Annotated in this window: 110 protein-coding genes (1 of these 110 running past the window's edge); 40 read left to right on the forward strand and 70 right to left on the reverse strand. The window is 71.9% G+C overall.

Annotation, left to right across the window (positions count from 1 at the left end):
- The 4 genes from BLW76_RS04500 to BLW76_RS04515 all read right to left on the reverse strand — a co-directional run.
- A protein-coding gene (locus tag BLW76_RS04500) for an ATP-binding protein (RefSeq protein WP_091304576.1) crosses the window boundary here: on the reverse strand, positions 1–491 show its 5' portion. 10 nt of this gene lie to the left of the window's left edge; 491 of the gene's 501 nt are visible here — the first part of the coding sequence; it begins with the start codon at positions 489–491; the stop codon falls past the left edge of the window.
- Positions 488–1,519: a tryptophan--tRNA ligase gene (gene trpS, locus BLW76_RS04505; protein WP_091304577.1), complete on the reverse strand. Its 1,032-nt coding sequence runs from the start codon at positions 1,517–1,519 to the stop codon at positions 488–490. Before trpS ends, BLW76_RS04500 begins: the two co-directional genes overlap by 4 nt.
- Positions 1,520–1,565: 46 nt before the next feature.
- Positions 1,566–1,925 (reverse strand): hypothetical protein, encoded by a 360-nt coding sequence (locus tag BLW76_RS04510; protein ID WP_208613205.1) that lies wholly within the window; start codon positions 1,923–1,925, stop codon positions 1,566–1,568.
- A 303-nt stretch (positions 1,926–2,228) separates the two neighbouring features.
- Positions 2,229–3,050 (reverse strand): exodeoxyribonuclease III, encoded by an 822-nt coding sequence (locus BLW76_RS04515; protein ID WP_091304579.1) that lies wholly within the window; start codon positions 3,048–3,050, stop codon positions 2,229–2,231.
- Between the two features lie 45 nt (positions 3,051–3,095).
- On the opposite strand from BLW76_RS04515, the gene BLW76_RS04520 reads away from it, so the two are divergent.
- A complete protein-coding gene (locus BLW76_RS04520; RefSeq protein ID WP_091304580.1) occupies positions 3,096–3,848 on the forward strand; it encodes an MBL fold metallo-hydrolase in 753 nt (250 codons plus the stop codon).
- Positions 3,849–4,372: 524 nt separating this feature from the next.
- Here the strand turns inward: BLW76_RS04520 and BLW76_RS04530 are convergent.
- Positions 4,373–4,669, reverse strand: coding sequence for an SH3 domain-containing protein (locus BLW76_RS04530; protein WP_091304582.1), 297 nt, complete (start codon positions 4,667–4,669; stop codon positions 4,373–4,375).
- A gap of 173 nt (positions 4,670–4,842) precedes the next feature.
- Positions 4,843–6,066, reverse strand: coding sequence for an NADP-dependent isocitrate dehydrogenase (locus BLW76_RS04535; RefSeq protein WP_091304583.1), 1,224 nt, complete (start codon positions 6,064–6,066; stop codon positions 4,843–4,845).
- Between the two features lie 246 nt (positions 6,067–6,312).
- Here BLW76_RS04535 and BLW76_RS04540 point away from each other — a divergent pair, with 246 nt between their 5' ends.
- The 3 genes from BLW76_RS04540 to BLW76_RS04550 are packed head-to-tail and all read left to right on the forward strand — an operon-like array spanning position 6,313 to position 7,861.
- The gene (locus BLW76_RS04540) at positions 6,313–6,831 is read left to right on the forward strand and encodes a hypothetical protein (protein WP_091304757.1); all 519 of its coding nucleotides are present in this window, start codon (positions 6,313–6,315) and stop codon (positions 6,829–6,831) included.
- A 25-nt stretch (positions 6,832–6,856) separates the two neighbouring features.
- Positions 6,857–7,237 (forward strand): DUF2203 domain-containing protein, encoded by a 381-nt coding sequence (locus tag BLW76_RS04545; RefSeq protein ID WP_091304584.1) that lies wholly within the window; start codon positions 6,857–6,859, stop codon positions 7,235–7,237.
- Between the two features lie 9 nt (positions 7,238–7,246).
- Positions 7,247–7,861 carry a class I SAM-dependent methyltransferase gene (locus tag BLW76_RS04550; RefSeq protein ID WP_091304585.1) on the forward strand — a complete coding sequence of 205 codons (615 nt, stop codon included), beginning with the start codon at positions 7,247–7,249 and terminating at the stop codon, positions 7,859–7,861.
- A gap of 3 nt (positions 7,862–7,864) precedes the next feature.
- Here the strand turns inward: BLW76_RS04550 and BLW76_RS04555 are convergent, their stop codons facing one another.
- Together BLW76_RS04555 and BLW76_RS04560 are read right to left on the reverse strand one after the other, a co-directional pair.
- Complete coding sequence (locus tag BLW76_RS04555) at positions 7,865–8,353, reverse strand: hypothetical protein (protein WP_244170039.1); 489 nt, start codon at positions 8,351–8,353, stop codon at positions 7,865–7,867.
- Between the two features lie 86 nt (positions 8,354–8,439).
- A complete protein-coding gene (locus tag BLW76_RS04560) occupies positions 8,440–8,853 on the reverse strand; it encodes a DUF2000 domain-containing protein (protein ID WP_091304758.1) in 414 nt (137 codons plus the stop codon).
- 50 nt (positions 8,854–8,903) lie between these two features.
- Between BLW76_RS04560 and BLW76_RS04565 the strand changes: the two genes are divergently transcribed.
- Positions 8,904–9,680: a helix-turn-helix transcriptional regulator gene (locus tag BLW76_RS04565; RefSeq protein ID WP_091304587.1), complete on the forward strand. Its 777-nt coding sequence runs from the start codon at positions 8,904–8,906 to the stop codon at positions 9,678–9,680.
- A gap of 53 nt (positions 9,681–9,733) precedes the next feature.
- Entirely contained in the window at positions 9,734–10,315 is a 582-nt protein-coding gene (locus BLW76_RS04570) for an HhH-GPD-type base excision DNA repair protein (protein WP_091304588.1), read from the forward strand.
- On the opposite strand, the gene BLW76_RS04575 is transcribed toward BLW76_RS04570, so the two are convergent.
- Together BLW76_RS04575 and BLW76_RS04580 are read right to left on the reverse strand one after the other, a co-directional pair.
- Entirely contained in the window at positions 10,312–10,872 is a 561-nt protein-coding gene (locus BLW76_RS04575) for a hypothetical protein (protein ID WP_091304589.1), read from the reverse strand. The genes BLW76_RS04570 and BLW76_RS04575 overlap by 4 nt on opposite strands.
- Entirely contained in the window at positions 10,869–11,303 is a 435-nt protein-coding gene (locus BLW76_RS04580; protein WP_091304590.1) for a TrmH family RNA methyltransferase, read from the reverse strand. Before BLW76_RS04580 ends, BLW76_RS04575 begins: the two co-directional genes overlap by 4 nt.
- A gap of 197 nt (positions 11,304–11,500) precedes the next feature.
- On the opposite strand from BLW76_RS04580, the gene BLW76_RS04585 reads away from it, so the two are divergent.
- Positions 11,501–11,689, forward strand: a complete 189-nt coding sequence (locus BLW76_RS04585) for a DUF1918 domain-containing protein (protein WP_034285998.1) — start codon at positions 11,501–11,503, stop codon at positions 11,687–11,689.
- Here the strand turns inward: BLW76_RS04585 and BLW76_RS04590 are convergent.
- Positions 11,686–12,864 (reverse strand): MFS transporter, encoded by a 1,179-nt coding sequence (locus BLW76_RS04590; protein ID WP_091304591.1) that lies wholly within the window; start codon positions 12,862–12,864, stop codon positions 11,686–11,688. The genes BLW76_RS04585 and BLW76_RS04590 overlap by 4 nt on opposite strands.
- A 110-nt stretch (positions 12,865–12,974) precedes the next feature.
- Here BLW76_RS04590 and BLW76_RS04595 point away from each other — a divergent pair, with 110 nt between their 5' ends.
- Together BLW76_RS04595 and BLW76_RS04600 are read left to right on the forward strand one after the other, a co-directional pair.
- Positions 12,975–13,298 carry an ArsR/SmtB family transcription factor gene (locus BLW76_RS04595; RefSeq protein WP_091304759.1) on the forward strand — a complete coding sequence of 108 codons (324 nt, stop codon included), beginning with the start codon at positions 12,975–12,977 and terminating at the stop codon, positions 13,296–13,298.
- 182 nt (positions 13,299–13,480) lie between these two features.
- Entirely contained in the window at positions 13,481–14,665 is a 1,185-nt protein-coding gene (locus tag BLW76_RS04600; protein ID WP_091304592.1) for an MFS transporter, read from the forward strand.
- A gap of 51 nt (positions 14,666–14,716) precedes the next feature.
- Here the strand turns inward: BLW76_RS04600 and BLW76_RS04605 are convergent, their stop codons facing one another.
- Together BLW76_RS04605 and BLW76_RS04610 are read right to left on the reverse strand one after the other, a co-directional pair.
- Entirely contained in the window at positions 14,717–15,034 is a 318-nt protein-coding gene (locus tag BLW76_RS04605; protein ID WP_091304593.1) for a DUF3017 domain-containing protein, read from the reverse strand.
- On the reverse strand, positions 15,031–15,888 hold the full coding sequence (locus tag BLW76_RS04610; protein WP_091304760.1) for a bifunctional methylenetetrahydrofolate dehydrogenase/methenyltetrahydrofolate cyclohydrolase: 858 nt from the start codon (positions 15,886–15,888) through the stop codon (positions 15,031–15,033). The genes BLW76_RS04605 and BLW76_RS04610 overlap by 4 nt, the downstream gene beginning before the upstream one ends.
- A 223-nt stretch (positions 15,889–16,111) precedes the next feature.
- Here BLW76_RS04610 and BLW76_RS04615 point away from each other — a divergent pair, with 223 nt between their 5' ends.
- Positions 16,112–19,195: a TNT domain-containing protein gene (locus BLW76_RS04615; protein ID WP_091304594.1), complete on the forward strand. Its 3,084-nt coding sequence runs from the start codon at positions 16,112–16,114 to the stop codon at positions 19,193–19,195.
- 42 nt (positions 19,196–19,237) lie between these two features.
- Here BLW76_RS04615 and BLW76_RS04620 read toward each other — a convergent pair whose 3' ends face one another.
- Together BLW76_RS04620 and BLW76_RS04625 are read right to left on the reverse strand one after the other, a co-directional pair.
- Positions 19,238–19,825 carry a pentapeptide repeat-containing protein gene (locus BLW76_RS04620; RefSeq protein WP_091304595.1) on the reverse strand — a complete coding sequence of 196 codons (588 nt, stop codon included), beginning with the start codon at positions 19,823–19,825 and terminating at the stop codon, positions 19,238–19,240.
- Positions 19,826–19,849: 24 nt separating this feature from the next.
- Positions 19,850–20,317 carry a VOC family protein gene (locus BLW76_RS04625; protein ID WP_091304596.1) on the reverse strand — a complete coding sequence of 156 codons (468 nt, stop codon included), beginning with the start codon at positions 20,315–20,317 and terminating at the stop codon, positions 19,850–19,852.
- Between the two features lie 80 nt (positions 20,318–20,397).
- Between BLW76_RS04625 and BLW76_RS04630 the strand changes: the two genes are divergently transcribed.
- Positions 20,398–21,126, forward strand: a complete 729-nt coding sequence (locus tag BLW76_RS04630; RefSeq protein WP_091304597.1) for a class I SAM-dependent methyltransferase — start codon at positions 20,398–20,400, stop codon at positions 21,124–21,126.
- Here the strand turns inward: BLW76_RS04630 and BLW76_RS04635 are convergent.
- The 4 genes from BLW76_RS04635 to BLW76_RS04650 all read right to left on the reverse strand — a co-directional run bounded on the left by BLW76_RS04635 (position 21,119) and on the right by BLW76_RS04650 (position 27,565).
- The gene (locus BLW76_RS04635) at positions 21,119–24,424 is read right to left on the reverse strand and encodes an error-prone DNA polymerase (protein ID WP_091304598.1); all 3,306 of its coding nucleotides are present in this window, start codon (positions 24,422–24,424) and stop codon (positions 21,119–21,121) included. The two genes, BLW76_RS04630 and BLW76_RS04635, sit on opposite strands and share 8 nt — an antisense overlap.
- Complete coding sequence (locus tag BLW76_RS04640) at positions 24,425–24,847, reverse strand: hypothetical protein (protein ID WP_091304599.1); 423 nt, start codon at positions 24,845–24,847, stop codon at positions 24,425–24,427. It abuts the gene before it with no gap.
- A 2-nt stretch (positions 24,848–24,849) separates the two neighbouring features.
- Complete coding sequence (locus BLW76_RS04645; protein ID WP_167384477.1) at positions 24,850–26,412, reverse strand: DNA polymerase Y family protein; 1,563 nt, start codon at positions 26,410–26,412, stop codon at positions 24,850–24,852.
- A gap of 460 nt (positions 26,413–26,872) precedes the next feature.
- Positions 26,873–27,565, reverse strand: a complete 693-nt coding sequence (locus BLW76_RS04650) for a hypothetical protein (protein WP_091304600.1) — start codon at positions 27,563–27,565, stop codon at positions 26,873–26,875.
- 274 nt (positions 27,566–27,839) lie between these two features.
- On the opposite strand from BLW76_RS04650, the gene BLW76_RS04655 reads away from it, so the two are divergent.
- Entirely contained in the window at positions 27,840–28,328 is a 489-nt protein-coding gene (locus BLW76_RS04655) for a GNAT family N-acetyltransferase (RefSeq protein WP_091304601.1), read from the forward strand.
- A 45-nt stretch (positions 28,329–28,373) separates the two neighbouring features.
- Positions 28,374–29,108: a hypothetical protein gene (locus BLW76_RS04660; RefSeq protein WP_091304762.1), complete on the forward strand. Its 735-nt coding sequence runs from the start codon at positions 28,374–28,376 to the stop codon at positions 29,106–29,108.
- On the opposite strand, the gene BLW76_RS04665 is transcribed toward BLW76_RS04660, so the two are convergent.
- From BLW76_RS04665 to BLW76_RS04705, 9 genes are all read right to left on the reverse strand, one after another.
- The gene (locus BLW76_RS04665) at positions 29,105–29,881 is read right to left on the reverse strand and encodes a hypothetical protein (protein ID WP_091304602.1); all 777 of its coding nucleotides are present in this window, start codon (positions 29,879–29,881) and stop codon (positions 29,105–29,107) included. The two genes, BLW76_RS04660 and BLW76_RS04665, sit on opposite strands and share 4 nt — an antisense overlap.
- 26 nt (positions 29,882–29,907) lie before the next feature.
- Entirely contained in the window at positions 29,908–31,467 is a 1,560-nt protein-coding gene (purH, locus tag BLW76_RS04670) for a bifunctional phosphoribosylaminoimidazolecarboxamide formyltransferase/IMP cyclohydrolase (RefSeq protein WP_091304603.1), read from the reverse strand.
- The gene (gene purN, locus BLW76_RS04675) at positions 31,457–32,074 is read right to left on the reverse strand and encodes a phosphoribosylglycinamide formyltransferase (RefSeq protein ID WP_091304604.1); all 618 of its coding nucleotides are present in this window, start codon (positions 32,072–32,074) and stop codon (positions 31,457–31,459) included. Before purN ends, purH begins: the two co-directional genes overlap by 11 nt.
- A gap of 77 nt (positions 32,075–32,151) precedes the next feature.
- Complete coding sequence (locus BLW76_RS04680; protein WP_091304605.1) at positions 32,152–33,651, reverse strand: cell division protein PerM; 1,500 nt, start codon at positions 33,649–33,651, stop codon at positions 32,152–32,154.
- Between the two features lie 132 nt (positions 33,652–33,783).
- On the reverse strand, positions 33,784–34,581 hold the full coding sequence (locus BLW76_RS04685) for a DUF5336 domain-containing protein (protein ID WP_091304606.1): 798 nt from the start codon (positions 34,579–34,581) through the stop codon (positions 33,784–33,786).
- 207 nt (positions 34,582–34,788) lie between these two features.
- Positions 34,789–35,679, reverse strand: coding sequence for a succinate--CoA ligase subunit alpha (gene sucD, locus BLW76_RS04690; protein ID WP_091304607.1), 891 nt, complete (start codon positions 35,677–35,679; stop codon positions 34,789–34,791).
- Between the two features lies 1 nt (position 35,680).
- Positions 35,681–36,850 carry an ADP-forming succinate--CoA ligase subunit beta gene (sucC, locus tag BLW76_RS04695; RefSeq protein WP_091304608.1) on the reverse strand — a complete coding sequence of 390 codons (1,170 nt, stop codon included), beginning with the start codon at positions 36,848–36,850 and terminating at the stop codon, positions 35,681–35,683.
- A gap of 119 nt (positions 36,851–36,969) precedes the next feature.
- A complete protein-coding gene (locus BLW76_RS04700) occupies positions 36,970–37,293 on the reverse strand; it encodes a hypothetical protein (protein ID WP_091304609.1) in 324 nt (107 codons plus the stop codon).
- A complete protein-coding gene (locus BLW76_RS04705; protein WP_244170040.1) occupies positions 37,283–38,830 on the reverse strand; it encodes a hypothetical protein in 1,548 nt (515 codons plus the stop codon). Before BLW76_RS04705 ends, BLW76_RS04700 begins: the two co-directional genes overlap by 11 nt.
- Before the next feature lie 1,204 nt (positions 38,831–40,034).
- Between BLW76_RS04705 and BLW76_RS04710 the strand changes: the two genes are divergently transcribed.
- Positions 40,035–40,715 carry a M23 family metallopeptidase gene (locus tag BLW76_RS04710; protein WP_091304610.1) on the forward strand — a complete coding sequence of 227 codons (681 nt, stop codon included), beginning with the start codon at positions 40,035–40,037 and terminating at the stop codon, positions 40,713–40,715.
- Between the two features lie 819 nt (positions 40,716–41,534).
- Here BLW76_RS04710 and pcrA read toward each other — a convergent pair.
- Positions 41,535–43,949, reverse strand: a complete 2,415-nt coding sequence (gene pcrA / locus BLW76_RS04715) for a DNA helicase PcrA (RefSeq protein ID WP_091304764.1) — start codon at positions 43,947–43,949, stop codon at positions 41,535–41,537.
- Between the two features lie 145 nt (positions 43,950–44,094).
- On the opposite strand from pcrA, the gene BLW76_RS04720 reads away from it, so the two are divergent.
- The 7 genes from BLW76_RS04720 to BLW76_RS04750 all read left to right on the forward strand — a co-directional run bounded on the left by BLW76_RS04720 (position 44,095) and on the right by BLW76_RS04750 (position 51,375).
- Positions 44,095–44,511: a DUF1707 SHOCT-like domain-containing protein gene (locus tag BLW76_RS04720; protein ID WP_091304611.1), complete on the forward strand. Its 417-nt coding sequence runs from the start codon at positions 44,095–44,097 to the stop codon at positions 44,509–44,511.
- Between the two features lie 161 nt (positions 44,512–44,672).
- Entirely contained in the window at positions 44,673–44,969 is a 297-nt protein-coding gene (locus BLW76_RS04725) for a chorismate mutase (protein WP_091304612.1), read from the forward strand.
- Positions 44,970–45,034: 65 nt separating this feature from the next.
- Positions 45,035–45,349, forward strand: a complete 315-nt coding sequence (locus BLW76_RS04730; RefSeq protein ID WP_091304613.1) for a hypothetical protein — start codon at positions 45,035–45,037, stop codon at positions 45,347–45,349.
- Between the two features lie 358 nt (positions 45,350–45,707).
- Complete coding sequence (locus BLW76_RS04735; RefSeq protein ID WP_244170041.1) at positions 45,708–47,306, forward strand: hypothetical protein; 1,599 nt, start codon at positions 45,708–45,710, stop codon at positions 47,304–47,306.
- A 259-nt stretch (positions 47,307–47,565) separates the two neighbouring features.
- Complete coding sequence (locus BLW76_RS04740; protein ID WP_091304614.1) at positions 47,566–48,426, forward strand: hypothetical protein; 861 nt, start codon at positions 47,566–47,568, stop codon at positions 48,424–48,426.
- 215 nt (positions 48,427–48,641) lie between these two features.
- Complete coding sequence (locus BLW76_RS04745) at positions 48,642–50,264, forward strand: serine/threonine-protein kinase (protein WP_091304615.1); 1,623 nt, start codon at positions 48,642–48,644, stop codon at positions 50,262–50,264.
- Between the two features lie 13 nt (positions 50,265–50,277).
- Positions 50,278–51,375, forward strand: coding sequence for a serine/threonine-protein kinase (locus BLW76_RS04750; RefSeq protein ID WP_091304616.1), 1,098 nt, complete (start codon positions 50,278–50,280; stop codon positions 51,373–51,375).
- Positions 51,376–51,437: 62 nt separating this feature from the next.
- Here BLW76_RS04750 and BLW76_RS04755 read toward each other — a convergent pair whose 3' ends face one another.
- Together BLW76_RS04755 and BLW76_RS04760 are read right to left on the reverse strand one after the other, a co-directional pair.
- The gene (locus BLW76_RS04755) at positions 51,438–53,039 is read right to left on the reverse strand and encodes an MSCRAMM family protein (protein ID WP_143060538.1); all 1,602 of its coding nucleotides are present in this window, start codon (positions 53,037–53,039) and stop codon (positions 51,438–51,440) included.
- A 289-nt stretch (positions 53,040–53,328) separates the two neighbouring features.
- Positions 53,329–54,231: a LysR family transcriptional regulator gene (locus tag BLW76_RS04760; RefSeq protein WP_091304618.1), complete on the reverse strand. Its 903-nt coding sequence runs from the start codon at positions 54,229–54,231 to the stop codon at positions 53,329–53,331.
- A gap of 107 nt (positions 54,232–54,338) precedes the next feature.
- Between BLW76_RS04760 and BLW76_RS04765 the strand changes: the two genes are divergently transcribed.
- Together BLW76_RS04765 and BLW76_RS04770 are read left to right on the forward strand one after the other, a co-directional pair.
- Complete coding sequence (locus tag BLW76_RS04765; RefSeq protein WP_244170042.1) at positions 54,339–55,307, forward strand: DMT family transporter; 969 nt, start codon at positions 54,339–54,341, stop codon at positions 55,305–55,307.
- A gap of 80 nt (positions 55,308–55,387) precedes the next feature.
- Positions 55,388–55,951: a hypothetical protein gene (locus tag BLW76_RS04770; RefSeq protein WP_091304619.1), complete on the forward strand. Its 564-nt coding sequence runs from the start codon at positions 55,388–55,390 to the stop codon at positions 55,949–55,951.
- Here BLW76_RS04770 and BLW76_RS04775 read toward each other — a convergent pair.
- On the reverse strand, positions 55,909–56,577 hold the full coding sequence (locus BLW76_RS04775) for a response regulator (RefSeq protein ID WP_482746686.1): 669 nt from the start codon (positions 56,575–56,577) through the stop codon (positions 55,909–55,911). The two genes, BLW76_RS04770 and BLW76_RS04775, sit on opposite strands and share 43 nt — an antisense overlap.
- A 19-nt stretch (positions 56,578–56,596) precedes the next feature.
- On the reverse strand, positions 56,597–57,928 hold the full coding sequence (locus tag BLW76_RS04780; RefSeq protein ID WP_091304621.1) for an ATP-binding protein: 1,332 nt from the start codon (positions 57,926–57,928) through the stop codon (positions 56,597–56,599).
- Positions 57,929–58,016: 88 nt separating this feature from the next.
- Here BLW76_RS04780 and BLW76_RS04785 point away from each other — a divergent pair, with 88 nt between their 5' ends.
- Positions 58,017–59,288: a PspC domain-containing protein gene (locus BLW76_RS04785; RefSeq protein WP_091304622.1), complete on the forward strand. Its 1,272-nt coding sequence runs from the start codon at positions 58,017–58,019 to the stop codon at positions 59,286–59,288.
- Positions 59,281–59,523, forward strand: coding sequence for a hypothetical protein (locus tag BLW76_RS04790; protein WP_091304623.1), 243 nt, complete (start codon positions 59,281–59,283; stop codon positions 59,521–59,523). The genes BLW76_RS04785 and BLW76_RS04790 overlap by 8 nt, the downstream gene beginning before the upstream one ends.
- A 65-nt stretch (positions 59,524–59,588) precedes the next feature.
- Here the strand turns inward: BLW76_RS04790 and guaA are convergent, their stop codons facing one another.
- Positions 59,589–61,145, reverse strand: a complete 1,557-nt coding sequence (gene guaA / locus BLW76_RS04795) for a glutamine-hydrolyzing GMP synthase (RefSeq protein ID WP_091304624.1) — start codon at positions 61,143–61,145, stop codon at positions 59,589–59,591.
- Between the two features lie 108 nt (positions 61,146–61,253).
- Between guaA and BLW76_RS04800 the strand changes: the two genes are divergently transcribed.
- On the forward strand, positions 61,254–61,799 hold the full coding sequence (locus BLW76_RS04800) for a DinB family protein (protein ID WP_091304625.1): 546 nt from the start codon (positions 61,254–61,256) through the stop codon (positions 61,797–61,799).
- Here the strand turns inward: BLW76_RS04800 and BLW76_RS04805 are convergent.
- Positions 61,767–62,372, reverse strand: coding sequence for a rhomboid family intramembrane serine protease (locus BLW76_RS04805; RefSeq protein WP_091304626.1), 606 nt, complete (start codon positions 62,370–62,372; stop codon positions 61,767–61,769). The two genes, BLW76_RS04800 and BLW76_RS04805, sit on opposite strands and share 33 nt — an antisense overlap.
- 136 nt (positions 62,373–62,508) lie before the next feature.
- On the opposite strand from BLW76_RS04805, the gene BLW76_RS04810 reads away from it, so the two are divergent.
- Positions 62,509–63,954: an aldehyde dehydrogenase family protein gene (locus tag BLW76_RS04810; RefSeq protein ID WP_091304627.1), complete on the forward strand. Its 1,446-nt coding sequence runs from the start codon at positions 62,509–62,511 to the stop codon at positions 63,952–63,954.
- Here the strand turns inward: BLW76_RS04810 and BLW76_RS04815 are convergent.
- The 3 genes from BLW76_RS04815 to BLW76_RS04825 all read right to left on the reverse strand — a co-directional run bounded on the left by BLW76_RS04815 (position 63,951) and on the right by BLW76_RS04825 (position 67,947).
- On the reverse strand, positions 63,951–65,447 hold the full coding sequence (locus BLW76_RS04815) for an FAD-binding oxidoreductase (RefSeq protein WP_091304628.1): 1,497 nt from the start codon (positions 65,445–65,447) through the stop codon (positions 63,951–63,953). The two genes, BLW76_RS04810 and BLW76_RS04815, sit on opposite strands and share 4 nt — an antisense overlap.
- Positions 65,448–65,519: 72 nt before the next feature.
- The gene (locus BLW76_RS04820) at positions 65,520–66,227 is read right to left on the reverse strand and encodes a maleylpyruvate isomerase N-terminal domain-containing protein (RefSeq protein ID WP_091304629.1); all 708 of its coding nucleotides are present in this window, start codon (positions 66,225–66,227) and stop codon (positions 65,520–65,522) included.
- A gap of 10 nt (positions 66,228–66,237) precedes the next feature.
- On the reverse strand, positions 66,238–67,947 hold the full coding sequence (locus BLW76_RS04825) for a GMC family oxidoreductase (protein WP_091304630.1): 1,710 nt from the start codon (positions 67,945–67,947) through the stop codon (positions 66,238–66,240).
- A gap of 154 nt (positions 67,948–68,101) precedes the next feature.
- On the opposite strand from BLW76_RS04825, the gene BLW76_RS04830 reads away from it, so the two are divergent.
- Positions 68,102–68,296, forward strand: a complete 195-nt coding sequence (locus BLW76_RS04830) for a DUF397 domain-containing protein (RefSeq protein WP_091304631.1) — start codon at positions 68,102–68,104, stop codon at positions 68,294–68,296.
- Here BLW76_RS04830 and BLW76_RS04835 read toward each other — a convergent pair.
- The 4 genes from BLW76_RS04835 to guaB form a co-directional block, all read right to left on the reverse strand.
- Positions 68,280–69,413: a GuaB3 family IMP dehydrogenase-related protein gene (locus tag BLW76_RS04835; RefSeq protein WP_003073532.1), complete on the reverse strand. Its 1,134-nt coding sequence runs from the start codon at positions 69,411–69,413 to the stop codon at positions 68,280–68,282. The two genes, BLW76_RS04830 and BLW76_RS04835, sit on opposite strands and share 17 nt — an antisense overlap.
- A 77-nt stretch (positions 69,414–69,490) precedes the next feature.
- Positions 69,491–70,000 (reverse strand): hypothetical protein, encoded by a 510-nt coding sequence (locus tag BLW76_RS04840; protein ID WP_091304632.1) that lies wholly within the window; start codon positions 69,998–70,000, stop codon positions 69,491–69,493.
- A 74-nt stretch (positions 70,001–70,074) separates the two neighbouring features.
- Positions 70,075–70,521: a DUF3574 domain-containing protein gene (locus BLW76_RS04845; protein ID WP_244170043.1), complete on the reverse strand. Its 447-nt coding sequence runs from the start codon at positions 70,519–70,521 to the stop codon at positions 70,075–70,077.
- 76 nt (positions 70,522–70,597) lie between these two features.
- On the reverse strand, positions 70,598–72,109 hold the full coding sequence (gene guaB / locus BLW76_RS04850) for an IMP dehydrogenase (RefSeq protein WP_091304634.1): 1,512 nt from the start codon (positions 72,107–72,109) through the stop codon (positions 70,598–70,600).
- A 151-nt stretch (positions 72,110–72,260) separates the two neighbouring features.
- Here guaB and BLW76_RS04855 point away from each other — a divergent pair, with 151 nt between their 5' ends.
- Positions 72,261–72,656, forward strand: a complete 396-nt coding sequence (locus BLW76_RS04855) for a DUF5319 domain-containing protein (RefSeq protein WP_003073549.1) — start codon at positions 72,261–72,263, stop codon at positions 72,654–72,656.
- 75 nt (positions 72,657–72,731) lie between these two features.
- Here BLW76_RS04855 and BLW76_RS04860 read toward each other — a convergent pair whose 3' ends face one another.
- From BLW76_RS04860 to BLW76_RS04880, 5 genes are all read right to left on the reverse strand, one after another.
- Positions 72,732–73,667 carry an anti-sigma-D factor RsdA gene (locus BLW76_RS04860; protein ID WP_091304636.1) on the reverse strand — a complete coding sequence of 312 codons (936 nt, stop codon included), beginning with the start codon at positions 73,665–73,667 and terminating at the stop codon, positions 72,732–72,734.
- Positions 73,668–74,240, reverse strand: a complete 573-nt coding sequence (locus tag BLW76_RS04865) for a sigma-70 family RNA polymerase sigma factor (protein ID WP_026468912.1) — start codon at positions 74,238–74,240, stop codon at positions 73,668–73,670.
- Between the two features lie 375 nt (positions 74,241–74,615).
- Positions 74,616–75,212 carry a response regulator transcription factor gene (locus tag BLW76_RS04870; RefSeq protein WP_003073605.1) on the reverse strand — a complete coding sequence of 199 codons (597 nt, stop codon included), beginning with the start codon at positions 75,210–75,212 and terminating at the stop codon, positions 74,616–74,618.
- 131 nt (positions 75,213–75,343) lie between these two features.
- Complete coding sequence (locus BLW76_RS04875; RefSeq protein ID WP_091304637.1) at positions 75,344–76,198, reverse strand: hypothetical protein; 855 nt, start codon at positions 76,196–76,198, stop codon at positions 75,344–75,346.
- 42 nt (positions 76,199–76,240) lie between these two features.
- A complete protein-coding gene (locus tag BLW76_RS04880) occupies positions 76,241–77,185 on the reverse strand; it encodes a MerR family transcriptional regulator (RefSeq protein ID WP_091304638.1) in 945 nt (314 codons plus the stop codon).
- A gap of 209 nt (positions 77,186–77,394) precedes the next feature.
- Here BLW76_RS04880 and BLW76_RS04885 point away from each other — a divergent pair, with 209 nt between their 5' ends.
- On the forward strand, positions 77,395–77,697 hold the full coding sequence (locus BLW76_RS04885) for a WhiB family transcriptional regulator (protein WP_043786654.1): 303 nt from the start codon (positions 77,395–77,397) through the stop codon (positions 77,695–77,697).
- A 152-nt stretch (positions 77,698–77,849) separates the two neighbouring features.
- Here the strand turns inward: BLW76_RS04885 and groL are convergent, their stop codons facing one another.
- Together groL and groES are read right to left on the reverse strand one after the other, a co-directional pair.
- Entirely contained in the window at positions 77,850–79,463 is a 1,614-nt protein-coding gene (groL, locus tag BLW76_RS04890; RefSeq protein WP_091304639.1) for a chaperonin GroEL, read from the reverse strand.
- A gap of 89 nt (positions 79,464–79,552) precedes the next feature.
- On the reverse strand, positions 79,553–79,846 hold the full coding sequence (gene groES / locus BLW76_RS04895) for a co-chaperone GroES (RefSeq protein WP_004559922.1): 294 nt from the start codon (positions 79,844–79,846) through the stop codon (positions 79,553–79,555).
- 348 nt (positions 79,847–80,194) lie between these two features.
- Here groES and BLW76_RS04900 point away from each other — a divergent pair, with 348 nt between their 5' ends.
- Positions 80,195–82,066, forward strand: coding sequence for an N-acetylmuramoyl-L-alanine amidase (locus BLW76_RS04900; RefSeq protein WP_091304640.1), 1,872 nt, complete (start codon positions 80,195–80,197; stop codon positions 82,064–82,066).
- A 21-nt stretch (positions 82,067–82,087) separates the two neighbouring features.
- Here the strand turns inward: BLW76_RS04900 and BLW76_RS04905 are convergent, their stop codons facing one another.
- The gene (locus BLW76_RS04905; RefSeq protein ID WP_091304641.1) at positions 82,088–83,464 is read right to left on the reverse strand and encodes an XrtP-associated glycosyltransferase; all 1,377 of its coding nucleotides are present in this window, start codon (positions 83,462–83,464) and stop codon (positions 82,088–82,090) included.
- On the reverse strand, positions 83,461–83,970 hold the full coding sequence (xrtP, locus tag BLW76_RS04910; protein ID WP_208613219.1) for an exosortase P: 510 nt from the start codon (positions 83,968–83,970) through the stop codon (positions 83,461–83,463). Before xrtP ends, BLW76_RS04905 begins: the two co-directional genes overlap by 4 nt.
- A gap of 361 nt (positions 83,971–84,331) precedes the next feature.
- On the opposite strand from xrtP, the gene BLW76_RS04915 reads away from it, so the two are divergent.
- The 4 genes from BLW76_RS04915 (at position 84,332) to BLW76_RS50755 (ending at position 87,048) form a co-directional block, all read left to right on the forward strand.
- Positions 84,332–85,099, forward strand: coding sequence for a choice-of-anchor protein CoaP (locus BLW76_RS04915; protein ID WP_091304642.1), 768 nt, complete (start codon positions 84,332–84,334; stop codon positions 85,097–85,099).
- Between the two features lie 12 nt (positions 85,100–85,111).
- Positions 85,112–85,291, forward strand: a complete 180-nt coding sequence (locus BLW76_RS04920) for an LPXTG cell wall anchor domain-containing protein (RefSeq protein WP_091304643.1) — start codon at positions 85,112–85,114, stop codon at positions 85,289–85,291.
- A gap of 94 nt (positions 85,292–85,385) precedes the next feature.
- A complete protein-coding gene (gene wecB / locus BLW76_RS04925; protein ID WP_091304767.1) occupies positions 85,386–86,525 on the forward strand; it encodes a non-hydrolyzing UDP-N-acetylglucosamine 2-epimerase in 1,140 nt (379 codons plus the stop codon).
- A gap of 178 nt (positions 86,526–86,703) precedes the next feature.
- Entirely contained in the window at positions 86,704–87,048 is a 345-nt protein-coding gene (locus BLW76_RS50755) for a GNAT family N-acetyltransferase (protein ID WP_091304644.1), read from the forward strand.
- Positions 87,049–87,079: 31 nt separating this feature from the next.
- On the opposite strand, the gene tsaD is transcribed toward BLW76_RS50755, so the two are convergent.
- From tsaD to tsaB, 3 genes are read right to left on the reverse strand one after another with little or no spacing between them, the layout of a single operon-like run.
- Positions 87,080–88,126: a tRNA (adenosine(37)-N6)-threonylcarbamoyltransferase complex transferase subunit TsaD gene (gene tsaD, locus BLW76_RS04935; protein WP_091304645.1), complete on the reverse strand. Its 1,047-nt coding sequence runs from the start codon at positions 88,124–88,126 to the stop codon at positions 87,080–87,082.
- Positions 88,126–88,605 (reverse strand): ribosomal protein S18-alanine N-acetyltransferase, encoded by a 480-nt coding sequence (gene rimI / locus BLW76_RS04940; RefSeq protein WP_091304646.1) that lies wholly within the window; start codon positions 88,603–88,605, stop codon positions 88,126–88,128. The genes tsaD and rimI overlap by 1 nt, the downstream gene beginning before the upstream one ends.
- Positions 88,602–89,267, reverse strand: a complete 666-nt coding sequence (tsaB, locus tag BLW76_RS04945; RefSeq protein WP_091304768.1) for a tRNA (adenosine(37)-N6)-threonylcarbamoyltransferase complex dimerization subunit type 1 TsaB — start codon at positions 89,265–89,267, stop codon at positions 88,602–88,604. Before tsaB ends, rimI begins: the two co-directional genes overlap by 4 nt.
- Before the next feature lie 99 nt (positions 89,268–89,366).
- Between tsaB and BLW76_RS04950 the strand changes: the two genes are divergently transcribed.
- The 3 genes from BLW76_RS04950 (at position 89,367) to BLW76_RS04960 (ending at position 93,147) form a co-directional block, all read left to right on the forward strand.
- Positions 89,367–90,791 carry an acyl-CoA synthetase gene (locus BLW76_RS04950; RefSeq protein WP_091304647.1) on the forward strand — a complete coding sequence of 475 codons (1,425 nt, stop codon included), beginning with the start codon at positions 89,367–89,369 and terminating at the stop codon, positions 90,789–90,791.
- Positions 90,784–92,112: a carboxyl transferase domain-containing protein gene (locus tag BLW76_RS04955; RefSeq protein WP_091304648.1), complete on the forward strand. Its 1,329-nt coding sequence runs from the start codon at positions 90,784–90,786 to the stop codon at positions 92,110–92,112. Before BLW76_RS04950 ends, BLW76_RS04955 begins: the two co-directional genes overlap by 8 nt.
- A gap of 72 nt (positions 92,113–92,184) precedes the next feature.
- Entirely contained in the window at positions 92,185–93,147 is a 963-nt protein-coding gene (locus BLW76_RS04960; RefSeq protein WP_091304649.1) for a serine hydrolase, read from the forward strand.
- A gap of 58 nt (positions 93,148–93,205) precedes the next feature.
- Here BLW76_RS04960 and tsaE read toward each other — a convergent pair whose 3' ends face one another.
- Genes tsaE through glmS form a run of 8 tightly spaced genes read right to left on the reverse strand, consistent with a single transcriptional unit; the run spans position 93,206 to position 102,654 of the window.
- Complete coding sequence (gene tsaE / locus BLW76_RS04965; protein WP_167384466.1) at positions 93,206–93,670, reverse strand: tRNA (adenosine(37)-N6)-threonylcarbamoyltransferase complex ATPase subunit type 1 TsaE; 465 nt, start codon at positions 93,668–93,670, stop codon at positions 93,206–93,208.
- Complete coding sequence (locus BLW76_RS04970) at positions 93,667–94,764, reverse strand: alpha/beta fold hydrolase (RefSeq protein ID WP_167384467.1); 1,098 nt, start codon at positions 94,762–94,764, stop codon at positions 93,667–93,669. The genes tsaE and BLW76_RS04970 overlap by 4 nt, the downstream gene beginning before the upstream one ends.
- On the reverse strand, positions 94,761–95,891 hold the full coding sequence (gene alr / locus BLW76_RS04975; protein WP_091304651.1) for an alanine racemase: 1,131 nt from the start codon (positions 95,889–95,891) through the stop codon (positions 94,761–94,763). The genes BLW76_RS04970 and alr overlap by 4 nt, the downstream gene beginning before the upstream one ends.
- Positions 95,892–95,920: 29 nt before the next feature.
- The gene (locus BLW76_RS04980; protein WP_091304652.1) at positions 95,921–97,012 is read right to left on the reverse strand and encodes an ABC transporter ATP-binding protein; all 1,092 of its coding nucleotides are present in this window, start codon (positions 97,010–97,012) and stop codon (positions 95,921–95,923) included.
- A 3-nt stretch (positions 97,013–97,015) separates the two neighbouring features.
- Positions 97,016–98,446 carry a xylulokinase gene (xylB, locus tag BLW76_RS04985; protein WP_091304653.1) on the reverse strand — a complete coding sequence of 477 codons (1,431 nt, stop codon included), beginning with the start codon at positions 98,444–98,446 and terminating at the stop codon, positions 97,016–97,018.
- Entirely contained in the window at positions 98,436–99,269 is an 834-nt protein-coding gene (locus tag BLW76_RS04990; RefSeq protein ID WP_091304654.1) for a DeoR/GlpR family DNA-binding transcription regulator, read from the reverse strand. The genes xylB and BLW76_RS04990 overlap by 11 nt, the downstream gene beginning before the upstream one ends.
- Before the next feature lie 56 nt (positions 99,270–99,325).
- Positions 99,326–100,765: an NAD(P)H-hydrate dehydratase gene (locus tag BLW76_RS04995; protein WP_091304655.1), complete on the reverse strand. Its 1,440-nt coding sequence runs from the start codon at positions 100,763–100,765 to the stop codon at positions 99,326–99,328.
- 26 nt (positions 100,766–100,791) lie between these two features.
- Complete coding sequence (glmS, locus tag BLW76_RS05000) at positions 100,792–102,654, reverse strand: glutamine--fructose-6-phosphate transaminase (isomerizing) (protein WP_091304656.1); 1,863 nt, start codon at positions 102,652–102,654, stop codon at positions 100,792–100,794.
- A 344-nt stretch (positions 102,655–102,998) separates the two neighbouring features.
- On the opposite strand from glmS, the gene BLW76_RS05005 reads away from it, so the two are divergent.
- Positions 102,999–103,820: a dienelactone hydrolase family protein gene (locus BLW76_RS05005; RefSeq protein ID WP_091304657.1), complete on the forward strand. Its 822-nt coding sequence runs from the start codon at positions 102,999–103,001 to the stop codon at positions 103,818–103,820.
- Positions 103,821–103,842: 22 nt separating this feature from the next.
- Here BLW76_RS05005 and BLW76_RS05010 read toward each other — a convergent pair whose 3' ends face one another.
- The 5 genes from BLW76_RS05010 to BLW76_RS05030 form a co-directional block, all read right to left on the reverse strand.
- The gene (locus tag BLW76_RS05010; RefSeq protein ID WP_091304658.1) at positions 103,843–104,310 is read right to left on the reverse strand and encodes a hypothetical protein; all 468 of its coding nucleotides are present in this window, start codon (positions 104,308–104,310) and stop codon (positions 103,843–103,845) included.
- A gap of 19 nt (positions 104,311–104,329) precedes the next feature.
- Positions 104,330–106,861, reverse strand: coding sequence for a WXG100 family type VII secretion target (locus BLW76_RS05015; protein ID WP_091304659.1), 2,532 nt, complete (start codon positions 106,859–106,861; stop codon positions 104,330–104,332).
- Positions 106,861–107,175, reverse strand: coding sequence for a hypothetical protein (locus BLW76_RS05020; RefSeq protein ID WP_244170045.1), 315 nt, complete (start codon positions 107,173–107,175; stop codon positions 106,861–106,863). The genes BLW76_RS05015 and BLW76_RS05020 overlap by 1 nt, the downstream gene beginning before the upstream one ends.
- 152 nt (positions 107,176–107,327) lie before the next feature.
- The gene (locus BLW76_RS05025) at positions 107,328–107,588 is read right to left on the reverse strand and encodes an acyl carrier protein (RefSeq protein WP_091304660.1); all 261 of its coding nucleotides are present in this window, start codon (positions 107,586–107,588) and stop codon (positions 107,328–107,330) included.
- Complete coding sequence (locus BLW76_RS05030) at positions 107,581–109,119, reverse strand: fatty acyl-AMP ligase (RefSeq protein ID WP_091304661.1); 1,539 nt, start codon at positions 109,117–109,119, stop codon at positions 107,581–107,583. Before BLW76_RS05030 ends, BLW76_RS05025 begins: the two co-directional genes overlap by 8 nt.
- Positions 109,120–109,149: 30 nt before the next feature.
- Between BLW76_RS05030 and BLW76_RS05035 the strand changes: the two genes are divergently transcribed.
- Positions 109,150–110,037: a cytochrome P450 family protein gene (locus BLW76_RS05035; RefSeq protein WP_091304662.1), complete on the forward strand. Its 888-nt coding sequence runs from the start codon at positions 109,150–109,152 to the stop codon at positions 110,035–110,037.
- On the opposite strand, the gene glmM is transcribed toward BLW76_RS05035, so the two are convergent.
- From glmM to rplM, 3 genes are all read right to left on the reverse strand, one after another.
- Positions 110,023–111,357 carry a phosphoglucosamine mutase gene (gene glmM, locus BLW76_RS05040; protein ID WP_091304663.1) on the reverse strand — a complete coding sequence of 445 codons (1,335 nt, stop codon included), beginning with the start codon at positions 111,355–111,357 and terminating at the stop codon, positions 110,023–110,025. The two genes, BLW76_RS05035 and glmM, sit on opposite strands and share 15 nt — an antisense overlap.
- A 168-nt stretch (positions 111,358–111,525) precedes the next feature.
- Complete coding sequence (gene rpsI / locus BLW76_RS05045; protein ID WP_091304664.1) at positions 111,526–112,026, reverse strand: 30S ribosomal protein S9; 501 nt, start codon at positions 112,024–112,026, stop codon at positions 111,526–111,528.
- 14 nt (positions 112,027–112,040) lie between these two features.
- Positions 112,041–112,493, reverse strand: coding sequence for a 50S ribosomal protein L13 (gene rplM / locus BLW76_RS05050; protein ID WP_004560141.1), 453 nt, complete (start codon positions 112,491–112,493; stop codon positions 112,041–112,043).
- Between the last annotated feature and the right edge of the window lie 201 nt (positions 112,494–112,694).

The raw sequence follows: 112,694 nt of genomic DNA on the forward strand, positions 1-112,694 counted from the left end.
AAGGCCAGCAGGGCGGGGTAGGCGTCCGCCGCGGTGAGGACACGTGCTCGGCGGCTCGCGGCGAACGCGGCCACCTCGTCGTAGGCGCGGTTCAGCTCCGGCTCGGTCAGCGGTGCCACCGTCTCGATCCCCGACGAGCCGCGAGCGGCGAAGCGGCGCCGGACCACCTCGCGCCCCGGCAGCAGCACGACCTCGTGGAAGCTCGCTCCGCGTTCGCTCGCCAGTGCTTCCAGCCGTTCCGGAAACCCCGGCCGGGCCAGCAGCTGCGGCACCACCACGTCGTGGCCCGCGGTCAAGTGCGTGCGCGCCGCCGCCAGTGCGATGTCGCGGGCCAGCCGTCCGGCCTCGGCCGGGGACGAACGCCAGCCGCCGAGCATGGCGCGGATGTGGTCGATGTCCAGGGCCAGTGCCGGCGGGTGGGCGTCGGCGTAGCGCCGGGCGAGCGTCGACTTGCCGCTGCCCGGCGGGCCGTTGAGCAGGATCAGCTTCACCGCACCGGCGGCAGGAACCCGATCCGCTGGTACGTCTTCGACAGGGTCTTCGACGCCACTTCGCGCGCGCGTTCGGCACCCACGGCCAGGACCTTGTCCAGCTCCGCGACATCGTCCAAATAGGACTTCACGCGCTCCTGGATCGGCGTCACCCACTCGACGAAGACCTCGCCGAGGTCCTTCTTCAGGTCGCCGTAGCCCTTGCCTTCGTACGCGGCTTCGAGGTCGGTGATCGCGCGCCCGGTCAGCGCCGAATAGATCGTCAGCAGGTTCGACACGCCCGCCTTGTTCTCCGCGTCGAACCTGACCTCGCGTCCGGTGTCGGTGACCGCCGAGCGGATCTTCTTCGCCGAGCGCTTCGGATCCTCGAGCAGCTCGATGAGCCCGTTGACGTTGGCCGCCGACTTGCTCATCTTGGCCGTCGGTTCCTGCAGGTCGTAGATCTTCGCCGTGTCCTTGATGATGTACGGCTCCGGCACCACGAACGTCTTGCCCAGCCGGTTGTTGAAGCGCTGCGCGAGGTCGCGCGTCAGCTCCAGGTGCTGGCGCTGGTCCTCGCCGACCGGGACGGCGTCGGCCTGGTAGAGCAGGATGTCGGCCGCTTGGAGGATCGGATACGTGAAGAGGCCGACGCTCGAACGGTCGGAGCCCTGCTTCGCCGACTTGTCTTTGAACTGCGTCATCCGGCCGGCCTCGCCGAAGCCGGTCTGGCACTCCAGCACCCAGCTCAGCTGGGCGTGCTCCGGCACGTGGCTCTGGACGAACAGGGCGCTGCGCTGCGGGTCGATCCCGATGGCCAGCAGCTGCGCGGCCGAGACGCGAGTGCGCTGCCGCAGCACCTTGGGGTCCTGCTCGACCGTGATCGCGTGCAGGTCGACCACGCTGTAGAACGTCTCGTGCGTGTCCTGCAGCTTCACCCACTGGCGCAGCGCGCCGAGGTAGTTGCCGAGGTGGAACGAGTCGGCGGTGGGCTGGATCCCGGACAGGACCCGCGGGCGGCGCTCTGCGACGGTCTGTTCTTCGGACACGTCAGGATTCTTCCAGGCCGGGACGACCGGCGGGCGCGGAGGGCCCTCAGGCGTTCGGGCGCGGCGTGAGGAACGGGCTCGTCGGCGTGACGTCGGGTTCGGCGAGCACGGCTTCGGCCATCGCGGTGACCGGCCCGTCCGCGACGATCGGGGTGGCGTCGGCGAGCGCCGCGGCGGCCCGGGTCTTGCGGCGCTGGCGCAGCACGCCCAGCGTCATGCCGACGATGCCCAGCGCGACGGCGACCAGCCCGACGGGGCCGAGCACGCCGAACGTCTCCGCGTTGGTGCCGGACTGCGCGGTCGTGATGACGGCGGCGAACGCGCTGCCGCCGCCGGCCAGGAGCAGGCCGGCCGGGACGAGCGCGACCACCACGGCCGCGCGGGAACCGCGCAGGGTGGACCGCAACAGGGTTCGACCTGGGTTGCGCACCGGAGTGCCTCCCGCGAGTAACGCTCACCCATCCGAGTGAGACGTTGCGTGCTACTGGTCAAAAAACTACCGAGCGTGTCAAGACCTGCCGGTTCTGATCAACTCGGGAGCGAGAGTAGCGCTCATCCAGTAAGACGGTCGGGGCACCCCCAGGGTTCACTCTGGTTACTCGAAGGGGTGACATTCGGCCGAAGAAGTACTACTTGAAGTAGAGCGTGGCCTCCGTGGTCACCCGTCCTCCGCAGTGCTCGCCGGGCGTCCTCCTGTTCGGGAGGCCGTTCACCGGATAGTGGCGCTCGGGAAGTCGATGTCGTAGGTCGCGGTGACCGGCGCGTGGTCGGACCAGCGCTGGTCGTAGGCGGCGGCCCGCTCGACCACGACCTCGACGACCTTCTCGGCGAGGCCGGGGGTCGCGAGCTGGCAGTCGATGCGCCAGCCGGAGTCGTTGTCGAAGGCCTGGCCGCGGTAGGACCACCAGGTGTACGGGCCGGGGCCGTCCGGGTCGAGCCGGCGCTGGACGTCGGTGTAGCCCGCCTCGGTGTAGACGCGGCCGAGCCAGGCGCGTTCCTCGGGCAGGAAGCCGGAGTTCTTGCGGTTGCCGCGCCAGTTCTTGAGGTCGACGGTGTCGTAGGCGATGTTCCAGTCCCCGACGACGACGGCCTCCCGCCCGGCCGCGGCGGCCTTCGCCCGCAGCTCGACGAGGTAGGGCAGGAACGCGGCCATGAAGCGTTCCTTTTCGTCCTGGCGTTCGGTGCCGACGTCCCCGCTGGGCAGGTAGAGGCTCGCGACGACGACGTTCGGCAGGTGCACCTCGAGGTAGCGCCCGCTGTCCTCGAACTCCGGCTCGCCGAAGCCGATGCGCACCTCTTCGGGCTCGACGCGGCTGTACACGGCGACGCCGTTGCGCCCCTTGGCCGCCGACGGCGCGTGCACCGAGAACCACCCGTCGGGCTCGACGACCTCGGCGGGCAGCTGACTGGCTTCGGCCCGCACCTCCTGACAGGCGACGACGTCGGCCTTCGTGGCGGCGAGCCACTCGACGAAGCCCTTTTTGGCGGCGGCGCGGAGGCCGTTGACGTTCACGGTGGAGACGGTCAGCACGCCGTGAACGCTACCTGCCGTGGCCGCTCTGCGAGACTGCCGGGCATGGGTGGCGCGGCGAGCAGGCTGACGGTGCTGGGCAGTTGCGGGGCGTGGCCGGAGCCCGGCCGCGCCTGCGCCGGATTCCTGTTGGAGCACAACGGTTTTCGCGTCGTGCTGGACCTCGGGTACGGCGCCGCGCCGCGACTGTTCACGCACTGCGGCGACGGGCTGCCCGACGCGGTGATCGTGACGCACGAGCACCCGGACCACTGCGCGGACGTGAGCGCATTGGGCAGGGCGTGGCACTACACGGTCCAGGCCGGCGAGCCGACGGCCCGGCTGCCGCTGCACTGCACGCCGGGCACCGTCCGCCGGCTCGAGGCGATGGAGCCCCGGCCGCACCCGGAGACGCTGTTCGAGGTGCACGACCTGGCCGAGCCGGCGGACATCGGACCGTTCCGCATGACGCCGCACCTGCTACCGCACCACCAGCCGAACTTCGGCGTGCGCTTGACGGCCCCCGGGTTGACGGTGGCGTACACGGGCGACACGGGCCCGTCGCCGGCACTGGCCGACCTGGGTCGCGACGCGGACCTGTTCATCTGCGACGCCACCCTCCGCACCGAGCAGCCGGAGCCCCGCTACCTGATGACGGCGGCAGAGGCGGGCCACTGGGCAGCCAAGGCAGGCGCGGCCCGGTTGCTACTGACGCACTTCTGGCCCGGCACAGACCGCCAGGCGGCGGCCGAGGAGGCGCGCGGCCGGTTCGGTGGCGAGGTGCTGGTCGCGGACGAGGACCTGACGATCGAGCTCTGACGCCCGGGGTTGAGCACTCGGCTCGGCTCGGCCCGCGTTCGGTCCGGCTTGGCTCGGCTTGGCTCGGCTCGGCCCACGTTCGGCTCGGCTCGCGCCCGGCTGGGCTGGGCTGGGCTGGGCTGGGCTCGGCTGGGCCCGCGTTCGGCTCGGCTCGGCTCGGCTCGGCTCGGCTCGGCTCGGCCCCAGCGTTCGCCGACCCAAGCGGACCACGCAACCCGGCAGTCAGGGCCGTCCCCACAGCCCACCGCCGATCGAACGCCGACGCTCAAACCCGTCCGAACACTGCGCCCCAGGCTCCCGTCCGGGCCCGCGAGACTCCCCCTGGAGACCTCACGGACACCTCCGGTCCGGCCGGCGATCACGCCATTCAGTTGTCGCCCGTCCCCGGACGGTTCCCTCCTTTCCGACGGCTCCACCGCCGCCACCTGCGGTTTTCGACCTGATCACTTCTACCACCCACCACCGACAAAAACCGGATCGCGGGCACGCCGAAGCCGGCCTCGAAAGGCGAGAAACACAAATCCTCAGCAGGCCGACCCGGCCACCGGCTGGGTGAACTCCGCCGCCACCCACTTGTCGTCGGCCACCTTGCGGAAGCCGTTCTGTACGCCCGGCAGGGCGTCGAACTGGGCGTCGCGCAGGTACTTGCCGACGATCTTCGCCTTGCCGTCCGCCGCCTCGCGGGCGTTCAGGACGTCTGCCGTCACGGTGACCTTGCAGCCCGTTGCCGAGGCGCCCGATGCCTGCTTCTCCGTGTTCATGGCGTAGACGATGACGACCAGAGCGAGCGCGCCCAAGATGAGCAGAGTCTTCTTCGACATGCCTTCCTCCAACCCGCGAGCCGTCCCCACGCCAAGGGTAGGCAATCCTTTACCCGGGCGGCAGCGCCGGACGTCGCAACCACCCGGAGGCGCCAGCGGGGGTCACCAAGCGTGATCATGCGAAAGCCCCCTCCCCGGTAGGCGAACCGGGAAGGGGGCCGTCGAACAGAGACTCAGCCCTGGGCGATCTTCTTCGCCAGGTTGTCGTCCAGCGTCGCGAGGAACTCCTCGGTCGTCTGCCACGGCTGGTCCTTGCTGATCAGCAGCGCGAGGTCCTTCGTCATCTGGCCGCTCTCGACGGTCTCGACGACGACCTGCTCCAGCGTGTTCGCGAAGCCGATCAGCTCCTGGTTGCCGTCCAGCTTGCCGCGGTGCTCGAGGCCGCGGGTCCAGGCGTAGATCGACGCGATCGGGTTCGTCGACGTCGGCTTGCCCTGCTGGTGCTGGCGGTAGTGCCGGGTGACCGTGCCGTGCGCGGCCTCGGCCTCGACGGTCCGGCCGTCCGGCGTGCGCAGCACCGACGTCATCAGGCCGAGCGAGCCGAAGCCCTGCGCGACCGTGTCGGACTGGACGTCACCGTCGTAGTTCTTGCACGCCCAGACGTAGCCGCCCTCCCACTTCATGGCCGCGGCGACCATGTCGTCGATCAGGCGGTGCTCGTAGGAGATGCCCTTGGCGTCGAAGTCGGCCTTGAACTCGGCGTCGAAGATCTCCTGGAACACGTCCTTGAACTGGCCGTCGTAGGCCTTGAGGATGGTGTTCTTGGTCGACATGTACACCGGCAGGCCGCGGTCGAGGCCGTACTGCAGCGACGCGCGCGCGAAGTCCTCGATCGACTTGCGGTAGTTGTACATCCCCATCGCGACGCCGCCGCCCTCGGGGAACTTCGCGACCTGGAACTCCATCGGCTCCGACCCGTCCTCCGGGGTGAAGCTGATGGTCAGCGTGCCGGGGCCGGGGACCTTGAAGTTGGTTGCCTTGTACTGGTCGCCGTGGGCGTGGCGGCCGATGATGATCGGCTTCGTCCACGTCGGCACCAGGCGCGGGATGTTCTGGATGACGATCGGCTCGCGGAAGATGACACCGCCGAGGATGTTGCGGATGGTGCCGTTGGGCGACAGCCACATCTTCTTGAGGCCGAACTCCTCGACCCGCGCCTCGTCCGGGGTGATCGTGGCGCACTTGACGCCGACGCCGTGCTTCTTGATGGCGTTCGCGGAGTCGATGGTGACCTGGTCGTCGGTGCGGTCCCGCTCCTCGATACCCAGGTCGTAGTAGTCCAGGTTCACGTCCAGGTACGGGTGGATCAGCTTGTCCTTGATGAACTGCCAGATGATGCGGGTCATCTCATCGCCGTCGAGTTCGACGACGGTGCCCTGGACCTTGATCTTGGCCATGAGCAGCGGTGCTCCTTCCGCGGATCTTCGCGTTCTTCTTCTCAGTCTCGCCGGTAGCGGTACAAGCGTACTGCTTGACGGAGCTTGATGGTTCCAGTAGTGGTCGGCATCAAGTCTCCACCCGCGGTTTGTGGCGCGGATCACCGGGCACGAGCCGATCCGACCGCTCGCCGAGCAACCGTCGCTTTCCGGGATGAACCGGGGCACGATGCCACCCGTGAACCCATCATGCGGGAGGTGACGGGCATGTCGACCCATCGGTACGCCGACTACGACGACGACTACGAGAACGACTACCAGGACGCCGGCGACGCCGACGTGCTCGAAGAGCGGCCCCGCCGGGGCGCCGCGCACGTCGTCAGCGCGCTCGGCGGCCTCGTGCTGACACCGGTCGCGCTGGGCCTGCTGAGCTGGGGCGGCCTGCGCCAGCAGCAGCTGATCCAAGCCACGCTGAGCACCAACCGCGACCCGCTGGGCATCGCGCTGCTCGCCGGCGGCGCCATCCTCCTGCTGATCATCGCCGCCCTCGGCGCGCTGTCGGCGACCGGCCCGATCCTCGGCGGGCTCATCTACGGCGTGCTGCCCGGCGTCGCCGCGATGGCCGTGCCCGAATGGGGGTTCCGGCTGGTCAACCTCATGCCGAAGAGCGACATCGCCTACGGCGTCATGGACTTCCTCTTCATCGGCGGCCTGCTCGGCGTGGGCTTCCTGCTGGTCGGCAGCGGGCTGGCCAACGCGCTCGTCCGGCGGCGCCGCGAGGCCTGACGCGCGCCGGTGGCATCATCGGGCGATGGGACTGTTCACCGTGGCCGAGGCCCGCGACGAACTGACGCGCCTGCGGCCGGTCCTCGACGAACTCGTGCGCGTCCGCGCCGATGCGGCCGAGCTCGCGGCGTCGCTGCGGCCGGGCGGCCGGGCCACCGAGCTGGGCGGACTGCCCGAGTGGAAGGCCGCGCAGGCCCGCCTCGACGACCTGATGATGACGGTCCAGCGCACCGGCGCCGAGCTCAAGGGGTTCGCGCCGCTGCTGGTCGACTTCCCCGCCGAGCTGGACGGCACCGACGTGCTGCTGTGCTGGCTCGAAGGCGACCGCGACCTGGGCTGGTACCACCGCGCCGACCTCGGCTTCGCGGGCCGTCGGCCGCTGAAAACCACTGGTGGCGCCGGTTAGGTTGGGTCCGTGGACCACGACGTGAGGGCCGCCGTCTTCGACGGCACCGCCGAGCACTACGACGAAGACACCTTCCACGCCCGCGTGGCCGAAGCGCTGGTCGAGCCCCTGCCCGACGGCCCGGAGCTCGTCCTCGACGTCGCCACGGGAACCGGCTTCGCGGCGTACGCGGCATTGCGGCTGAAGCCGGCCCGCGTGCTGGCTGTCGACCTGTCGCCGGAGATGCTGGCGCGGGCCGAGGCCAAGGCGGACCTCGACCCCGAACGGCGGATCACCTGGCAGGTCGCGCCCGCGGTGCCGATGCCGGCCGAGGACCACTCGGCCGACATCGTGCTGTGCGCGTCCTCGCTGCACTTCCTGGGCGCCGCCGCCTTCCCGGACTGGCGGCGCGTGCTGCGTCCGGGCGGGCGGCTGGCCTTTTCGGTGGTGTCCGGAGCGCGGTTCAAGCCCTCGGGACCGTTCGCGGAGCTGGTGCCGGGCGACCTGGAGTTCCCGCACGACGAGGCCGGGGCCGCGCTACTGGCCTGGTCGGCGGGCTTCGTGGACGCTTCGGCGCGGACCTTCACCGTCGACGACGGCGAGCGGGTCCGCAGTGTCTTCCTGGTGCACGCCACGGCCCCGTGAGGGTCAGCGGGTGAAGTGGACCTCGCCGCGGGTGGCCGGGGCATCCGGGGCGCCGCAGCGCTGGACGAACGTCAGGTCCACGCCCGAGGCGTCGAGGCGGTCGATCGTGAAGTCGGCGTAGGCGTCGGTGCACCCGAAGCTGCCGCTGACCACGAAGACGCCCGGTGTGGACAGCGCCGGGTCACCCTGGCCGCGGAACCGCGCGCCGGTGTACGTGCCGGTGTGCAGGGTCTCCCCCGCCGGTGCACTCAGCTCGACGCGCAGGTCCTTCAGCCCCGACTGGACGTCGATCTTCAGCACGCCGTTGTACTCCCAGACGGCGATCTCGTCGGCCGGCGCCGCGTACTGGGCGCTGCCTTCCAGCGGAAAAGCACCGGCTTCCGACGTGTAGGCGACCGTCTGCACCGGGTCCGCCGAAGCGACCGGGACGAGCGCCACGCCCAGCCCGGCCGCCGCCGTCAGGACCACGCACGCACGACGAACTGAATTCACGGAACCTCCCCCTGTTCGAGCCGCCCTTCGCGGCACTGCCGATCATGCTGACAGGGTCACTCACCCGGGGGATAGAGCAGTTCTACTCAACGGTGCAGCGAAGTGCCCTTGAGGATCTTGTCGACGGCGTTCTTCGGCCCGTGCACGGCCATCCCGGCCAGCGCCAGCTTCTCCCCCGGCACCGCGCGCACCGCGGCACGGTTGTCGTCGTCGTTGCCCGTGTGGAACAGCTCGTCGGTGAAGATCGAAAACTTCAGGCCGCGGCCGAGCGCGCGGGCGTGGGCCGCGGTCAGCACGTCCGCGGTGCCGGAAAAGACCATGACCGGCTGGCCGAACATCGGCAGGTACTCCGTGCCGTCGGCGTCGGCGTAGGGCTCGCCCATCAGCTCCGGCGTCACGTGGGCGAGGCCGCTGACCAGGAACGCCGTGACGTTGAGCCGCTGCCAGGACGCCAGGTCGTCGCGGAGCAGGACGGCGATCTTCGTGTCGAAGGAACTCATGCCGGTCACGATCGCCCGGGCGCGACGTCCGCGTCTTGTACGTTCTTGACATGGCGCAGGTGGAGGCGTGGCGACCGGCGGTCCCGGGGATCGCCGAGGTCTTCCACGCCCGGTTCACCACGCACGCGTACCCGCTGCACACGCACGACACGTGGACGCTGCTGATCGTCGACGACGGCGTCATCCGCTACGACCTCGACCGCCACCACCACGGCGCGCTCGGCCCGGCGGTGACGCTGCTGCCGCCGAACGTCGCCCACGACGGCCGGGCCGCGACCAGCCACGGCTTCCGCAAGCGCGTGCTCTACCTGGACGCCCAGGTGCTCGGCGACGACCTCATCGGCGCGGCGGTCGACCGCCCGAGCCTCGCCGACGGGCTCCTGCGCACCCGGATCCACCAGCTCCACGAGTCCCTCGCCGAGCCGGGTGACGCGTTCGAGGCCGAAAGCCGGCTGGTGCTGGTGGCCGACCGGCTGCGCACCCACCTCGGCCGCCCGGTGGCGCACGAGCCGAAGCGTGGCCTGGCCGACGACCTGCGGGATCTCCTGGACGCGCGCCTGCCGGACGCGCTGACGCTCGCCGAAGCGGGCGAGACGCTCGGCGCGCACCCGGCGTACCTCGTCCGCTGCTTCGGGGCGCGGTTCGGCCTGCCGCCGCACCGCTACCTGACCGGCCGCCGGGTGGACCGGGCCCGCCGCCTGCTGCTCGACGGCACCCCGGCGGCGCAGGTCGCGGCCGCGGCGGGGTTCACCGACCAGGCCCACCTGACGCGGCACTTCAAGCGGTACCTGGGCACGACGCCGTCCCGTTACGCGAAAGCCCGGTGACGGCGAAAGCCGGAGCGCACCCTGCAAGAACACGGCTGTGTCAAAATGACGGGATGCTGCGCGAACTGCACCTGACCGGCGACCCGGCAGCCGACAAGCTGCTGAACGACGACCCGTTCGCCCTGCTCGTCGGGATGCTCCTGGACCAGCAGTACCCGATGGAGCACGCCTTCGCCGGCCCGCGGAAGATCGCCGACCGGATGGACGGGTTCGACCTCGCGAAGATCGCCGCGACCGATCTCGAGGAGTTCGTCGAGCTGTGCGTGGTCCCGCCCGCCATCCACCGCTACGGCGGTTCGATGGCCCGCCGCGTCCACGCGCTCGCCCAGCACATCATCGAGAACTACGACGGCCGCACCGAGGGCATCTGGCTCGACGGCCGCCCGAAGCCGAACGGTCCCGAAGTCCTCAAGCGGCTGAAGGCCCTGCCGGGGTTCGGCGAGCAGAAGGCCAAGATCTTCCTTGCCCTGCTTGGCAAGCAGCGCGGCGTGCAGCCGAAGGGCTGGCGCGAGGCGGCCGGCGCGTACGGCGACCGCGGCTCGCGCCGGTCGATCGCCGACGTCACGAGCGCCGAAACCCTCAACCAGGTCCGCGCGTTCAAGAAGGCCGCCAAGACCGCGGCCACTCCCGGCTAACGCACCCAGACGCGCAGCGGGCCCAGCGGCTCGGCGCCGTGGTCCAGCGCGATCCGCAGGTCTTCGCCGTGTTCGTAGCCGACCACCGGGACGCCGGGGAACGCCGCAGCCACCGCCGCCACCGCGCCCGGCCAGGACTCTGCCGGTCCCGAGAAGTTGGACAGCCCGACCACGCCGTCGCCGCGGTGGGCGACGACCGTCGCCGGTCCCCCGGACAGCACCGCCACCGAGTCGTCCACCGGGAAGCCGTGGCCGGCCACCTGCCGCCAGCCCGGCTCGGGGACGCCCGGCCCGCACGCGATCCAGGTCGCTTCGAACAAGATCGAGAACCCCGGTAGGTCCAGGTTCGCGAAGCTGTCCTTGACCGAACACCCCGCGGAGCCGTCGACGAACGGGAGGACGTCGGCGGCGGTGGCGTCCGGGGTCAGCGTCACCGCGTCCGGGTAGTACTCCCGAGTGCGGGACGGCGAAGTCCACGCCCGCGGGCCGAACTCCCCGCCGCACACCAGGTCGCACCACGCGGCGTTTTCCGCGACCGTCCACTCGAGACCGCTCACAGCAGGCCCGCCAGCTTGTACAGCACCAGGCTGCCCGCCACGGCGACGTTCAGGCTGGCGCCGGTGCCGACCATCGGGATCTCGACGACGCTGTCGAGCAGGTCGAGCGCCTCCGGCGGGATCCCGGTCTGCTCGTGGCCGAGGACGGCGATCGTGCGGCCGCGGGCGGCGGGCAGGTCGGCCAGCCGGACCGCTTCCTCGGCCAGTTCGACGCCGACCACCCGCGTGCCCGCCGCCCGTTCACGCGCCAGCCAGCCCGGTGGGTCGTGCACCCAGTGCACGCAGGCCGGCCGCCGCAACGTGTTCCCCCTCCGCAACGCTTCGGGCACCCACGGGAACCGCGGCACGGCGAGGCACGCGCCGACGGCGTCACACGTGCGCAGCAGCGTGCCGAGATTCGCGCCGTGCAACGGCCACAGCGGGGCGGCCACCAGGTGACCCCAACAGGAATGTGCTTTGCTCCGCCGGGACTTCCGCAGCTCTCGTGGCGTGCGGACCCGGACCGAAGGGCTCACCGGCGCCGAGGCGCGGCGCCTCCGAATTCGCTGATCATGCTTGAAATTCTAACCCGTTCGCGGGGTCCTCGGGACGAGTTTCCGCTCCTACCCTGGACACGGAGGTGAAGCCCATGCACGCAGGAGTAGGAGACGAAATCCAGGTGCACGGCCGGACGGTCGGGTCGGCCGAGCAGCGTGGCGAGATCCTCGAAGTCCGTGGCCCCGACGGCGCGCCGCCCTATCTGGTGCGGTTCGCCGACGGGCACGAGGGGCTCGTCTACCCCGGGCCCGACTGCGAAGTCCAGGCGCACGCCGACTAACCGACGGCGACCTGTTCCCGAGGCTCGCGGACCCGCCCCCACGCCGCGCCCACCAGCAGCAGGGCCACGAGCGTCAGCGCGGCCGCGACCTCGGGCAGCAGCAGCGGGCCGCCCGAAGCGAGCACCGCGCCGCCGACCACGCCGGACAGGCCGACGCCCAGGTAGATCGCGGACGCGTTGAGCGAAAGCACCAGACCGGCGTGGCCCGGCGAAAGCTCGATCAGGCGGTGCTGCACCGGCGGGTTGAACGACCACGTCGCCAGCCCCCAGACGAACAGCGAGATCCCGGCCGCGACCGGCGTCACCGTCGTCAGCGGCAGCAACGCCATCACCGCGGTGATGGCCACCGTGACCACGAGGAGCGGCCGGCGCGAGCCCCAGCGGTCGGTCGCCCGGCCGCCGGCGAAGTTGCCGATCGCGCCGCCGACGCCGTAGCAGAAGAGCAGCACCGTCACGGTCGTGCCGTGCACGTTCGCGGTCGCGGCCAGCAGCGGCGAGACGAACGTGTAGACCATGAACGCGGCCAGGCAGGCGAGCACCGTCGTGGCCAGCATGACGAGCACCCGCGGGTCGCGGCCCGCGGCGAACCGCTCGGCCAGGCCCACCCGCGGCGGCGCCGCGACCGTGGGCAGCGCCAGGCGCACGGCCAGCGCGCTCACCAGCGAGAACGCGGCGACCAGCGCGAACGCCGTCCGGTAGCCGAGGTGCTGCGAGATGAGGCTGCCGAGCGGGACGCCGAAGATGAGCGCGACCGTCAGGCCGCCGAACACCAGCGCGACGGCGCGGCCGCGGCGTTCGGGAGCGGTCAGCTCGGCCGCCACGGCGCTGGCCGCGGGCGTGAACACCGCGGCGCCGACCGCGGTCACCACCCGGGCGACCAGGAGCGAGCCGTAGCCGGGCGCGAGCGCGGCGAACAGGTTGCCGGCGCCGGTGACGGCGAGCGCCGCGACCAGCAGCGTGCGGCGTTCCCAGGTGCCGGTGGCGGCGGCGAACAGTGGCGAGCCGACCGCGTAGGCGATGGCGAAGGCGGTGACGAGCTGCGCCGCGGCCGTGGCCGAGACGTGCAGCTCGCCGGTCAGCGCGGGCAGCAGCCCGGCGACGATGTAGCCGCTGGTCCCGACGCCGAAGGCGCCGAACGCGAGGACGGAGATCCTCGAAGGAGCAGGTGCGGACATGGGCTGGGCCCCCAAGCGAAGCAGGGATTGGTTCGACGAACGTCGTAGTTCGACAGTCACCGTACTACGACTCACCCCGTAATTTCGACCGGCGTCGTACAATGGGCGTCATGGCCAAGCACGGGACCCTGCCGCCGCTCTACTACCCGGCGCAGGAGGAGATCACCGTCGAAGGCGTGCTGCGCGCCCTCGCCGACCCCGTCCGGCTGGCCATCGTGCGCCAGCTGGCGGCGACCGACGAGGAAATCTCGTGCAGCGGGCTGACCGTGCCGGTGACGAAGTCCACAATCACCCACCACCTGAGCATCCTGCGCCAGGCCGGTGTCGTGGCCGGCCGCCAGGAAGGCACGACACGGTACAACTCGTTGCGCCGCAAGGATCTTGACGCCCTGTTCCCGGGCCTGCTGAACGGCGTGCTGGCCGCTCCGCGCTGATCACGGCGTTACGGTGTGGATCGTCACCCGATATCGGGATGACAACAGGCCCCCTCGCTTGTTGGACTGGGCGTAGGCAGCTCACGGCGCTGGGGCCGATCGGCTGTCTTCTTTTATGCCCCCGTACTGAACCGATCCAGTGATCGGCTGAGTAATCGATTACCCACCTTGGAAGGAGTGCCGTGCCCGTCGCGCTGCTCGCGCTCGCCATCGGAGCTTTCGGCATCGGGACCACCGAGTTCGTCATGATGGGCGTGCTGCCCCAGGCGGCCGCCGACTTCGGCGTCGACATCCCGACCGCCGGCCACCTCATCTCCGCCTACGCCCTCGGCGTCGTCGTCGGCGCCCCGCTGCTCACCGCGGTCGCCGTCCGGCTGCCGCGCAAGACCATGCTGCTGGCCATGATGGGCCTGTTCACGCTGGGCAACGCCCTCTTCGCGCTGTCGCCAACCCAGGAGTTCGGCGTCGCGTTCCGGTTCCTCGCCGGCCTGCCCCACGGCGCATTCTTCGGCGCCGGCGCCGTCGTCGCCTCCAGCCTCGTCGGCCAGGGCGAACGCGCCAAGGCCGTGTCACTGATGTTCCTCGGCCTGACGCTGGCCAACGTCATCGGCGTGCCGCTGGGCACGCTGCTGGGCCAGCAGGTCGGCTGGCGCGCCACGTTCGGCGTGGTCGCCGTGATCGGGCTGGTCGCCATCGCGGCCATCGCGAAGCTCGTCCCGCACCAGGGCAAGCCCCCGGCCGACGCGTCGCTGCGGAACGAGCTCGGCGCGTTCAAGCGGCCGCAGGTGCATTTGGCGCTGGCGATCGTCACGTTCGGGCTGGGCGGCGTGTTCGCCTGCCTGTCGTACATCACGCCGATGCTGACGGACGTCGCCGGCTACTCGCCGTCGAACGTCACGCTGCTGCTGTCCCTGGCCGGCGTCGGCATGACGATCGGCAACCTGCTCGGCGGCCGGCTGGCCGACCGAGCGCTGATGCCGAGCCTGTACATCGCGCTGCTGGCGCTGGCGTCGGTGCTGGGCATCTTCACGATCACGGCGCAGGGCAAGATCGGCGCGGCGATCACGATCTTCTTCGTCGGCGTCGCCGGGTTCATGATCGGCCCGATGATGCAGGCGCGGATCATGGAGAAGGCGGGCGGCACACCGTCCCTGGTGTCGGCCGCCGTCCAGTCCGCGTTCAACATCGCCAACTCGATCGGTGCGTACCTCGGCGGGCTCGTCATCGCCGGCGGGCTCGGCCTGGTCGCCCCGAACTGGGTCGGCGCGCTGCTGGCCGTCTTCGGACTCACCCTGGCGATCGTCTCGGGCACCTTGGACCGGCGCGAAGCCCGCGCCGAACGGCGTGAGCTCGCCCTCGCATCCTGACAGTCACTACCAAAAAGGGCACTTTCACGTGAAAGTGCCCTTTTTGGCGTCCTAAGGAGACCCGAACGGGCCGCCGGTGATCGTCAGGGCCACGTACAGGACCGCCGCCGCGAGGGCCGTGAACGTCACCACGTCCACGAGCTTTCCGCGGATGGCCAGCAGGCCGGCCCTGGCCGCCGGGAGCACCGCCCGCAACACCGCGGCGAGGAGGAGCGCGGCGCCGATCAGCGCCGTGCCCTCCCGCCAGTGGTACTGGAAGATCCGCAGCGCCGCGACGGCCACCACCAGCAGCACCGCCGCGAACGGGAGCTGGCTGAACCGGGACGGCCGGTGACCGGACACCTCCCGGCGCTCCTCGGTCATCGTCATCGGCCCGCGACCGAGCGCTCCGCCGCTTCGACGACGTTGCTGACCAGCATCGCCCTGGTCATCGGGCCGACGCCGCCCGGGTTCGGCGAGATCCAGCCGGCCACCTCGGCGACTCCCGGGTGGACGTCGCCGGTGAGCTTGCCGTCCACATGGGACACGCCGACGTCGAGCACCGCGGCGCCCGGCGCCACCATGTCCGGCGTGATGATCCCCGGCACGCCGGCCGCGGCGACCACGACGTCGGCGCGGCGGACCTCGGCGGCGAGGTCGCGGGTGCCGGTGTGGCAGAGCGTCACGGTGGCGTTCTCGCTGCGGCGGGTCAGCAGCAGGCCCAGCGTGCGGCCGACGGTGATGCCGCGGCCGACCACGGTGACGCGCGCGCCGTTCAGCTCGACGCCGTGGCGCTTGAGCAGCTCGATGATCCCGTACGGCGTGCACGGCAGCGCACCCCGCTGGCCCAGCACGAGCCGGCCGAGGCTGACCGGCGCGAGGCCGTCGGCGTCCTTCTCCGGGTCGATCCGCTCGAGCACGCGGTTCGCGTCGAGGTGCTTCGGCAGCGGCAGCTGGACGATGTAGCCGTGGCAGGCCGGGTCGGCGTTCAGCTCGTCGATGACGGCTTCGAGCTTCTCCTGGGTGATGTCGGCCGGCAGGTCGCGGCGGATCGAGTTGATGCCGATCTTGCCGCTGTCGGCGTGCTTCATCCGCACGTACGAGTGCGACCCGGGGTCGTCGCCGACCAGGACGGTGCCGAGGCCGGGCGTCACCCCCTTCGCGGCGAGGGCCGCGACGCGGGGCTCGAGCTCCGCGAAAATGGCGTTCTTGGTGGCCTTGCCGTCGAGAATCTTCGCCGTCACGTGCCCCATTCTGGCAAAGCGACCCCCGCGCGTCGCTTCCAGGCGCGGGTGGTCGCAGCCCGTAGACTGATCGCTACCCCACACGGTCCAATCGCGACGGTGCCCGCGATCAAGCTGTGACCTACCGCACGTCGCATCGCCCGAGGTCAGACCGGGTACCACCGGGTGACCGGGCGGCAAAACCCACATGCGGGGTGCACTCGCGCGCGCGAGCAGTCAAAATGTGCGGGTGGCACAACCGACGACGCAGCTGAACGCGACCGAGCAGGACACCCTGGTCAAGCAGATCGGACTTGCCCTGCTCCGTGCCGCCCCGCGCGACTGGCGCAAGGTCACCGCGGAGTACCGAGCCGTCGGCAGGTACCACGAGCTGGCCGGCGAGATCGTCACCGAGGACGGCACGGTGCACGAGTGGCTCGCCACCCACGACATCGCGACCCTGTTCGGCAGGCTGCGCGGCGGCATGTACCGCGACGGCCGCGGAACGTGGTTCAACGCGCGCTACCAGCTCGACCACCCGTCCAGTTACAACCTCGAGTACAACCGCGACGAGCCGGTGTGGAACCTCGCGCCGCCGCCGCAGGCCTACTCCGACGAACTGCGGATGTTCCCGCGCACCGAGGACAACGTGCCCGAGTGGCTGATCCGGCGGATGTCCGGGCTCGGCCCGGAGCAGCCGGGGCCGCACTTCCGGATCGCCCGGATCTTCGACACCGTCGGCCCGGCGGGCCGCCCGGTGATCAACCGCCCCGACCTCGAGGTCGACGAGCAGGACAGGCTCCTGGAGTACCTGGAGCACGCGCCGCTGGTGGTGCCCGAGCGCGGCTACGACATCGACCGGCTGGCCGCGACCCCGGAGGCCACCGTCCCGGTCGCCTTCCACAGCGACGGCCAGTGGATCTGGCCCGCCGCCGTCAACTTCTACCTGCACAAGTACGGCGTTTCCCCCGAACCGGACCTGGTCGAGCACGTCCGCTCGGTCGGCTTCAAGCTGCCGCCGGTGGACGAGCCGACGCTGCAGGCCGCCGCCGCGTACCTGACCCGGGGCAACCAGCCGCCGCCGCAGCAGCGCCCGGCCGGGCCGCCGCCGCAGGGTCCGCCGCCCCAGGGTCCGCCGCCCCAGGGCCTGCCGCCGCAGGGACCGCCGCCGCAGGGTCCTCCGGTGCAGCAGGCGCCCGCCGGTCCGCCGGTCGCTCCGGTCGCTCCGGTTGCGCCGGTCGCGCCGGTTGCGCCCCCGCCGGTCGCTCCGCCGCAGCAGCACCAGGAACCGCCCGCCCCGGCGGCGGAGGCGCCGCTCTCGGAGGAGCACGAGTACGCGCCGGAGGCCGAAGAGCGCTACGACGACCAGGAGTTCGACGACCGCTTCGCCGAAGAGGATCACCAGTACGGCGAAGCGGAGTACGCCCAGCAGCCGGAGCACGCGGCCGGGTCGAACGGATCGGCGCCGGAACCGGGCCGGGTGCCCGACCTCGACGAGACCGCCGAATACGTCCCCGACCAGCCGATCGGGCAGGAGTCGCCGGCACTCCCCGGGGAGGAGCCGGCGGGTCACCGGGAGGACGAGGCACGGGACGACGAGGCGGGCCACGCCTTCGACACCGGCCAGGCGGACGAACCGGCGCACGCCTTCCAGGCCGACCAGCCGTCGCAGCACGACGAGGAGCCTTTCCGGCCCGAGCGCCACGACGACGAGCAGGCTCACGCGGCGTTCCAGTCCCCGAGGCACGACGAGGACCCGGACCACGCCGGCTTCCAGGCCCCGCGCCACGACGAGGACCCGGCCCACGCGGGCTTCCAACCGTCACGCCACGAGGACCCGGCCCAGGCCGCGTTCCAACCCCCACGCCACGACGAAGAACCCGCCCACGCCAGCTTCCAACCGCCACACCACGACGACCCGGCCCAGGCCGCGTTCCAACCCCCACGCCACGACGAAGAACCCGCCCACGCCAGCTTCCAACCGCCACACCACGACGACCCGGCCCAGGCCGCGTTCCAACCCCCACGCCACGACGAAGAACCGGCTCACGCCGGCTTCCAGGCCCCGCGCCACGACGAAGAGCCCGCCCACGCCGGCTTCCAGCCGCCGCGGCAGGAGGGTGAGGCGCCGCAGGCCTTCCAGCCGCCGGGGCAGCCCGCTCGGCGGCCGGAGCAGCCCGCGTTCGATCCGGGCCCGCCGACCATGATCACCCAGCCCGAAGTCCCCGGTGTGCTGCCGGTGCCGGAGCCGCCCGCCCCGCAACCCGCGGCCCAGGCGGAGGCGCCCCGGCCGGGCCGCAGGGCGCTGCGACGCGAGACCCCGGACCACCCGGTGCTCGCCGGCCTGCAGGCCAAGCTCGACGAGCTCGACATCCCCGAAAGCGGCTACAAGCTGGGCGAACCCGCCGAGCACGGGTGGAGCGTCGAAGAGGTCGAGGACGGCTGGCGCGTCGGCTGGTACGACGGCAAGCTCAGCAACCCCGCGGTCTTCGGCGACGCCGAGGACGCCGCCGCGTTCATGCTCGGCAAGGTGCTGCTCAACCCGGAGGGCCACGTGCCCGCCGAGGAGCCGCCCGCCCCGGAGCCGGAACCCGAGCCCGAGCCCGAGCCGGAACCGGCGCCGCAGCGGGTCGTCGCGACGCTTTCGCCCGAGGTCGCGACCGGCTCGTACCCGGTCCGCAAGCCCGAGCCGCCGGTGCCGCCGCAGGAACAGACGGCGTTCACCAGCGCCGAGGAGCTCTTCGGCGACCTCGAAGACGACGAGCCGCCGATGCCCCCGCGTCAGCCCGCTCCGGCCGGTCCGCCGCCCGTGGCGCAGCAGGCCGGTCCGCCGCCCGCACCGCCGCGGCGCGAGCCGCCGTCGGCGCCGACGGTGCTGGCTCCGCCGGTGCCGCAGGGTGCTCCGCCGGCGCCGCCGCGCCGGGAGGAACCGGCCCGCCCGGCCGTCAACGGCGGGGGTGGCGGTGGCCAGCAGCAGTGGCCGATCGGGCCGCTGGCCGGCGAGCCGCCGCTGACGCTGTTCCGCGGCAAGGAGCTGCGCGAGCTGCCCGCGGGCAGCGAACTGGACCGCTTCGGCGGCCCGAACGGCAACCTGACGTACGCGGCGGGCACCCCGTTCGCCGAGCGGTCGCTGGTGCCGGAGTGGGTCAACCGCCCGTACCACGTCTACCGGGTGCAGCGGCCGCTGGAGACGCTGGCCGGCGTCGCGATCCCGTGGTTCAACCAGCCGGGCGGCGGGTCGGCGTACCTGCTGCCGGCGTCGATCGAGGAGCTGCTGGCCGAAGGCGACCTGATCGAGCTCGACCCGGGCGAACCCCCGATCGACTGAGTCCCGCGAAGGCCCCGGCGCGCTGCCGGGGCCTTCGTCGTCTCAGCGGATGACCAGGCCGTGCGCGGCGGCGAAGGCGATCGCCGTTTCGACGTCGACCTCCGCGCCCTTCAAGTCGGCCTGCACCAGGGCGTTGGCGTCGAGACGTGCCCCGCGCAGGTCGGCGCCCTCGAGTTTCGTGGCCTGCAGGCGGGCGCCGGTCAGGTCGCTGCCGCGGAGGTCGGCGCCGGTGAGGTCGGCTTCGGTCAGGTTGGCTTCCCGCAGCCGCAGGCCCGACAGCCCGAGCTTGCGCAGCCGCGCCTTCGCCAGCGACGCCAGGGAGAGATCGCACTCGGTGAGCGCCATCCCGCCGAACCCGCTGTCGCGGAACGAGGAGCCGAGCAGCGAGCACGACGTCCAGCGGCTTTCGACGAGCACCGTGCGGTCGAAGGTGCACGAGCGGAACGCGGACGCGTCGTGCCGCGAGCGCGACAGGTCGGCCCGCGTGAACACGCACTCGTCGAAGGTGCAGCCGCGCGTCCGCAGCCCGCTCAGGTCCGCGCCGGTGAAGTCGCAGCCGGTGAACCGCCGCTTTTCCCACCACTGCCCGGACAACACCGCTTCGCGGTAGTCCTCCCCGGTCTCCAGCACGGCCCCAGGGTGCCACACCCGCGGTTAGGGCCTCGAACCCGTGACGTAGTCCATCGCCTCGACGTACTCGGGCAGCTGCGCTCGCCGCGCCAGCTCGGCTTCGTCCAGGTCCTCCAGCCGCGTCTGGATCCACCAGAGGTTGCCGAAGGGATCGCGTACGCGTCCGACGCGATCGCCGAAGAACAGCACGGTCTGCCGGGTGACCTCGGTGGCGCCGGCTTCGATCGCGCGGCGCTGCGTCTCCTCACTGTCCGGGACGTAGAGCCGCAGGAAGGCGGGGGTGGCGGCCCAGCCGTCCGGCGAGTCGAACGCCATCACCACGGCGTCGCCGATGCGGACCTCGGCGTGCCCGATCTTCCCGTCCTCGCCGACGACCCGGCCGAGTTCTTCGGCGTCGAAGGCGCGTTTCAGGAAGTCGAGCAGGCCGTCGGTGTCGTGGCCGATGATCCACGGGGTGACCGTCGTGTAGCCGTCGGGAACGGGCTTGACCATGTTTCCTCCTCGGTTCGCTGCGCCGAGGCTACGAAGAAAATAGGTCGATTCCTGACCGCTGTGATCACTAGTTTGGCGGCATGCCGGACCACGACTACGTCGATCCGTTCCTGGCCTCCCTCTACGACGCGTTCAACCCGCGGGAGAGCAGTGGCGACTTCGCCTTCTACCTGCCGATGATCATGGCCGCGGAGTCCGTGCTGGACATCGGCTGCGGCACCGGCTCGCTCCTGCACTGGGCCCGCGAATCCGGCCACACCGGACGGCTCGTCGGGCTCGACCCCGCCGAGGGCATGCTCATCCAGGCCCGCCGCCGCACCGACGTCGAATGGGTGCTCGGCGATCTGTCGACCACGTCTTGGGCCGCGGAGTTCGACTTCGCGGTGATGACCGGGCACGCGTTCCAGGTGCTGCTGACCGACGACGAGCTGCGCACGACGTTCTCGGCGATCCACCGCGCGCTGAAGCCGGGCGGCCGGTTCGGCTTCGAGACCCGCAACCCGGCCGCCCGCGCGTGGGAGCGCTGGACGCCTTCGCACGTCTGGGAAGCCGGGGACGTCCGCTCGTGGAACGACGCCGGGCCGTTCGAGAACGGGTACGTCACGTTCAAGGCGACGTACGAGAGCCCGAGCTGGGACGCGCCCCAGTACAGCGAGAGCACCCTGCGTTTCCTCGACGTCCCTTCGCTGAACGCGTTCGTCGAGGAGGCCGGCCTTGTCGTCGACGAGCAGTACGGCTACTGGGACCGCTCGCCGGTGACCGACGCGAGCCCGGAAATCGTCACGATCGTCCGGCGGCCCCTCACCTGAAGTCCCGCGACTTCGCCTTGATGCGCATCGGCAGTGGCTCGACGCGGTGGGCGAGGACGCTGACCACGCCGTCGGCCTTCTCCAGCACGCCGCGGATCAGCAGCGCCGGGCTGCCGCGCGCCACCCGGTGGTAGCGCTGCCACAGCCCGAGCGTGCAGATCACGTTGACCATCCCCGTCTCGTCCTCGATGTTGAGGAAGGTGACGCCGGCCGCGGTCGCCGGGCGCTGCCGGTGCGTGACCGCGCCGCCGACCAGCACGCGCGCGCCGTCGTCGAGTTCGGCCAGTCCGCTCGCCGGGACGACGCCGAGCTCGTCGAGGCGGTCGCGGATGAACTGGGTCGGGTAGCTGTCCGGGGAAACCCCGGTGGCCCAGACGTCCGCCGCCGCGACGTCGAGCCCGTCCATCCCGGGCAGCACCGGCGCCGGCGCGCCGACCAGGCCGGGCAGCTTCTCCGGGCGTTCCCCGGCGACCGCGCCCGCGATCCACAGCGCCTGACGGCGATCCCCGCCGAAGCCGGCGAACGCCCCGGCCGTGGCGAGCGCCTCGAGCTGGGGCGTGGTCAGCCGGACGCGGCGGGCGACGTCGGCCAGGTCGCGGTACTCCCCGTTGGCCTCCCGCTCGGCCACGATCCGCTTCGCCAGGTCCTCGCCGATCTTCCGCACGGTGCTCAGCCCCGTGCGCACGTCGTGGAACTTCCCGGTGCCCGCCTCCAGCGTGGCGTGCGGCAGGCTGCGGTTGATGTCCGGGCCGTGCACGGTGACGTCGTGGCGCCGCGCGTCGGCGACCAGCGACTGCGGGGAGTAGAAGCCCATCGGCTGCGCGCGCAGCAGGCCCGCGAGGAACGCGTCCGGGTGGTAGAACTTGAAGTAGGCGCTCGAAAAGACCAGGTGCGCGAAGCTCAGCGCGTGGCTCTCGGGGAAGCCGAAGTTGGCGAACGCCTTGAGCTTCAGGAAGATCTTCTGCGCGAGCTCGTCGTCGACGCCGTTCGCGGCGGCACCGGCGAGGAACCCCTCCCGCAGCCGCTCCATCTTGCGGTCCGACCGCTTCGAGCCCATCGCGTGCCGCAGCTGGTCGGCCTCGGCCGCCGTGAAGTTCGCGACGTCCAGTGCGATCTGCATCATCTGCTCCTGGAACAGCGGCACGCCCTTGGTCTTGTGCAGCGCCTTCTTCAGCAGCGGGTGGTCGTAGGTCCACTTTTCGCGGCCCTGCTTGCGGCGGATGTACGGGTGCACCGAGCCGCCCTGGATCGGACCGGGCCGGATCAGCGCGACCTCGACGGCGAGGTCGTAGAACTCGCGGGGCTGCAGCCGCGGCAGCGTCGCCAGTTGGGCGCGGCTTTCCACCTGGAAGACGCCGATCGCGTCGGCGCGGCAGAGCATGTCGTAGATCTTCTCGTCGGCGAGGTCGAGCTCGGCCAGGTCGACCTTTTCGCCCTTGTACCCGGCGACGAGGTCGATCATGTAGTGCAGCGCCGAGAGCATGCCGAGGCCGAGCAGGTCGAACTTGACCAGCCCGGCGGCCGCGCAGTCTTCCTTCTCCCACTGGATGACGCTGCGGTTCTCCATCCGCGCCCACTCGACCGGGACGACCTGGCTCACCGGCTCGGCGCACATGACCATGCCGCCGGAGTGGATGCCCAGGTGGCGCGGGAAGTCTTCAAGGGCGAAGGCGAGCTGCACGACGTCGTCCGGGATGTCGTGGTCGTGGTCTTTTTCGGTGCTCTGCAGGGAACCCCAGCGGTCGATCTGCTTGCTCCAGGCGTCCTGCTGGCCCGGCGAGTAGCCCAGCGCCCGCGCGGCGTCGCGGACGGCCGACCGGGCGCGGTAGGTGATCACGTTCGCGACCTGGGCCGTCCGCAGCCTGCCGTGTTTCCGGAAGACGTACTGGATGGCCTCCTCGCGGCGGTCGGACTCGATGTCGAGGTCGATGTCGGGGTAGCCGTCGCGGTCCGGGGCGAGGAAGCGCTCGAAGAGCAGTTCGTAGGCGACGGAGTCGACCTTCGTGATGCCGAGCGCGTAGCAGACGGCCGAGTTGGCGGCCGAGCCGCGGCCCTGGCAGAGGATGTCGTTGTCGTTGCAGAAGCGGACGATGTCCCAGACGATGAGGAAGTAGCCGGGGAAGCCCAGCTCTTCGATGATGGCGAGCTCGTGCTCGATCTGTTCGTTCGCTTTTTCCTGGTGGGCCTTGCCTTTGAAGCGTTCCTTCGCGCCTTCTTCCGTCAGGTGGCGCAGGTAGGTCGTCTCGGTGTAGCCGTCGGGGACGTCGAAGGGCGGCAGCTCGGGCGCGATCAGCTTCAGCGGGAACGCGCATTCCATGCCCAGCAGGGCACTGCGCCGGACCGCGCCCGGGTAGCGCCGGAACAGGACGTCCATTTCGGCGCCGCTGCGCAGGAAGGCCGTGCCGGCGGCGGGCAGCCAGCCTTCGAGTTCGTCGATCCCCCGCCGGGCCCGGATCGCGGCGAGGGCGTCGGCGAGCGGGGCGCGTTCGGGCCGGGCGTAGTGGGCTGCGGTGGTGGCGACGGTCGGGAGGTTCAGTTCGCCGGCGAGCTGCGTCAGAAGGTCGTTGTGGGTGCTGTCCAGCGGCTGGCGATGGTCGGTGAGCTCGACGTAGACGTTGTCGCGGCCGAAGCGGTCGATCAGCTCTTCGAGCTTCTCCGCGGCGGCCGCCGGGCCGTGCGTGACGAGGGCCGAGCGCACCGCGCCCTTGCGGCAGCCCGTCAGCACCACGCACTGCCCGGCGACCTCCTCGGCGACCGCGCCGAGGTCGTAGATCGGCCGTCCCTTTTCGGCCTGGTGGTGGATCTGGCCGGCGGTGATGGCGCGGCAGAGGGCCCGGTAGCCCTGGTCGCCGCGGGCGAGCAGCAGGAGGTGCTCGCCTTCCGGGTCGGGGACGCCGTTCTGCGGGCCCTGGAGGCCGAAGCTGAGTTCGGTGCCGAAGACGGTGTCGACGCCGAGTTCACGGGCGGCCTCGGCGAAGCGCACGACGCCGTACATGCCGTCGTGGTCGGTGAGGGCGATGGCGTCGAGCTGGAGGCGCGCGGCCTCTTCGACGAGCTCTTCGGGGTGGCTGGCGCCGTCGAGGAAGCTGAAGTTGGAGTGGCAGTGCAGTTCGGCGTAGGGGACCCGGACGGTCTCGGCGCCGTCGTCGTTGCGCCGGGTGGGGAGGTCGCCGGGTCGCCGGTAGCCCTCGCGGTGGCGGCCCCAGGCGGGGCTGTCACCGTGGTCGCCGGGTGGGACGCCGCCCGCCAGGGTGCGGGCGAGGTCCGTCCAGCGGACGGGTGGGTTGTTCCAGCCCATTCAGCGGCTCCCGGGCTCGTCTCGCCGGCGTTGCTCCTCGGCGGCGCGGCGGCGGTGCCAGTTGGTGGGGTGGTTCCAGCGGGACCGGGCCTCGGCGTCGGTCATCGCACCGGGTTTCTGCCAGCTGAGCTCGATTCCGCTGACGCGGCAGCCGTTTTCCCGGGACGGGCGCGGGACCGGCAGCGTGATCACCGGGCACACCCAGCCGTCGTCCGGTTCGGCGGGCAGCTGTCCGCGGACCGTCCACCTGTCGGGCGTGCCGAGCGTGCCGGCCTGCTCGTCCGGCTCGGCGGCGGCCCGTTCGGCGTCCGGCTCGGCGGAGGCCGGTTCGGGGATCCCGCGCAGCCACTCGCGCTCTTCCGACGTCTCGCCGGGTTCGGCACGCAACCAGTTCCGCAGCCGCCGTGCGTAATTCTCGTCCATGCTCAGTCGTACACTCCCTCGACCGTCCACAGTGGATTTTCCGTGCCCGCGCAGTGCACCAGCACCGCTTCGGGCGGCCCGTCGCCTTCGCCGGCCAGCACCAGCTGCAGGCGCGCCCGCCGCGGCCCCGGCCGCCGTCGGTCGCCGGACAGCGGCCACGGTCCCGCCCAGGCGACGACCTCCCGGCCCGGGCCGCCCGCGATGCTCAGCCGTCGCGGGGGTGCGGTCAGCCGGTCGCGGCCCGTGACGCCGACGGGCCGGCCGTCGTCGTCGAAGACCTGCGCCGGCACCGGCCGCGCGAGGACCGTCGCCGGCGACGGGGTCGGCAGCCGCCCCGGCCAGGTCGCGTCCGGCGGCGTCGTCTGTTCGCGCGGGTCGCCCCAGGGCACCAGCCGGACGCGGCCCGCGGGGTCGCGGCCGCCGTCGAGCACCGGGGTGAGCACGCCTTCGGGCCCGAGCAGTCCTTGGACCCGCACGAACGCGCGGGCCGCGCGCTCGTCTTCGTCACCGGAGCCGCCGGTGCGCCAGAGGTCGAGCTGCAGCGATCGCCCTTCGACGACTTCCTCGGGTTCGAGCCGCAGCCGGACGACGCCGGACGTCGGGCGCTGCGCGGGCGCGGCGCGCAGCCAGCCCTCGAACTGCCAGCGCACGCGATCGGCGACGCCGTCGGGCGTCAGCGGTTCCGCGCACCGCCACACGCGGCCGAGGTGTTCGCCTTCCGCGGTGACGGCGTAGATGCCGAGCCGGGTGCAGGCGAGGCCATGCCCGGCGAGGGCGCCGCAGAACCGCGTCGCGAGGCCCTTGGCCAGGAACGCCGCGACGTCGACGCGTTCGACGACGGGGTCGAACTCCTCGACGAGACCGAGTTCGGGCGGCGGACGGCGGCGCAGCGGCGGCCGTTCGGAGTGGCCGCGCGCCAGCCGGTGGGCGAGCAGCCCGGCGACCCCGAAGCGGTTGGCGACGTCACGTTCCGGCAGGGCGGCGAAGGCGCCGAGCGTCTTCAGCCCGAGCCGTCGCAGCAGGTCGACGAGCTCCGCCCGGTCCGCCTCGGCCTGGTCGAGCTCGGTGACCGGAAGCGGCGCGAGGAAGTGGGCGGCCCGCCCGGGTTCGACGAAGGTGCCCAGGCGCGCGGCGAGCGTCGCGGCGAAGAGGCCGTCGGCGACACCGATCTGGCATTCGACCCCGGCCGCGGCGGCGATCTCGTCGAGAAGCCGTTCGACGAGCGCGTGTTCCCCGCCGAAGTACCGGGCGGCGCCGTCGACGGGAACGGCAACGAGCCCGGGCCGCACGACTTCGACCCCGACCACAAGCCGTTCGACGGCGCACGCGACGTCTTCGAAGAGCCGGGCGTCCCGCCCGTCGTCGGCCGCGAAGACGGCGAGTTCGGGACAGTTCGACTGGGCATCCCGCCGCCGCATCCCCCGCCGGACCCCACCCCGCCGCGCGACGGCGTTGCAGGCAACGACCCGGTTGGCGCTGAAGACACCAACAGGCCGATCGGCGGCAACGTGGTGGACGGCCGCAGCGGAGACGGCGGGCCAGTCCGGGCACCAGAGGACCAGCATGCGGGTGGGGCCGCGGTTCTCCGTGCCGCGTTGGCTGGGGACGGTCATGAGGCCTCCCGGCTCCGGCCGCCGACGCGACGCGGACGGAGGTGGTGGGGGCGGCTCGCGTACTTGGAAGGCCGGCTGGCGCACCTGAACGGACGACCCTCGTACTCAGGCGGACGACACGCGTACCTGGGCGGACGACACAGGTACCCGGCGAGCCGGCTCGCGTACCGGGAAGGTCGGGCTGCGTGCCCAGGCGGTCGGCCCGCGTCCCCGGCGAGCCGGCCCGCGTACCCCGGCGGTCGGCTCGCGTGATCGAGGCCCGATCCCACGTGATCAGAACCCGATCTCGCGTGATCGGGGACGTAACTGGCGTGATTGAGCGCGGATCTCGCGTGATTGGCGGGGCAACTCGCGTGATTGGGGAGGCGACACGCGTGATTGAAGGGACGACACGGGGGCTGGGTGTGGGGGTTCATGCTGTGGCCTCGCGCAGCGAGGGTGACGGGAGTGCGGGGGTGACCGTGCCGTCGGCGGCCGGGAGGTGCAGCGTTGCCCGGACCGGGCGGGCCGCCGCGCCGCGGCCGTGGGCTCGGATCTCGACCTGGCGGGAGCGGAGGTGGCCGTAGCCGTCGGACGGGCCGGACCAGGCTGCACGACGGCACGCGAGCTCGACGTCCGCCCCGGGCCAGGCGCCCGCCGACAGCAGTACCGCGCCGCGGTGGCGGGCCCGGGCCGACAGCCGGCGCGCTACGGCGGGCTTGAGCGTCTCCGGTTGGAGCGCCACCAGGTCCACGCCGTCCAGCAGGGCCCCCGCCACTGCCGGCAGCTCGACGCCCGGGTGCGGGACCAGGGCCAGGCGGGTGACGTCCACCCCGTACTCGGCCGCCGCCGCCAGCCCCAGCGACGGCATGCCGACCACGGCCGCCCACGACCCGGCCGTGGTGGCCGCCGCCAGCAACGCCAGCAGCACCGACGTTCCCCCGTGGACCGCCACCGTGCTCCCGCGCCGGAGCCCGGTTTCGGGCAGCAGCCCGGCCAGCGCCGGGACGACCGGGAGCACCCGGGCCCGCTCGGCCCGCGACCCCCGCGACGCCATCCGGCTCGCCGTGCTGACCCCGGGCAGGGCCGCCAGCCGGGCCGCCGGCGGCTCCACCACAGCGGTCACCGCACGCACCTCCCCACCACGGACTGGGCCGGCGGTCGGGCCTCTCCCAAAACGCGACCGACGGCACTGGTTCGCCGCGGGGAAGGCGGCGGCATCGCGTCGAACATCTGTTCGACGTAGTCCAGTCAACCGTGAACCACAGGAGGTGTCAAGTCACCCACTAGTGGGGACCGCGGCCCGGAAGGCCGGCCGCGCGGCGGCGCCGGCGCAGCACCCGGCACGCCACCACGGTAATGAAGTTGCCCGCACGGCAGCCGGTCACTAGACAGACCGCGTGGAGCTCACCGACGCCCGCCCCGAAGACGTCCCGGAACTGCTGGTCCTGCAACGCTGCTGCTGGGTGCAGGAAGCCGTCCTCAACGACACCCTCGACATCCCCGCCCTGCACGAAACCCTCGAAGACGTGCGCGACTGGACCAAGACGTGGTCGGTGTGGGTGCTGCGGCAGGACCACCGCCTCGTCGGGGCCGTGCGGGCCCGCCTGGACGGCGACCGGTGGGAACTCGGCAGGCTGATGGTCGCGCCGGACCTTGCCGGACGCGGCTACGGCCGGCGGCTGCTCGCCCATGCCGAAGCGCAGGCACCCGCCGAAGCCCGGTGGTTCGCTCTCTTCACCGGGGCGCGCAGCACCCGCAACATCGCGCTCTACCAGCGGGCCGGCTACCGGCTCACCGCCGCACCCGCCGCCGGCGGCCACATCCGCGGTGCGGTCTACCTGGAGAAGGCCGTCACCCTGCGCGAAAAACCCGGTCCGGCCGCCTGACGCTGCGGCGTCGGCTAGATTCCCCGGTGGACTTGGGGGGTGGCGATGACCGAACCGCGGAGCCGGCTGATCCTGGGCGTCGTGCTCGTGGCGGTGGGCGCGGCCGCGGCCTGCGGCGTTTCCGGCGCCACCGCCGCGGCCCCGGCGCCGACGACCGTCGGCACCCAGTGGCGCTCGTTCCGCGCCGACGTCACCGGAATCCGCCCCGGACCGGACGACCGCAGCCTGTTCGTGCAGATCTCGCTGCCCGGCAATGACCCCGGCTGCGTCGGCGAAGCGCGGATCGAACAGGTCCTGGAGGCGAAGACCGACATCCGCGCCGACGTCGTCTACACGACCCGGTCCGCGGCGGGCGGCTGCCAGGAAAAGGTGGCCGCCGAGCTGCGGCTGACCACGACGGACCCGGTCGCGGACCGGACGGTCATCCTCAACGCCGACATCGGCAGCGCCTGGCACAAGCTCGGCGCGGGCTGGGGCCACTGCGATCCCCGCGGCACCTGCGCCCCGCCCGCCGACCACTGCGATCCCGCGTGGATCGGCGCCGCGGTGTCCGCCGCCGGTGCCGCGGGCCCGGGCACCACCCGCGCCTGCGACCCGGCCTGGCTGCTCCTCGACGTCCCGCAGCACCAGGCCGAGCCGCCGGCCCGCACCGCGTTCCGCTGGAGCGACGCGGGGTGGACGTCGTTCGTGCGGACCCGGTCCGCCGGCTGCACGGAGATCCTCGCCGCCGAACGGAAGTTCCCGGTCGCGCTCTGCAAGGCGCTGCCCGCGCCCGCCTAACGCAGCTTCTTGACGATCTCCGCGCCGACGGCCTGCACGGCGGCGTCGGTCTCCTCCTGCGGCATCGGCGAGTTCGCGAAGAACCCCTTGTCCCAGCCGGACACCTCGAGGACGACGACGGTCGTGCCCTTCAGGACGTGCAGCTCGGACCCGCTGAACGCGCTCTTGGTGGCGAGCCGGACCAGCAGCGCCTTGTCGCCGATGCCGCGGACCTCCGTCGGCGGCAGCTCCGGCGCCTTCGGCGTGAACAGGTCGTTCGCCTGCTCGCGCGCGCTCTCCCCGGAGTACCGGGTGATCTGGACGTGCATGGTGGCGTCGCGGACGTTCTCGTCCGGCCCCGGCTTCCAGCTGCAGCCCTGCTGCTTGATGCCCGGCAGGTTCTGGTCGCCCTGGCCGGCCAGGACGAAGCTCGGGAAGCCCGCCTTCTCCAGCACCGGCGCCGGGACCTGGCACTCGGCGGGCACCGGCGCCGACGACGGCGCCGCGCCGGTGCTCGCGAAGTAGTCGCTCGCGAAGATGCCCAGCGGGATGCCCGCGCCGAGCAGCACCACGACACCGCCGACGATCCCGAGGATCAGGCCGGTCCGCTTCTTCTTCGGCGGCGGCACGGGCGCGCCGTAGCCGGCGGGCGGGTACCCGGGCGGCGGGTATCCCGGCTGCTGCTGCGGATAGCCCTGCTGCGGTGGGTAGCCCTGCTGCGGCGGGTACCCGGGCTGCTGCTGCGGATAGCCCGGGTACCCCTGCTGACCTTGGCCGTACGGCGGTTGCTGCATCGAGCCCTCCCTCTCGAAGCGCGGAATCAGTGCGCGAAGTGACGCGTCCCCGTCAGGTACATGGTGACGCCCGCCTTCTCCGCGGCCGCGATGACCTCGGGGTCGTGGACCGAGCCGCCGGGCTGCACGATCGCGCGCACACCCGCCTCGGCCAGCACCTCCAGGCCGTCCGGGAACGGGAAGAACGCGTCCGACGCGCCGACCGCGCCCTTGGCCCGGTCGCCCGCCCGCGAGACCGCGAGCCGCGAGGAGTCGACCCGGTTGACCTGGCCCATGCCGACCCCGACGGTCGCGCCGCCGCTGGCCAGCAGGATGGCGTTGGACTTGACCGCGCGCAGCGAGCGCCACGCGAACTCGAGGTCGCGCAGGGTCTGCTCGTCGGCCGGGGCGCCGGTGGCGAGCTTCCAGTTGGCGGGGTCGTCGCCTTCGGCGTCGATCGCGTCGGCCGTCTGCAGCAGGACGCCACCGGAGATCGGGCGGAACTCGACCGGGAACGCCGGGGCCGCGGGCAGCTTCAGCAGGCGGATGTTCTTCTTGCGCTGCAGGATCTCCAGGGCTTCGGCGTCGAAGTCCGGGGCCAGCACGACCTCGGTGAAGACCTCGGCGATCTGCTCGGCGGCCTCGCGGCTGACCGGCCGGTTCGTCGCGATGACGCCGCCGTAGGCCGAAACCGGGTCGCACGCGTGCGCCTTGCGGTGCGCTTCGGCGACGTCGACGCCGATCGCGAGACCGCACGGGTTGGCGTGCTTGATGATCGCGACGGCGGGCTCGGCGAAGTCGTACGCGGCGCGGCGGGCGGCGTCGGTGTCGACGTAGTTGTTGTAGGACATGGCCTTGCCGTGCAGCTGCTCGGCGTGCGCCAGGCCCGGGTTCTGGCTCTTGTACAGCGCGGCCTTCTGGTGCGGGTTCTCGCCGTAGCGCAGGACGTCCGCGCGTTCCCAGGTGGCGCCGAGGAAGTCCGGGAAGCCGGCGTCGTCCGCCGGCGCGTACGCGCTGGCGAACCACGAAGCGACAGCAGTGTCGTACGCCGCCGTGTGCGCGTACGCCTGCGCCGCGAGACGCTTGCGGTCTTCGAACTCGAAGCCGCCGTCGGCGACGCGCTCGAGCACCCAGCCGTAGCGGGCCGGGTCGACGACGACCGCGACGCTGCCGTGGTTCTTCGCCGCCGCGCGGACCATGGCCGGGCCGCCGATGTCGATGTTCTCGACGCAGTCCTCGAAGCTCGCGCCGGAGGCGACGGTCTGCGCGAACGGGTACAGGTTCACGACCAGCAGGTCGAACGCCGCGATGTCCAGGTTGCGCAGCTGCTCGACGTGGTCGGGGTTGCCCTGGTCGGCCAGGAGCCCGGCGTGCACGTTCGGGTGCAGCGTCTTGACGCGGCCGTCCAGCGACTCCGGGAACCCGGTGACCTGCTCGACCGGCGTGACCGGGACGCCGGCGTCGGCGATGGCCTTCGCCGTGCCGCCGGTGGAGACGATCTCGACGCCGGCCGCGTGCAGGCCGGTCGCGAGGTCCAGGAGGCCCGCCTTGTCCGAGACGCCGATCAGCGCCCGGCGGACCGGGCGCCGTCCCAGGTCAGTGCTCACGAAATGTCACCTTTCGTCCGTCCACGGTGCAGCCACCGCGGCCGAGTCGCTCGATCGTTTCCACCAGCAGCCTGCGTTCGACGGCCTTGATCCGTTCGTGCAGGACGTTTTCGTCGTCGTCGCTCTCCACGACGACCGCCTCCTGGGCGATGATCGGCCCGGTGTCGACCCCGGCGTCCGCGAAGTGCACGGTCGAGCCGGTGACCTTGACCCCGGCTTCGAGCGCGTCGCGGACCGCGTGCATCCCCGGGAAGGACGGGAGCAGCGCCGGGTGCGTGTTGACCACCGTGAAGCGGCCGAGGAACTGCTCACCGAGGATCTTCATGAACCCGGCGGAGACGACCAGGTCGGGCCGGTACGCGGCGACGGCCTCGGTGAGTGCCTTGTCCCACGCGGCGCGGTCGGGGTGGTCGGCGACGCGGACGGTGAACGCCGGGATGCTCAGCCGCTCGGCGCGGGTGAGGGCTTCGATACCGGTGCGGTCGGCGCCGACGGCGACGACCTTGGCCGGGAAACCGGACCGCCCGGTGGCGTCCAGCACCGCCTGCAGGAGGGTGCCGGAGCCCGACGCGAGCACGACGAGCTTCACCGGGGTGGGCAGCTCCAACCGTTGAGACAGAGCGGGCTCCTTGCCGCGGGCGGTGCGCAGCCGGGCGCACGGCGCTTCACCAGGTCACGTAAACCCTAACGGTCGCCCTCGGCCGGCTCGACGTCGCCGCAGGTCTCGGTGCCTCCGGTCACAGCCTCGCCGACTTCGGCGGCGCTTTCACGTGAAAGTGGCGCGGGGGCAGAGGCGGCACTTTCACGTGAAAGTGGCGGGTCTTCGAGGCCGAGCTCGGCGTCGGCCTCGGCTTCGAACTCCGCGTCCTCGTCGGGTTCTGCTTCGTCCTCTTCGGACGCTTCCAGCTCCTCGACGGCTTCGGACGCTTCTTCGGGGTCGACGTCGTCGGCGTCCTCGAAGGCCTCGTTGTCTTCGAGGGCTTCGGGCGGCGGCGCGGGTGGCTCGTGCTCGCCCGCGAAGAAGGCGACGAACGAACCCGGGATGACGATCCAGCAGAACGCCACGATCGAGGCGACCCCGACGGGGACGCTCACCGGATCGAACAGGCCGTCGCCGAGCCGCCCGCCGGCCAGCGTCCCCAGCACGACGCAGCCGAGCGCGACGACGGCGCCGGCGACCGCGACCGCGCGGATGCGCTGCGCCGGATCGGCGTCGACCCTGCGCAGCGACCAGCCGGCCAGCGCGCCGGCCGCCGCGGGCAGCACCAGCAGCGCCGGCCACCAGGCCGCGTGCTGCTCGGGCAGGCCGCCGAGCAGCGGGACGGCGGGCACCGGGCCGCCGCGGTAGCCGAACATCCCGACGGTGAGCGACCCGATCGAGAACCCGGGCCCGGTGACGAAGGACATCGCGGCCGTCACGGCGTTCGGCAGGTACAGCAGCGAGAGCAGGAAGAGCCCGGCGCTCGTGCCCAGGCCGGGTTCGTACGTGCTGGCCACCGTCGACCACGACAGCCCGGTCGCGACGGTGAACACGGCGGCGCCGCAGGCCACCAGGACCGCCAGGCTCGTCGCGCCGGTGCGCAGCCCGCGCAGGGCGAGCGGGTCGAGGCGGTCCGCGACGGCGTCCGGCAGCCCGCACGACCGGACGATGCCGGCGACCGACGCCGCGGCGGCGAGCAGCCCGGGCACGGCGAAGGCCGCCACGGGGTTCGCCGTCACCGGCGAGCCCTGCGCGCAGAGCGCGACGACGAGCCCGAACACCGCGTGCGCCCCGGTGATCGCAACCAGCACCGGCCGGGCTTCGCGGAAGGACCGGCAGCCGAGGCGGCGGGCGGCGCCGGACGCCGTCCGCACGGTCAGCGCGAGCACGCCCAGCGTCGGCAGCAGCGGCAGCACGCCGAGCGGGTGCCCGCCGATGCCGAGGCGCACCTGGTGCGCGGCGAGCCAGCCGGGCCCGGCGGCGAGCAGCACGCCGGTGCCGGAGAAAGCGGCGCGGCCGGCGGTGAGGGCGACCACGGCCAGCACGGTCGCGACGGCGGCGTAGCCGGTGATCAGCGGGCCGAGCGCGGCGGCGAGCAGCACGCGCGGCCGCGACGCCGCGGCGGGTTCGGGACCGGGCCCGGGTTCGCCCACCGCTTCACCCGGCGGGTGGGGTTCGTCGGTGAGCAGCTCCATGATCCGCACCCTGACATCCGGGCTGCTCCGTCCGGGTGAGCCACGCCGCCGCCGGACGGCCCGGCTCACCCGACCGGGTCACACCGGACGCAAAACACCCGCTGTGACACAGAGCGTCACAGCGGGTGTTCGAGGACTTCGTCAGTTCGTCTTGCCGAAACCGCCGGGCGGCGTGCCCGGGTTCTCCGGCGGCGGCTGCTGGAAGAACTGGCCCTGCTGCGGGGCGTACGTCGTGGCCTGCTGACCCGGCGGCGGCGTGGTCGACGGCGGGTTCGGCGAGCCGTACTGGCCCTGCGAGAACGGCGCCGACGGCTCACCGGTCGGGGCGACCGGCCCCGGCCCGTGGCCGGGCTGGCCGAACTGCTGACCCGGCTGGCCGGGCTGACCCGGCTGGCCGAACTGCTGCTGGCCCTGCTGACCCGGCTGGCCGTACTGGCCGCTGTAGGACGGCGCGGCGGGCTTCGGCGACGGCGGCTTGATGATGTCCTGCTCGATCAGCAGCGCGCCGACCGCGACGAGCATCTGCAGGATCGCCAGGATCAGGATGACGGTGACGATGCCGGGCGACGTCTGCATCGCGATCAGCGTGTCGAGGACGCCGAGCGCGCCGAGGACGCTGAACAGCGCCGCGAACGGCAGCGTCTTCGGGCCCTTCGGCAGCAGCTGCATCGCGGCGAGCAGGCCGCCGCCCAGCAGGAACACCCCGCCGAGGCCGACGTCGCCGTCGTCGGAGAAGCCGAGGAAGTACTGCACGACGCCGAGGCCGGCGACGACCAGCGAAAGCAGCAGCGGGAGGTTCTGCGGCAGGCCCGCACCACCGGAGGACGCCTGGTGCGAAGGCGGCGGCTGCTGCGCCGGGAAGCCACTGGACGGCGGTCCGGGGGGCTGCTGGCCGCCACCCTGCTGGGGGTAGCCGGGCCCACCGCTGGGGAAGGTCATCGATGCACTCCTGTCGGTTCGACCGGCACTCCGGGCGCGCGCGGGCGCCCGGAAGAAGACGAGGCGGCTTGTGTGCGCAGAACGCTAGCGCACTCCGGGGCCACCAGCCCACCAGACGCGTGAATACCCCGCGCGGTTTCGTGCCGAACGCGGAAAGGCCGGGCCCCCGTGCGGGGGCCCGGCCTCACCAGGAGTTACGCGCCAACCTCAGCCGAGGTTGTTGTACAGCTCACGCGCGAGGACGGCGGTCTCGCTCGGGGTCTTGCCGACCTTGACGCCGGCGGCCTCGAGGGCCTCCTTCTTGGCGGCGGCCGTGCCGGAGGAGCCCGACACGATGGCGCCCGCGTGGCCCATGGTCTTGCCCTCGGGCGCGGTGAAGCCCGCGACGTAACCGACGACCGGCTTCGTCACGTTCTCCTTGATGTAGGCCGCGGCGCGCTCTTCGGCGTCGCCGCCGATCTCGCCGATCATCACGATGACCTTGGTCTCGGGGTCGGCCTCGAACGCCTCGAGGGCGTCGATGTGCGTGGTGCCGATGATCGGGTCACCGCCGATGCCGACCGCGGTCGAGAAACCGATGTCCCGCAGCTCGTACATCATCTGGTAGGTCAGCGTGCCGGACTTCGACACGAGGCCGATGGAGCCGGGGCCGGTGATGTCGGCCGGGATGATGCCGGCGTTCGACTTGCCGGGGCTGATCACGCCGGGGCAGTTCGGGCCGATGATCCGGGTCGTGTTGCCCTTGGCGACGGCGTGGGCCCAGAAGTAGGCCGAGTCGTGCACCGGGATGCCCTCGGTGATCACCACGGCGAGCGGGATCTCGGCGTCGATCGCCTCGATGACCGCGTCCTTGGCGAACTTCGGCGGCACGAAGATGACCGACACGTCGGCGCCGGTCTCCTTGATCGCCTCTTCGACGGTGCCGAAGACCTTGAGGTCCTTGCCCTCGATGGTGACGGTCTGGCCGGCCTTGCGGGCGTTGACGCCGCCCACGATGTTCGTGCCGGACTTCAGCATCTTGGTGGCGTGCTTCATGCCCTCGGAGCCGGTGAGCCCCTGGACGATGACCTTGCTGTTCTCGTTCAGGAAGATCGACATCTCACGCACCTGCCGCGGCGAGCTCGGCAGCCTTGTCGGCCGCGTTGTCCATTGTGTCCACCACGGTGACCAGCGGGTGGTTCGCGTCGGCCAGGATCTGGCGACCCTCGACGACGTTGTTGCCGTCCAGGCGGACGACCAGCGGCTTGGTGGCCTCGTCGCCCAGGATCTTCAGGGCCTCGACGATGCCGTTCGCCACCGCGTCGCACGCGGTGATGCCGCCGAAGACGTTGACGAAGACGCTCTTCACGTCGGTGTCGTTGAGGATGACGTCCAGCCCGGCCGCCATGACCTCGGCCGACGCGCCGCCGCCGATGTCGAGGAAGTTCGCCGGCTTCACGCCGCCGTGCTTCTCGCCCGCGTACGCCACGACGTCCAAAGTGGACATGACGAGGCCCGCGCCGTTGCCGATGATGCCGACCTGGCCGTCGAGCTTGACGTAGTTGAGGTTCTTGGCCTTGGCCTTCGCCTCGAGCGGGTTCTCCGCGTCCTTGTCGACCAGGGCCTCGTGGCCCGGCTGGCGGAAGTCCGCGTTCTCGTCGAGGGTGACCTTGCCGTCGAGGGCGATGATCTTGTCCTGCGGGTCGCGGACCAGCGGGTTGACCTCGACCAGGGTGGCGTCCTCGGAGACGAAGGTCTCCCAGAGCTTCACCACGACGTCGGCGGCTTCGTCGATGATCTCGGCCGGGAAGTTGCCGGCCTTCAGGATCTCGAGCGCCTTCGCCTTGTCGACACCGGCGATCGCGTCGACCGGGATCTTCGCGAGCGCTTCGGGGCGCTCGACCGCGAGCTGCTCGATCTCCATGCCGCCCTCGGAGGACGCCATCGCCAGGAACGTGCGGTTCGCGCGGTCCAGCAGGAAGGAGAAGTAGTACTCGGACGCGATGTCCGAGGCTTCGGCCACCAGCACGCGACGCGTGATGTGGCCCTTGATGTCGAGGCCGAGGATGGCTTCCGCCTTCTCCTTCGCCTCGTCCGGCGTCTGGGCCAGCTTGACGCCGCCCGCCTTCCCGCGGCCGCCGACCTTCACCTGCGCCTTGACGACGACCTGGTTGCCGATCTGCTCCGCGGCGGTCTTGGCTTCTTCGGGGGTGCTAGCCACGGCACCCGGCAGAACCGGTACTCCGTGGGCGGCGAAGAGATCCCTCGCCTGGTACTCGTAGAGGTCCACTACTCCAGTCTCCTGACGACACGCCACTGTGGTGGTCCGCATTACCGGACCGCGCTGTCGGACCAGTCGAGGTTAGCGACCTGCGTGAACGCAGGGGACTCCGCACCTGGTGAAGTCGGTCACCGTGCGCGGTCAGACGGTGCTTCCCCGGTGTGAGTCCGCCCACCGGCAAGCCGTTTCACCACTTCCGCGGCGGTCGCGGCCGTGAAGACGGGGACGTCACCGAGCGCGTCTTCGAGGGCATCGGGTGGCGCGGCGCCGAGGACGCCGACCGCGTCCGGGTCTTCCTGGTCGGCCGTGCTGCGGAGCTGTTCGAGCGTGTCCAGCCGGCCGGCGTGGACGACCTCGATGCCGTCGTCGCGCAGGACGCGGGCCAGCGCGACGGCGGCGGGGTCGGGCCGGGTGAACTCCACAAGCAGCACCCGGAGGCGCTCACGGCGCACGGCGTCCCTGACGACTCACTGCCAGCCCGGCGGCGACGAGCAGCGCGGCCGTGGCGGCGAGCGCGACCCAGAACCCGGTGGCGGGGCTCGCCCCGCCCAGTGAGCCGCCGACGAGCGGCAGTTCCGCGGCGTGCAGGGCCGTGAGCAGGGCGGCGCCGGCGAGCAGGGCGGCGGCCGGCTTCGGCCGGGACCGCGTCGCGAGCGCGGCCGCGCCGACGACGACCGCGGCGGCGGTCAGCAGGCCCCACGAAGGCGTGTCGAAGCGGGACCAGAGGCCGGCGGCGACGTAGCCGGGAACGGCGAAGACGGGCAGCCCGAACGCGGCGACGGCCAGGATCGCCCCGGCCACGGCGGGGGCGAGGACGTTGCCGCGGGTGGCGCCCTCCCCGGCGTCCTCGCGTTCGACGACCCCGGTACCGGCGGCGGCGAGCGCGGCCAGGGCGGCGAGCACGAGCGCGGCGAACGTCCAGGCGGCGCCGGCGCCCAGGTCGTAGGTGAAGACGGGGGCGGCGGTGCCCCCGAAGCCGGCGAGGTTGCCGGCCTGGGTGGCGGTCAGCGCGGTGTTGAGGACGGCGGTGCCGGCGAGCACGATCCCGGCCCAGACGACGCCGAGCACCGGCCGCGCGAGGGCGGCGGTCTTGGTGACGAGCACCCCGGCGGCGGGAACGGCGAGCACGACGGCGGCGACGAGCAGGAACCACCGGGCAGGACTGTCGGCGGCGGCGCTGACCGGCGTGACGGCGCCGGGGTTCAGCGCGGTGACGGCGACCTGCGGGGCGAGGGCACCGATGACCGCGGCGACGGCGGTGGCGAGGCCGAGCAGGCCGGTGGTGAGCCGCCACCAGAAGAGGCTGGGCAGTTTCGCGGCGCCGGCGAGGTTCTCGGTGCCTTCGGCGACGGCTTCGGTCAGTCGCGTGCCCGCGAGCCCGGCGATGCCGGCGGTGGCGACGAGGGCGAGCACAGGCCCCCAGGCGACGTCCAGGTCGTCCCGGAAGAGCCCGGCGAGAACGGGCGGCGCGGCGACCGCGAAGGCCGCGGCGGCCAGCCCGGCAAGCGCACCGCGCGCAACGGGTTCGGCCGGAGCGGCGAGCGCGAGCGCGGCGGCCAGCGGCAGCGCGGCGGCGAGCAGGAGGTATCCGCCGAGGGCGGGCCAGGGCCCTTCGAAGGCGGCGCGGGCGAGCAGGAAGCCGTTGCCGGAGTGGACGGGAGCGGTGAGCAACCCGGCCCCGGCGACGACGGCGAGCAGCGGGACGAGCAGCCGCCACCGCCGTCGTTCGGGTTCGTCGTGGCTCCGCAGCGCCCGCCAGGCGGCCACCCCGGCAGCGCCGGTGAGCAGGTGCCCGGCGACGAGCAGCCAGAACCCGGCGCCGACGGCGGAGCTGCCGAGGAACCGGTCCGGGAGGTAGAGCTCGGGCCGGATGGTGAGGGGGCCGTTGACGGCGAACTGGAGGTCGAGAACCAGCCGGCCCGGAGCGAGGGCGGCGAGCCCGAGGACGAGCCCACCACCGAGCCCGGGCCGTTTGGTGGCGAGCCACACGGCGGCGGCGACGGGACCGAGCGCGAGCAGGGCAAGCCAGGGCCAGCCGGCAAAGCCGGGGCCGGCGGCGGGAGAGACGGGAACGAACCCGGCGGCGGTGAGCGCGATGGCGCCGAGTGCGGCCAGGGTGAGGGCTGGGGTGAGGTTCGGGGTGTCGTCGGCCCAGGTGGGGGGTTCGGCGGCGGCGGCGGTTCGGGGGGTGGCGGGTTGCTGAGGGGTTTGGGGTGTCTTCGCCGCTCGGCCGGGGCTGGGGGGCTCGGTCGAGTCGGCCGCGGCAGTTCGCGCGGTGGTCGCCGGACCGGCTTGGCTGCTCGTGAACGGCTCGGTCGGGGGTTCGGCGGATCCCTGCCCGGCACGGCTGCCGGCGAATGGCTCCGTGGGTGGCTCGGCCGACCGCCCCGCAGAACCCGCTTCGCCGTCGCGCGCGCCCGCTTGGCTGGTGAACGGCTCCGTCAGGGGCTCGCCCTGCTCCTCCGCAGAGTGGCCGGTGTCCGCTGAGCCCGCCGTGGGGCTTGCGGCCGCCTCGGGGGTGGTCGACGGGAGTGCAGCTTCGGCTTCCGGCCGGGATGGGCCGGCCGATCCTCGCGCCTGGGGGGCCGGGCGGGGTTCGGGAGTGCTGCCGGTGGGGGGCTCTGCGCGTGGGGGCATATTGCCCGCGACGCTAGCAAGGCTCGGGCCTCCGGGGAGCGTCGCCGGGGCGCGAGTCGTCGAATGCGCTTCAACCTCCTCTCGCAAACCTTTATTCCGCCCGCCGGGCACCTCCGAGACCGGAAGACCGGCTTTCGAGACCCTCGGAAGGCGCGCAAGCCTGTAAGGCAAGTCACACCAAACGCCGTAAACGGGTTCTAACTTTGGGTGATTTCCACAGGTAAACGCTCTGCCGCCTCCACCCGTTCGGCCGACAGCGGGGGCACACCTTGCCGACAGCGGTACCCCTTCGTTACTGTCCCGGGGTCCCCATTACAGTCAGGTCACGAAGTAGGACGCCGAGCAAACCACCCCCGAGGTTGGCTCACCGGGTTCCCCCGCCCGCAGTCCTCGACCCGGCTCCCCGACGATGGAAGGCCCTGTCTTGGCTTCACACCGCTCCCCCGGCGGCCAAGCTCCTTCCCCGGCACTGAAGGACGCGCTCGAAGGCGCGGTCGTCCGTGTCCGGGGTGCGCACCGCATCGCCCCGCCCTCTTCGGCCCTTCGCGGCCGTGTCGTGGTTGCCGCTGTCGCGGCTGGTGCGTTCGCCGCCGCCGCTGCGGGTTCGACGCTCAAGACGGTCACCGATTCCGACGCCGCCTTCACCCCCCTGGCGAACAGCCAGGACGCCAGCGCTTCCCTGACCGCGGGAGGTGCGGGCTCCGGGGGTGCCCCCGAGCTCCTGCCGGCCAGCCACGTCGTCGACGCCTCCGCCGAGGCCGCCAAGCTCGCCGACAGCGCCTCGATCACCCAGGCCCGCGAGCAGCGCGAAGCCGACGCCGCCAAGAAGGCCGCCGAAGAAGCCGCTCGCCCCAAGACCTGCCTGCCCGCGCACGGCACCTTCACCTCGGGCTTCGGTGCCCGGTGGGGCACGAGCCACCTCGGCATCGACATCGCCAACTCGATCGGCACCCCGATCTACGCCGCCTCCGACGGCACCGTGATCGAGGCCGGCCCGGCCAGCGGTTTCGGCCTCTGGGTGCGGATCCAGCTCGACGACGGCACCGTCCAGGTCTACGGCCACATGAACTCCTTCTCCGTCAAGGAGGGGCAGAAGGTCAAGTGCGGCCAGCAGATCGCCGAGATCGGCAACCGCGGCCAGAGCACCGGCCCGCACCTGCACTTCGAGGTGTGGCAGAACGGCACCAAGAAGATCGACCCCCGGCCCTGGCTGGCCGCGCGCGGCGTCGTTCTCTGATCCGCTCGTTCCCCACCTGCCCGCCGGCACCCACTGCCGAGCGGGCGACAACGCCGGAAACCCGGTGGTAGCACCATGATTCGCCACGGCAGGGCTCGCACCCTCCGCGGCCGAGCGTGAGCGGACACCCGCCACTGCGGAGAACGACCGGGACAGCCGCCGCCGTCGATCCACCACGGAATCGCCGCCAGAGCGAGCAAGGACCCTCCGGACGGCCGGAACCATTCCCGGCCCGGGAAAAACGCGCCACGGGCCCCTCAGCGCCCGCAACCGCCTACCGCTGCCCGCCCGGCAGCCGCCGGATGAAGTAAGCCACCGCGACCTGCCACACCGTGCAGAGCCCCGCCGGCCGCCGCACCGGCAACCAGCCCCAGGACACAGCTCCCCCTGTGTCCTCGGCGCCCCCCGCGGAGCGGACACGCGCGGCACTCCGGGCCCTTGTCGTCCAGCGGCGTCCCCGGCCGCAGGCGAGACAGCGCCAACAGGTGGCGCATTGCCCGTCCGCGCCGAGCTCGTGCTGCCTGAGCAGCGCTCGCCAGGCGGCGGCCAGCCGGCACGCCTCCGCTCCCGCACGCGAAGGAATTCCCGAAGTCCCCGCAGGTTCCCGACCCCGATCCGGAACCGTCGTCTCCAGGACTCCTCGCAGATATTTCTGTACCCCTTCGGCCAACAGGCCAAACAGCACCGCGTCCACACCACGCTACTCCCTCCGTCGAACCTTTGTTCGATCGCAGGGTCAGTTCTACCGGGTGGGTACGACGATTCCGGCGGCGATCGGGGAGATCGCCGCCGGATTCACTCGGACGAGTGGCGTGCCGCCTAGAGCTTCACCATCGGGACGCTGCCGATCAGCATCAGGCGGACCTTGCCCGCCTGGCCGAAGTCGATGGTGGCCGTCGCGCGCGGGCCGACGCCGTCGCAGGAGATCACCGTGCCGAGGCCGTACTTGTCGTGGCTGACGCGGTCGCCGACGTCCAGCTTCAGCGCCACCGTGTCCTTCCAGCCCTTGCCGAACGACGGCGTGCCCGCGGAAGACGGCGAAGACGACCGGCGGCCGCCCCAGGTGGTCGCCGCCCGCGGTGTGCCGCGCGAACCGGAGCCGAACGAGCCGAAGCCGCTGCTGGACGGCTCCAGCCGCCGCCAGTCGACCAGGTCCGGCGGCAGCTCGTCGAGGAACCGCGAAGCCGGGTTCATCGACGGCTGGCCCCACGCCGAGCGCGTGATCGCGCGCGAGACGTACAGCCGCTTCCTGGCGCGCGTGATCGCGACGTACGCGAGCCGCCGTTCCTCGGCCAGCTCGGTCGGGTCGCCCAGCGCGCGCATGTGCGGGAAAACGCCGTCCTCCCAGCCGGTGCAGAACACGACCGGGTATTCCAGGCCCTTCGCGGTGTGCACGGTCATCAGCGTGACCACGCCCGCGCCGCCGTCGCCTTCCTCGCCGCCGTCGGGCGAGGGCACCGAGTCGGCGTCCGCGACCAGCGACACGCGCTCGAGGAACGCCGGCAGCGAGCCCGGCGCCGGGACGCCCTCCTCGACGACCAGCTCGGCGTTCTCGTCCGCGACGACCTCGGCGGTGATCTCGGTGAACTCCCGGGCGACCGTCACGAGCTCGTCGAGGTTCTCCACGCGCGTGTGGTCCTGCGGGTCTTCCGACTCCTCGAGCTCGGCGCGGTAGCCGGTCTTGTCGAGCACGGCTTCCAGGACGTCGTGCACCTCGGCGCCGTCCGAAACCAGCGTCCCCAGCTCGTCGAGCATCGCCACGAACCCGCCGATCGCCTTGACCGAACGCGGGTTCAGCAGCGGCACCCTGCCCTCGACGGCTTCCCGCAACGCCTGCGCGAAGGAGATCCGCTCGCGCTCGGCGTGCGTTGCCACGACGGCCTCGGCGCGGTCGCCGATGCCGCGCTTGGGCACGTTCAGCACGCGCCGCAGGCTGACCGTGTCCTCCGGGTTCGCCAGCACGCGCAGGTAGGCGATCATGTCGCGGACCTCGCGGCGCTCGTAGAACCGCACGCCGCCGACGACCTTGTACGGCAGGCCGAGCCGGATGAAGATCTCTTCGAAGACACGGGACTGGTTGTTGGTGCGGTAGAAGACGGCGACGTCCGAGTAGTCGGCTTCGCCCTTCTCCGCCAGCGCGTCGATCTCGCCCGCGACGAACGCGGCTTCGTCGTGGTCGTTGTCCGCGACGTAGCCGACGATCTTCTCGCCGTCGCCCGAGTCCGTCCACAGCCGCTTCGCGCGGCGGTTCGGGTTCCGCTCGATGACGGCGTTGGCCGCGGACAGGATCGTCTGCGTGGACCGGTAGTTCTGCTCCAGCAGGATGGTGTGCGCGTTCGGGAAGTCCCGCTCGAACTCCTCGATGTTGCGGATCGTCGCGCCGCGGAAGGCGTAGATCGACTGGTCCGCGTCACCGACGACGACCAGCTCGGCCGGCTCGACACCGGCCTCGTTCGGCGCGGTCCCGGCCAGCTCGCGGACCAGGGTGTACTGCGCGTGGTTCGTGTCCTGGTACTCGTCGACCAGCACGTGGCGGAACCGCCGCCGGTAGTACTCGGCGACGGCCGGGAACGCCTGCAGCAGCGAGACCGTGCGCATGATGAGGTCGTCGAAGTCGAAGGCGTTGGCCTGGTTGAGCCGCCGCTGGTACTCGCCGTAGACCTCGGCGACGCGGCGCTCGAGGTCGTTGCCCGCGTTCGCCGCCGCCGTCTCCGGGTCGGTGAGCTCGTTCTTCAGGTTCGAGATGTGCACGGCGAGCGTGCGGGCGGCGTAGCGCTTCGGGTCGATGTCGAGATCCCGTGCCACCAGGGTGATCAGCCGCTTGGTGTCGTCGGAGTCGTAGATGGAGAAGCTCGACGACATGTCGAGCGTTTTGGCTTCCCGGCGCAGGATCCGCACGCACATGGAGTGGAAGGTCGACACCCACATGGCGTTCGCGCGGCGCCCGACGAGGGCGGCGACGCGCTCGCGCATTTCGGCGGCGGCCTTGTTGGTGAAGGTGATCGCCATGATTTCGCCGGGGTGCACGCGGCGCTGCCCGAGCAGGTACGCGATCCGGCGGGTCAGCACCCGGGTCTTGCCCGATCCCGCGCCCGCCACGACCAGCAGCGGGCCACCGGCGTGGGTGACGGCTTCGCGCTGGGCGGGGTTGAGGTCGTCGAGCAGCTCGGCCTGCCCGCCGGCGGCGGGCTTGCGCACAGGGGTCGCGGCGGGGAGATCGAAGAGGGTGTCCATCGTGGCGTCCACGCTACCCCGGGCGGGCCGGGCTCCGGCAGAAGCGTGCCGGGGCGGGCGATCCCCGGCTACCGCACCGGGCGTAGCGGGAGGTGCCGCCTCCCGCCCGACGCGCCGCGGGCCGTCCGCGCGGAGCATCGGTCCCATGGAAAACACCCGCATCCGGGCCGCCGACGCCGATCGCGAACGCGTCGCCACCGCCGTCCAGATCGCCGGCTCCGAAGGCCGGCTCACCCTCGAAGAGGTCGAGGAACGCCTCGGCCGCGTCTACGCCGCGCGGTTCACCGACGAACTCGGCGCGCTCACCGCCGACCTGCCGCGGCCCGCGCCGCCGTCGAGCGGCTTCCCGCTCACCCGGGCGGCGCTGCGGCGCCATCCGGCCCTGCGCGTCCACCTCGCCGTCGTGGTCGCGATCGCGGTGGTGGCGACCGTGCGGTGGGTGGCGCTGGGCGCCGGGTTCTTCTGGCCGGTGTTCCCGGTGTTCTGGCTCGCGGTGAGCCTCTTGGTTCATGCTCGGGTGCGCTCGGCCCGGGAGCGCCCCCGCACCGCTGTGCCATACTGATCGCATGCGGCACCACACGGAGCGATTTTTTTACGGGACCCGGACTCCGGCTCCCGTGATCGCGTAGTGCCCGAACCGCCATCACGCCAGCCCCGGAGTCCACGGACCCGGGGCTGTCGCCGTCCCTGGGGCCGGGTCCGGGTCTCGAGGAAGAGGTCCCGATGAACGCACACGCGACGAACGCCGACGGCCAGCCCGCCGAGCACACCCCCGCGGGCGACGACATCGCGTCGCTCCGCCAGGAGATCGACTACCTGGACAAGGAGATCCTGCGGCTGGTCAAACGCCGCGTCGAGGTGTCCAAGAAGATCGGGGCCGCGCGGATGGCCGCCGGCGGCACGCGCATCGTCTACAACCGCGAGATGGACGTGCTCGCGCGCTACCGCGAACTCGGCCCGGACGGCCGTCAGCTGGCCATGGCGCTGCTCAACCTGGGACGCGGGCGGCTCGGCCGGTAACGGTTACGGCGAATTCGGGGGTTTCCCCGAGGCGTTCGCGGCCCCGGTGCAGGCAGACTGGGTGCATGGACTGGCTCGTGAACCTCATCGCCGTCATCGTCGCGCTCGCGAGCGTGCTGGCCGCGCTGGGCCATGTGGGGTATCTGGCGCTGCTGAACAACGCGGCGGGTAAGCGTGCCGGGGGCGCCCCGGTCGCGCAGTACGTCAAGAGCAGGTGGGCCGTTGCCGGCGGTACCACCGCGGCCTCGTTGTTCGCCTGGTTGCTCACGGCCGGGGGACCGACGCTGGACGTTTTCGCGATCATCGTCGCCGCGGGTAGCGGCGTGGTGGCGACGAAGGCGCTGCAATCCACGCGGGACCGTTACCGCACGGGAGACTGAAAGGCCTGATCAGGGGCGATGGCGCTGCGTGAAACTTCGCAGCGTCACCATCGCCCGTTCGGTCGCGCCCGACCGAGTGAAACCTGTGCAACTTGCAGGTTTGGGGGCGACTTTCTCCACCGGATGCTCCTAGGGTTGACGTTGTGAGGACCCTTGCGTCTGGGTCGGGCGATGCCCGCAGGACGCGCGGGGGCACTGGCCCCGCGCGCCCCCAGTCGCGTGCGCGTGCATCTGCGCTGGATTCCGAACGAGATTCCGCGCGTGATTCCGAACAGGATTTCGCGCGTGCGGATGCTCCGATCGGGTCGACCCGGCGCCGGGTGGCGTCAGGACCGCGTGGCCGGGTGGTCGAGCTCACATGAGCCAAGGCACGGAGTTCCACGGACGCGCCACCGCGCCCGCGCATCCCGGACGGCACCGGCGCGGCGGCGCGGAGAGCTGGACGCCGCCGCTGCCGCAGCACCGCCCCGTGCGACACCACGCGGCGGGTGGTTTGCCGGTTGAGCCGTCGGGGGGTGGTTCGCAGCCGCGGTGGCAGGCCACGACGGGCTCGCCGGAGCCGGGCTCGCCGGGCTTGCGGTTTCCCGCCGATGCCTCTCCGTACTACGCGGACCCCGGGCCGACCGGCTCCCATCCGTTGCGGCCGCACGCCGCCCACCCCGCGCACGACCCGGCGACGACCGGTGCCGATCGGATGACCGGTGCCGATCGCTCGCCGTCCTACTCCACCGGCCCCGGCTCGGCCGACTGGTCCGTGGGCGGCAACCCGCCCTCCTGGCACCACGCCGGCTCGTCTTCGCTGCCGCACTCCTCGCACGCCGACCCGCTGGAGGTCGGTAGCCGCCCTTTCCGGCACTGTGCCGGTGACTCCGGGCCGGCCGATCCGCCGGTCTCCGGGTCTCTGCCGCTTCCGCAGCCGTCGCTTCCGCAGCCCCGTGACCGGCGACTCGGGCCGCCCCTGTTCCCCGCCTCGCACGGCAGCCTTCCGCTCGACGACTTCGACGATGACGACGACTTCGAAGACGGCGACGAAGGCGAAGCGCCCGAAAGCCGTGCCGATCAGGCCGCCCGGCGCACGCGCGTCTCGCTGGCCTCCCCCGCTCCGCGGTGCATCGACCTCGATGAAGACGATGTCCGCGTCTACTCCGCCCCGCCGCTCGATGGCCTCGGTGGCCTCGGTGGCCTGGGCGGCTTCGCCATCGGGTCCGTGCCCGCCTCGGTGACGCCGCCGAAGACCTGGCGGAAAGCCGCCTGGTTCGCCACCGGGGCCTCCGGTGCCGTCGTCGTCGGGCTCCTGTGCGCCGGGTCCTTCCTCGTCGGGAAGCCGCCGATGGACCAGGCCGTGCAGGGTGCCTGGCCCGGCTACCAGGGCGTCCCGACGATCGCCGACCCCACCGGCGACCGGCCGCCGCCCACCGAGGGCGGGTCCGCGGCCGGGCCGAAAACCGCTTCGCGACCGGACGACGACGCCGCCGGGACGACGCAGGGCGGTGGTGGCGCCGGGCCGGTCGACGGCGTCGCTCCCCCGGTCGACGACAGCGCCTCCGCGCCCGGCACCGCGACCACCGGACCCGCCGACCCGAGCGCGCCGCCGCGGAAGCCGCCGGTGGCGCCCGCCCAGCGCGAGACGCCCGTGAAGCCGCCGTGGTGGTACTCCTTCCCGCCGGACGCCCAGACCATGGGGGACAACTCGGAGAAGTTCTTCAACACCGTCACCACCGACCCGTCCGCGGCGTCGTCGGTGACCACCGGGCAGCTGCACGACCAAGGGCCGCAGGCGCTCGCCCAGCGGTACGCCGGCATCGCCTACTTCGAGGTCAAGAAGGTCAGCATCGACCAGCAGCGCGGCGTCACCGTGAACACCGTCGAGGTCACCCACACCGACGGCACCAAGACGCTCGAGGAGCGCACCCTGACATTCGGGGACGGCGACAAGATCACCTCTGACGGTCAGTAGCCACGTCTGCACGTGCGGTTCGCCCGTTCCGATGCACGTGCGGTGCGCCGAGCGGTAATGCCTGGTCCGGGTGGGTGACATAAGCTGCCGCTCGTCGTGTTGCGACGGCATTCCGGCGACAGAGCCTGGTGGTCGCCGTCCGCACAGGGTTACCTGACGACAGCGAATCGACAGACCGGCCATGAGCCGACCAACCGGACCAACGGGAACCCGGCCGAACGGCCGAGTGACCGTCCCCGGACCCAGAGCGAGGACTTTCGTGCTTGATCGGCAGCGCACACGGCGTGAGTCACCCCACGCCGTCCGCGTCGAGGACGTCATCCCGGCGGAGATCCTGGACGGCGTCGCTGACGCCGACCGTGATCACCTCGAGCAGGTCTTCCGCGACCCGCAGCGGTTCCTGCCGGCCCGGACCGAGCCGGTCCGCGAACCGGAGCAGGCCGAGGACGCCGGCGAGCCGGAAAGCCGGTTCGCACGCCGCGCGAAGCTGACCGGGCTGGTCGCCGCGGGCGCGCTCGTCGCCGGTGCGGTGATCGCCGCGCCGATGCTGACCAGCTCCCACCGCGCCGCCTCCTCCTCCGGTGGCCAGTCCACCCCCGCCGGCTTCACCGGTGCGGCCGAGCTCGGCGGCCTCGCCGTGCCGCAGCACCAGGCCGGCGGCAGCGCGCCGGAGCGGCACAGCACGGTGACGCCGGGCACGCCCGCCGAGGACACGCCGTCGGCGCACGCCGAGGACGGCGCCCCGCGCACCCAGGCACCGCAGGCCGCCGCCACCCCGGTGCCGGACAAGGCCGCCGACGCCCGCAGCGCGAGCCGCAAGATCCAGGCCGTCAAGGAGTTCTACGCCAAGATCGCCCGCGACTCGGCGGGCGCACTGGCGCTGCTGAGCCCGGCGCTGGTCGACGGCGCCGCCGGCGAGCTGGTCCGCACCTGGAGCACGATGGACGCCATCGACGTCCAGGAGGCCGACACGCAGATCAAGCCGGACGGCTCGATCCTCGCGGTCGCGACGCTGCACCGGCCGGACGGCGCGCTCGTGCGCGTCACCCAGCTGTTCCGGGTCGCCGACGCCGGCGGGTTGATCACCGAAGCCGAGCTCGTCTCGGCCCAGTACATGTAGCCCACCGCGATCACCCCTTCACCCCTGGTTCAAGTGCCCGTGCCGGATTCGTGTGCGCAGAGTGAGCGCCTAGCCTTGTCACGGGCCGGTCTCGGAAAAACCGGCTCAGAGCCCACGACATGTGCATACGCTCCAGCGAAGCGGCGTGTTCGTGGCCGCGTCACCAGGCACCGATCCGCACGCCCTGGTGAAGCCGGAGCCCAAAGGGAGGTCGCGTGAGCGACGAGGGTCGTCTGGTCGCCGATCGGTACCGCATCGTCGGCCGGATCGGCACGGGCGCGATGGGGGCCGTCTGGCAGGCGCACGACGAGGTCCTGGGCCGCACGGTGGCCATCAAGCAGCTCCTGCTCCAGCCCCACCTGGACCAGCACGACGCCGAGGACGCCCGCCAGCGGACGATGCGCGAGGGCCGGATCGCGGCCCGGCTGCACCACCCCAACGCGATCTCCGTGTTCGACGTCGTCACCGACGACAACGGCCAGCCGTGCCTGATCATGGAGTACCTCAACTCCACCAGCCTGGCGGCCGTGCTGCAGGAACGCCGCACGCTGCCGCCGACCGAGGTGGCGCGCATCGGCGCCCAGGTCGCCGCGGCGCTGCGCGAGGCGCACGCGGTCGGGATCGTGCACCGCGACATCAAGCCGGGCAACATCCTGCTCGGCGGCAACGGCGTCGTGAAGATCACCGACTTCGGCATCTCGCGGGCCAAGGACGACGTCACGGTCACCAAGACCGGGATGATCGCCGGCACGCCCGCCTACCTGGCCCCCGAGGTCGCCATCGGCGGCGAGCCGGGGCCGGAGTCGGACGTCTTCTCCCTCGGCTCCACGCTCTACGCGGCGTGCGAGGGACAGCCGCCGTTCGGGCTGTCCGAGAACACGCTGAGCCTGCTGCACGCCGTCGCGGCCGGGCAGATCAACCCGCCGCGCCAGTCCGGGCCGCTGGCCAGCGTGCTGGCCGTGCTGCTGCACCCGGACGTCGAGCACCGGCCGACCGCCGAGGAGTGCGAGGAGCTGCTGGCGGCCGTCGCCCGCGGCGAGACCCCGCTCGGCGGCCCGGCCGACGAGACCATGATGGCGCCGTCCGCCGGCGTCCTCGGCGCGGCCGCCGTCGCCGACCCGAACGCCACCCAGATGTTCGACGAGATCCCCGCGGGCCACTCGGGCACGCTGCTCGGCGGCGGGGCCCCGACGCAGGCCGTGCCGTTCTACGACGAGGACGACTACCCGGAGGCCACCGGCTACCCGGAGGACGACTACGACGGGTACGACCACTACCGCGAGGACGACCGCCACGCGGCCGGGGGCGTGCCGCCCGGGCTGGCCGCGACCCGCGCGGTGCCGGTGCCGCCGCACGAGCAGCACGGGTACGAGGACGACTACGACGATTACGACGACGAGCCGGTGCCGCCGCCCCCGGCCCGCTCGCGTCCGCAGATGAGCCCGGTCGACGACGAGGACGACAAGCCCGGCGCCTGGAAGCGCCCGGCGATCATCGGCGGCATCGTCGTCGTGGGCCTGGTCGCCCTTGTGGTCTGGCTGCTGAGCCCGAACAACCCGGAGGCGCCGGCCGCGCCGATCCCCAGCAGCAAGCCGACGCCCACCTCGACGTCGGAGTCGCTGCCGGCCACGACCGAGGACCCGGTCAGCACGGCCGACGTGCCGCCTCCGGTGACGGAATCGACTTCGTCGTCGAAGCGGGCGACGACGTCGAGGAACAGCGAAACTCCGACGACCACGCCGACGAAGTCGAGTCCGAAGACGACGCCGCCGGAAACCAGCAGCGACGCTCAGCCGACGACAACGCCGGTAACGCCGACTACGTCCACCACGCCGTGACCCGAGGTATGTGTTGAGTTCCGAAGGCACCATCGTCGGCGGCCGGTTCCGGCTGGACCAGCCGATCGGCCGCGGCCGCGCCGGCATCGTGTGGCTGGCGTTCGACACGCGGCTGTTCCGCACCGTCGCGATGAAGCGGATGTACCTGCCGGTCGGCGCGGGCGACCGCGCCGAGCAGGCGCGCGCGGCCGCCATGCAGGAGGGCAAGGACGCGGCGCGGATCGAGCACCCGTCCGCGATCAAGGTGTTCGACGTGCTGCCGGAGGGCCAGGACGTCTGGCTGGTGATGGAGTACATCCCGTCGCGCAGCATGGCGACGTTCCTCGCCGAGCACGGCAGGCTCACCCCCGACCAGGCGGCACAGCTGGGCATCCAGCTCGGCAACGCGCTGGCGGCCATCCACGCGGCCGGTTTCGTGCACCGCACCCTCGAGCCGGGCACGGTGCTGCTGGCCGACGACGGCGGCGTCAAGCTCACCGACATCGGCATCAGCGGCGGCGGGCCGCACGCGGCGTACGTGGCGCCCGAAGTCGCCCGCGGCCTCCCGGGCACGCCGGCGGCGGACGTCTTCTCCCTCGGCGCGACGCTCTACACGGCCGTGGAGGGCGTGCCGCCGTTCGGGGAGGACGGCCAGTCGTCCGAGCGCCCGCCGCAGAACTCCGGCGTCCTGACCGAGGCCCTGCGCAAGATGCTGCGGGCGGACCCGGTCACGCGGCCGACGATGGCGGACACCGTCCGCTCGCTGCAGGCGATCACCGAAGGCCGCGAAACGGCGTTCATCCCGCCGACCGCGCCCGGGATCCCGCCGCCCCCGCCGCCGCCCTTCAACCCGGGCCTGGCGGCCGCGGGGCCGCCGATGCCGCCGTCGGGACCGCAGTTCCAGCAGCAGCCGATGCCGGTCGCCGCGCCCGGTTACGCGGGTGCTGAGGAGACGCAGCGGATGCAGCCGGTTGCGCCGCCGACCCAGTACGCGCCGCAGCCCGTGCCGGGTGCCCCGCGGCAGGCTCAGGCGAGCAACCTGCCGGTGTCGAAGAAGACGCTGGTGACCGTGGCCGCGATCCTCGCGGCGGTGCTGGTCGGCATCCTCGTCACCGAGCTGTTCTTCGTCTAGGCCCGTCCGGACAAGGGCTTGCCGGGCACGGACGTCCGCACCCGGCAAGCGTCCCCTTCACCTCACGGGTCGACCACGATCACGCAGGTGTAGGTGCCCGGTTCGAGGTCCTTCGCGGTGACGGACCCGTCGCCGCCGGCCCCGGTGGAGCCGCTCGCGACACCGCAGTCGATCGTCGACGCCGTCCCGCCGGCGACCTGCGAGTCGACGCTGACCGTGAGGTCGGTGAGCGGCGTGTTGTGGAACGACACGCTCTCGCCGGCGTACGGCGTGGCGCCGCAGGTGGCGGTGTTGTCGACCGTCACGGACTTGTCGTTGGCGTCGACGTGGTAGCCCGCCGGCACCGTCTCGTGGACGGTGTAGCTGCCGAAGGTCAGGCCGTCGAAGCAGGCGACGCCGGCGCTGTCGGTGGCCTTGGTGACGCCGTTGACCGTGAAGTTCACCCCGGCGTGCGGGTGGTCGCCCGCGCCGTCGGCGGCGTGCTTGCGCGTCTTCGTCACCTTGATCGCCCCGAGCTGCAGGGTGTTGGTGAAGGTGCAGGTGACCGTTTCGTCGGCGCTGACGTCGATGTTGGTCACCGGGCTGCCGTCGTCGCAGGTGGCGCTCGTGAGCGACCAGTTCGCGGGCACCGTCTCGGCGGCGGTGTAGCCCGAGCCGGCCTGGACGTTGGTCGTCGTGTTCGACTCGCCGTTCTTGAGGGAGAACGACTTGTTCAGCGCGGACGGTCCGCCGGTCAGGGTGAACGAGAACGCCGTGTTCGTCGGATCCGGCGACGGTGCCGTCACCTTCTGGATGACGATCTTGCCGCAGTTGGAGATGCTCACCGGCTTCGGCGCGATGAAGTCCTTGAGCGCCGCGGTGAACGAGTCCGAGGAGCGGCTCTTGAGGTAGGCGGCGCCGAAGGCCTTGCAGGTGCCCGCGGGCAGGATGCCCGAGTCGGTCAGGTTGATCGCCGCCTCACCGAAGGTGCGCGTCGACAGCGTGCGCGGGGCGTTCGGCGCGATGGGGTCGGTCACCGGCACCGCGTTGATCGAGCCTTCGAAGTTGGCGCCGCTCAGCGCGTGCACCTTGTCCCAGCACGGGAGCGAGTTGCTGGCTTCGCAGACCGTCGCGGCGTTGCCCGTGGTGGTCCAGAGGTGGTAGCCGAGCACCGGGTTGACGCCACCCTGCGACAGGTCGTACTTGATCAGCACGTCACCGGCGGTGCGCACCGGGGTCACGCCGTTCGCGCTCACCGTGCCCGACTGGTTGAACTCGAAGTCCATGTTCGTCGTGCCGGTCGGCTCCTGGACCCGCTCCCACGCCAGGTACAGGAACTCCTTGCCGCTCACCCGCTCGTTCGCCACGTACAGCCGGGTGAGGTCGCTCTTGTTGTTCGGGATCGAGCCGTCGACGACGGTCGGCACGGCCGTGTCCTCCTTGGTGCCCTGGCCGAAGGAGTCGTCCGTCTGCCCGGTCGGCTTGTCCAGCGCGGTCACGAGGTGGGGTGCGTTGGCCCAGTCCTGCGTCTCGTCGTTCAGGACGAGGTTGCCGTCGGCCGCGTCGAACGGGCTGGGGGCGAGGTTGGCTTCGGCCGAGGTGAGTGTGCCGAAGGTGAGACAGACGGCGCCCAGCAAGGTGATGCCGACGCGACGCCGTGCGCGTCTTGTCGCTCTGTTGCTCATGATGGTTGCTCTCTGCAGGGAGGGATGAGAGAAAGCGGCAGGAAGGCGCCGCTCGTGGCATTTCTCCGTGGCCGCGGCGAACGGCGCGGAGATCACTGATCGCGTGACCACCGTAAGCGACGAAGAAGCCAACTCCCAGGGTCGGACAGCCCTATCAGTGCAGGTGAGCGACCCGAAAGATAACTACCATGCGTGACTTGGCCACGATCAACCCGCCCCACCCGGCGGCAAATCACGCATTCTTTTATCGAATCGAGAGATTGCCGGAAAAGAGCCGGGACTTTTTCAGTCAGGCGACTTTCGCGGTCGCCGCGCGCATGGCTTCCAGCAGGGTGCGGACGGCCGGGTGGCCCCACGCCCGGGACGCCACCGCGGCGTGGATCGTGCGGACCGGTTCCGGGTGGCGGATCCTGCGGACGACCACGCCGGGGTGCGGCGCGCCGAGGCCCAGCTCGGGGATCAGGCCGACGCCGATGCCGGCGGCGACGAACCCCTGCGCCGTCTGGTAGTCCTCGGACTCCACCACGACGTTGGGCGTGAAGCCGGCGGACGCGCAGGCGCTGTCCAGGATGTCGCGGCAGACTCCGGGGAGGCCGTCGACGCCGACCCAGGGCTCCTCGGCGAACTCCGACAGGTCCAGCACGCGCTTGCGCGCCAGCGGGTGGGTCTTCGGCAGCACCGCGCGGTACGGGTCGTCCAGCAGGTGCACCAGCTCGACGCCCTTGCCCGGCGGGGTCTTGCGCGGGAAGACGGTGATCGCGACGTCGGCGTTGCCCGCCTCGACGTCCATCATCGGGTCGTCGGGTTCGACGAGCTTGAGGTCGAGGCGCACGCCGGGGTGCTCGCGGCGGACCGCGGCGATGGCGGGCGGGACCAGCGACGCGCCCGCCGTGGCGAAGTAGCGGATCGAGACGCGGCCGATGCGGCCTTCCTTGAGCTCGGTCAGCGCCGCTTCGGCCCTGGCCAGCTCGGCGCTGAGCGTCTCGGCGTGCTCGGACAGCAGCGCGCCCGCCGCGGTCGGCCGGACGCCGCGCCCGACGCGTTCGAGCAGTTCGGTGCCGGCCTCGCGTTCGAGCGCGGAAAGCTGCTGGCTGATCGCGGACGGCGTGTAGCCGAGGTTCCGGGCCGCGGCGGTGATCGACCCGCTGGTGACGACAGCGCGGAGAACCTGCAGGCGACGGACGTCGAGCATGCTCCGAATCGTACAGCTCGACTTAAGTGTCCCTGCAGTTATTTTCGCTTGTCCTTACGTCTCGGCCGGGTGAAGCTGACGCTTGATCGACGAAGGAGGACTGGGGAGTGGGCGAGACGAAGACCCTGCTCAGGATCGGCGCGCTGGCCTTGATGTGGGGCTCGAGCTTCTTCTGGATCAAGCTGGGGCTGGGGATGTTTTCGCCGGTGCAGCTCGTGCTGGCGCGGCTGGTGCTCGGCGCCGCCCTGCTGCTGGTGCTGTGCCGGCTGCAGCGGGCGCGGCTGCCGCGTGACCGCCGGACGTGGGGGCACCTGGCGGTCGCGGCGTTCTTCCACAACGCGCTGCCGTTCCTGCTGTTCGCGATCGGCGAGACGACGGTCGATTCGGGGATCACCGGCGTGCTGAACTCGACGACGCCGCTGTGGGTGCTGCTCGCGGCGCCGCTGATGGGAACGTCGTCGCGGATGACGGCGACCCGGCTGGCCGGGCTGCTCGTGGGTCTCGGCGGGATCCTGCTGATCTTCGCGCCGTGGCAGGCATCGGGCCTGCTGAGCTGGGGCGCCCTGGCGTGCCTCGCGGCGGCGGCGAGCTACGGCTTCGCGTTCGTCTACGAGGGCAAGTACCTGTCGTCCCCGACGTCTTCGCCGTACGCGATCTCGGCCGGGCAGATGATCCTGGCCAGCGGGATGCTGGTGCTGGCGGTGCCGGTGGGCGGGCTGACGCCGGTGCACGTCTCGACGGGGCCGCTGCTCGCGGTGCTGGTGCTGGGCATCGGGTCGACGGGGATCGCGTTCGCGCTGAACTACCAGCTGCTGGCGAGCGAGGGCGCGGTGGCGGCGTCGGTGGTCGGGTACCTGCTGCCGGTGGTTTCGGTGCTGCTGGGCGCGGTGTTCCTGGGTGAGCAGCTGCACCTGCGGGTGATCGCGGGCATGGTGGTCGTGCTCGGCGGGGTGGCGCTGACGCGCCTGCATTGGCCGGAGCGAGAGGTCGTGGGCGAGCCCGGTGACCAGGTCGACGGGCTTGGTGACGACACCGCCGGGCGTGCGCCGCGGCCTCTCGCTCCGCTGGCGGACTGAGGCTCAGGCTGGACCGTAACAGCGCAGCCGGAACTTCCGACATTTCGCCCGACCAAGAAGCACGGCGGCGCGGAGTGCGGATGGAAACGGTAGAAGCGATTGCGGTCGGAATCTTGTCCAGTGTGGTGGCTTCGGCGCTGTGGATCCTGATCCTCAGCCGGCTGACTCCTAAAATGATCATTTCGCCGGAGATCGCCGAAGACCCAGCAACGCGGGCTTTCCGCATCAAGGTGGTCAATCTCAGCCGTCGCGCCGCGGTCGACCTCCGCGTCGAAGCCCACCTCGTGACATCGATCGGGGTACGGGGCGGCAGGGTCAACCGGCGTATGCCGCTGATCTGCGGCAACCCTCCGCTTGTACTTCCTCGCCGGATCCGGGCGAGCAAGGAGTCCGACAACGCCTACCGCCTGCGCATCGACTCGAACGTTCGAGAGCTGTGGTCGGCCAGCCCGGACTCGTTCGTCAGGCTGCAGATCTTCGCCCGCCACGAGGTGACCGGCATGGGGAAGATGTTCGAGCGGCGCTACCACCACCCGGGGTCCGAGATCGTCATGGGCAGCTTCGTTCACGGTCAGGACATGACGGTCACGCCCGAGTCGGCTCAGACCAGGCGGCGGTCGGAGGCCCAGCGGGAGAGCTCGTAGCGGTTCGAAAGCTGGGTCTTCCGCAGCACGCTCGACACGTGCGTCTCGACCGTCTTCACGGAGATGAACAGCTCCGACGCGATCTCCTTGTACGCGTACCCGCGCGCCAGCAGGCGCAGGACGTCGCGCTCGCGGGGCGTCAGCAGGTCGAGTTCCGGGTCGTTGATCGGGGCCGAGCCCGGGCGGTCGGCGAACGCGTCCAGCACGAAGCCGGCCAGGCGCGGGGAGAACACCGCGTCGCCGTCGGCCACGCGGACCACCGCGCGGACCAGTTCCTTCGACGAAATCGTCTTCGTCACGTAGCCCCGGGCGCCCGCGCGGATGACCGCGATGACGTCCTCCGCCGCGTCCGAGACCGAGAGGGCCAGGAACACCACGTCCGGGAGCTCCGGGCGGACCCGGCGCAGCACCTCCGCGCCGCCGCCGTCGGGCATGTGGACGTCGAGGAGCACCACCTGGGGCTTCGTGCGGGCGATGCCGGCGACGGCCTCCGCCACCGAGCCCGCCTCGCCGACCACGCGGACCTCGGTGGTGATCGAATCCAACTCGGTGCGGACCCCCGCGCGGAACAGCGCGTGGTCGTCGACGAGGAACACCTTCACCGGTTCGCGCTGGTTGTCCGTCACGAGTTCGAGCATAGCCGCCTCACGCCGCTCCCTTGCCCGCTTTCACCGGCATGGCGAGCTGGACCTCGGTGCCCTCGCCCGGCGCCGTGCGGACCTTGCACGTGCCGCCGTGGCGGGTCATCCGGCCGCGGATCGAGTCGGCGAGGCCGTGGCGGTCGTCCGGGACGAGGTCGGGGTCGAAACCCTTGCCGCGGTCGCGGACGAACACCGTCACCGACGTCGGCTCGACCTCGGCGAAGACGCTGACCTCCTCCACCCCCGCGTGCTTGGCGGCGTTGACGATCGCCTCGCGCGCGGCCTGGACCAGCGCGACCAGCGATTCGTCCAGCTCGGCGTCGCCGACGACGACCTGGCCGACCGAGATCGCGAAGGTGTCCTCGACCTCGCCGCACGCCGTGGCGAGCGCTTCGGACAGCTGGCCGGTCGCTTCTTCGACGTTCTCGGCGGGCTTGCCGTAACCGCCTGCGCCGTAGAGCCAGCCGCGCAGCTCGCGCTCCTGGCTGCGGGCCAGCCGCGCGACCTCGCGCGGCGACTCGCTCTGCTTCTGGATCAGCGCGAGCGTCTGGAGCACGGAGTCGTGCAGGTGGGCGGCGATCTCGGCGCGCTCGTCGGTGCGGATGCGGGCCTTGCGCTCGTCGGAGAGGTCGCGGACCAGCCGCAGCCAGAACGGCACGGTCAGCACGGCGACGCCGATGAGCGTCGCGAGGACCGCGATCAGGGCGAACTGGACCTGGTCGAGCGTCCCGCTGCGCAGCACGACGACGGTGATGCCGGTGATCACCAGCGCGACGCCGGCCACGATCCGGATCGCAGCCGACCAGCCGCCCCCGCCGAGGAGCGCCCCCGCGAAGCCGTCCTTGGCGCCGGCTCGCCAGCGGCGGCGCTGCGACTCGTCGGCCTCCCGCCAGACGACCGCGAGACCGAGCATGGCGACGGCGAGCGGCACGGCGACCCAGCCGCTGATGAACCCGGTGAGTGTCCCGCTGCCGACGGCGAGGCCGACGCCCAGCGCGACCAGGCCGAACGCCTGCTGGCGTTCCTTCGGCTTCGGCGCCTCCGCGGTCTCCTCGGACTGCTGCTGGACGAACACCCAGAGGAGCCCGTAGGCGAGCAACCCGGCGCCGTTGAGCGCGGCGAGCAACGCGAAGACGGTCCGCACCCACAGGACCGGCACGCCGAGGTGGTCGGCGAGCCCCCCGGCGACACCGGCGATGGCCCGCCCGGACCGCCGCCGGAACATCTTGGGCGCAGCCGACTCCGTCGTGGTGGCCGGGACCGCCGGTTCGGCGGTGACGTGGTCGAGGGACTCCTGCACGCGTCCATGGTCACACGCACCGGTGTCCCGTTCCATCGGGGAAACCCCTGATCCGGGGAGCCAGGGAAAACCTCAGGGACCATCCCGGATGTCCCGCCGCCGCGGGTGCCGCATGCTTTTCGGTATGAGTGGTGCGAGCACGAAGCCGGGGGTCCTGAACGGCTTCGAGGAAACCGTCAAGGACTTCTGGGTCAGCCGGCCCCGGCGGCCGCACTCCGGGCGGAAGCTGGCCGGGGTGGCCGCCGCCATCGGGCGGCGGTACGGGATCGATCCCGTCGTCGTGCGGATCGCCCTCGTCGTCACGACGATCTTCGGCGGCTTCGGCGTTCCCTTCTACCTGCTGGGGTGGCTGTTCCTGCCCGGCGAGAGCGACGAGGTCTCCGGCTTCGAAGGCCTCATCGGGCGCGGCCGGTCTTCGGTGTCGCCGGCGTTCGCCGTCGTGCTCATGATCCTCGTCGTCCTGAGCACCGGGGGCTCGATCAGCGGCTCCTGGTTCGACGGCGGCGGCCTCATCAGCTGCGCGCTCATCGCCACCGCCCTCTACCTGCTGCACCGCAGCCGCGGCCACGAGAACCGCCCCGCGCCGGTCGCCGCGCGGGCGTCGTACCCGGCCTTCACCGGAAACGGAGCCTTCACCATGACCGACACCGCCGAGGCGCCGCCGCCGGTGCGCGGCTGGGACCCCCTCGCCGCCGACCCGGCGGGCTGGGACCTCCCCGACGCCCCGCCCGCGCCGGACCCGCGGCCCACGCCGCCGCCCGCGTACCAGGCGCCGCAGCGGCGCCGCCGGTCGAAGGTCGGCTCGGCCACCTTCGCCCTCGCCGTGCTGACCGCCGGCGGCGCGGTGCTGGCCGGCCTCAACGGCGCCACCTGGTTCGACGCGCAGCACATCGTGGGCCTCGTGCTCGGCGTGACCGGGATCGGCCTGGTCGCCGGCGCCTTCGCCGGCGGCGGCCGCGGGCTGATCGGCCTCGCCGTGCCGCTGGCGATCGTGGGCATGGTCCTGACGACGTCGCCGTTCAAGAACTTCGACGTCCGCGGCGGCGTCGGCGACCTCGACCCGACGCCGCAGTCCGTGGCCGAGCTCAAGCCGCTCTACCAGCACGCGGCCGGCGACATCCGGCTCGACCTGACCAGGATGCCGGCCGGGGCGCCGTACTCGACGACCGTGTCCAACGGCGCTGGCGACTCCACGGTCATCGTGCCGGAGACCGCGGACGTCACCTTCGAGTGCAGCACCGGCGCGGGCAACGCGTCGTGCTTCGGCCGGGAGAGCGACGGCGTCGACCAGGACGCGCTCACCGGCACGGACAACGGCGCCGACGGGGCCGGCGGCCAGAAGATCACCCTGAAGGTCACGAACAGCGTGGGCAACGTGGAGGTGCGGCGTGGCTGAGCAGAACCCCTACACCTACGACAACCCCGTCGAGACCGAGCCCGCCAAGCGCGGCGGCGTGGACGTCTTCACCCTGATTGTCGGGATCGCGACGCTGCTGGTGTCGGCGTACGTCCTCTCGGACGGCGCGAGCTGGCTGCCGTCGTTCGACTTCCGCTGGGTGATCGCCGGCGGCGCGGTGTTCGTGGGGCTCATGCTCCTCGGCGCGTCGTTCGGCGGCAAGCGGCGGCGCTGACCCGCCCGAAGACCCTCGAGGCCCCGGATCCCACGCCGGGGCCTCGAGCCTTGTCTACAGTGGACTCACTCCCACTCGATGGTGCCCGGCGGCTTGGACGTCACGTCCAGTACCACCCGGTTGACCTCCGCGACCTCGTTGGTGATGCGGGTGGAGATCCGCTCCAGGACGTCGTAGGGCAGGCGCGTCCAGTCCGCGGTCATCGCATCTTCCGACGACACCGGCCGGAGCACCACCGGGTGCCCGTAGGTGCGGCCGTCGCCCTGGACGCCGACGCTGCGGACGTCGGCGAGCAGCACCACCGGGCACTGCCAGATGCTGCGGTCCAGCCCGGCCGCCGTCAGCTCCTCGCGCGCGATCAGGTCCGCCGCACGCAGGGTGTCGAGCCGCTCCTGGTCGACCGCGCCGATGATCCGGATGCCCAAGCCGGGGCCGGGGAACGGCTGGCGCTGCACGATCGTCTCGGGCAGGCCCAGCTCCAGGCCGACGCGGCGGACCTCGTCCTTGAACAGCAGCCGCAGCGGCTCGACGAGCTCGAACTCGAGGTCGTCGGGCAGGCCGCCGACGTTGTGGTGACTCTTGATGTTGGCCGTGCCCTCGCCGCCGCCGGACTCGACGACGTCCGGGTAGAGCGTGCCCTGGACCAGGAACTTGTAGTCGCCCTGGGCCTTGAGGTCGCGCTCGGCCTGCTCGAAGACGCGGATGAACTCGCGGCCGATGATCTTGCGCTTCTGCTCCGGGTCGGTGACGCCGGCGAGCGCGTCGAGGAACCGCTCGCGGGCGTCGACGGTGACCAGGTTGACCCCGGTGGCGGAGACGAAGTCCTGCTCGACCTGGGTGCGCTCGCCGGCCCGCAGCAGGCCGTGGTCGACGAACACGCAGGTCAGCCGGTCACCGATGGCGCGCTGCACCAAAGCCGCGGCCACGGCGGAGTCGACGCCGCCGGACAGGCCGCAGATCGCGCGGCCGTCGCCGATCTGGTCGCTGATCCGCCTGACCTGCTCCTCGACGATCGACGACGTCGTCCACTGCGGCTCGATCCCGGCGATGTCGCGCAGGAACCGGCGCAGCACCTCCTGGCCGTGCGGCGAGTGCGCGACCTCCGGGTGGTACTGGACGCCGGCGAAGCGGCGCTCGACGTCTTCGAAGCCGGCGACCGCGGCGCCGTCCGAGGAGGCGGTGACGACCGCGCCCTCGGGGGCCTTGGTGACGCTGTCGTTGTGGCTCATCCAGGCGGGCTGGTGCGCGGGCAGGCCGGCGTGCAGGACACCGCCGTCGCCGGTGACGCGGACCTCGGTGCGGCCGAATTCGCGGACGCCGGTCGGCTCGACGACCCCGCCGAGCGCGCTGGCCAGCAGCTGGTGGCCGTAGCAGATGCCGAACATCGGCACGCCGGCTTCGGTGAGCTTGGGGTCCATGCCCGGCGCGCCTTCGGCGTACACGCTCGAAGGACCACCGGAAAGGATGATGGCCGCGGGGTTCTTCGCGAGGATCTCTTCGGTCGACGCCGTGTGCGGCACGACCTCCGAGTAAATCTGTGCCTCGCGGACGCGCCGGGCGATCAGCTGCGCGTACTGCGCCCCGAAGTCCACGACGAGAACCGGACCGGTGGGGTTGGGCACCTGGCGCCTCCAGACGAGAAGTGGGTTCTGTCCCCATCGTCCCAGGTGGGCTGGGTCACCCGGGATTCAGGGCCGCTCCTGTCCGCGATCGCGCCTACGGTCCCCGGTATGGCTGTGAACTGGACGAAGGAACTGACCGACCAGCTCGACTTCCACTGGCAGGTGCACACGCGCCCGAAGCTCGCGGGCCTCACCGACGAGGAATACCTCTGGGAGCCGGTCGCCGGGTGCTGGACCGTGCGGCCGCGGAAGTCCGACGACGAACCCGGCACGGGCCCGTTCACCATCGACTTCGCCTACCCGGAGCCGGCACCCCCGCCGGTCACGACGATCGCCTGGCGGCTCAACCACGTCCTCGTCGGCGTGCTGGGCGCGCGGATCGCGGCGCACTTCGGCGGCGCGCCGGCGGCCTACGACACCTACCCGTACCCGGGAACGGCCGCGGAAGCGCTGGAGCAGCTCGACGGGTTCTACGCGCAGTGGGTCGCCGGTGTGCGGTCACTCGACGAGGAGGCCATGGCCCGGCCGTGCGGCCCGGCGGAGGGGCCGTACGGGAAGTACCCGATGACGACGCTGGTGCTGCACATCAACCGGGAGATGATCCACCACTGCGCCGAGGTGCTACTGCTGCGCGACCTGTACCGGAGCCGGTAGCAGCAGGAAGCCCAGGCCGATGCCGAGCAGGGCGGGGAGGCCGTGGTTGTCGTGGACGACCGTGTCGGCGACGGCCAGCACGGGCACCGCGAAGGCCATGGTCCGGAACTGGACGGGCAGCACCACGCCGTAGCGGCGCGAAGCCACCATGACGACGGCAGCCAGGCCGCCGATCAGGCCGGTGGTGCACATCGAGTTGCCCGCGCCGACGGGGTTGAGCCAGAGGTAGCTCATGACCTGGCCGAACAGGCCGCAGCCGAAGTACAGGACGAGCCAGCGAGCACGGCCGAAGACGCGCTCGGCGAGCGTGCCGAACACCGCCAGCCAGACCAGGTTCGACGTCAGGCCGAACCCCCACCCGTCCTGGAAGAACATGCCGGTGAGCAACCGGTACCACTGGCCGGCGTCGATGCGGGCCGCGTCGCGGTGCATCGCGTCGTACAGGGGCGGGTGGACCAGCTGCGCGATCCCGCAGGCGAGCGTCACGGCGAACACCGCGGCGGTCAGGTACGGCCGGCGGCGCACCGGGGCGAGGGCCGCGAACGGGTTGCGGGATGTGGCGCGCGTGGTCATGACCGGGAATCTAGGCGTGTCACCGCCGTCGCACCCCCGACGTTTGTCACGAACTCCCCGACGGCTGCCGCGAAGCCGTGACCCGACCGGGTGGGGGTGCGCCGGTCGGGCCGCCACCCGGATTACGTTGGTACGCATGGACATGATCACCCCCGAGCCGCGCCCCGCCTGGATCGCCGGCCGCCCCGAAGCGGGCGCCACCACCCTCGTCGTGCACCACCCGTACGACGGCAGCGAGGTCGCCACGGTCGCCGTGCCCGGGCCTGACCAGGTCGAACGCGCGGTGGCCGCCGCGGCCGCGGTCGCCAAGGAGTTCCGGCGCAGTCCCGCCCACCTGCGTGCGGGCGCGCTCGAGCACGTCTCCCGCGGGATCGCCGCGCGGGCCGAGGAGATCGCCGAGGTGATCACCGCCGAAAACGGCAAACCGCTCAAGTGGGCCGAAGCCGAGGTCAAGCGCGCGGTGTCGGTGTTCCGCATCGCCGCCGAGGAGGCCCGCCGCTTCACCGGCGACGTCCAGCGCCTCGACACCGACCCCGCGGGTGAGGCCCGCCTGGCGCTGACCCGCCGCGTCCCGCGCGGGCCGGTGCTCGGCATCGCGCCGTTCAACTTCCCGCTCAACCTGGTGGCGCACAAGGTCGCGCCGTCGCTGGCAATCGGCGCGCCGATCGTCGTCAAGCCCGCGCCGCGGACGCCGCTGGCCGCCCTGATCCTCGGCGAGATCCTGGCCGAGACGGACCTGCCGGAAGGCGCGTTTTCCGTGCTGCCGCTGGGAAACGAGGAGACACAGGCACTCGTCGCCGACCCGCGGCTGCCCGTGGTGTCGTTCACCGGCTCCGGCCCGGTCGGGTGGTCGCTCAAGGACGCCGCGCCGCGCAAGCACGTCGTGCTCGAACTCGGCGGCAACGCGGCGGCCGTCGTGCTGCGCGACTGGCCCGACCCCGAAGGCGCCGCGCACCGGATCGCCACCTTCGGCAACTACCAGGCCGGTCAGTCCTGCATCGCGGTGCAACGGGTGATCGTCGACGCCGCCGTGGCCGAGGAGTTCGTGCCCGCGCTGGTGGAGGCCGTCGAGTCCCAGCGCACCGGCGACCCGTACGACCGCAACACCGACGTCGGCCCGGTGGTCGACGAAGCCGCCGCCGAGCGGATCGTCGCGTGGATCGACGAGGCCGTCGCCGCGGGCGCGAAGGTGCTCACCGGCGGCACCCGCGAGGGCGCGACCGTCGCCCCGACGCTGCTCACCGACGTCCCGCCGGACACGAAGGCCTGGAACGAGGAGATCTTCGGCCCGGTCCTCGCGGTGTCCATTGTGGACGGCGTCGACGAGGCCTTCCGCTCGGTCAACGAATCGGCGTACGGGCTGCAGGCGGGTGTCTTCACCACCGACGTCCAGCTGGCCTTCCACGCGTCGGCCGAGCTGGAGGTCGGCGGCGTGATCATCGGCGACGTCCCGTCCTACCGCGCCGACCAGATGCCCTACGGCGGCGTCAAGGGCTCCGGCGTCGGCCGCGAAGGCGTGCTGGCGGCGATGCACGACCTGACCGAGGAACGCGTCACGGTGTTCACCGGCATCGACCTTTAACTGACCACGCCCTGCCCGAACCGGAAGACGTTGAGCGGGTCGTACTTCTGCGCGACCTCCTGCAGCCGCTTCGCGTTGTCGCCGTAGTAGGCGGTCTTCCAGTCGGGCAGGGCCGGGTCGATGTAGTTGACGTACCCGCCGCCCGCGCCGGCCGCGGCGAGCCCGGTCACGACGTCGCCGACAGACTGCGTGACCTTCGCCCGGGTCTTGGCCGTCGCCGTCGCGTAGACCTGCACGCTGGCCAGCGCGTCGCGGTGCCAGAACGCGGTGGCGTCCTTGGCCGGCCCGGCCACCGCGCCGCCGAGCCCGTCGATCAGCAGGTCCATGCCCGGCCGGCCGTCGGCGACCGCGACGAGCTTCGCGGCGTCGACCGGGGTGGTGATGATCCGCGACGACGCGACGAACGACTGGCGGTTCGAGCTGCCCTCGAAGTACTTCATGGCACCCGGGTAGTCCAGGGTCTTCACCACGCGCTGCGTCGGCCGGGCGCCCGCGTTGGTGGTCAGGTTGTTGAGCAGCGTGGTCAGCCCGGCGGTGTCCCCGACGTAGCAGCCGCCGACGCGGCACTGCACCGGCGACCCGCCCGAGAGCACCAGGTTCGCCCAGAGCTCCGGCGGCATCGCGGCGATCCACTGCTGCCACGCGGCGAGCACGCCGGCGCCCGACCCGGCCGGGAAGTGCAGCGAGAACACGGTCAGCTGCGGCGGCGCCGGCTCGGTGTCGAAGGTGAACTCGGTGACGACGCCGAAGTTGCCGCCACCCCCGCCGCGCAGGGCCCAGAACAGGTCCGGTTCGGAGCCGGCGGAGGCGGTGAGCATCCGGCCGTCGGCCGTGACGACCTGCGCGGAGCTCAGGTGGTCGCAGGTGAGGCCGTACTTGCGGGCGAGCACGCCGATGCCGCCGCCGAGGGTCAGCCCGGCGATCCCGACGGTCGGGCAGGACCCGGCGGGCAGCGCGCGCCCGGCCCGCGCCAGGCCGGCGTACACGTCCTTCAGCTTCGCGCCCGCGCCGATCACGGCCTTGCCGCCCTGGACGTCGACCTTGTTCAGCGCGGCCACGTCGATGACCAGCCCGCCCTGGGGCACGGAGTAGCCGGCGTAGCTGTGGCCGCCGCTGCGCGCGGCGATGGTGACACGCCCGGCGGCCGCCTTCAGGCAGGCCTGGACGTCCTCGGGGGTGGCCACGGTCGCGACGGCCACCGGGTTGTTGCCGTCGAAGAGCTGGTTGAACCCGTGCTTGGCGGTCTCGTAGCCGTCGGCGCCCGGGCGCAGCAGGCTGCCGGTCAGCTGGGAGCGCAGGTCGTCCCAGTTCGGCGGCGCGGTGGGCAGCCGGCTGGTGGGCGGAGTGGACGTGGCGGGCGCCGGCGCGGTCGAGGCGACCGGGGCCGGGGGCGACTGCGGACCGCACGCGGCGACGACGGCACCGGCGGCCGAGACGCCGGCGATCCGCAGGAACGCCCGCCGGGGGACGCCCTGGTCGTGCTCACTGTCCACAGCGGACTCCTCGGTGCCGGGAACGCCCAGTGTAGAGCGGGCGCAAGCCGTTCACCGGGCGGAACGGACCGGTCACGCCCAGGCCGGGAGCCGGGGCACGGCGCCGTCGAGGGCCGCGCCGTCGGAGCGCCCGCTGAGCCAGGCGAGCAGCGCCCCGGCCGACCCGCGGACGGTCGCCTTCGGAGCGGTGCCCATCGTCCACTCGAACCCGTCGGCGGCCAGGCGCAGGGCCGGCAGGTGGGCACCGCGCGAGACGACGGCGTGCTGCACGACGTCCTCGGTGAGCGGCCCGAGCAGCGCCAGCACGCGGTCGAGGTCGTAGCCCCGGTCGAGGTCGGCGAGGTGGATGGTGAGCTCGGACAGCCGCATCCGCGCCACGACGGCCCCGGTGACGGGCGCACCCTGGCGGTTGCGGGCTTCGCGCGCCCAGGCGTCGTCCGGCATCCCGGCGGCGTACTGCTCGAACCGCCCGGCGGCCGCGACGAAGTCGGCGAGCAGCGCACCGGCCGCTTGCCGCGAGCTGGTTTCGATGTCCTGCTCGCGCGCCTCGGCGCTGGGGTACATCGGGGTCTCGACACCGGTGTTCGCCCAGGTCAGCAGGTTGCGCAGACCATCGGCATTGCGGGCGACGTGCGCGAGCACGTGGGCACGCGACCAGCCGGGCAACGCACTGGGGGCGCGCAGTTCGGGTTCACCGAGGGCGCCGATGGCCAGCGCCCATTCGTCGTCGAGCTTCCGGATGCCGTCGAGCAGTGCGTGTGCCTTCTCGCATGCCGTCACGGCCCCGAGTCTAGGACCGCCGGAGGGCCGCCGGGGCGTCCGCGGGGACCGCCGGGTTCTTCGGCGCGATCGGCTCCAGCCGCACGTACGGCGCCTCCTGCGCCGGCCGCTGGTCCGGCTCGCCCTTGTTCGGCCAGAACGAAAACGCGCGCTCCGCCTGGGCCGTGATCGTCAGCGACGGGTTCACGCCCAGGTTGGCCGTGATCGCCGCGCCGTCCACCACCGACAGGCCCGGGTAGCCGAACACTCGGTGGTACGGGTCGATGACGCCCTCCTCCGCGCTGGCCCCGATCGGGACGCCGCCGATGAAGTGGGCCGTCAGGGGGATGTCGAAGATCTCGCCCCACGTGCCGCCCGCCATGCCGCCGATGCGCTCGGCCGTGCGCTCGTTCGCCTCGTGGCCGGCCGGGATGAAGCTCGGGTTCGGCTCGCCGTGGCCCTGCTTGGACGTGTACTTGCGCCGCCCGAAGAGGCCCCGTTTCGTGTACGTCGTGATCGAGTTGTCCAGGCTCTGCATCACCAGCAGGATCACCGTGCGCTCGCTCCAGCGGTAGCCGTTGAGCAGCTTCGCCGCCTGGACCGGGTGCTTGAGCATGAACGTGACGGCCTGCCGCCAGCGCGGCACCGGCGAGGCGCCGTCCGTCGCGATCGTCTGCAGCAGGCTCATCGCGTTGCTGCCCTTGCCGTACCGCACCGGCTCGATGTGGGTGTTCTCGTCCGGGTGGATCGACGACGTGATCGCGACGCCGCGGCTGAAGTTCCGGCTCTCGTCGACGTCGGTCCGGGCCGCGCCGATGATCGCTTCGGAGTTCGTGCGGGTCAGCTCGCCGAGCCGGCGCGAAAGCCGGGGCAGCGTGCCCGTGTCCTTCATCCTGTGCAGCAGGTTCTGGGTACCCCACGTCCCCGCCGCGAAGACGACCTTCTCGGCCGTGATCGTCGTCCGGAACTTCTTCGAAGTCGTCCCGGTCTTCTTGAGGCCGACTTCGTAGCCGCCGTCGACCGGCCGCACCGAGGTCACCGTCGTCAGCGGGATGACCTGCGCGCCGTCCTGCTCGGCGAGGTAGAGGTAGTTCTTGACCAGCGTGTTCTTCGCCCCGACACGGCAGCCCGTCATGCACGAGCCGCACTCCGTGCAGCCGACGCGCGAAGGGCCGGCGCCGCCGAAGTACGGGTCCGCCGCCTTCTCCCCCGGCTTGCCGAAGTAGACACCCACCGGCGTCGGGTGGAACGAATCGGCGACGCCCATGTCCTTCGCGACCTCGCGCATCACGACGTCCGACGGCGTGATCGTCGGGTTCGTGACGACGCCCAGCATCCGGCTCGCCTGGTCGTAGTGCGGCGCGAGCTCGGCTTCCCAGTCGGTGATGTGCGCCCACTGCCGGTCGCGGTAGAACGGCTTGAGCGGCCGGTACAGCGTGTTCGCGTAGACGAGCGAACCGCCGCCGACACCGGCGCCCGCCAGCACCATGACGTCGTTGAGCATGTGGATGCGCTGGATGCCGTAGCAGCCGACCTGCGGCGCCCACAGGTAGCGTTTGAGGTCCCACGACGTCTTCGCGAACTCGTCGTCGGCGAACCTGCGCCCGGCCTCGATGACGGCTACCCGGTAGCCCTTCTCGGTGAGCCGCAGCGCCGCGACGCTGCCGCCGAACCCCGACCCCACCACGACGACGTCGTAGTCGGGGCCACCCGCACTGGTGGTGGTGTTACTGGCAGTCACAGGTGGAGCGTAACTCCGGCTCCGCGTTCTGACCAGAGGTAAGTTACTCGCCGGTCATGCTTGTCCGACGACAACAGTGGGTAATCTCAGTACTGGTCGATGTCCACGTCGGCGAATCACCGCCGGTCGGGACACAAGGGCGGCAGACACCACCATGAGCCCACGAACGCTCACCGGTTGGCGCAAGTCGAGCCACAGCCACTTCGAAGAGAACGCCTGCGTCGAGATCGGCACCGGACCCGGGATCGTCGGGATCCGGGACACCAAGCAAGCGGCGCCCCGGCCCGTCCTCGTCTGCTCCGCGGCCGCCTTCGCGGCGTTCCGCGAGCACCTCACCGCCGGACGGTGAGGCCCACCCGCTGGAACTCCTTGAGGTCCGAGTAACCCGTCTTCGCCATCGCGCGGCGAAGCGCCCCGAAGAGGTTGACCACGCCTTCCGCGTCCGAGGACGGCCCGAACAGCAGGGTCTTGAGGTCCACGGCGTAGTCGGGGCCGGCCGCCACGCGCGAGCGCGGCAGTGACGGGTGCGCCGCGGCCGCCGTCCAGTACAGGCCCTGACCGGGCGCGTCCGAGGCGGCGGCCAGCGGGGAGCCGAGCATGACGGCGTCCGCGCCGCACGCGATGGCCTTGGCGATGTCGCCCGACACCGTCATGCCGCCGTCGGCGAGCACGTGCACGTACCGGCCGCCCGTCTCGTCGAGGTAGTCGCGGCGGGCGGCCGCGGCGTCGATGATCGCGGTGGCCATCGGGACGCCGATGCCGAGCACGCGGTCGGTGCTCGTCACGCCCGGCGTGTAGCCGTGGCCGACGATGACACCGGCCGCGCCGGTGCGCATGAGGTGCATCGCGGTGCGGTAGTCGCTGACCCCGCCGGCGATGACGGGGACGTCGAGGCGGCCGATGAACTCCTTGAGGTTCAGCGGCTCGGCGTCGCGCTGGACGTGCTCGGCGGAGATGATCGTGCCCTGCACGACGAGGATCTCGACGCCGGCCGCGATCAGGTCGGGCGTCAGCTCGGCGGCGTGCTGCGGGCTGACCCGCGCGGCCACCGTGACGCCGGATTCGCGGACGGTCTTGATGGCCTCGGTCAGCAGGTCGAGCCGGATCGGCGCGGCGTGCAGCTCCTGGAGGACACGCCCGACGGCGGTCGGGTCCTCGAGGTCCTCGGCCGCGCGGACGAGCTGGAAGATGGCGTCCTCGACGTTCGCGTGCCGCGCCCAGAGTCCTTCGGCGTTGAGCACGCCCAGGCCGCCGAGCTCACCGACGGCGACCGCGGTGCCGGGCGAGACGATCGCGTCGGTCGGGTGCGTGACGAGCGGCAGGTCGAACCGGTAGGCGTCGATCTGCCAGGCGGTGGACACCACCGAGGACGAGCGCGTCCGCCGCGAGGGCACGATCTCGACGTCATCGAGGTCATACGCCCGCCGCGCGGTGCGGCCCATCCCGATCTCGACCAGGTCCCGCACGTGAAGCCTCCTCCGACGACGACAATCTGCCGTGCCCCATTGTCGCTAGGCCGCGTGGGTGACCTGCGCACGGGGGTCTACACGCGGAGGAAAACGGCGACCGGCGCCAGCAACGCCCCCAGCGCCAGGGCCAGCCAGGTCGCCACCGGCGGGTAGACGTTGAGCCGGACCGCGCCGAAGTACACCGCGCCCAAGGCCAGGAGGCTGGCGACGATCAGCAGGACCGGGCGGACCACGCCCGGGCGCAGGTCGACCACGCTGCCGCCTGCGCGCAGGTACGCGATGGTGCCGTCGGCCGTGGAGACGTCGAGCGTCACCGGCTGGCCGAGCGGCAGGTCCAGGCCCGGCCCGACCGCCGTCACGTGGAACTGCCGCTCACCCGCGTCGACGGCGATCGTGTGGCTCTGCGTGTCCTCGTCGCCCGCCACCGGGAGGGCGCCGCGCTCGTGGGACACCACCTGGCCCTCGACGCGGTACGTCGGCGCGTCGCGGCCGGCCAGCACCTGGCACATCAGGCAGACCACGCCGCCGAGGAACAGCGACACCAGGGCGACGGCCGTGAAGAACACCCTGCGCAGGACCGTCATGCGTACTAGTGCACACCACGAGTCCCACGCAAGGCGATAGGCCGATCACCGTAAGCACGCTGGGTCACCGGGACTCAGAACGAGACCTTCTCCACGGAGTCCGAACGCAGCACCGACTCCTGCTGGAACTGCTTCTTGTAGTCGGCGCGGAGCTCCTCGATCTCCCGTTCGGCGTCCCGGTTGCCGAACGGGTACAGCAGCACGATGACGTGCGTGTGCTCCCGCACGATCGCGCCCGACCCGCCCCGCCACTGGCCGCTGCCGTCGAGCCGGGTGAAGCCGTCCGGGAACGCCGGGGTGATCTCGCGGTCGGAGAACTCCGCGAACTCCTTGTCCGTCACCTCGGTGCCGTCCGGCTTGCCGGTGCCGAAGAACAGCTCGGTGCGCTTCCAGATCTCCCCCGGCGACTGCACCTGAGCCGTGTCGGCGGTGCTCGGAGCCGCCGAAGCCGCTACGCCGCCGCCGAGCCCGAGCACCGCCGACGCGGCCGCCACCGCCACCATCCGTCGCGAAACTGCCATCCCGCTTCCCTCCCTGATCGCCGGAGACCCAGTCTCGCGATCCAGGCAGGGAAGCGGAATGTCCGATCGGGCGGACTCAGCGCGTGGTGTAGTTCGGGGCTTCGACCGTCATCGTGATGTCGTGCGGGTGGCTCTCCTTGAGCCCGGCCGCGGTGATCCGGACCAGCTGCGCCTCCTGCAGCTGCGGGATCGTCTCGGCACCGGCGTAGCCCATGCCGGCCCGCAGGCCGCCGACGAGCTGGTGCACGACGTTGGCGAGCGGGCCGCGGAACGGGATCCGGCCCTCGATGCCCTCGGGGACCAGCTTGTCCTCGTTGAGCACGTCGTCCTGGGCGTAGCGGTCCTTCGAGTACGACTTGCCCTGGCCGCGGGACTGCATCGCGCCCAGCGAACCCATGCCGCGGTAGACCTTGAACTGCTTGCCGTTGACCAGGATCAGGTCACCGGGCGACTCGGCGGTGCCGGCCAGCAGGCTGCCGAGCATCACCGTGGACGCACCGGCCGCGATGGCCTTCGCGATGTCGCCCGAGTACTGGATGCCGCCGTCGCCGATCACCGGGATGCCCGCCGGGCGGGCGGCCTGGTCGGCCTCGTAGATCGCCGAGATCTGCGGCACGCCGACACCCGCCACGATCCGGGTGGTGCAGATGGAGCCCGGGCCGACGCCGACCTTGATGCCGTCGGCGCCCGCGTCGACCAGCGCCTGCGCCCCGGCCCGCGTCGCGACGTTGCCGCCGACGATGTCGACCGACTCGCCCAGCTCCTTCTTCAGCAGCGCGACCGTGTCGACGACCGCGCGGGAGTGGCCGTGCGCGGTGTCGACCATCAGCACGTCGACGCCGGCTTCGGCGAGCGTCATCGCGCGCTTGTGCCCGTCGACGCCGACGCCGACCGCGGCGCCGACGATGAGCCTGCCGTCCGGGTCCTTCGTCGCCTTCGGGTACTGCTCGGTCTTCACGAAGTCCTTGACCGTGATCAGGCCGCGGAGCTTGCCCGCGCCGTCGACGATCGGCAGCTTCTCGATCTTGTGCCGGCGCAGCAGGCCGAGCGCGGCGTCCGCCGACACCCCGACCTGGGCGGTGACCAGGGGCGCCTTCGTCATGACCTCGGACACCGGGCGGCTGTGGTCGACCTCGAACCGCATGTCGCGGTTGGTGATGATGCCCACCAGGGTGCCGGCCGCGTCGGTCACCGGGACGCCGGAGATGCGGAACTTCGCGCACAGGGCGTCGACCTCAGCCAGCGTCGCGTCCGGCGCGCAGGTGACCGGGTCGGTGACCATGCCTGCCTCGGACCGCTTGACGACCTCGACCGCGGCGGCCTGCTCGTCGATCGGCAGGTTGCGCTGGAGGACGCCGATGCCGCCCTGGCGGGCCATGGCGATCGCCATCCGCGCCTCGGTGACGGTGTCCATCGCCGCGGACACCAGCGGGACGCCCAGGGTGATGTTCCGGGTCAGCCGGGAGCTCGTGTCGACGGCGCTGGGAACGACGTCCGATTCGGCCGGCAGCAGCAGCACGTCGTCGAAGGTCAGGCCGAGCATGGCGAACTTGGCCGGAACGGGGGCGGTGATGCCGTCGCTGGTCATAGCGGGTGAAGGGCCTTCCTGGCGCGGGATGAGCGTGTCGCCGTGTTTTTCCTGATCAAGATCAACGGCGACTCGGAGCCTTCCCCTCATGATATCCGCCGCTCGTCGCCCGCCCCGGGCGGTGGGCGGGCCGGCCGGGCGGCCCGGTACCGTGCAGGCCGTGGCGCACGATGTCCTGCCTCCAGACCCGTTCGCGGACGACCCGGATGACCCGGCCCGCGCATTCGGAGACCCCGAGGACCGGCTGGACGAGCCGATCAGCGACTCCGAACGCACCGAGCTGCTGGCCGATCTCTCGGATCTGGCGGTCTACCAGGCCCTGCTCGAACCCCGCGGAGTGCGCGGGATCGTGGTCGACTGCGGCGAGTGCGACGAACCCCACTACCACGACTGGCACCTGCTGCGGGCCAGCCTCGAGCAGCTGCTGGCCGACGGGCGGATGCGCCCGCACGAGCCGGCCTACGACCCGAACCCCGGCGACTACGTGAGCTGGGACTACTGCCGCGGCTTCGCCGACGGCGTCACGGCCAACGAAAGCGCCTACTGAGCGCTCCCCCGGAAAGAGACCCGGACAGAGAAAAGCCCTGGTGAGTTTCCTCACCAGGGCTTTTCCGTGTGTGTCCTACGGCGTCTCGCCGACGCCCTGCGACTGACCGCCCGCGGACTCGCTGCGCGGCGTGCCCGGCTCGTTGCCGCTGGCGACCGTGCTGGTCGGCGGCGGGGTGGGCGTCGGGGTCGGCGTCTCGGTGGTCGGCGGCGGAGGTGTCGGCGTCGGCGTGTTGCTGCCGGGCAGGCTGGTGGTGCCGCTGCCGCTGCCGGGGAGCGACGACGCCGAGCCGGCCGGCGGGGCCTGGCTCGTCGGCGCGCCCGGCGAGGGCGACGGGATCGAGGTCTGGATCGGGCCCTGGACCGGCGCTTCCGGGTTCTGCAGCTGGGCGGCGAGCTGCCGGTGCTGCTCCATCAGCTGGTCGCGGTTCTCCTCGTCGGTGACCTGCGACAGGGCGGCCTGGGCGTCCTGGAGGGCCTGGCGGGCGGCGTCGAGGTTGCCGCCGGCGATGGCGAGGTTGGCCTTCTCGAGGTCGAGCTTCGCTGTCGCGGCCGCCTCGACGGAACGGGTGTGGTCGGCGTAGAGGACCTTGGCGAGACCCCACAGGGTGTCGCCGGGCTGCGCGGAGCGCGCGGCCAGCCCGGTGCCGGTGAACGCGATCGCCAGCACGGCGGCGGCGACGGCGACCGGGACGAGCAGCCTGCGGCGGCGTCCGCTCGAAGCGTGCCGCTTCGCGAGAGCGGCGGTGCTGACGGTGCGCACGGCGGTGTCGACGTCGACGAGCTCGGCCAGTGGCTCGCTGTCGATGTCTCTTCGCCACGCCACCAGCAACGCGTTGAGCTCCTGGTCGCCGAGACCGTCGGCCAGCGCCGGGTCGGACCCGCCGAGCGCGTCGAGCAGCGCGTCGTCGGCCTGCACCGCCGACAGGTCGGCGGCGAACTCCGCCTCCGACGCCGTCAGGCCACTGCCGAAGACGTCATCCGGCTCGAATCTCTTCTCGTGACCGGTCACTCAGATCACCTCCTCCGCGGCCAGGACCTTTCTCAGCCGCGCGAGGGCGCGGTGCTGGGCGACGCGGACGGCGCCGGGGGTGGAACCGACCGCGTCCGCGGTCTCCTCCGCCGACAGGCCGACGACCACGCGCAACACCACGATCTCCCGCTGCTTGTCCGGCAGCACCTGCAACAACTGGGACATCCGCTCGTTCAGCTCACCTTGCAGCGCCCGCTGCTCGGGGCCGACCCCGCCCTCGACCTCGTCGGGGATCTCGGCCACGGGCTCGGCCCGGTTGCGCGCCGCCGCGCGGTGCGCGTCGGCCACCTTGTGCTGGGCGATCCCGTAGACGAAGGCCAGAAATGGGCGGCCTTGATCGCGGTACGAGGGCAATGCCGTTAGCACCGCGAGACACACCTCCTGCGCAACGTCGTCCGCCGAAGCGAACGATCGCTCCTGCCTGCCAACCCGGGCGCGGCAATACCGCACTACCAGTGGACGGATAGCAGCCAGCAGCCGCTCCACTGCCTGGGGATCTCCCTCGACAGCAGCGGCGACCGGCTCATCCAGTCCATCCCCCACATTGGCCATCGCAGACAACAGTCCCAGTGTTACGTGTAGGTGTGCAAAGAACCCGGCCCGTGGTCGCCTCCACCGCGCACCGGTGACCGCTACCGTACCGTCGGCTCACTCCGGGCCGGCGGGCGCGGTGCGCCCGGGCGTGGCGTGGCTGGCAGAGCCGTGAAATACGGGTCGTCCTGCAGACCCGCGGTCGTGGTCGCCGGTTCAACGAGCGAGCCTGGCCGCGGGTACGAGATCCGCCGGAGGGGCGGGGTGGCGAGACGGGAATCCGCCACGTCGAACGCCGGAGTGTGATGGGGACCACATAGGTGCGGGCCAGGGCGGAACGCCCTGGCCCGTCGTCACCTGGGAACCGGCCGTGTCAGGAACGGGGAGAGCGGCAGGTCAGCTGACCAGGCCGCGGCGGAAGCCGTGGGCCACGGCCTGCGCGCGGTCGCGCACGCCGAGCTTGCGGAACAGCCGCCGGGCGTGGGTCTTGACCGTGTCCTCGGACAGGTAGAGCTCGCGGCCGATCTGGCCGTTGCTCTTGCCCTGGCTCATCCCGCGGAGTACCTGGAGCTCGCGCTCGGTCAGCTGGACGCCCGGGTCGGACGGCTGACGGGGCGCGGGCACCGAGGTGCTCGCGAGGGTGTGGGCCAGCGCGGCGACCAGCTCCGGCCGGGACGCGTCCCAGCGGAGGTAGCCGCGGGCACCGCCGGCGATCGCGGCGGCGATGCTGCCCGCGTCGTCCGGGGCGCCGAAGACGATGACGTTCGCCTGGGGGTTGGCCGAGACGAGCCGCCGGGTGGCTTCGACACCCGTCGGGACCGCGCGCTGCGTCCCGACCAGCACGACGTCGACGGGCTGACGGGAGTACCGGGCCAGCAGCTCGTCACCGTGCGCTACGCAGTCGATGCGACTGACCCCAGGGACCGCGGACATCACTCGGGTGAGCCCTTCACGGACACTGCGTCGGTCGTCGCAGATCAAGACCGTCGTCACGGGGTTTCCTTCCTGCAGCCGGGTGACATTCCTCTTCCCCTATCGGACGCTTTAGCCCGAACCTTGACACGATCCGGTGGCTTTTTTTGAACTTTCTTAGCCCGGATGCCGGAACACCCCATTCCGACGGCTCAACCACCCGGGACGGGGACCCATGGTGATTCCCCCGCAACCCTCCTCCCGCAAGGATCTGCGCTTCGTAACACTGCGTGCAACACCTGCGCCACTCTGAATCGATACTCCTCGGCGTGTCCTGGGCGCAGGTCGGCCGCGACGAGGGCAGCCGGCCACGAAAGTGAAAGGAGTTCGCATTCCTCCGCCGTCGCCATTGCATTTCCGACAAGGTCGTCCGAAATCTTCCGGTGATCGGGAGCTCCGGCCGCCCGCAGGGCCACGGCCAGCACAATCCCGGATTTCACGGTGTGCCGCCGCGCACCCCGCGCGAGCGCGGTTTCCCAGGCGCGCTCGGCGTGCGGCACGGCATCGGCGCCCTGACCTGCGGCGAGCTCGATTTCGGCGCCGACCCAGCCCCCGCGGACCTCGGCCCGCCACCCGGCGTCCTCGGCCCGCGCGCGCCCGGCGAGCCGGCGGGCGGCGGTGAGCCTGCCCAGCGCGAGGTTGTCGGCGGCCAGGCCGAGCAGGGCGTCGGCGCGCGCGCCGGCGGCGTCCAGGCCGTCCGGGTCGGGCTCGGATTCGAGGGGGGCGGCGGTGGCGAAGGCCGCGCCGTCGAGCGGGCGGGCCCGGCGGTGCCCGCCCAGCTGCCGCAGGTGTGACGCGCGGGTGCTCGCGGCCAGCGAGGCCAGGAGCGGGTCACCGGCGCGGCGGAGTGCGTCGAGGAGGGTCGCCGCGGCGGCGTACCGCCCCTCCGCACCGAGGACGACGGCGGCGAGCAGGCGTTCCCGCAGGCTGACGGCCCCGCGCGTGACGGCGGGGGCGGGCAGCGGGCCGCTGCCGAACGCGGCGGCCCTCAGGGCGGGTTCGTGCACCCGTCCTTTCTAGTGGGTGGGACCGACAAAAACATGATCGTTCTACCGACGGCCGCCGACCAGGACGTGTTCGATGCGGTCCGCCGCGCCCGGGAGGTCGGTCAGCAGCTCCACCTTGTCCGGCAGGGCCGCCGGGTCCCAGCCGGGGCCGCAGGCGAACAGCCGGCTGCGCTGGCGTCCGCGCGAGACCCGCGCGAACAGCCGCGTGTCCGCCACCCCGCGGCCGTGGGCCCACAGCACCACCGCGGCCGGCGCGCTCCGGCGCACCGCGACGGAGAGGACCTCGGCCGGCAGCGGCACGCCGAACAGCTGCGCGCCGATCCGGCGTCCGGCCAGCGACGCGGCGAGGGCGTACATCGGCATCGAGTCGCGCTCGTCGGGGACGCAGCCGAGGAGGACCGGGCGGGTGTTGCGCGGCTCGTCGAGCACCGGGGTGGCCCGGACCAGCGCCGCGAACACGCACTCGGCCAGCAGGTACTCGACCTCGGCGCCCGCGCTCGCGCCGCGCCAGCGTGCCCCGAGCGCCGACAGCACGGGCTCGATCACGCCGGTCCACGCGGGGAGCACGCCGAGTTCGGCGATGGTGTCGGCGAGCATCCGCTGGACCGCGCCGACGTCCATGGCGAGCGCCGCCGTGCTGAGGCGGCGGGCCAGGCGGGACCGGACCTCGTGGCCGTCGTCGACCGCTTCGGTCTCGGGCGGCTCACCGGGCTCCGCCGGCTGGGGCGGCCCGGATCGGGGCATCTGCTCGAGGGCGTAGCGCGCCGCCTCGGCCGTCGACGCACCGCTGAGGAGGGCCCGCTGCATCAGTTCGAGGCGGCCGATGTCGGAGGTGCCGTAGCGGCGGTGGCGGCCGTCGGTGTGCCGGCTGGGTCCCAGTCCGTAGCGGCGGTCCCAGGTTCGGAGGGTGGACGGCGCGACCCCGAGCCGGCGGGCGACCGAGGCCACCGGCAGGGTGGGTTCTTCGGTGCCCGACCCAGCTCCCACGAGGCTCAATATCCAGGCACCCAGCGCAGTCGGCAACCGGAGGCGAAACCCCTGCTCACACATCCGGGGGATGCCTAACGGCTGAATCGACCCGAATCGCTTGAACAACTATTGGCGCGCTTCTAACGTTACCGCCGTTGCACCGAATGGAGTATCGGCACCACAGCAGAGCAGCTAGCGGCATCGACCGAATGACGGAGGCGGTCAGGATGGCAGACACGCGCAGGCTCCCAGGACCCAACGCCGACATGTGGGACTGGCAGCTCGAAGGGTCGTGCCGGGGGATGGACAGCGCGTCCTTCTTTCACCCGGACGGCGAGCGCGGCCCGGCGCGGGCACGGCGAGAGGCCAGGGCGAAGGCCGTCTGCCTGAGCTGCCCGGTCTTGGAGATGTGCCGCAGCCACGCGCTGGCGGTGCACGAGCCGTACGGCATCTGGGGCGGGCTCTCGGAGTCCGAGCGGGAGCACATCATCAAATCGGACAAACGCGCGCTCAGCATGTCCCGCGGCTGAGCACGCCACAAACATCGGAGGGCGGCACCGGGTGGGGTGCCGCCCTCCGTGCCGTTCAAGGACAGGGCACTTTCACGTGAAAGTGCCCCTTGGGCGGGGACGAGAACGGGGCGGCACCCCTGGTGGGATGCCGCCCCGCTTCGCGTACTGCGTCAGTGCGAGTGGCCGTGGCCCGCCGCGGCGGGCTCTTCCTCGGCCGGCTTCTCGACGACCGACGACTCCGTCGTCAGCACGAGACGCGCGATCGAGGCGGCGTTCGCCACCGCGGACCGGGTCACCTTGACCGGGTCGACGATGCCGGCCGCCAGCAGGTCGGTCAGCTCGCCGGTGGCCGCGTTGAAGCCCTGGCCCCAGCCCTGCTCCTGCACCTTGTTGACGATGACCGCGCCCTCGTGGCCCGCGTTGGTCGCGATCCAGAACAGCGGGGCCGACAGCGCGTCGCGCACGATGCGGACGCCGGTCGCCTCGTCGCCGGTGAGGCCGAGGTCGCCCTCGAGCTCCTTGACCGCGTGGACCAGCGCCGAACCGCCGCCGGGCAGGATGCCCTCCTCGACGGCCGCCTTGGTCGAAGCCACGGCGTCCTCGATGCGGTGCTTGCGCTCGTTCAGCTCGGTCTCGGTGGCCGCGCCGACCTTGATGACCGCGACGCCGCCGCCGAGCTTCGCGAGCCGCTCCTGCAGCTTCTCGCGGTCCCAGTCGGAGTCGGTCGTCTCGATCTCCTTGCGGATCTGCGCGACCCGCCCGGCGATGGCGTCCTTGGAGCCGTCACCGTCGACGATCGTGGTGTCGTCCTTGGTGACGACGATCCGGCGGGCCTTGCCCAGCGCGCCGAGGTCGACGTCGGACAGCTTGCGGCCGATCTCCGCGGAGATGACCTCGCCGCCGGTGACGACCGCGAGGTCGTCCAGGAACGCCTTGCGGCGGTCGCCGAAGAACGGCGCCTTGACCGCGACGGCGGTGATCGTCTTGCGCAGCGAGTTCACCACGAGGGTGGACAGCGCCTCGCCGTCGACGTCCTCGGCGATGATCAGCAGCGGCTTCTTGGCCTCGACGACCTTCTCCAGCACCGGCAGCAGGTCGGCCAGCGCCGAGATCTTCTCGCGGTGCAGCAGGACGTAGGCGTCCTCGAGGATCGCCTTCTGCTCCTCCGGGTTGGTCGCGAAGTGCGCCGAGAGGAAGCCCTTGTCGAACTGGACGCCCTCGGTGATCACCAGCTCGGTCGCCAGGGTCGACGACTCCTCGATGGTGATGACGCCGTCCTCGCCGACCTTCTCGACGGCTTCGCCGAGCAGGGCGCCGATGTTGGCGTCGCGGGAGGTGACAGTGCCGACCTGGGCGATGTTCTCGCGGCCCTTGACCGGGGTGGCCTTGGCCTTGAGGACCTCGATGACCTTCTCCGCGGCGGCCTCGATGCCCCGGCCGACCGAGGTCGGGTTCGCACCGGCGGCGACGTTGCGCAGGCCGACCTTCACCAGCGACTGCGCGAGCACGGTCGCGGTGGTGGTGCCGTCACCGGCGACGTCGTTGGTCTTGGTGGCGACGCTCTTGGCGAGCTGCGCGCCGAGGTTCTCGAACGGGTCGTCGAGCTCGATCTCACGGGCGACGGTGACACCGTCGAGGGTGATGGTCGGGCCGCCGAACTTCTTGTCGAGCACGACGTGGCGGCCGCGCGGGCCGAGGGTGACCTTGACCGCGTCGGCGAGCTTGTTCACCCCGCGCTCCAGCGCGCGACGAGCGTCCTCGTCGAAACTGATCTGCTTGGGCATAGCGTGTTCCGCTTACCTTTCGTTGAACGCAAGAACGCCCCGCTCCCCGGTCTTGCGGGGCCCGGGGCGTCATGCGCTGCGAGCGGACGTCAGTTGATGACGGCCAGCACGTCGCGGGCGGACAGGATGAGGTAGTCCTCGCCGTTGTACTTGACCTCGGTGCCGCCGTACTTGGAGTAGATGACGACGTCGCCGACGTTCACGTCGAGCGGGACGCGGTTGCCCTTGTCGTCGATCCGGCCCGGGCCCACGGCCAGAACCTTGCCCTCCTGGGGCTTCTCCTTGGCGGTGTCGGGGATGACGAGGCCGGAAGCGGTCGTCTCCTCGGCCTCGCTCGTCTGGACAACGATCTTGTCCTCGAGCGGCTTGATGTTCACGCTCACCGGGTTGACCTCCACGGTCGTCGAAAGCGTTGGCAGGATGTGGTTACGGCTCTACCACCCCCGCCGTCGCGGGTGCCGGGGCTGTCGGGCCGTGCATTTAGCACTCTAGCCACGTGAGTGCCAGTCGTGCAAGGAGGGTCCACCCGACGTGCGACACAGCCGCCGGACGGGCCCTGACCGGCCTCTTTGGGGTCACCCCTGTCATGAAAGAGTCGTTCATGACATCCAGCGTCATGAACGACTCGTTCATGACATCGCCGCGAGCCGACCCGGGCAGCCCTTACCCCGAACGTGAGTTTCTGGTTAGGTTCTCACCTCTGGCACCTGCACCCTGGGGGTTCATTGCCCATGTCCCACCCCATTCCGAGAACGGCGGCCGCAGTCGCGGCCGTAGCCCTCCTCACCGGCCTCGCCACCCCGGCGTACGCCGACACCACCGCCCAACGCCAACGCGACTTCGCGACGGCAGCGGCCGAGTTCGGCGTCCCGGAGAACATCCTCCTCGGCGTCTCCTACCTCGAGTCCCGCTGGGACACGAACGCCGGCACCCCGAGCACCTCGGCCGGCTACGGCCCCATGCACCTCACCGACCTCCGCGAGGCCGGCGTGGCGGGCACCCACCACGACGAGGGCACCGAAGACGCCCGGGGCGACGACGCCCGCCCCGCGGTCCACCCGCAGGCCGGCCCCGCGGCCCCGCCGCCCACGCTGCAGACCGTCGACGAGGCCGCGCGGCTGCTGAAAACCGACGCACGAACGCTGCGCACCGACCCCAGGCAGAACATCCGCGGCGGCGCGGCCCTCCTCGCGAAGTACAACACCGACGACAACTGGTACAACGCCGTCGCCCGCTACAGCGGCTCGGCCGACCAGGCCGCCGCGCGGACCTTCGCCGACGAGGTCTTCGACACGATCAAGACCGGCATCACCCGGACCACGGACGACGGCCAGCAGGTCACCCTGAGCCCGACCCCAGGCCTGGCCGTCCCCCAGCACGCCGAGACGACGCCGAAGAACGTCGAATGCCCGCGCAAGGTGACCTGCGAGTCCGTCCCCGCGCCGTACCAGGAGCTGCCGAACAACGACTACGGCAACCACGACCTCGCGGACCGGCCGGACAGCCAGAAGATCGACCACATCGTCATCCACGACACGGAGGGCTACTGGGCCAACGTCCTCGACCTCGTCCAGGACCCGACGTACGTCAGCTGGCACTACAGCATCCGCTCGGCCGACGGCCTGATCGCGCAGCACGTGCCGACCAAGGACGTCGCCTGGCACGCCGGCAACTGGTACGTCAACGCGAAGTCCATCGGCATCGAGCACGAGGGCTTCGCCGCGAAGGGCACCTGGTACACCGAGGCCATGTACCGCACGAGCGCGAAGCTCGTCGGCCACCTCGCGCGCAAGTACGGCATCCCGCTCGACCGCGCGCACATCATCGGCCACGACAACGTGCCGGGCACGACGCCGGCGACCATCGCGGGCATGCACTGGGACCCGGGTCCCTACTGGGACTGGGCGCACTACTTCGACCTGATGGGCGCGCCGCTCGGCGGGTTCGGGCTGCCCGGCTCGTCGCTGGTCACCATCGACCCGGACTTCGCGAAGAACCAGCCCGCGTTCACCGGCTGCGACAAGTCCGGCAGCGGCACGCCCTGCACGCTGCGGGGCTCGGAGGCCGTGGTGCTGCACTCGGAGCCGAGTGAGTCCTCGCCGCTGCTGGTCGACGTCGGCCTGCACCCGAAGGGGACGCCGTCCACGATGGACGTCGCCGACGTCGGCAGCCGGGTCGCCACCGGGCAGCGGTACGCCGTCGCCGAAGTCCGCGGTGACTGGACGGCCATCTGGTACCTCGGCCAGAAGGGCTGGTTCCACAACCCGCGCAACGCCCGGGTCGCGAAGCCCGCGTTCGGCTGGGTCGTGACGCCGAAGCCCGGCCTCGCAACCGTGCCGGTCTACGGCCGCGCCTACCCCGAACCGGAGGCCTACCCGGCCGGCGTCACCGTGCAGGCCATCACGCCGCTGCCGTACACGCTCTCCGCCGGCCAGAAGTACTCCTCGGGCGGGACGGTCGGCTCCGAGTACTACTGGGCGACCACGTTCGACCCGGCGAACCACGTCGTGGTGAAGGGCAAGCTCAAGTACGTCCAGATCCAGTTCGGGCACCGGATCGCCTTCGTCAAGGCCGACGACGTCCGGATCGTCCCGGCGTTCTGACCCACCGGGTGGAGGTCGCGCTCACGCGTCGAGCGCGACCTTCACCCCGGCCGCCTGCTCGGTGTTGCGGCGCGTCTTCGCCCAGCCGTTGCGCCCGCGGACGAGCCGGAACAGCGCGCGCCACGACGTCACGTAGAACGTGTAGATGTACGCCGCGTACGCGAAGCCCATGCCCAGGCCGCGCAGGATGTTCTTGCTGCGCAGGCACTTCAGCTGGTAGATCGGGCCCCAGACGAGGAACGGCAGCAGCCCGAACGAGCCGTAGATGGCGAACAGGATCCAGGCTCCGTCGGTGAACCACGTCCACATCTGCGCCGGATCGCCCGCGGTGCCGATCACCAGCAGGACGAACGGGATCGGGTACAGCAGCGAGCCGAGCAGCTGCAGCCACGGCTGGGCCAGGTAGTACATCATCTCGGCCGCGCCGAGCGTGCTGACGTGCGGCGAGTCCCAGATCCGGCGCAGGTACCGGGCGCACTGCATGGTGCCCTGGCCCCACCGCGTGCGCTGCACGAGGAACCGGCGCAGGCTGTACAGACCTTCCTGCGACACATGGGAATCCGGGGTGAACCCGGTGCGCCAGCCCGCGGTGAGCAGGTGGACGCCGAGTTCGAAGTCCTCCAGCAGCGAACCGCGCCACGGCTCTTCGTCGTCGCCCGCGATCGAATCCAGCGCGGTGAGCCGGGTGAACTGGCCGTTGCCGCCCATGGAGATCGTGCCGGTGAAGCCGCGGGACGTCTGGATCGCCGCGATCGCCGTGCGGAACTCCAGGTCCTGCAGCTGAGCGAGCTTGAGCCCGAACCAGCGGCCGACCGGGTTGCGGCTCGGCGGCGGGGTGCCGGCGTTGCCCATCCACACGTCGAGCTGCACCGCGCCGATCTCCGGGTCGCCGAAGAGGTGGCCCGCCGCGCAGACCTCGAGGCAGTTCGGGGCCGGGCGGCCGTCGGCGTCGACGACCACCACGACGACGTCGTCGCGGCTCGCGTCCGGGCCCATCCAGTCGTTCAGGGCGCGGTAGGCCGCGTTCAGCGCGTCGCCTTTGCCGGTGCGGGCTTCGGGCCGCACGCGCGGCACCAGGTGCAGGTACGGGTCGTAGCCGCCGTGCCGCCGCCACAGCATCCGGACGACCCGGGCGGTGCGGTCCTCCGAGTCGTCGTCGACGACCCAGACGTGCGCCTTGCGGAACGTCGTGCGCAGGTAGCGGATGGTCTCGCGGATGACCGTCTGCTCGTCGCGGCACGGCACGAAGAAGTGCCACGTGAAGTCCGCCGGGTCACCGACCGGGGCGGGCTTGCGGCGCAGGTAGGGCACCACGATCACCACGACGTAGACGAGGAACGCCACGCTCATGGTGAGCGCGAACGCCTGCGTGATCGCGAGCAGGACCTTGACGCTCATGCCTTCTTCTTCCGCGTGGCGAGCCAGACGAACAGGACGATCGAGACGGCCCCGCCGAATACGCTGACCATCGAGCCGAGCAGCGTGTGACCCCAGTAGTAGCCCTCGTCCGTGCCGAACCCGTGCACGAGCCCGACGATCGTCAGAATGCGCAGCTGGTTCACCAGTACGACGACGGCCGCGGAAATGCCGAGCGAAAAGAAGAGCCGCCGCGCATTCGACGGCCGGAAGTAGAGCATGACCATGGTCACAACGAGCAGCGGGAGCAAAAGGAACGCCGAAGAACATTCCGGCGTCATTCTCAACCCGAACGGAGCAGCACTGGTCAACCCAAAGTAAACGGACTCCCGATCGGGGGCGACATAAACACCCGATGTAGTGAACAGATCGAGGATGACGCCGGCGAGCCGCACTTCCAGTTCGCGGTAGAACCGCTCGGCCAGCACCACCACGACACCCGCCGCGGCCAGCGCACTCAGCGCCAGTACCAGCGGAAACCTTGTCATTCCTGAGTTCGGAGCGCTCGCTACCGCCACGACGTTCCTCTCGGTGCCGATTTCCCGATCAAGCTGCGGACCCCTGGCGAGCGTAGGACATGTGTGCCGCGCGTTTCCACTCGGAGGGGTGGAAACGCCGCCCCAATCGGCTGGTCCTTCAGGGAACTTGTTACGCCATCCGAGTGATATCGAAAACGACCAGCGGAAACGGCGCCGAGCGATACCCGATCCGGTGATTCGGGAAATTTTGTGTGCTATTCGGCGCGGTCTTCGCGATAGTCGATCCGCGTGCCGAGTCGAGGCAAGCCGGTTCGATCCGCGCCGCCGTCACGCACCCCGGATAAATCCAGCGAATTCGGAGGACCACTTGATGAAGAGCTCCCTCGTGCGCCGCGGCGGCCTGCTCGCCGCGGTCGTGGCGAGCGTCGTGCTCGCCGGCGCGGCCCCCGCTTCGGCGGCCCCCGGCGACGGGTCCGCGTACGGCGTCAAGGTCGACGTCAAGCTGCTCGGCCAGGACGCGGTGAAGGCGGGCCCGTTCGCCGCCGCGAACACCGAAGGCCCGACGAGCAGCAGCCTGGCGAAGGTCGACCTCACCGGCATCCTCACCGCCGGCGCGATCAACACCGAGGCCAAGCGCGACGAGAACTCCGGTGCGGTGACGGCGAAGGCGAGCACCGCCGACGTCACGCTGCCGCTGCTCAAGGCGGCGCTCGGCAACGTCGGCATCAAGCTCGTCGAGGCCGTCTGCACCGCGACGCAGAAGGGCGTCGAAGGCAGCACGAAGCTGGTCGGCGCGAACCTCGGCAGCGTCGGCGCGGTCGACGCCGCCCCGGCCGCGAACACGCAGATCAAGGTCGGTCTCGGCGCGCTCAACGTCGCGACGATCATCCTCAACGAGCAGATCAAGAACAAGGACGGCAGCCTCACGGTGAACGCCGTCCACGTGAAGCTGCTCGGCGAAGGGCTCAAGGCGCTCGGCTCGGGTGACGTGATCGTGTCGTCGGCGACGTGCGGCCCGGCCGCGCCGCCGATGCCGCTGGCGTCCGGCGCCGGCCTCTGGATCGGGCTCGGCCTGCTCGGCGCCGTCGCGGTGCCGGTCGGCACCCGCATCTTCCGCCGCCGTTCCGCGCAAGCCTGAGTGAGGTCGGAGATGTACAAGATGCCGGGCGCCGGGGTCGGCGTGGCCGGTGGCGGGGTGGGCACCCTCGCCGCCACCGGCGCCGACATCGGGTGGTGGCTGGCCCTCGGCGTGCTGCTGGTCCTGCTCGGGACCGTCGCGCTGATCGCCGTCCACCGCCGCAACCGCCGTCTTTCCCCGGCGCGGGATTGAGCAGGCGGCCGCCGGCGTGCGCCCCTCGCACGCCGGCGGCCCGCCGGGTGGAAATTGCCGGACAATGGACGATGTGGAGAAGGGGCGGCACGGGGTGGACGTGATGTTGCTGGCCGGGACGCGGCCGGAAGCCGTCAAGCTCGCGCCGCTGGCCCTGGCGCTGGCGGCGCACCCGGTGCTGCGCCCGGTCGTGGTCCACAGCGGCCAGCACCCGGGCATGGTCGAGCAGGCACTGGAGCCGTTCGGGCTGGCCGTGGACGTGTGGCTGAACGTGCCACCGCGGGTCACCGGCGGCCAGGCCGAGCTGGTGGCGGGCCTGCTCCCGGCGCTCGACGACGTCCTGCGCAGGCACACCCCGGCGGCACTGGTGGTCCAGGGCGACACGACGACGACACTCGCCGGCGCGCTGGCGGCGTTCTGGCTCGGCATCCCGGTGGTCCACCTGGAGGCGGGGCTGCGCACCCACGACCTCGCGGCACCGTTCCCGGAGGAGGGCGCCCGTCAGATGGTGTCCCGCATCGCGGCACTGCACCTGACACCGACCCCGAGCGCGGCGGCGGCGTTGCGTTCGGAAGGCGTTGCGCGGCAACAGATAGCGGTGACGGGCAACACGGTGGTCGACGCGGTCCTGACGATCGCGGCCCGCGACCTGCCCGCCCGCGACACGGCACTGGCGTTGCTGGAGATGGAGATCGCGGAGGCGGGCGAGCGGCTGGTGCTGGTGACATCCCACCGCCGCGAGTCGTGGGGCGAACCCCTGGAGCGAACCCTGGCGGCGGTGCAGCTGATCGTGGCCGAGCACCCGGACGTCCAGGTGCTGTTCCCAGCGCACCCGAACCCCCAGGTCCGCACCCAGGTCGAGGCGGCACTGGGCGGCCTGCCCCGAGTGACGGTGACGGACCCGCTGGAGTACCCGGACCTGGTCCGCGCGTTGCGCCTGGCCTCCCTGGTCTTGACGGATTCGGGCGGAATCCAGGAGGAAGCCCCGACGTTCGGCACCCCGGTGGTGGTCCTGCGCGACGTGACAGAGCGCGCAGAGGTGGTGGAGGCGGGCTGCGCCTGGCTGGCGGGAACGGACACGGCCCGCATCGTGGACCTCGCGGCGCGGTTGCTGAGCGGGGAACTGCGGCCGGCCCAGGTAGGGAACCCGTACGGAGAGGGAAACGCGGCAGCCCTGGCGGTGGCGGCGATCGAGGAGCTACTGGCGGTGCGCACGGCGGCGACGGCGTCCTAAATCGGTCGCGGGCACGCACGGGGTCGACGACACTGACGCGGGTGGAGGTCGAACTCGCGGCAGTGGCCGAGGCGGACAAACCGGTGCTGGCGAACCTGCTCCAGCTGTACCAGTACGACTTCTCCGAGATCCGCGAGCTGGACCTGACCCCCCCCACGGCACGTTCACGTACAGCTACCTGGACGCGTACTTCACCGAGCCCGGCCGCGAGGCGTACTTCGTCACGGTCGACGGCAAGCTCGCCGGCTTCACCCTGCTACGCAGCGACGTCGACAGCACCGGTTCGTGGAACATCGCAGAGTTCTTCGTGGTCCGCCGCTACCGCAGGCGGGGCATCGCCCGGCGCGCGGCAAAACTCGTGTTCGCCCGCCACCCGGGCAAGTGGACGTTGTCGTTCGACCACAACAACGCACCGGCGGAGGCGTTGTGGCGAGCGGTCGTCACGGAGGTGGCAACGGGAGGCATCACCGAGACCGAGCGCCCACCCCCCATCCCGGGAACCAGGCTGGGATTCACGGCGTAATGAAGGCTTCGGGGTGGCGGGAAAACCACAGCTACAGCGAGACCACCTGAACCGGCAAAGCTGGATTGGCACTGAACTCCAACGGCGCGGTCGGCCGCTTAGCCGCCACAACATGCGCACCCAAGGCGGCGATCATCGCCCCGTTATCAGTGCACAACCGAGGCCGAGGAACCCGCAACTCGATCCCCGCCGCAGCACAACGCTCGGCCGCCAGCTCCTTGAGCCGCGAATTCGCCGCCACCCCACCGGAGATCACCATGGTGTCGATCCCCTGCTCCTTGGCAGCACGAATCGCCTTGGCGGTCAACACATCCGCAACAGCCTCCTGGAACGACGCCGCAACATCGTCCACCGGGATCTCCTCACCACGCCGAGCAGCTCCCTCAACCCAACGCGCCACCGCAGTCTTCAAACCAGAGAAGGAAAAATCAAAGGCAGCATCCCGCGGCCCGGTCATCCCCCGAGGAAAAGCAATCGCCGACGGATCACCGTTCTTGGCCGCCTTGTCGATCGGCGGCCCGCCCGGGTACGGCAGGCCGAGCACCCGCGCGACCTTGTCATAAGCCTCACCAGCAGCGTCGTCCACAGTGGACCCCAGCTCGGTGATCGACGACGCGATGTCGTCCACCCGCAGCAGCTGCGTGTGCCCACCGGAAACCAGCAACGCCAGGCACGGCGTGGGCAGCGGCCCGTGCTGCAGCGTATCCACCGCAATATGCCCAGCCAGATGATTGACGCCGTACAGCGGCACATCCAAAGCGGTCGCATACGCCTTCGCCGCCGAGACACCGACGAGCAGCGCGCCCGCCAGCCCCGGCCCGGCCGTCACGGCAATCGCGTCCACATCGGACATCGAAAGCCCAGCCGTGGCAAACGCCCGAGACGTGGTCGGGACCATCGCTTCAAGGTGCGCCCGGCTGGCGACCTCGGGCACCACACCACCGAACCGCGCATGCTGCTCCACACTGGAGGCCACCTCGTCGGCCAGCAGCTCAACAGTGCCGTCGTCATGCAGCCGGACCAGGCCGACACCAGTCTCGTCGCACGAGCTCTCGATACCCATGATGATGCGTGCCATCAGCCCGCCACCCCGTCTCGCGTCCGCGCCGGGCGGACCATCGTGTACGCGTCGGCGCCGGAAGGCTGGTAGTAGCGCTTCCGGATGCCGAGCCGTTCGAAGCCGTGGCGCTCGTACAGGGCGAGCGCCGTCGTGTTGTCCGTGCGGACCTCGAGGAAGACCGGCGCCTCGAACTCGTCGGCCCGCGCCAGCAGCGCCTGCAGCAGCGCCTTGCCGATGCCCTGGCCCTGGTACTCCGGCGCGACGCCGATCGTGTGCACGGTCGCCTCGTACTCGCCGCGGCGGCGCCCGACGACGGCCAGCCCGGCGTAGCCGAGCAGCTCGTCGCCCTCGTCCGGGCGCGCGGCCAGGTAGAAGTTGCCCGCGTCCAGCTCGGAATGGAACGCGCGGGCGCTCCACGGGTCGTCGCCGGGGAACAGGATCTGCTCGATCTCCACGCACCGGGCGATGTCCATGCGGCGCAGGGGGCCGAGTCTCACGGGACGGTCACCCGTTTCGGCGCGGCGGGCTCGGCGGCGTCCGGACGACGCAGGTACAACGGCGTCAGCGGCGCCGGCGGTTCCTTCCCCAAAAGAGCACTCCGCGCGACCTTCACCAGGCCGGCGGGCGACGGGAAGCGCGGCTCGATGGGCCGGACGCCGAGCGCGTCGGCGTACAGCAGCGCGCCGTCGCCTGCCGCCACCTTGACGTCGGTCTCGAGGTCGGCCGGGCGCTGGACGTGCGGGCCGTCGGTGCGCCGGCCCGCGGCGTCGTAGGCGGCCCAGTAGACCTCGCGGCGACGGGCGTCGGTCAGCACGAGGAAGGCGTGGTCGCCCGGGGCGACGTCGGCGGCCAGCGCGTCGAGGCTGCAGACCGGGTACACCGGGATGCCGAGGGCGTGGCCGAGCGCCGCGGCGGTGGCCATCCCGGCGCGCAGGCCGGTGAACGGCCCGGGGCCGACACCGGCGACGATCGCGTCGAGGTCCTTGAGGGTGACGCCCGCGGCTTCGGCGGCGGCCAGCGCGTGCGGCGTGATCAGCTCCCCGTGGGCGCGGGGGTCGACCGTGACGCGCTCACCGCGGGTCTCGACCAGGCCGCCGTCCAGCGCGACGACGCCCGCTGTCACCGCCGGGGTCGAGGTATCGATCGCCAGTACCAACACGGTGTCCCAGCCTACGACCAGCGCCTTCGGCCGCTTGCTGCAGGGGACGGATCCGCGCGGTAACGTGCTGATCGAGTCCGACACTGGGAGGTCCCCGCGGTGCCCGACCCCTTGTTCCCCACGCTCGTCGCCGGCGCCGCCAAAGAAGCCCTGCGCTTCGGCGACCACGTCCTGACCTACGACGACCTCGCCGCGGTGGCCGGCGGGCTCGCCCGCGAGCTGCCGTCCGGCCGGGTCGCGGTGTGGGCGACGCCGACCGTGCACACGAGCGTCGCGGTCGTCGCCGCGCTGCTCGCCGGCGTGCCGGCGGTGCCGCTCAACCCGAAGATCGGCGAACGCGAGCTCGCCCACATCCTCGCCGACAGCGAACCCGCGCTCGTCCTGGCCGAACCCGGCGCCGAGCTGCCGTCCGGCCTGGCCGCGCTCCCCCGCCGGGACATCCCGCTGACCGGCGGGAAAGCGCCGCTCCCTGACGAACCGGACGCCGAATCCCCCGCGCTGATCGTCTACACCTCGGGCACCACCGGGCCGCCGAAGGGCGTCGTGCTCCCCCGCCGCGCGCTCGCGACCACACTGGACGCCCTGGAGGACGCCTGGGGCTGGACGGACGCGGACACCCTGGTGCACGCGCTCCCCCTGTTCCACGTGCACGGGCTGATCCTCGGCATCCTCGGCCCGCTGCGCCGCGGCGGTTCGGTGCGGCACCTCGGCCGGTTCTCGACCGAGGGCGTCGCGCGGGAACTCGCGCACGGCGCCACGATGCTGTTCGGCGTCCCGACGATGTACCACCGGATCGCCGGCGAGGTCGGCTCCGACCCGGCGCTGGCCGAGGCGCTGGGCAAGGCGCGGCTGCTGGTCTCCGGGTCCGCGGCGCTGCCGGTGCACGACCACCAGCGGATCACCGCGGCGACCGGCCGGCAGGTCGTCGAGCGCTACGGCATGACCGAGACGCTGATGAACACGAGCGTCCGCGCGGACGGCGAACGCAAACCCGGCACGGTCGGCGTCCCGCTGCGGGGCGTCGAACTGCGGCTGGTCGGTGACGCCGGCGAGGTGATCGAGGACGTCGAGACGGTCGGCGAGATCCAGGTGCGCGGCCCGAACCTGTTCACCGAGTACCTCAACCGCCCGGACGCGACCGCGGCCGCGTTCGACGGCGGCTGGTTCCGCACCGGCGACATGGCCACGCGAGACGCCGACGGGTACGTCAAGATCGTCGGGCGCAAGGCGACCGACCTGATCAAGAGCGGCGGGTACAAGATCGGCGCGGGTGAGATCGAGAACGCGCTGCTCGAACACCCCGGCGTCGCCGAGGCGGCCGTCACCGGCGAACCGGACGACGACCTCGGCGAGCGGATCGTCGCGTGGATCGTGCCGGACGGGGAACCGCCGAGTGCCGACGAACTCGCCGACCACGTCGCGAAACTGCTCGCACCGCACAAGCGCCCGCGGGTCGTCCGGTACCTGGACGCGTTGCCCCGCAACGACATGGGCAAGGTCATGAAGCGGGCGCTCGGTGCCTAGGCTGCCGGCGCGCGAGGTCGTCGGCGCGATCGCGAACGGGTTCACCGAGTTCCCGACGCCGCTGCGCGAGGAGCCCGCCGACGGCCCGATCGGCTGGCCGGGCTACCGGGAAGCGCGTTCCGCGGCGGAAGCGCGCACCGGCGAGAAGGAGTCGGTCGTCTGCGGGACGGCGAAGATCGGCGACTTCGAAGCCGTGCTGATCGCCTTCGAATTCGGGTTCCTCGGCGGGTCGCTCGGGCAGCGCACCGGCGACCGGATCGAGGCGGCGTTCGCGCACGCCCGCGACGTGCGGCTGCCGGTGGTGTCGCTGATCGCGACCGGCGGCAGCCGCATGCAGCAGGGCATGCGCGCGTTGATGCAGCTGCAGCGGGTGGCGCGGGCGTCGGCGTTGACGCGGTCGGTCGGCATCCCGCAGATCTCGGTGCTGCGCGACCCGACGACCGGCGGCGGCTGGGCGACGCTCGGCGCGGGCGCCGATGTCATCCTCGCGCTGCCGGACGCGCAGGTCGGGTTCGCGGGCTCGCGGGTGCGGCCGCCCGGCTCGCCGGAGGCCTACACGGCGGAGGCGAAGCTCGAGTGGGGCCAGGTCGACGCCGTCGTCGCCCCGGACGACCTCGGCGCGGCCCTGGAGCGGTGGCTGCGGCTGCTGACCGCGCGCTCGACGGCCGCCGCGCCGCCACCTGCCGCGCTGCGGGCGGCTTCGCTGCCTTCGACGGGCTGGGAAGCGGTCCAGGCGGCGCGTGCCGCGGAGCGGGCCCGGGCGGCGGAGTACCTCGACGCGTACTTCGACTGGCGCCAGGACATCAGCGGCGACCGCGTCGGCGGCGCGGACCCGGGTGTCGCGTGCGGCTTCGGCTGGCGCGACGGCCGGACGATCGCTTACGCGGCCCAGTGCGGCACGCCGACGTTGCCGTCGGGCTTCCGCACGGCGGCGCGCCTGGTGCGGCTGGCGTCCCGGCTGGGGATTCCGGTCCTGACGCTGGTCGACACCCCGGGCGCGGCGAACGACGCGGCGGCGGAGCAGGCGGGCGCGGGCGGCGCGATCGCGGAGCTGTTCGAGGCGGTGGCCACGGCTTCGGTTCCGGTGACGACGCTGGTGATCGGCGAAGGCGGCTCGGGCGGCGCGCTGGCGTTCGCCGCGGCGGGGTCGACGTGGGTCGCACCGGACGCGTATTTCTCGGTGACGTCACCGGAAGCCGCGGCGGCGATCCTCAAGCGGCCGGCTTCGGAGGTGCCGGACATCGCCAACCAGCTGCACCTGCGGCCGCAGGACCTGGTGGACCTGGGCGTCGCGCGGGCGGTCGTGAGTCCGGCCGGATGATCGACGTCGTTGCTCCATCCGTGGTTGGATCTCGCGATGGGGTATCGACTCAACAGGCGAGCGGCGTTCGGCTTGGGAACCGCCGTCGCCGCCGGAAGCATTCTGGCCGGCTCTCCCGCGTCCGCGCAGGAAGCAGACATCGAGGCCAGCCCGGCCACACCGGACCGGGCCAGGCAGAAGGTGAAGCGCGTCTACGACACCGCGGCCGCCGAGGCAGGCGGAACCTGGAACTCCTACATCAGCGTGGCCGACGGGGTGGCCGTCGACGTGGCGTCCGACGAGGTCGTCGAGGCGTACAGCGTCAACAAGGTGGCCGTCGCGGTCACCTTGATGGACAAGATCGACCGGGGCCTGCTCACCCTGGACCAGCAGGTGCAGGTGCCGGCGAGCATCGTCGTGCCGGGTGGTGACGGCATCATCATCCTGGACAAGGCGTACCCGAGCGCGTTCACGCTGGGCCACGTCCTGTCGCTGTTCCTCACGGTTTCGGACGACACGTGCGTCCGCCTGGTGGGGCTCGTGGTGCCGGCGGCCGAGATCAACCAGATCCTGGTGGCCAAGGGCTTCCCGAAGACCCAGGTCACGCCGGTGGCCAACCCGAACCGCTACTTCCTCGGCCAGACCACTCCGCGCGAGACCCACGACCTGCTGAAGGCGCTGGTCGCAGGTACCTTGCTGAGCCCGGCGTCGACGGAGTACCTGCTGTCCATCCTGCGCTCGCAGGTGGCGTTCACCGACGGCATCCGGCGGGAGATGTCGTCCGTCGACCGGGCGAGGATCGCCACGAAGGCGGGCTGGCTGAACGACGGCCGCAACGAGGCGGGCATCATGTTCGACGCCGCGGGCAAGCCGGTGCTGATCTACTCGATGTTCGCGCACGGCCAGGCGAACCCGGAGGACTTCGGAGCCACGCACCCGGTCCGGCAGGCCACCGCGAAGATGGGCCCGAAGTTCCTGCGCGCGGTCGACAAGATCGCGGGCGCCGGCGCCCGGACCTTCCGGGCCCCGGCCTACCAGCAGTACAACGGCGGCTGATGCTGGTCCGACCGCAGTGAATGACTCATTCCTGGCGTCGGATGCCAGGAATGAGTCTTCAGTGCGCCGGGGTGAGCTCCGGGACGCGGTCGGTCCAGGTGCCGTGCGGTTCCAGCGTCACCTCGCGGACGTCGTCCTCGCGGCGGTCCAGCCGGACCACGAGGTAGTCCTCCGACAGCCGCTCCGCCGAGCCCTCGCCCCACTCGACCACGATCGCCGAGCGCTCCAGGTCCGTGTCCAGGTCCAGGTCGTCCAGCTGGGACAGGTCGCCGCCCAGGCGGTACGCGTCCACGTGCACCAGCGGGACGCCCGCGGCGCCCGCCGGGTGGACGCGGGCCAGGACGAACGTCGGGCTGCTGACCCGGCCGCCGACGCCGAGGCCGTCCGCGATGCCGCGGGTCAGCGTCGTCTTGCCCGCGCCGAGCGGGCCGGCCAGGAGGACCAGGTCGCCCGCGCGCAGGACGCGGCCGAGCGCGCGCCCGAAGTCCATGGTCTCTTCGGGGGTCGGGAACACGAAACTCAACGCTGCCACCACCAGGTTCGCCGGGACGAGGTCACGCCGTCCGCACCGGAACAGCGTTGCAGGAGATCGATTAGATGGCTGTTCACCAGCTCGGGCTGCTCGAGCTGGACCATGTGGCCGGCGCCGCGGACGCGGACCAGCTCCGCGTCGGGCAGCTCGGCCGCGATCCGCTCGGCGTGCGCGAACGGCGTGAACCGGTCCGAGTCGCCGCCGATGACCAGCACTTCCGCGTGCTTCAGGCCGGCCAGCGCCGCGTAGCGGTTGTGGCTGCCGAGGGTGTCGACGAAGTTGACGAGCCCGCGCACCGGCGTCACTTCCAGCATCTCGAGCATGAAGTCGACGAGCCGCGGCGCGACGTCGCGGCTGCCGAACGCCAGCCGGCGCACCGCCTGCCGCGTCAGCTGCCCGCCCGCCGCGCGGACGAACTCGACCAGCCCGGGCTGCCACCCGGCGAGCCCGCCGGCCGCGCGCGTCAGCGGGTTGTACTTCGAGAGCAGCGAACGCGGCAACCCGCGTGCGCCCACTTCGCCCGCCGCGGTCGCGATGAAGGCGACCCCGCACACGCGGTCTTCGAACAGCTCGGGGAACTCGGCGGCCAGCTCCATGATGACCATGCCGCCCATCGAGTGCCCCATCAGCACGATCGGCCCGTCCGGCACCACCGACCGCAGCACGCAGTCCAGGTCCCGCGCCAGCTGTTCGATGGTCGACGTCTCGGCGGACGCCGCGCCGGACAGGCCGTGGCTGCGGTGGTCGTAGTACACCTGACGCACGCGCGGCAGGCTCAGCTTCGCCAGGTCACGCCGCTGGAAGTGCCAGCAGCGCCGCGAAAGCGCGAAGCCGTGCACTCCCACGACGGTCAGTTCCGGTTCGCCGCCGTCTTCCGGGTCGATCTCCTCGACCGAAAGCGGCGTGCCGTCCTCGGCCGCGACCGTCGAAGTGCGGTCGGGCTTCAGCTCCCCCAGTGGCTCGTCCACGTACGGATCCTCACTGTGCCGCCGCTGCTGCGCGGCGACGGCGATGGCGGCGGCGGTGCCGGTGGCCAGTGCCCCGACCCCGCCGGCGATGGCCAGCAGTCGTCGTGAAGGTGTCACGCGCTCATCCCCAGATACCGGCGGCGGACCCGCGGCCGGTACATCGAGGTGACGACCTCGTAGTCGATGGTGCCGAGCTTGTCGGCCCATTCGCGGGCGGTCGGCTCACCGTGCGTCCCCGCGCCGAACAGGACGACCTCGGCGCCGACGGCGGGCACGTAGTCACCGCAGTCGACCACGAGCTGGTCCATGCAGACCCGCCCGGCGACCGGCCGCCGCTCTCCGCCGAGCCAGACGTCCATCCGGCCGGAAAGAGACCGCGGGACACCGTCGGCGTACCCGGCCGGGACGAGCGCGAGGTTCGTGTCGCGCTGCGCGGTCCAGGTGTGCCCGTAGGAGACCGATTCGCCGGCTTCGATGTGCTTGACCAGGACTACCGCGGACCGGAACGTCATGGCCGGACGCAGGTCTTCCGCCTGCGGCACGGGATTCAGCCCGTACATGGCGATGCCGGGCCGGACGACGTCGAAGTGCAGGTCGGGCCGGGTGAGCAGGGCCGCGGAGTTCGCCAGGTGCCGCTTCGGGTCGAGCCCGGCGGCGCGGGCGGCGTCGTAGGCCTCGGCGAAGCGCTTGGCCTGCAGGTCGGTGGCCGGGTGGTCCGGCTCGTCGGCGCACGCGAGGTGGGACCAGATCGCGACGACCTCGACCCGCGGTTCGGCGGCCGCCGCTTCGACCAGCTCGGCCCACGCGGCGGGCGGGCAGCCGTTGCGTGAGAGCCCGGTGTCGATTTTGAGGTGCACACGAGCTCGGGTACCCGGTTTCGCGGCGGCGGCGATGCGGCGAAGCTCACCCAGCGAGCTGGCGGCGATGTCGATGTCGGCTTCGATGCCTGCCGCGAAGTCGACGTCCGGGGTGTCCAGCCAGCTGAACAGCTTCGTGGTGATCCCGGCCTCACGAAGGGCGAGGGCTTCGCCGAGCGAGCAGGTGCCCAGCCAGGTGGCCCCGGCCTCGACCGCGGCGCGCGCCACCGGCAGCGCGCCGTGGCCGTAGGCATCGGCCTTCACCACGGCCATCACCTCGGCGCCGGGCGCGCGGGCGCCCAGCAGGGTGAGGTTGTGGCGGATCGCGTCGAGGTCGATGTCGACCTGCGCCCTGGGGCTGCGTTCATGGGAAAAACTGGAGGTCATGGCGTCCTCCAGTTTCCCATGACCCGAGGTCAGGGCAGGCGCGCCCCGGACGTGGCGGAGAACACGTGCAGCTCGTCCGGCCGGATGCGCAGGTGGATCGTGTCGCCCATGGCGGGCGGCGTGCGCGGGTCGACGCGGGCGACGATGTTGGACTTCGTGCCCTCGGCGTCCGTCTCGGCCAGCTTGCCGTAGACGTACGCGTCCGAGCCGAGCTCCTCGACCAGGTCGACCTTGATCGGCACCGAGCTGTCGCCCTCGGTCGTCACCTCGAGGGACTCCGGCCGGAAGCCGAGGGTCACCGTGTCGCCGTCGGCGGCCGCGATGACCTCGCGGGTCAGGGCCACGCTGCCGCCGCCCAGCTCGGCGCCGTCCGCCGTCAGCTTCGCCGTCACCAGGTTCATCGCCGGCGAGCCGATGAAGCCCGCGACGAAAGCGTTTGCGGGCTTGTCGTACAGCGCGCGCGGGGTGTCGCACTGCTGCAGCAGGCCGTCCGAGAGCACCGCGACGCGGTCACCCATCGTCATGGCCTCGACCTGGTCGTGCGTGACGTACACCGTCGTGACGCCCAGGCGGCGCTGGAGCGCGGCGATCTGCGTACGCGTCGACACACGCAGCTTGGCGTCGAGGTTCGACAGCGGCTCGTCCATGAGGAAGACCTGCGGCTCGCGGACGATCGCACGGCCCATCGCAACGCGCTGGCGCTGACCACCGGAGAGCGCCTTCGGCTTGCGGTCGAGGTACTGCTCGATGTCGAGCAGCTTCGCCGCCTCCAGGACCTTCTGCTTGATCTCGGACGCGGGGCGGCCGGCGATCTTCAGCGCGAAGCCCATGTTCTGCGCGACCGTCATGTGCGGGTACAGCGCGTAGTTCTGGAACACCATCGCGATGTCGCGCGAGCGCGGCGGCAGCTGGGTGACGTCGCGCTCGCCGATCCAGACGGCGCCGTCGTCGATGTCCTCGAGGCCGGCGAGCATGCGCAGGCTGGTCGACTTGCCGCAGCCGGACGGGCCGACCAGCACGAGGAACTCGCCGTCGGCGATCTCCAGGTCCAGCGCGTCGACCGCGGGCCGCTCGGCGCCCGGGTAGCGGCGGGTCGCCTTGTCGTAGGTGATGGAAGCCATCGGTCAGTCCTCTCGGTTCTCTCGCCGGACCCCGTAAGCCGCTTCGCGGGCTTCGAGGTGGCGCTGCTGGATCCGGTGGCCCGCGGCGCGCTGCGCCTCGGTCGGCTCGTCCAGCTCGAGCCGAAGCTTCTGGTTCTCCTGCCAGGACGGGGGTTCCGCACTGGAAGCGAGGGCCCACGCCGCCTGCCGCGCCGCGCCCAGCGCGACGTACTCGGCGACTTCGGGCAGCTGCACGGGCACGCCGAACACCAGCGGCGCGACCGCGCGGACGGCCCGCGACTGCGCGCCCCCGCCGATCAGCAGCACGCGCTGGACGTCGAGGCCGTGCGCGCGCACCGCGTCGAGGCCGGCGGCCAAGCCGCAGAGCATGCCTTCGACGGCGCTGCGCGCGAGGTTCTCCGGGGTCATGTTGTCCCTGGTCAGCCCGGTCAGCGAGCCGGTGGCGCCGGGCAGGTTCGGGGTGCGCTCGCCGTCGAGGTACGGCAGGAACGTCAGCCCGCCGGCACCGGGCTCGGCGGCCAGGGCGAGCCGGTCGAACTCGCTGAGCGTCGCGCCGAGCATCGCGGCCGTCGCGGTGAGGACGCGGGCGGCGTTGAGGGTGCAGGCGAGCGGGAGGAAGCGGCCGGTGGCGTCGGCGAACCCGGCGACCTCGCCGCTGACGTCGGCCGCGCCGGTCTCGGCGACGCCGAACACCGTGCCGCTGGTGCCGAGCGAGACGACGGCGTCACCGGGCTTGAGCTCCAGCCCGAGCGCCGCGGCCATGTTGTCGCCGGTGCCGGCCGAGACGAGCACGCCGTCCGGCGTGTGGCCCGCGGCGTCGGCCGGGCCGAGCACAGTGGGCAGCTCCGGCGTGCGGCCGCCGAAGGCGTGGCTCAGGACGTCGAGGCGGTAGGCGTTGTCGGACGGCGAGAAGTAGCCCGTGCCCGAGGCGTCACCGCGGTCGGTGACCGGGTCGCCGCCGGTGAGCTTCCAGGTCAGCCAGTCGTGCGGGAGCAGCACGCGCGTGACGCGGTCGGCGAGTTCGGGCTCGTTTTCGGCCAGCCAGCGCAGCTTCGTGACGGTGAAGCTCGCGACCGGCACCGAGCCGACGGACTTCGCCCAGGCCGACGGCCCGCCGAGCTCTTCGATCAGGTCGAGCGCCGCCTGCGCGGAACGGGTGTCGTTCCACAACAGCGCGGGCCGGACGACGTCGTTGTTCTCGTCGAGGGTGACCATGCCGTGCTGCTGGCCGCCGACGCCGATGGCCTGGACGCCGTCGAGCACGCCATTGGTCGCCTCCTGGAAGGCGTCCCACCAGGCGTCGGGGTGCACCTCGGTGCCGTCGGGGTGCGGCGCGCGGCCGGTGCGGACGATCTCGCCGGTGGCGGCGTCGCACACGACGACCTTGGTCGACTGGGTGGACGAGTCGATGCCGGCGACCAGTTCAGCTGTCATAGGGCTGCCCCTCTGCGACGTGTTCGACGATCTCGATCGCGGTGCCCGCGTTGAGCGCGGCCTCGATCTCCTCGGTGGGCGTGGCTTGGCCGGTGATCAGCAGGTCGTAGTCGCCGACGTCGCCGTGCGCGTAGGTGGCGGTGCGGCCGAACTTCGAGTGGTCGACGACGAGGACGCTGTGGTTCGCGACCTTCAGCGCGGCCTTCTTGAGCTCGGCGTAGTCGCGGTCGGGGTGGAAGAGCCGCCCGACGGCGACGGCGGTGACCGAGACGAACGAGACGTCGGCGCGGATCGAGTCGAGCAGGTTGAGCACCTCGGGGCCGGCGCAGGAGTCGTACTCGTGGCTGTAGCGGCCGCCGGCGAGGACGACGTCGACCTTCGGGCCGAGCAGGCGGGCGGCGTGCAGCGAGTTGGTGATGACGGTCAGCGCGTCGATCTCGGCGAGCCGCTTGACCAGTGGGAGCAGGGTGGTGGAGTCGTCGACGAAGACGGTCTGGCCGGGCTGGACGTGCTTCGCGGCGGCCGCGCCGAGCGCGTCCTTCTCGCCGTGGTGGAGCGTGTCGCGGAAGCGGGCGGCGCTCTCGATGGTGAGCGCCGGGTACGCCTCGACCTTGCCGCGGAGCTTGCGGAGAAGACGGCGTTCGGCCAGGTCGTCGAGGTCGCGGTGCATGGTCATCAGGCTGACCTTGAACCTCGACGTCAGGTCGTCGATGCGAGCTTCGCCCTGCTCGATGACGTGGTCGAGGATGTCCTGCCGCCGCTGTTCGACGACGGCATCGGACGGCCGGGTCTTCCGGTCTCCGGGTACTGTGCCGCCGCTCACACGGCATTCTTACCAGATTTGCCGCGCGAAGTTAACAGAGAACTCGATAAGTCTTCTCAGGACGTTAGCGAGCGGATCGAGCGGATGGCCTCCGGGATGGCGTGGACCAGGCCGGACGCCGAGGTCGGGGCGTTCTGGGCGGCGATCGCGCCCGCGAGGGAGTGGACGTGGGCCGCCATGCCCGCGGCCAGCCAGGGGTCGCGGCCCGCTGCCAGGAGCGCGCCGACCAGGCCTGACAGGACGTCACCCGAGCCCGCCGTCGCCAGCCAGGCGCCGCGCGGGGTGTTGACCGCGACTCGGCCGTCGGGGGCCGCGATGACCGTGCAGTGCCCCTTCAGCAGCACCACCGCGTCGTACTTCTTCGCCGCTTCGCGCGCCGCCGTCACGCGGTCCGGGCCGGGCTTGTGGCCCATCAGGCGCTCGTACTCGCCCGCGTGCGGCGTCAGGACCAGCGGGGTGTCGGGGTCGCGGGCGTCGAGGACGTCCGGGGTCTTCGCGATGATCGTCGTGGCGTCGGCGTCCGCGCAGACCGGGACGCCCTGGCCGAGGACGTGCCGCAGCACTTCGCGGCCCTCCGCGCCGGTGCCGATGCCGGGGCCGACCGCCCAGGCCTGGACGCGGCCGGCGTCCGCGACCGTGCCCGTCGCGATGATCTCCGGCCACTGCCCGCGGACGACGTCGGCCGCGTGGCCCGCGTAGCGCACGAGGCCCGAGGTGGCGCGGACCGCCGAGCCCGCGGCCAGCACCGCCGCGCCCGGGTACGTCGCCGAGCCCGCCGCGATGCCGACGACGCCCTGGCTGTACTTGTCGTCCGCCGAGCCGGGGATGGGCCAGGCCGCGGCGACGTCGACGATGTCGAGGCGCTGCAGGTCGGGCTTGTCCAGCTCGAGGCCGATGTCGACGAGGACGACCTCGCCGCAGTGGGTGGGCGCGAGCGCGTGGACCGGCTTGAGCGCGCCGAACGTCACCGTCCGGGTGGCTTCGACAGCCGGCCCGTCGACCGCGCCGGTGTCCGGGTCGACGCCGCTGGGCAGGTCGACCGCCACGATCGGCGCCTCGATCAGGGCCACGAGACGCGCGGCGTCGGGGCGCAGCGAGCCACGGGCGGAGATGCCGACGATGCCGTCGACCACGACGTCGGCCTTGGCGATCCACTGTGGACCGTCCTCGGCGGACACTGCGCGACCGCCGGCCCGCTTCAGCGCTTTCAGCCCCTTGGCGTGGGCTTTTTCGGGCTTGAGCAGGATTGCCGTGACGGCCACCCCGCGGCGGCGCAGGAACGCCCCGGCCCAGAGCGCGTCGCCGCCGTTGTCGCCGGAGCCCACTAGGAGGACGACCCGGCGGCCGGCAACGCCGCCGGTGTGGTCGTCCAGGAGGTCCGCGATCTGCACTGTGAGCCCGAAGGACGCCCGCCGCATCAGCTCGCCCTCGGGCGTGACGGCGAACGCCCGCCCCTCCGCCTCGCGAATCCGTTCCGTGGTCCAGATTCCCTGCACGGCGAAGGCCTCCCTCTTACGCGGTGTTATTCCACGGTGACGGACTTCGCCAGGTTACGCGGCTTGTCGACGTCGTACCCGCGGGCGCGGGCGATCTCCGCGGCCAGCACCTGCAGCGGCACGGTGGAGACCAGCGGCTGCAGCAGCGTCGGCACCGCGGGGACCTCGATGAGCTCGTCGGCGAACGGCCGGACGGTCTCATCGCCCTCTTCGGCGATGACGATCGTGCGGGCACCGCGGGCCTGGATCTCGCTGATGTTCGACACGAGCTTCGAGTGCAGCACCGCGCGGCCCTTGGGCGACGGCATCACGACGACGACCGGCAGGCCGTCTTCGATCAGCGCGATCGGGCCGTGCTTGAGCTCGCCGGCGGCGAAGCCCTCGGCGTGCATGTACGCGAGTTCCTTGAGCTTCAGCGCGCCTTCGAGGGCGACCGGGAAGCCGACGTGGCGGCCGAGGAACAGGATCGCCTTCGAGTCGGCGATCCGGCGGCCGAGGTCCCGCACCTGCTCCACAGTGGACAGTACCTTTTGGACGGCCGCGGGCATGGCCTCCAGCTCGGCGAACTCGCGCGCGACCTCGTCCGGGTACTTCGTGCCGCGGGCCTGCGCCAGCGCCAGGCCGACCAGGTAGTTCGCCGCGATCTGGGCGAGGAACGCCTTCGTCGAGGCGACGCCGATCTCGGGCCCGGCGTGCGTGTAGAGGACGGCGTCGGACTCACGCGGGATCTGCGCACCGTTGGTGTTGCAGACGGCGAGGACGCGGGCCTTCTGCTCGCGCGCGTGCCGGACGGCTTCCAGGGTGTCCGCCGTCTCGCCGGACTGGGACACGGCGACGACGAGCGTGTCGCGGTCGAGGACCGGGTCGCGGTAGCGGAACTCGCTTGCCAGCTCGACCTCGACCGGCAGCCGCGTCCAGTGCTCGATGGCGTACTTGGCGACCAGGCCGGAGTGGTAGGCCGACCCGCAGGCGACGACGAAGACCTTGTCGACGTCGCGGAGGTCCTGGTCGGAGATGCGCTGCTCGTCGAGGATGATCCGGCCGGACTCGAAGTGCCCGCGCAGCGTGTTCGCCAGCGCCTCGGGCTGCTCCTCGATCTCCTTGAGCATGAAGTACTCGTGGCCGCCCTTCTCGGCGGCGGAGAGGTCCCAGTCGACGGTGAACGGCTTGGCCTGGGCGGCGTCGCCGTGGAAGTCCAGGACGTCGTAGCCCTCCCGGGTGATGACGACGAGCTGGTCCTGCCCGAGCTCGACGGCCTCCCGGGTGTGCTCGATGAAGGCGGCGACGTCGGAGGCGACGAAGTGCTCACCGTCCCCGACCCCGACGACCAACGGCGACGACCGGCGCGCGGCCACGATCGTGTCCGGGTGGTCGGCGTGCGTCACGACCAGCGTGAACGCGCCTTCGAGACGGCGGCAGACGGCGGCGACGCTGGCCGTGAGGTCGCCCTTGGTGTCGCCTTCGGTGTACGCGCGGGCGACCAGGTGGGCGGCGGTCTCGGTGTCGGTGTCGCTGGCCATCTCGACACCGTCGGCCTCGAGCTCGGCCCGGAGGGCGGCGAAGTTCTCGATGATGCCGTTGTGCACGACGGCGACGCGCTGCGAGGCGTCCCGGTGCGGGTGCGAGTTGCGGTCGATCGGCGCGCCGTGGGTGGCCCAGCGGGTGTGCCCCATGCCGGCGGTCCCGCCGAAGCGCTCACGGCCGACCTCGTCGAGCCGGGTTTCCAGGTTGGCCAGCCGGCCCGCCTTGCGCTCGACGGTCAGCGCACCGGCGCCGTCGAGGACCGCGACACCGGCGGAGTCGTAACCGCGGTACTCCATGCGCCGGAGCCCACCGAGGACGACGTCCAGAGCCGGGCGGTGCCCGACATATCCCACGATTCCACACACGGACACCAGCCTAACGAGGGACATTCTGTGGGTTGACGGGGTGGGCGAACCGCTGCCGACCTGCACTGATGTGGTCCCGGTGGTTCGAACCAATGCGGCGTGCGCGGGCGCTTGGGCGGCCGGAAGTGTCGGTGCCGACCGGTAGAGTGGAAAACGGGGGGCGCCCCCGCGGCAGGTGGCTTCGAGCGCCCCAATGTGGCGTTGGTTGCGTCCAACGCACCGAACGCCACATTGGGGCGCTGGGACCGGGGCCGAGGCGAACGGCACGCCGACCGACCGGCCGTGTACGGCGCGCCGGGGCGGCGGGCGAGCCGCGGACTGGCTCGCACAGTAGGGTTCGGCCCATGGCCAGCAAGCCCAAGCAGCTGCTCGCGGAGTTGACGCATCCGGGTCCGCACGAGGTCCTGCGGGGCAACCTCGCCCTGGTCGGGCTGCCCGGCGTGGTCTACACGCCGCGCGCCGGGCTCGGGTTGCCCGCCGTTGCCTTCGGGCACGGCTGGCTGCAGCCGCCCGATCGGTACCGAGGGCTGCTGCGGCACCTCGCGAGCTGGGGCATCGTCGCCGCCGCACCGGCCACGCAAAAAGGCCCCTTGCCCTCGCACCGGTTGCTCGCCGCCGATTTGCTGACCACCCTCGATGTCGTCACCACCGTGCGGCTGGGGCCGGACGGGATCAGCGTCGACCCGGCCAAGCTCGGCCTTGCCGGGCACTCGACCGGTGGTGGGTCCGCCGTTCTCGCCGCGGCTCAGGACGCCCAGAGCACCAAGCGGATCAAGGCCGTCGCCACCATCACCGCCGCGCAGACGCTTCCGCCCGCCAGCGAGTCGGCGAAGGCGATCACCGTGCCCGGGTTGCACCTCGCCGCCGATGGTGACCTCGTTGCCCCGGCCGTTGCGCACGCCGAGGCGATCGCCGGTGCCTGGGGTGGCGATGACGTCCAGTTGCGGTTCCTCGGCAAGGCGTCCCACCTGGGCGTCACCGAAGGCAGGCACTGGTCGCAGCTGATCATGCACGGCAAGCCGCACCGGAAGACGCAGCAGCTCACGCGGGCGCTGTTCACCGCGTTCTTCCTGACCCACCTGACCGGCAGCGACAAGTACCGGCCGCTGCTCGAGGCGGACGTCAAGCGCGCCCCCATCGAACGCGAAGAAGAGCCCGCCCACTGACGCGGACGGGCTCTTCGGAGGCTCAGACCAGCCAGCTGGTGCTGGAGAAGTCGTCCTCGTCGTCCGGCTGACGCGCGTGCCGTCCCCGCCGCTGCGGCTCGGGCGCCGCGGCCGGTGGGGGCTCGGGTGCCGGCCCCGGACGCGGCGGGGCCGCCGCGGCCGGGGTTCCGTAACTCGGCGTCGGGTAGTTCGTGTAGCCGGTGTCCGCCTCTTCGTCGTGGACGCCGAACTCCATCAGCGATTCGCGGGACTTGTCGGCCAGCGTCTTCTCCGTCGCCCAGCCGCCCGCGCTCTGCTTGCGCTTCGCGAGCTCGTCCATGTGCTCGGCGTACTTCTGCGCGGCGGCCAGCTCCTGCCGCATGCCCTCGCGGACCTGCTGCTGGGCCTCGGCGAGCCGGCGTTCGCGCAGCCCGCGCTGCTCGTCCTGCTCGCGCGCCGCCGCGTCCATCGTCGAAATCGCCGCCCGGTAACGGTCCTCAGCGCTGCTCATCGGCCCTCCTCAGCCTTCGTCACCGGTCGTACCGGATCGAACGGTCACCCTCGTCGTCCAGCGAGCCGCTGATGCGGCCCTTCGCGCCGCTCGTCTCGAACACGCCGCCCTCGATGCGGTACTGGCTGGGCCCGCGCTGCTGGTCGCCGCCGCCGCCACCCGGTGCGCCGCCCATGCCGCCCATCATCCCCATGCCGCCCATGCCGGACATCCCGCTCATGCTCGACGAGCTCGCCGCGGCCTGGTGCACCCCGGCGTCGACCGGGGTGGCGCCGAGGCCGCCGCCGCCGTCGGACATCGGCAGCGACGCGTCGCTGCCCGTCTGGGCGCCCGCGTCGAGCGAGACGGCGCCGGCGAAGTCCGGCGAGCCGCCGCCGGTGATGGCCGAGCCGAAGTTGCTCGCGCCGGCCGTCGTCGTCGCGTCACCGGCAGCCGCGCCGGCCCCGGCACCCGCGTCGGCCGTCGCCACCGCGGGCTCGGCTCCGACGCTGCCACCGCCGAGGTCACCGTCGAAGCCGCCGGGCGCGGTGAACCCGCCGCCGGCCGAGGCCGCTTCGCTGCGAGTGAAGCCCGGGTCGGGGTTGGCCGGTGACGGGTCCTTCGTCAGCGGGGACTCGGCGTTCGCGTCGTGCGGGATGTCCGCTCCGACAGCCACCGGCTTGACGTCCGCCTTGAGGCCGTCGGCCTTGAGGTCGCCCGCCTTCGGGTCGTCCTTCTCGTCCAGGGTGTAGGTGGTCGGCTCGCCCTTGCCGTCGTCGACCGTCACGATCGTCGGGCCGTCCGGGCCCTCCGGCCGCTCCGCGGTGATCTTGAGGTTGCCGTCCTGGATGTGGATCTTGCCGTCCGGGCCCGGCTTGTAGGAGCCGTCGGCCGACGGCTGCCCCTCCTTGACCGCGCCCTGCGGGCTGCCCTGCGGCCCGAAGGACGCCTTGTCGTCGGCGGCGCCGTCCTTGCCGGCACCGTCCTTGGCCTTGTCGTCGTCACCCCAGTCGAGGTGGTAGTCCTTCTTGTGGCCTTGGCCGTCGTCCACGGAGATGTCCTGCTTGCCCTGCGCGTCGGGCTCGGACATCGTGATCGTGTTGTCGCCCTTCTTGACCGACACCGTGTCCGTGTCGCCGGAGTCCTTGATGGCTTCGCCGGTCTTCGGGTCGATCGGGTACGGCTCGCCGGTGGCCGGGTCGACCTCCAGGGGCTTCCCGGTGATCGGGTTCTTGCCCTCCTCGGGCTTCGCGGGCTCCTCGGCCTTCGGGGGCTCGACCGCCGACGGCGTCGTGGAGCCGCTGCCGGTGCTCCCGGTGCTGCCGCTGCCGGTGCTCCCCGTGCTGCCGCTGCCGGTGTTGCCCGTGTTCCCGGTGTTCCCCGTGTTGCCGGTGTTCCCGTTGTTGCCGGTCTTGTCGCCGCCGCCCTCGTTCTTGGCCTCGGTCAGCTGGTTGCGGTAGCCGTCCATGTACTGCGCGAGCGCACCGAACTGCTGGTCGATGGTCTGCTTGGCCGCCTTGCAGGACCCGTCGAACGCGGCGATCAGGCTCCGGTACTCGGTCGAGAACGCGCCGTCGCGCCAGTAGCGGCAGACGTTCCGGCCGTACTCCTTGTTCTCGTCGTTGAAGCCGCAGTCGTCGTTCTGCAGGCGCTCGGCCAGGTTCGAGTTGTTGCCGTGCTTGGCGTTGACGGCGTCGACCCAGCCCGCGACCTTCATGAAGTCGTCGAACTCCTCGGTCTCGCCGTTGGCGACCTTGAGGACGTTCTTCGCCATCGGGATGTCGGCCTCGGCGATCACCGGGCGGTGCAGCTGCAGGACTTCGTCGACCTTCTTCTTGACCGCGTTGAAGACCTGCGTCACGGTCTGCGGGATCAGCTTCGCCGCCCCGTCGATCTGCTGCGACAGCTCCTTGGCGTGCGGCTTGATCGACTCGTCGTACTTGATCTCCGCGGCGTTGGCGCCCTTGCCCTTCCACGCGTCGAAGAGGGTCTGGAGCTCGGTGTCGCTCTTGGTGAGCGCCTCCTCGACGACCTTGTGCGCCTTGCTCAGGTCGTCGGCGTCGGTGAGGAACTTCTGGTATTGGATCCCGCGGTTCTCGTGGAACTTGTCCTTGAGCTCCGTCTGGGAGTTCTTCTTGTTGCTCTCGCCGCCCTTGATCTGGTTCCAGACCTCGTCGGTCCACTTCGCGAGCAGGTCGACCGCGACGTTGCCCTGGTCGAGCTGCTCGTCGGAACTCTTCGCGCCGGCCCCCAGCGTCGGCGCGGCGATGCCGTCGAGGTTCTTCTTCGCCTGGTCGCGCTGGGCGGTGTCGCGGTCGTGTTCCTGCTTCTTGGCCGCGGCTTCCTGCTGCGCTTCCTTCAGCGCTTCGTCGACATCGGACGACGAACCCGGCAGCCAGTCGTTGCCCCAGAAGTCATCGGAGTAACCCTCGATGTACTTCTTCGCATACTCTTCTTCTTCATCGCTGAAGTTGAAGGTGTCCTCGCTGTACTCCTCCATGAGCTTGGTTTTTGCTTCCATGGAGACGTTCGGGTCGTCGAGGACCTTCTTGATCTCAGCCCATTCGGCCATCAGCGGTTACCCCCCGCCTGGTTCGCCTGCGCGCCGGCGTTCGCTTCCTGCGCGGTGTACTTCGCGCCGGCCGAGCCGATCCCGCTGCCCAGGTTCAGCAGGGCGTTCGACAGCCCGGTCATGCCCGCGCCGATCTCGTCGATCCCGGCCTTGTACTTGCCGAAGCCCTCCTGGTGCACGCGACCGAAGTCGATGGCGACGATCGCGGTCGGCGCGACCTTCTTCGCTTCGCTCGCCGGGTCGTCGGCGACGTCCGCCAGGCGCACCTGCGCCCGCATCATCGCCTCCGAACTCGCTTCGTAGCCGTTCGGCATGGTCGCTGCCCCCTTCGATCCCACAGGTCCCTCTTGCGTTCCGGGACTGTGACGCGCCCGGACACCGTTCGGTGCCGTCGCAGATGCACACAGAGTCTAGCGTTCACCCGGGCGCCTCACCTGGGCTTCCGCCAAGTGCACCCGGCCGGGACCTACTCGTGCGCGTGCTGCGCCGCGACCGCCTCGGAGATCACCTCGGCGACGCCGCGGATGTCCACCAGCCGGTCGAGCTCGTCGATGTCGACCGAGACGCCGTAGGTCACCTCGACCCGCGACAGCAGCTGGATCCGCTGCCGGGACGTCATGCCGAGGTCGTCGAACGGCGTGGTCTCGGTGAGCCGCTCGGGCGGGATCTCCAGCGCGAAGCTGATGATCCGGCGGATCTCGTCGACGTAGGTGCCCGGCTCAGCCATGCCGCTCATTCTCGCCCCACCAACGCTCGCGGGCCGCGGCGCGGGCGACCTTGCCGCTGGAGGTCCGCGGCACCTCGCCCGGCCGCACCAGCCACAGGGCACGCAGCGGCAGGTCGTGGGCCGCGGAGACGGCCCGCCGCACGGCCGTCTCGACCGCAGTGTTCGCCTTGCCCGGCGCGGTGCACCCGGCGACGACCGCGACGCCTTCGCCGTGGCCGTCCCGCACCGCGAAGGCGGCCACGTGCCGGATGCCCGGGTGCGCGGCCTCGACGGTCGCTTCGATGTCCTGGGGGTGGTGGTTGCGGCCGTCGACGATGATCAGGTCCTTCAGCCGCCCGGTGACGTACAGCTCGCCGTCGTGGACGAAGCCGAGGTCGCCGGTGCGCAGCCAGCCGTCCGGGGCGAGCACGTCGGGCCGGCCCCAGTAGCCGTCGGCGACGTTCGGGCCGGACACCTGGATCTCTTTGTCGACAATGCGGATCCGCTGGCCGAACGGCCGCCCCACCGACACGCGCGGCTCGCCGTCGAACGCCGTGACCGTCGGCCCCTCGTCACCCGCACTGGTGACGAACACGGTGGCCTCGGCCAGCCCGTAGCACGGCTTGTGCGCGGCCCGCGGCAGCCCGAAGGGGGCGAAGGCCCGCTCGAAGGCCTCGACGGTGGCCGCGCGGACCGGCTCGCTGCCGTTGAGCAGCGCGTTCACCCGCGAGAGGTCGACGGCTTCGAGGTCGCCCGCCGCCTCGGCGGCCAGGTCGAACGCGAAGTTCGGGGCGGCGCTGACGACGCCCGGCAGCTCCGCCAGCAGCCGGATCCAGCGCAGCGGGTCGCGCACGAACTCCATCGGCGTGCAGAAGACCGACCGCGAGCCGAGGAAGACGGGCGTGCCGATGAGCAGGACCAGGCCCATGTCGTGGAAGAAGGGCACCCAGCCGGCCAGCGGGGTCGACGCGTCGGCGTGGTAGCACCGCGTGGTCTGCCAGCAGGCAGCCACCAGCGCGCGGTGCGAGATGACCGCGCCGGCCGGGCGGCGCGTCGAACCGGACGTGTACTGCAGGTACGCGGGATCGGTCATCGCCACGGCGGCGGGTGGCTCGGCGTCCCCGTCGGCGATGTCTTCGATGACCAGCGCGGTGACCGGCGGAATCTTGTCCACGAGGTTCTTCGAGGTCAGGCAAGCCGCGGGAGTGGCGTCCGCGAAGGCCGACTCGACCCGGGCGCGGCCGGTGCGGCCGGTCGGGACGGACAGCGGCACTGCGACGCGGCCCGCGTAGAGCGTCCCGAGGAAGGCGGTGACGTAGCCGAGGTCCTGCCGGGCGACGATCGCCACGCGATCACCCGGCCGGGTGACGCGCCGCAGCTCGCGGGCGACCCCGCGGACGCGGGCGAGCACCTGCGGCCAGGTCAGTGTGTGGTCGGTGGGGCCGGGGAAGGTGCGGCAGGTGAACGCGGGCCGGTCTTCGCGCGCGTTGCGCAGCAGGTAGTCCGTGAACGGCGTGGCCAGGACGTCATCCGGGACTGCTGCGGGCGGCACGCGCCCATCCTGCCCTACGGTGTCGAAGCGATGGACGAGTTCGAACGGCACGGCATCGGCGTGGTCTCCGGCCGGGACGCGTGCGCGCGGGCCCTGCGGTCGCCCGAGCTGACGTCGGACCCCGGCGCGGGCTCGCCGAGCGTGCTCCTGCGAGACGGCGAAGATCACACCCGCGTGCGCGCGGTGCTCCGGGAGATCATCGCCGGGCTGGAGCCGTTCCCGGCGGCCCTGCGGGCGTCGATCGAGGACGTGGTGGCCGGGCTGGGGACGACGTTCGACCTGGTGCGCGACTTCGCGCGGCCGGTGGCAGGGCTGGTGACGTCGGCGGTGCTCGGGGTCGACCTGGACGACGTCTTCCTCGACCACCTGGAGGCGACGACGGCGAACCTCGACGTCTTCGGCGGCGACGGCCGGGCCGGGCAGGCGTCGGCGTTCCGGCTGGCGGTGCAGCTCAGCCGGACGACGGCCGGGCCGGGCGGCCTGACGGCGCTGCGGGCGGCCCACGCGGCCGGCCGGCTCGACGAGGACGAGCTGGTGATCAACGCCGTGGTGCTGGCGCACGCGGCCTACGAGAACTCGCTGAACTTCCTGGCGGGCGCCGGGCTGGAGCTGGCTTCGGCGCCCGCTTCACGGAGCGTGCGGGAGCTGGTGACGGCGATCTGCCCGGCCCGGTACGTCCTGCGCTTCGGCCCCGACGGCCCGGTGGCGATCTCCCTGACCGACGGCCTGCCGTTCGGCCTGGGCCGGCACGCGTGCCCGGGCTCCGGGGTGGCGGTGGCCGAAGGGGAGATCGCGCTGGGCGCGTTGGCGAAGCTGCTCGACGGCGGGTACCGGGTGGGCGAAGTCCGCTGGAAGACCCACCCGGTGTTCCACGGCCTCAGTAGGGCCGTGGTCACCCTCGCGTCAGGAAACCGCTGAAACGACCCCGGCGAGCCGGTCGGCCGCGGCCTGGGCGGTGGACTGGGCCGGTGCCTCGACCATCACGCGGACCAGCTGCTCGGTGCCGGACGGGCGCAGCAGGACCCGGCCTTCCTCGCCCAGCTCGGCCTCGACCTCGCCGACGGCGGTGCGGACCTCGGACGAGTCCGCCACGGCCGCCTTGTCGGCCACCGGGACGTTGACCAGGACCTGGGGCAGGCGGTTCATCACGGCCGCCAGGTCGGCCAAGGACTTGCCCGTCTCGGCCATGCGGCTCATCAGGCGCAGCGCCGTCAGCAGGCCGTCGCCGGTGGTGGCGTGGGCCGGGAGCACCACGTGGCCCGACTGCTCGCCGCCGAGGGCGAAGCCGCCCGAGCGCAGCTCCTCGAGGACGTACCGGTCGCCCACCGCCGCCGTGACGACCGTGATGCCGTGCGCCTTCATCGCCAGGTGCAGGCCGAGGTTGCTCATCACCGTCGCGACCAGGGTGTCCTTGATCAGCTCGCCGGCCTCGGCCAGCGCGAGCGCCAGGACCGCCATGATCTGGTCGCCGTCCACCAGCTCGCCCGCGGAGTCGACGGCCACGCAGCGGTCGGCGTCGCCGTCGTGCGCGATGCCCAGGTCGGCGCCGTGGGCGACGACCGCCTCGCGCAGCTTCTCCGGGTGGTTGGAGCCGCAGTGCTGGTTGATGTTGACGCCGTCCGGCTCGGCGAACAGCGCGACGACCTCGGCGCCCGCCCGGCGGTAGATCTCGGGCGCGGCCGCCGACGACGCTCCGTTCGCGCAGTCGACGACGACCCTCAGCCCGGCCAGCGGGTGGGGGGTGGCGTCGAGCAGGTGGGCGGCGTAGCGGTCGAGGGCGTCTTCGACGTCGGTGACGCGCCCCACACCGGCCCCGGTCGGGCGGACCTTGCCGTCCGCGAGGCCGGCCTCGATCTCGTCTTCGATGCCGTCGGGGAGCTTGTGCCCGCCCGCGGCGAAGAGCTTGATGCCGTTGTCGGGCATCGGGTTGTGCGACGCGGAGATCATCACGCCCAGGTCGGCCTCGAGCGAGCCGACCAGGTAGGCGACGGCCGGCGTCGGCAGGACCCCGACGCGCAGGACGTCGGCCCCGGCGGACGTGAGGCCCGCGACGACCGCGGCTTCGAGCATCTCGCCGCTGGCTCGCGGGTCACGGCCGACGACCGCGACCGGCCGGTGCGAGCGGTCGTGCGCGGCCAGCACGCGGGCGGCGCTGGCCGCCAGCGCCAAGGCCAGCTCGGGCGTCAGCTCGGCGTTGGCCAGGCCACGGACCCCGTCGGTCCCGAACAGGCGTGCCATCGATCGACCTCCTTGTGGATGACCACGACAACCTAGCGACGTGGGCGGACCGTCTTCCCCCACCCCTGAGTGTCGCTCCCGGCGACGGAAACGACACACCCCTGAAAACACGGGAGCGCCCATCCGATGGACGGATGGGCGCTCCCGTGGGTTGCGCCTGGGGCGCGATCAGCGCTTGCTGTACTGCGGGGCCTTGCGGGCCTTCTTGAGGCCGTACTTCTTCCGCTCCGTGGCGCGGGCGTCACGGGTGAGGAAGCCGGCCTTCTTGAGGGCCGGGCGGTCGTCGGCGTCGACCTCGACGAGCGCGCGGGCGATCGCCAGGCGCAGCGCGCCGGCCTGACCCGAGACGCCGCCGCCCTTGAGGTTGGCGAAGATGTCGAACGAGTCCGGCTTCTCGACCGTGACCAGCGGCTCGCGGATGAGCTGCTGGTGCACCTTGTTCGGGAAGTACTCCTCGAGGGTGCGGCCGTTGAGCTTGAACTCACCGGTGCCCGGGACGACCCGCACGCGGACGACGGCCTCCTTGCGGCGGCCGACGGTCTGCGCGTTGCCGCCGGCGGCACGCGACGGACGCGGCGCGGCGGGGGTCTCGCTGGTCGCGACGGCGCCGGTCTCGGTCGCCTCGGTGGTCTCGACGACCTCGGGGGCCTCGGTCTCGGTGCTGGTCACAGACTGTTCCTCACTCACTGCGCGACCTGCGCGATCTTGGTGATCTCGCGCGCCTGCGGCTGCTGCGCGGCGTGCGGGTGCTGCGGGCCGGCGTACACCTTCAGCTTCTTCGCCTGGGCGCGGCCGAGCTTGTTCTTCGGCAGCATGCCCTTGACGACCTTCTCGACAAGGTGCTCGGGCTTGGTGTCCAGCAGCTCGCCGAACGAGCGCTTCCGCAGACCGCCCGGGTAACCGCTGTGCCGGTACGCGAACTTCTGCTCGCGCTTGTTACCGGTGAGCGCGACCTTCTCGGCGTTGACGATGATGACGAAGTCACCGGTGTCCACGTGCGGGGCGTAGGTCGGCTTGTGCTTGCCGCGCAGCAGCGTGGCGACCTCGGTCGCCAGCCGTCCGAGCACGACATCCTCGGCGTCGATCACGTGCCAGGCACGAGTGACGTCGCCGGGCTTGGGGCTGTACGTGGGCAAGGGTCTACCTCGTCGTCAACATTGCGTGTGGGTTCTGTGCGGGCCTAGCGCTTACGCGCCGCAGCGCACAACGACATATGAAGATACCCCCACGGTCACCGCACCCGCGCATCGGGGGTGGTGGAAGCGCCCATACTAGGCTCCGGGCGGCCCGGACGCAGCCGGGATACTACCGGAGTTTTCCCGCCGAAGCGCCTGCAC

The sequence above is a fragment of the Amycolatopsis tolypomycina genome (assembly GCF_900105945.1).
Taxonomy (GTDB): domain Bacteria; phylum Actinomycetota; class Actinomycetes; order Mycobacteriales; family Pseudonocardiaceae; genus Amycolatopsis; species Amycolatopsis tolypomycina.

Coding starts and splice junctions, on each gene's coding strand:
- alr (WP_091304651.1), bottom strand. CDS start 95,891: ATGACCTCCAGTTTTTCCCATGAACGCAGCCCCAGGGCGCAGGTCGAC.
- BLW76_RS04725 (WP_091304612.1), top strand. CDS start 44,673: ATGAACGCACACGCGACGAACGCCGACGGCCAGCCCGCCGAGCACACC.
- BLW76_RS04785 (WP_091304622.1), top strand. CDS start 58,017: ATGAGTGGTGCGAGCACGAAGCCGGGGGTCCTGAACGGCTTCGAGGAA.
- xylB (WP_091304653.1), bottom strand. CDS start 98,446: ATGACAGCTGAACTGGTCGCCGGCATCGACTCGTCCACCCAGTCGACC.
- BLW76_RS04590 (WP_091304591.1), bottom strand. CDS start 12,864: ATGTCCGCACCTGCTCCTTCGAGGATCTCCGTCCTCGCGTTCGGCGCC.
- BLW76_RS04545 (WP_091304584.1), top strand. CDS start 6,857: ATGGGACTGTTCACCGTGGCCGAGGCCCGCGACGAACTGACGCGCCTG.
- BLW76_RS05010 (WP_091304658.1), bottom strand. CDS start 104,310: ATGAGCAGCGCTGAGGACCGTTACCGGGCGGCGATTTCGACGATGGAC.
- BLW76_RS04980 (WP_091304652.1), bottom strand. CDS start 97,012: ATGGCTTCCATCACCTACGACAAGGCGACCCGCCGCTACCCGGGCGCC.
- tsaD (WP_091304645.1), bottom strand. CDS start 88,126: ATGGCACGCATCATCATGGGTATCGAGAGCTCGTGCGACGAGACTGGT.
- BLW76_RS04805 (WP_091304626.1), bottom strand. CDS start 62,372: ATGACCACGCGCGCCACATCCCGCAACCCGTTCGCGGCCCTCGCCCCG.
- BLW76_RS04760 (WP_091304618.1), bottom strand. CDS start 54,231: ATGCTCGACGTCCGTCGCCTGCAGGTTCTCCGCGCTGTCGTCACCAGC.
- pcrA (WP_091304764.1), bottom strand. CDS start 43,949: ATGGACACCCTCTTCGATCTCCCCGCCGCGACCCCTGTGCGCAAGCCC.
- BLW76_RS04915 (WP_091304642.1), top strand. CDS start 84,332: ATGAAGAGCTCCCTCGTGCGCCGCGGCGGCCTGCTCGCCGCGGTCGTG.
- BLW76_RS05020 (WP_244170045.1), bottom strand. CDS start 107,175: ATGCCGAACGGCTACGAAGCGAGTTCGGAGGCGATGATGCGGGCGCAG.
- glmM (WP_091304663.1), bottom strand. CDS start 111,357: ATGGCACGCCTGTTCGGGACCGACGGGGTCCGTGGCCTGGCCAACGCC.
- BLW76_RS04780 (WP_091304621.1), bottom strand. CDS start 57,928: ATGGAACGGGACACCGGTGCGTGTGACCATGGACGCGTGCAGGAGTCC.
- BLW76_RS04900 (WP_091304640.1), top strand. CDS start 80,195: ATGTCCCACCCCATTCCGAGAACGGCGGCCGCAGTCGCGGCCGTAGCC.
- BLW76_RS04645 (WP_167384477.1), bottom strand. CDS start 26,412: ATGCTGGTCCTCTGGTGCCCGGACTGGCCCGCCGTCTCCGCTGCGGCC.
- BLW76_RS04560 (WP_091304758.1), bottom strand. CDS start 8,853: ATGAGTTCCTTCGACACGAAGATCGCCGTCCTGCTCCGCGACGACCTG.
- BLW76_RS04520 (WP_091304580.1), top strand. CDS start 3,096: ATGGGTGGCGCGGCGAGCAGGCTGACGGTGCTGGGCAGTTGCGGGGCG.
- BLW76_RS04605 (WP_091304593.1), bottom strand. CDS start 15,034: ATGACGATGACCGAGGAGCGCCGGGAGGTGTCCGGTCACCGGCCGTCC.
- BLW76_RS04570 (WP_091304588.1), top strand. CDS start 9,734: ATGCTGCGCGAACTGCACCTGACCGGCGACCCGGCAGCCGACAAGCTG.
- BLW76_RS04810 (WP_091304627.1), top strand. CDS start 62,509: ATGGACATGATCACCCCCGAGCCGCGCCCCGCCTGGATCGCCGGCCGC.
- guaB (WP_091304634.1), bottom strand. CDS start 72,109: ATGACCAGCGACGGCATCACCGCCCCCGTTCCGGCCAAGTTCGCCATG.
- BLW76_RS04830 (WP_091304631.1), top strand. CDS start 68,102: ATGAGCCCACGAACGCTCACCGGTTGGCGCAAGTCGAGCCACAGCCAC.
- BLW76_RS04865 (WP_026468912.1), bottom strand. CDS start 74,240: ATGGCCAATGTGGGGGATGGACTGGATGAGCCGGTCGCCGCTGCTGTC.
- BLW76_RS04660 (WP_091304762.1), top strand. CDS start 28,374: ATGACCGAACCGCGGAGCCGGCTGATCCTGGGCGTCGTGCTCGTGGCG.
- BLW76_RS04585 (WP_034285998.1), top strand. CDS start 11,501: ATGCACGCAGGAGTAGGAGACGAAATCCAGGTGCACGGCCGGACGGTC.
- BLW76_RS04530 (WP_091304582.1), bottom strand. CDS start 4,669: ATGTCGAAGAAGACTCTGCTCATCTTGGGCGCGCTCGCTCTGGTCGTC.
- BLW76_RS04540 (WP_091304757.1), top strand. CDS start 6,313: ATGTCGACCCATCGGTACGCCGACTACGACGACGACTACGAGAACGAC.
- BLW76_RS04845 (WP_244170043.1), bottom strand. CDS start 70,521: ATGGCAGTTTCGCGACGGATGGTGGCGGTGGCGGCCGCGTCGGCGGTG.
- BLW76_RS05015 (WP_091304659.1), bottom strand. CDS start 106,861: ATGGCCGAATGGGCTGAGATCAAGAAGGTCCTCGACGACCCGAACGTC.
- BLW76_RS04665 (WP_091304602.1), bottom strand. CDS start 29,881: ATGCAGCAACCGCCGTACGGCCAAGGTCAGCAGGGGTACCCGGGCTAT.
- BLW76_RS04565 (WP_091304587.1), top strand. CDS start 8,904: ATGGCGCAGGTGGAGGCGTGGCGACCGGCGGTCCCGGGGATCGCCGAG.
- BLW76_RS05025 (WP_091304660.1), bottom strand. CDS start 107,588: ATGGCTGAGCCGGGCACCTACGTCGACGAGATCCGCCGGATCATCAGC.
- BLW76_RS04685 (WP_091304606.1), bottom strand. CDS start 34,581: ATGACCTTCCCCAGCGGTGGGCCCGGCTACCCCCAGCAGGGTGGCGGC.
- BLW76_RS04595 (WP_091304759.1), top strand. CDS start 12,975: ATGGCCAAGCACGGGACCCTGCCGCCGCTCTACTACCCGGCGCAGGAG.
- BLW76_RS04885 (WP_043786654.1), top strand. CDS start 77,395: ATGGCAGACACGCGCAGGCTCCCAGGACCCAACGCCGACATGTGGGAC.
- BLW76_RS04755 (WP_143060538.1), bottom strand. CDS start 53,039: ATGAGCAACAGAGCGACAAGACGCGCACGGCGTCGCGTCGGCATCACC.
- BLW76_RS04800 (WP_091304625.1), top strand. CDS start 61,254: ATGGCTGTGAACTGGACGAAGGAACTGACCGACCAGCTCGACTTCCAC.
- BLW76_RS04625 (WP_091304596.1), bottom strand. CDS start 20,317: ATGGTCAAGCCCGTTCCCGACGGCTACACGACGGTCACCCCGTGGATC.
- BLW76_RS04535 (WP_091304583.1), bottom strand. CDS start 6,066: ATGGCCAAGATCAAGGTCCAGGGCACCGTCGTCGAACTCGACGGCGAT.
- BLW76_RS04730 (WP_091304613.1), top strand. CDS start 45,035: ATGGACTGGCTCGTGAACCTCATCGCCGTCATCGTCGCGCTCGCGAGC.
- BLW76_RS04840 (WP_091304632.1), bottom strand. CDS start 70,000: ATGACGGTCCTGCGCAGGGTGTTCTTCACGGCCGTCGCCCTGGTGTCG.
- sucD (WP_091304607.1), bottom strand. CDS start 35,679: ATGTCGATCTTCCTGAACGAGAACAGCAAGGTCATCGTCCAGGGGCTC.
- BLW76_RS04905 (WP_091304641.1), bottom strand. CDS start 83,464: ATGAGCGTCAAGGTCCTGCTCGCGATCACGCAGGCGTTCGCGCTCACC.
- BLW76_RS04640 (WP_091304599.1), bottom strand. CDS start 24,847: ATGGACGAGAATTACGCACGGCGGCTGCGGAACTGGTTGCGTGCCGAA.
- BLW76_RS04735 (WP_244170041.1), top strand. CDS start 45,708: ATGAGCCAAGGCACGGAGTTCCACGGACGCGCCACCGCGCCCGCGCAT.
- xrtP (WP_208613219.1), bottom strand. CDS start 83,970: ATGACAAGGTTTCCGCTGGTACTGGCGCTGAGTGCGCTGGCCGCGGCG.
- BLW76_RS05005 (WP_091304657.1), top strand. CDS start 102,999: ATGGCCAGCAAGCCCAAGCAGCTGCTCGCGGAGTTGACGCATCCGGGT.
- BLW76_RS05035 (WP_091304662.1), top strand. CDS start 109,150: ATGGACGAGTTCGAACGGCACGGCATCGGCGTGGTCTCCGGCCGGGAC.
- BLW76_RS04630 (WP_091304597.1), top strand. CDS start 20,398: ATGCCGGACCACGACTACGTCGATCCGTTCCTGGCCTCCCTCTACGAC.
- BLW76_RS04770 (WP_091304619.1), top strand. CDS start 55,388: ATGGAAACGGTAGAAGCGATTGCGGTCGGAATCTTGTCCAGTGTGGTG.
- groL (WP_091304639.1), bottom strand. CDS start 79,463: ATGCCCAAGCAGATCAGTTTCGACGAGGACGCTCGTCGCGCGCTGGAG.
- BLW76_RS04920 (WP_091304643.1), top strand. CDS start 85,112: ATGTACAAGATGCCGGGCGCCGGGGTCGGCGTGGCCGGTGGCGGGGTG.
- BLW76_RS04720 (WP_091304611.1), top strand. CDS start 44,095: ATGGAAAACACCCGCATCCGGGCCGCCGACGCCGATCGCGAACGCGTC.
- BLW76_RS04635 (WP_091304598.1), bottom strand. CDS start 24,424: ATGGGCTGGAACAACCCACCCGTCCGCTGGACGGACCTCGCCCGCACC.